The 115,343-nt window shown below is 44.9% G+C and carries 107 protein-coding genes and 4 pseudogenes (1 of these 111 running past the window's edge); 63 read left to right on the top strand and 48 right to left on the bottom strand.

Features of this window, described 5'->3' with window-relative positions; translation table 11 throughout:
• From L9Q39_RS18935 to L9Q39_RS18920, 4 genes are all read right to left on the bottom strand, one after another.
• Positions 1–707 carry the 5' portion of a LacI family DNA-binding transcriptional regulator gene (locus tag L9Q39_RS18935; RefSeq protein WP_237486644.1) on the bottom strand. It extends 319 nt beyond the left edge of the window, so the window shows 707 of its 1,026 coding nt (coding positions 1–707); its start codon is at positions 705–707; its stop codon lies off the left edge, out of view.
• Between the two features lie 236 nt (positions 708–943).
• A complete protein-coding gene (locus tag L9Q39_RS18930) occupies positions 944–2,020 on the bottom strand; it encodes a porin (protein WP_237486643.1) in 1,077 nt (358 codons plus the stop codon).
• Positions 2,021–2,275: 255 nt separating this feature from the next.
• The gene (locus L9Q39_RS18925; RefSeq protein WP_237486642.1) at positions 2,276–3,292 is read right to left on the bottom strand and encodes a nuclear transport factor 2 family protein; all 1,017 of its coding nucleotides are present in this window, start codon (positions 3,290–3,292) and stop codon (positions 2,276–2,278) included.
• 134 nt (positions 3,293–3,426) lie between these two features.
• Positions 3,427–4,722 (bottom strand): MFS transporter, encoded by a 1,296-nt coding sequence (locus tag L9Q39_RS18920; RefSeq protein ID WP_237486641.1) that lies wholly within the window; start codon positions 4,720–4,722, stop codon positions 3,427–3,429.
• A 339-nt stretch (positions 4,723–5,061) separates the two neighbouring features.
• Here L9Q39_RS18920 and L9Q39_RS18915 point away from each other — a divergent pair, with 339 nt between their 5' ends.
• From L9Q39_RS18915 to L9Q39_RS18890, 6 genes are all read left to right on the top strand, one after another.
• Complete coding sequence (locus L9Q39_RS18915) at positions 5,062–6,603, top strand: sodium:solute symporter family transporter (protein WP_237486640.1); 1,542 nt, start codon at positions 5,062–5,064, stop codon at positions 6,601–6,603.
• Positions 6,604–6,649: 46 nt separating this feature from the next.
• Complete coding sequence (locus tag L9Q39_RS18910; protein WP_237486639.1) at positions 6,650–8,020, top strand: L-serine ammonia-lyase; 1,371 nt, start codon at positions 6,650–6,652, stop codon at positions 8,018–8,020.
• A 760-nt stretch (positions 8,021–8,780) separates the two neighbouring features.
• Positions 8,781–9,944: a hypothetical protein gene (locus L9Q39_RS18905; RefSeq protein ID WP_237486638.1), complete on the top strand. Its 1,164-nt coding sequence runs from the start codon at positions 8,781–8,783 to the stop codon at positions 9,942–9,944.
• 78 nt (positions 9,945–10,022) lie between these two features.
• Positions 10,023–11,780, top strand: a complete 1,758-nt coding sequence (locus tag L9Q39_RS18900; RefSeq protein ID WP_237486637.1) for a hypothetical protein — start codon at positions 10,023–10,025, stop codon at positions 11,778–11,780.
• Between the two features lie 102 nt (positions 11,781–11,882).
• Positions 11,883–12,716: a pPIWI-associating nuclease domain-containing protein gene (locus L9Q39_RS18895; protein ID WP_237486636.1), complete on the top strand. Its 834-nt coding sequence runs from the start codon at positions 11,883–11,885 to the stop codon at positions 12,714–12,716.
• A gap of 252 nt (positions 12,717–12,968) precedes the next feature.
• Positions 12,969–13,937 (top strand): pentapeptide repeat-containing protein, encoded by a 969-nt coding sequence (locus L9Q39_RS18890; protein WP_237486635.1) that lies wholly within the window; start codon positions 12,969–12,971, stop codon positions 13,935–13,937.
• A gap of 286 nt (positions 13,938–14,223) precedes the next feature.
• Here L9Q39_RS18890 and L9Q39_RS18885 read toward each other — a convergent pair whose 3' ends face one another.
• Positions 14,224–14,754 (bottom strand): YbhB/YbcL family Raf kinase inhibitor-like protein, encoded by a 531-nt coding sequence (locus tag L9Q39_RS18885; protein WP_237486633.1) that lies wholly within the window; start codon positions 14,752–14,754, stop codon positions 14,224–14,226.
• Between the two features lie 323 nt (positions 14,755–15,077).
• Between L9Q39_RS18885 and L9Q39_RS18880 the strand changes: the two genes are divergently transcribed.
• From L9Q39_RS18880 to L9Q39_RS18845, 8 genes and pseudogenes are all read left to right on the top strand, one after another.
• Positions 15,078–15,437 carry a carboxymuconolactone decarboxylase family protein gene (locus L9Q39_RS18880; RefSeq protein WP_237486632.1) on the top strand — a complete coding sequence of 120 codons (360 nt, stop codon included), beginning with the start codon at positions 15,078–15,080 and terminating at the stop codon, positions 15,435–15,437.
• The gene (locus L9Q39_RS18875) at positions 15,437–15,952 is read left to right on the top strand and encodes a VOC family protein (RefSeq protein WP_237486630.1); all 516 of its coding nucleotides are present in this window, start codon (positions 15,437–15,439) and stop codon (positions 15,950–15,952) included. Before L9Q39_RS18880 ends, L9Q39_RS18875 begins: the two co-directional genes overlap by 1 nt.
• Positions 15,949–16,392 (top strand): DMT family transporter, encoded by a 444-nt coding sequence (locus tag L9Q39_RS18870; protein WP_237486628.1) that lies wholly within the window; start codon positions 15,949–15,951, stop codon positions 16,390–16,392. The genes L9Q39_RS18875 and L9Q39_RS18870 overlap by 4 nt, the downstream gene beginning before the upstream one ends.
• Positions 16,389–16,904, top strand: coding sequence for a DMT family transporter (locus L9Q39_RS18865; protein ID WP_237486626.1), 516 nt, complete (start codon positions 16,389–16,391; stop codon positions 16,902–16,904). The genes L9Q39_RS18870 and L9Q39_RS18865 overlap by 4 nt, the downstream gene beginning before the upstream one ends.
• On the top strand, positions 16,894–17,217 hold the full coding sequence (locus tag L9Q39_RS18860; protein WP_237486624.1) for a RedY/HapK family protein: 324 nt from the start codon (positions 16,894–16,896) through the stop codon (positions 17,215–17,217). Before L9Q39_RS18865 ends, L9Q39_RS18860 begins: the two co-directional genes overlap by 11 nt.
• A gap of 102 nt (positions 17,218–17,319) precedes the next feature.
• Positions 17,320–18,282, top strand: a complete 963-nt coding sequence (locus tag L9Q39_RS18855) for a LysR family transcriptional regulator (RefSeq protein WP_237486622.1) — start codon at positions 17,320–17,322, stop codon at positions 18,280–18,282.
• A 208-nt stretch (positions 18,283–18,490) separates the two neighbouring features.
• Entirely contained in the window at positions 18,491–18,886 is a 396-nt protein-coding gene (locus tag L9Q39_RS18850) for a VOC family protein (RefSeq protein ID WP_237486338.1), read from the top strand.
• A 2-nt stretch (positions 18,887–18,888) separates the two neighbouring features.
• Positions 18,889–19,026 (top strand): annotated as a pseudogene (locus L9Q39_RS18845) (glutathione transferase); the annotation flags it as partial.
• 243 nt (positions 19,027–19,269) lie between these two features.
• On the opposite strand, the gene L9Q39_RS18840 reads toward L9Q39_RS18845, so the two are convergent.
• Together L9Q39_RS18840 and L9Q39_RS18835 are read right to left on the bottom strand one after the other, a co-directional pair.
• Entirely contained in the window at positions 19,270–20,472 is a 1,203-nt protein-coding gene (locus L9Q39_RS18840; protein WP_237486621.1) for an MFS transporter, read from the bottom strand.
• A 14-nt stretch (positions 20,473–20,486) separates the two neighbouring features.
• Positions 20,487–20,675: a hypothetical protein gene (locus L9Q39_RS18835; protein WP_237486620.1), complete on the bottom strand. Its 189-nt coding sequence runs from the start codon at positions 20,673–20,675 to the stop codon at positions 20,487–20,489.
• A gap of 246 nt (positions 20,676–20,921) precedes the next feature.
• Between L9Q39_RS18835 and yjjG the strand changes: the two genes are divergently transcribed.
• Entirely contained in the window at positions 20,922–21,596 is a 675-nt protein-coding gene (yjjG, locus tag L9Q39_RS18830) for a pyrimidine 5'-nucleotidase (protein WP_237486619.1), read from the top strand.
• Between the two features lie 563 nt (positions 21,597–22,159).
• Here the strand turns inward: yjjG and L9Q39_RS18825 are convergent.
• The 3 genes from L9Q39_RS18825 to pdxR form a co-directional block, all read right to left on the bottom strand.
• Entirely contained in the window at positions 22,160–22,927 is a 768-nt protein-coding gene (locus L9Q39_RS18825; RefSeq protein ID WP_237486618.1) for an SDR family NAD(P)-dependent oxidoreductase, read from the bottom strand.
• A gap of 10 nt (positions 22,928–22,937) precedes the next feature.
• Complete coding sequence (locus tag L9Q39_RS18820; RefSeq protein ID WP_237486617.1) at positions 22,938–23,672, bottom strand: sulfite exporter TauE/SafE family protein; 735 nt, start codon at positions 23,670–23,672, stop codon at positions 22,938–22,940.
• A 146-nt stretch (positions 23,673–23,818) separates the two neighbouring features.
• Complete coding sequence (pdxR, locus tag L9Q39_RS18815) at positions 23,819–25,342, bottom strand: MocR-like pyridoxine biosynthesis transcription factor PdxR (RefSeq protein WP_237486616.1); 1,524 nt, start codon at positions 25,340–25,342, stop codon at positions 23,819–23,821.
• Positions 25,343–25,550: 208 nt separating this feature from the next.
• On the opposite strand from pdxR, the gene L9Q39_RS18810 reads away from it, so the two are divergent.
• A complete protein-coding gene (locus tag L9Q39_RS18810; protein ID WP_290369173.1) occupies positions 25,551–26,978 on the top strand; it encodes an aminotransferase family protein in 1,428 nt (475 codons plus the stop codon).
• Positions 26,979–27,073: 95 nt separating this feature from the next.
• On the opposite strand, the gene L9Q39_RS18805 is transcribed toward L9Q39_RS18810, so the two are convergent.
• The gene (locus tag L9Q39_RS18805) at positions 27,074–28,258 is read right to left on the bottom strand and encodes a patatin-like phospholipase family protein (protein ID WP_237486615.1); all 1,185 of its coding nucleotides are present in this window, start codon (positions 28,256–28,258) and stop codon (positions 27,074–27,076) included.
• Positions 28,259–28,618: 360 nt separating this feature from the next.
• Here L9Q39_RS18805 and L9Q39_RS18800 point away from each other — a divergent pair, with 360 nt between their 5' ends.
• Complete coding sequence (locus L9Q39_RS18800; RefSeq protein ID WP_237486614.1) at positions 28,619–30,283, top strand: BCCT family transporter; 1,665 nt, start codon at positions 28,619–28,621, stop codon at positions 30,281–30,283.
• 292 nt (positions 30,284–30,575) lie between these two features.
• A complete protein-coding gene (katG, locus tag L9Q39_RS18795) occupies positions 30,576–32,762 on the top strand; it encodes a catalase/peroxidase HPI (RefSeq protein WP_237486613.1) in 2,187 nt (728 codons plus the stop codon).
• 109 nt (positions 32,763–32,871) lie between these two features.
• On the opposite strand, the gene ohr is transcribed toward katG, so the two are convergent.
• Positions 32,872–33,294: an organic hydroperoxide reductase Ohr gene (gene ohr, locus L9Q39_RS18790; protein WP_237486611.1), complete on the bottom strand. Its 423-nt coding sequence runs from the start codon at positions 33,292–33,294 to the stop codon at positions 32,872–32,874.
• A 115-nt stretch (positions 33,295–33,409) separates the two neighbouring features.
• Between ohr and ohrR the strand changes: the two genes are divergently transcribed.
• Positions 33,410–33,859 carry a transcriptional regulator OhrR gene (gene ohrR, locus L9Q39_RS18785; RefSeq protein WP_237486610.1) on the top strand — a complete coding sequence of 150 codons (450 nt, stop codon included), beginning with the start codon at positions 33,410–33,412 and terminating at the stop codon, positions 33,857–33,859.
• 14 nt (positions 33,860–33,873) lie between these two features.
• Here the strand turns inward: ohrR and L9Q39_RS18780 are convergent, their stop codons facing one another.
• A complete protein-coding gene (locus L9Q39_RS18780; protein ID WP_237486608.1) occupies positions 33,874–34,602 on the bottom strand; it encodes a sulfite exporter TauE/SafE family protein in 729 nt (242 codons plus the stop codon).
• Between the two features lie 244 nt (positions 34,603–34,846).
• Here L9Q39_RS18780 and L9Q39_RS18775 point away from each other — a divergent pair, with 244 nt between their 5' ends.
• Complete coding sequence (locus L9Q39_RS18775) at positions 34,847–35,350, top strand: L,D-transpeptidase family protein (RefSeq protein ID WP_237486607.1); 504 nt, start codon at positions 34,847–34,849, stop codon at positions 35,348–35,350.
• A gap of 77 nt (positions 35,351–35,427) precedes the next feature.
• Here the strand turns inward: L9Q39_RS18775 and L9Q39_RS18770 are convergent, their stop codons facing one another.
• Entirely contained in the window at positions 35,428–36,288 is an 861-nt protein-coding gene (locus L9Q39_RS18770) for a DMT family transporter (RefSeq protein ID WP_237486606.1), read from the bottom strand.
• A 210-nt stretch (positions 36,289–36,498) separates the two neighbouring features.
• Between L9Q39_RS18770 and L9Q39_RS18765 the strand changes: the two genes are divergently transcribed.
• Complete coding sequence (locus L9Q39_RS18765; RefSeq protein ID WP_237486605.1) at positions 36,499–36,999, top strand: GNAT family N-acetyltransferase; 501 nt, start codon at positions 36,499–36,501, stop codon at positions 36,997–36,999.
• A gap of 16 nt (positions 37,000–37,015) precedes the next feature.
• Here the strand turns inward: L9Q39_RS18765 and L9Q39_RS18760 are convergent, their stop codons facing one another.
• Both L9Q39_RS18760 and L9Q39_RS18755 read right to left on the bottom strand, forming a co-directional pair.
• Entirely contained in the window at positions 37,016–37,426 is a 411-nt protein-coding gene (locus L9Q39_RS18760; RefSeq protein ID WP_237486604.1) for an NUDIX hydrolase, read from the bottom strand.
• Between the two features lie 38 nt (positions 37,427–37,464).
• A complete protein-coding gene (locus tag L9Q39_RS18755) occupies positions 37,465–37,854 on the bottom strand; it encodes a MazG nucleotide pyrophosphohydrolase domain-containing protein (RefSeq protein ID WP_237486603.1) in 390 nt (129 codons plus the stop codon).
• 185 nt (positions 37,855–38,039) lie between these two features.
• Between L9Q39_RS18755 and L9Q39_RS18750 the strand changes: the two genes are divergently transcribed.
• Entirely contained in the window at positions 38,040–39,074 is a 1,035-nt protein-coding gene (locus L9Q39_RS18750; RefSeq protein ID WP_237486602.1) for an MBL fold metallo-hydrolase, read from the top strand.
• Positions 39,075–39,231: 157 nt separating this feature from the next.
• Here the strand turns inward: L9Q39_RS18750 and L9Q39_RS18745 are convergent, their stop codons facing one another.
• Together L9Q39_RS18745 and L9Q39_RS18740 are read right to left on the bottom strand one after the other, a co-directional pair.
• Positions 39,232–39,414 carry a hypothetical protein gene (locus L9Q39_RS18745; RefSeq protein ID WP_237486601.1) on the bottom strand — a complete coding sequence of 61 codons (183 nt, stop codon included), beginning with the start codon at positions 39,412–39,414 and terminating at the stop codon, positions 39,232–39,234.
• Between the two features lie 191 nt (positions 39,415–39,605).
• Positions 39,606–40,976, bottom strand: a complete 1,371-nt coding sequence (locus L9Q39_RS18740) for a YjiH family protein (protein ID WP_237486600.1) — start codon at positions 40,974–40,976, stop codon at positions 39,606–39,608.
• A gap of 281 nt (positions 40,977–41,257) precedes the next feature.
• On the opposite strand from L9Q39_RS18740, the gene L9Q39_RS18735 reads away from it, so the two are divergent.
• The 5 genes from L9Q39_RS18735 (at position 41,258) to L9Q39_RS18715 (ending at position 44,794) form a co-directional block, all read left to right on the top strand.
• Entirely contained in the window at positions 41,258–41,911 is a 654-nt protein-coding gene (locus L9Q39_RS18735) for a hypothetical protein (protein ID WP_237486599.1), read from the top strand.
• 122 nt (positions 41,912–42,033) lie between these two features.
• Positions 42,034–42,336 (top strand): isoamylase early set domain-containing protein, encoded by a 303-nt coding sequence (locus tag L9Q39_RS18730; RefSeq protein ID WP_237486598.1) that lies wholly within the window; start codon positions 42,034–42,036, stop codon positions 42,334–42,336.
• Between the two features lie 162 nt (positions 42,337–42,498).
• Positions 42,499–42,729: a hypothetical protein gene (locus L9Q39_RS18725; RefSeq protein ID WP_237486597.1), complete on the top strand. Its 231-nt coding sequence runs from the start codon at positions 42,499–42,501 to the stop codon at positions 42,727–42,729.
• A gap of 329 nt (positions 42,730–43,058) precedes the next feature.
• Complete coding sequence (locus L9Q39_RS18720) at positions 43,059–44,396, top strand: peptidoglycan DD-metalloendopeptidase family protein (protein ID WP_290369172.1); 1,338 nt, start codon at positions 43,059–43,061, stop codon at positions 44,394–44,396.
• 47 nt (positions 44,397–44,443) lie between these two features.
• Positions 44,444–44,794 (top strand): hypothetical protein, encoded by a 351-nt coding sequence (locus L9Q39_RS18715; protein ID WP_237486596.1) that lies wholly within the window; start codon positions 44,444–44,446, stop codon positions 44,792–44,794.
• A gap of 89 nt (positions 44,795–44,883) precedes the next feature.
• Here L9Q39_RS18715 and L9Q39_RS18710 read toward each other — a convergent pair whose 3' ends face one another.
• Both L9Q39_RS18710 and L9Q39_RS18705 read right to left on the bottom strand, forming a co-directional pair.
• On the bottom strand, positions 44,884–46,047 hold the full coding sequence (locus L9Q39_RS18710; protein WP_237486595.1) for an MFS transporter: 1,164 nt from the start codon (positions 46,045–46,047) through the stop codon (positions 44,884–44,886).
• A gap of 298 nt (positions 46,048–46,345) precedes the next feature.
• The gene (locus L9Q39_RS18705) at positions 46,346–47,245 is read right to left on the bottom strand and encodes a DUF808 domain-containing protein (RefSeq protein WP_237486594.1); all 900 of its coding nucleotides are present in this window, start codon (positions 47,243–47,245) and stop codon (positions 46,346–46,348) included.
• A 284-nt stretch (positions 47,246–47,529) separates the two neighbouring features.
• Between L9Q39_RS18705 and L9Q39_RS18700 the strand changes: the two genes are divergently transcribed.
• The 4 genes and pseudogenes from L9Q39_RS18700 to L9Q39_RS20740 all read left to right on the top strand — a co-directional run.
• The gene (locus L9Q39_RS18700; RefSeq protein ID WP_237486593.1) at positions 47,530–48,915 is read left to right on the top strand and encodes an efflux RND transporter periplasmic adaptor subunit; all 1,386 of its coding nucleotides are present in this window, start codon (positions 47,530–47,532) and stop codon (positions 48,913–48,915) included.
• A complete protein-coding gene (locus L9Q39_RS18695) occupies positions 48,915–49,616 on the top strand; it encodes an ABC transporter ATP-binding protein (RefSeq protein WP_237486592.1) in 702 nt (233 codons plus the stop codon). The genes L9Q39_RS18700 and L9Q39_RS18695 overlap by 1 nt, the downstream gene beginning before the upstream one ends.
• Positions 49,613–50,341 (top strand): annotated as a pseudogene (locus L9Q39_RS20745) (ABC transporter permease); the annotation flags it as partial. The gene L9Q39_RS18695 and the pseudogene L9Q39_RS20745, both read left to right, overlap by 4 nt.
• A 138-nt stretch (positions 50,342–50,479) precedes the next feature.
• Positions 50,480–50,839: pseudogene (locus tag L9Q39_RS20740) on the top strand (ABC transporter permease); the annotation flags it as partial.
• Positions 50,840–50,929: 90 nt separating this feature from the next.
• On the opposite strand, the gene L9Q39_RS18685 reads toward L9Q39_RS20740, so the two are convergent.
• The 6 genes from L9Q39_RS18685 to L9Q39_RS18660 all read right to left on the bottom strand — a co-directional run bounded on the left by L9Q39_RS18685 (position 50,930) and on the right by L9Q39_RS18660 (position 55,958).
• The gene (locus L9Q39_RS18685) at positions 50,930–51,757 is read right to left on the bottom strand and encodes an amino acid ABC transporter ATP-binding protein (RefSeq protein WP_065676802.1); all 828 of its coding nucleotides are present in this window, start codon (positions 51,755–51,757) and stop codon (positions 50,930–50,932) included.
• A 37-nt stretch (positions 51,758–51,794) separates the two neighbouring features.
• Entirely contained in the window at positions 51,795–52,448 is a 654-nt protein-coding gene (locus L9Q39_RS18680) for an amino acid ABC transporter permease (protein WP_237486590.1), read from the bottom strand.
• Positions 52,449–52,458: 10 nt separating this feature from the next.
• Positions 52,459–53,109: an amino acid ABC transporter permease gene (locus tag L9Q39_RS18675; protein ID WP_237486589.1), complete on the bottom strand. Its 651-nt coding sequence runs from the start codon at positions 53,107–53,109 to the stop codon at positions 52,459–52,461.
• Entirely contained in the window at positions 53,102–54,064 is a 963-nt protein-coding gene (gene speB / locus L9Q39_RS18670; protein WP_237486588.1) for an agmatinase, read from the bottom strand. Before speB (L9Q39_RS18670) ends, L9Q39_RS18675 begins: the two co-directional genes overlap by 8 nt.
• Positions 54,057–55,031 (bottom strand): agmatinase, encoded by a 975-nt coding sequence (speB, locus tag L9Q39_RS18665; protein ID WP_237486587.1) that lies wholly within the window; start codon positions 55,029–55,031, stop codon positions 54,057–54,059. Before speB (L9Q39_RS18665) ends, speB (L9Q39_RS18670) begins: the two co-directional genes overlap by 8 nt.
• A 75-nt stretch (positions 55,032–55,106) precedes the next feature.
• A complete protein-coding gene (locus L9Q39_RS18660; RefSeq protein WP_237486586.1) occupies positions 55,107–55,958 on the bottom strand; it encodes a transporter substrate-binding domain-containing protein in 852 nt (283 codons plus the stop codon).
• 427 nt (positions 55,959–56,385) lie between these two features.
• Between L9Q39_RS18660 and gcvA the strand changes: the two genes are divergently transcribed.
• The 3 genes from gcvA to L9Q39_RS18645 all read left to right on the top strand — a co-directional run bounded on the left by gcvA (position 56,386) and on the right by L9Q39_RS18645 (position 59,490).
• A complete protein-coding gene (gcvA, locus tag L9Q39_RS18655) occupies positions 56,386–57,327 on the top strand; it encodes a transcriptional regulator GcvA (RefSeq protein ID WP_237486585.1) in 942 nt (313 codons plus the stop codon).
• Between the two features lie 85 nt (positions 57,328–57,412).
• Entirely contained in the window at positions 57,413–58,615 is a 1,203-nt protein-coding gene (locus tag L9Q39_RS18650; RefSeq protein WP_237486584.1) for a M24 family metallopeptidase, read from the top strand.
• Entirely contained in the window at positions 58,612–59,490 is an 879-nt protein-coding gene (locus L9Q39_RS18645; RefSeq protein WP_237486583.1) for a DMT family transporter, read from the top strand. Before L9Q39_RS18650 ends, L9Q39_RS18645 begins: the two co-directional genes overlap by 4 nt.
• Before the next feature lie 17 nt (positions 59,491–59,507).
• Here the strand turns inward: L9Q39_RS18645 and L9Q39_RS18640 are convergent, their stop codons facing one another.
• The 11 genes from L9Q39_RS18640 to L9Q39_RS18590 form a co-directional block, all read right to left on the bottom strand.
• Positions 59,508–60,794: an LssY C-terminal domain-containing protein gene (locus L9Q39_RS18640; RefSeq protein WP_237486582.1), complete on the bottom strand. Its 1,287-nt coding sequence runs from the start codon at positions 60,792–60,794 to the stop codon at positions 59,508–59,510.
• A 21-nt stretch (positions 60,795–60,815) separates the two neighbouring features.
• Positions 60,816–61,544 carry a glycosyltransferase gene (locus tag L9Q39_RS18635; protein ID WP_237486581.1) on the bottom strand — a complete coding sequence of 243 codons (729 nt, stop codon included), beginning with the start codon at positions 61,542–61,544 and terminating at the stop codon, positions 60,816–60,818.
• A gap of 244 nt (positions 61,545–61,788) precedes the next feature.
• A complete protein-coding gene (locus L9Q39_RS18630; protein WP_237486580.1) occupies positions 61,789–63,105 on the bottom strand; it encodes a BamA/TamA family outer membrane protein in 1,317 nt (438 codons plus the stop codon).
• A gap of 220 nt (positions 63,106–63,325) precedes the next feature.
• Positions 63,326–64,246, bottom strand: a complete 921-nt coding sequence (locus L9Q39_RS18625) for a M14 family metallopeptidase (RefSeq protein WP_237486579.1) — start codon at positions 64,244–64,246, stop codon at positions 63,326–63,328.
• A 12-nt stretch (positions 64,247–64,258) separates the two neighbouring features.
• The gene (locus tag L9Q39_RS18620; RefSeq protein WP_237487083.1) at positions 64,259–64,567 is read right to left on the bottom strand and encodes a DUF1289 domain-containing protein; all 309 of its coding nucleotides are present in this window, start codon (positions 64,565–64,567) and stop codon (positions 64,259–64,261) included.
• A gap of 141 nt (positions 64,568–64,708) precedes the next feature.
• Entirely contained in the window at positions 64,709–65,734 is a 1,026-nt protein-coding gene (gene pyrC / locus L9Q39_RS18615) for a dihydroorotase (RefSeq protein WP_237486578.1), read from the bottom strand.
• A 232-nt stretch (positions 65,735–65,966) separates the two neighbouring features.
• Positions 65,967–67,022 carry a porin gene (locus L9Q39_RS18610; RefSeq protein WP_435532854.1) on the bottom strand — a complete coding sequence of 352 codons (1,056 nt, stop codon included), beginning with the start codon at positions 67,020–67,022 and terminating at the stop codon, positions 65,967–65,969.
• A 195-nt stretch (positions 67,023–67,217) separates the two neighbouring features.
• Complete coding sequence (locus tag L9Q39_RS18605) at positions 67,218–68,108, bottom strand: DUF7916 family protein (protein ID WP_237486577.1); 891 nt, start codon at positions 68,106–68,108, stop codon at positions 67,218–67,220.
• Positions 68,105–68,446 carry a PTS lactose/cellobiose transporter subunit IIA gene (locus L9Q39_RS18600; RefSeq protein WP_237486576.1) on the bottom strand — a complete coding sequence of 114 codons (342 nt, stop codon included), beginning with the start codon at positions 68,444–68,446 and terminating at the stop codon, positions 68,105–68,107. Before L9Q39_RS18600 ends, L9Q39_RS18605 begins: the two co-directional genes overlap by 4 nt.
• A gap of 2 nt (positions 68,447–68,448) precedes the next feature.
• Positions 68,449–69,777 (bottom strand): PTS sugar transporter subunit IIC, encoded by a 1,329-nt coding sequence (locus L9Q39_RS18595; protein WP_237486575.1) that lies wholly within the window; start codon positions 69,775–69,777, stop codon positions 68,449–68,451.
• A 12-nt stretch (positions 69,778–69,789) separates the two neighbouring features.
• Positions 69,790–70,101, bottom strand: coding sequence for a PTS sugar transporter subunit IIB (locus L9Q39_RS18590; RefSeq protein ID WP_237486574.1), 312 nt, complete (start codon positions 70,099–70,101; stop codon positions 69,790–69,792).
• Positions 70,102–70,685: 584 nt separating this feature from the next.
• On the opposite strand from L9Q39_RS18590, the gene L9Q39_RS18585 reads away from it, so the two are divergent.
• The 3 genes and pseudogenes from L9Q39_RS18585 (at position 70,686) to L9Q39_RS20735 (ending at position 73,369) form a co-directional block, all read left to right on the top strand.
• Positions 70,686–72,119, top strand: a complete 1,434-nt coding sequence (locus L9Q39_RS18585) for a polysaccharide lyase 6 family protein (protein WP_237486573.1) — start codon at positions 70,686–70,688, stop codon at positions 72,117–72,119.
• Between the two features lie 104 nt (positions 72,120–72,223).
• Positions 72,224–73,048 (top strand): annotated as a pseudogene (locus tag L9Q39_RS18580) (MOSC domain-containing protein); the annotation flags it as partial.
• Positions 73,049–73,111: 63 nt separating this feature from the next.
• Positions 73,112–73,369: a 2Fe-2S iron-sulfur cluster-binding protein gene (locus L9Q39_RS20735; RefSeq protein WP_435532865.1), complete on the top strand. Its 258-nt coding sequence runs from the start codon at positions 73,112–73,114 to the stop codon at positions 73,367–73,369.
• 110 nt (positions 73,370–73,479) lie between these two features.
• Here L9Q39_RS20735 and L9Q39_RS18575 read toward each other — a convergent pair whose 3' ends face one another.
• Together L9Q39_RS18575 and nadE are read right to left on the bottom strand one after the other, a co-directional pair.
• Positions 73,480–73,725 carry an HP1242/YdcH family protein gene (locus tag L9Q39_RS18575; protein ID WP_237486572.1) on the bottom strand — a complete coding sequence of 82 codons (246 nt, stop codon included), beginning with the start codon at positions 73,723–73,725 and terminating at the stop codon, positions 73,480–73,482.
• Between the two features lie 261 nt (positions 73,726–73,986).
• Positions 73,987–74,817 carry an NAD(+) synthase gene (gene nadE, locus L9Q39_RS18570; protein WP_237486571.1) on the bottom strand — a complete coding sequence of 277 codons (831 nt, stop codon included), beginning with the start codon at positions 74,815–74,817 and terminating at the stop codon, positions 73,987–73,989.
• A 116-nt stretch (positions 74,818–74,933) separates the two neighbouring features.
• Between nadE and L9Q39_RS18565 the strand changes: the two genes are divergently transcribed.
• Both L9Q39_RS18565 and L9Q39_RS18560 read left to right on the top strand, forming a co-directional pair.
• On the top strand, positions 74,934–75,449 hold the full coding sequence (locus L9Q39_RS18565) for a nicotinate-nicotinamide nucleotide adenylyltransferase (protein ID WP_237486570.1): 516 nt from the start codon (positions 74,934–74,936) through the stop codon (positions 75,447–75,449).
• A 40-nt stretch (positions 75,450–75,489) separates the two neighbouring features.
• Positions 75,490–75,984: a hypothetical protein gene (locus L9Q39_RS18560; protein WP_237486569.1), complete on the top strand. Its 495-nt coding sequence runs from the start codon at positions 75,490–75,492 to the stop codon at positions 75,982–75,984.
• Positions 75,985–76,062: 78 nt separating this feature from the next.
• On the opposite strand, the gene L9Q39_RS18555 is transcribed toward L9Q39_RS18560, so the two are convergent.
• Positions 76,063–76,674 (bottom strand): AraC family transcriptional regulator, encoded by a 612-nt coding sequence (locus tag L9Q39_RS18555; protein ID WP_237486568.1) that lies wholly within the window; start codon positions 76,672–76,674, stop codon positions 76,063–76,065.
• Between the two features lie 212 nt (positions 76,675–76,886).
• Between L9Q39_RS18555 and L9Q39_RS18550 the strand changes: the two genes are divergently transcribed.
• From L9Q39_RS18550 to ureG, 14 genes are all read left to right on the top strand, one after another.
• Positions 76,887–78,023: a 1-acyl-sn-glycerol-3-phosphate acyltransferase gene (locus L9Q39_RS18550; RefSeq protein WP_237486567.1), complete on the top strand. Its 1,137-nt coding sequence runs from the start codon at positions 76,887–76,889 to the stop codon at positions 78,021–78,023.
• A 748-nt stretch (positions 78,024–78,771) separates the two neighbouring features.
• Positions 78,772–80,058 carry an urea ABC transporter substrate-binding protein gene (gene urtA / locus L9Q39_RS18545; protein ID WP_435532853.1) on the top strand — a complete coding sequence of 429 codons (1,287 nt, stop codon included), beginning with the start codon at positions 78,772–78,774 and terminating at the stop codon, positions 80,056–80,058.
• 209 nt (positions 80,059–80,267) lie between these two features.
• Positions 80,268–81,893 (top strand): urea ABC transporter permease subunit UrtB, encoded by a 1,626-nt coding sequence (urtB, locus tag L9Q39_RS18540; RefSeq protein WP_237486566.1) that lies wholly within the window; start codon positions 80,268–80,270, stop codon positions 81,891–81,893.
• A gap of 25 nt (positions 81,894–81,918) precedes the next feature.
• Positions 81,919–83,070, top strand: coding sequence for an urea ABC transporter permease subunit UrtC (gene urtC / locus L9Q39_RS18535; protein WP_237487079.1), 1,152 nt, complete (start codon positions 81,919–81,921; stop codon positions 83,068–83,070).
• Complete coding sequence (gene urtD / locus L9Q39_RS18530; protein ID WP_237486565.1) at positions 83,067–83,918, top strand: urea ABC transporter ATP-binding protein UrtD; 852 nt, start codon at positions 83,067–83,069, stop codon at positions 83,916–83,918. The genes urtC and urtD overlap by 4 nt, the downstream gene beginning before the upstream one ends.
• A gap of 1 nt (position 83,919) precedes the next feature.
• Complete coding sequence (gene urtE / locus L9Q39_RS18525; RefSeq protein ID WP_237486564.1) at positions 83,920–84,615, top strand: urea ABC transporter ATP-binding subunit UrtE; 696 nt, start codon at positions 83,920–83,922, stop codon at positions 84,613–84,615.
• A 2-nt stretch (positions 84,616–84,617) separates the two neighbouring features.
• On the top strand, positions 84,618–85,526 hold the full coding sequence (locus L9Q39_RS18520) for an urease accessory protein UreD (RefSeq protein WP_435532864.1): 909 nt from the start codon (positions 84,618–84,620) through the stop codon (positions 85,524–85,526).
• A 72-nt stretch (positions 85,527–85,598) separates the two neighbouring features.
• The gene (gene ureA, locus L9Q39_RS18515; RefSeq protein ID WP_237486562.1) at positions 85,599–85,901 is read left to right on the top strand and encodes an urease subunit gamma; all 303 of its coding nucleotides are present in this window, start codon (positions 85,599–85,601) and stop codon (positions 85,899–85,901) included.
• An 88-nt stretch (positions 85,902–85,989) separates the two neighbouring features.
• Positions 85,990–86,325 carry an urease subunit beta gene (locus L9Q39_RS18510; RefSeq protein WP_237486561.1) on the top strand — a complete coding sequence of 112 codons (336 nt, stop codon included), beginning with the start codon at positions 85,990–85,992 and terminating at the stop codon, positions 86,323–86,325.
• Positions 86,326–86,464: 139 nt separating this feature from the next.
• The gene (gene ureC, locus L9Q39_RS18505) at positions 86,465–88,168 is read left to right on the top strand and encodes an urease subunit alpha (RefSeq protein ID WP_237486560.1); all 1,704 of its coding nucleotides are present in this window, start codon (positions 86,465–86,467) and stop codon (positions 88,166–88,168) included.
• A 70-nt stretch (positions 88,169–88,238) separates the two neighbouring features.
• Complete coding sequence (ureE, locus tag L9Q39_RS18500) at positions 88,239–88,694, top strand: urease accessory protein UreE (RefSeq protein WP_237486559.1); 456 nt, start codon at positions 88,239–88,241, stop codon at positions 88,692–88,694.
• A 62-nt stretch (positions 88,695–88,756) separates the two neighbouring features.
• On the top strand, positions 88,757–89,326 hold the full coding sequence (locus L9Q39_RS18495) for a HupE/UreJ family protein (protein ID WP_435532852.1): 570 nt from the start codon (positions 88,757–88,759) through the stop codon (positions 89,324–89,326).
• A gap of 62 nt (positions 89,327–89,388) precedes the next feature.
• Entirely contained in the window at positions 89,389–90,087 is a 699-nt protein-coding gene (locus tag L9Q39_RS18490; RefSeq protein WP_237487075.1) for an urease accessory protein UreF, read from the top strand.
• 26 nt (positions 90,088–90,113) lie between these two features.
• A complete protein-coding gene (gene ureG / locus L9Q39_RS18485; protein ID WP_237486558.1) occupies positions 90,114–90,740 on the top strand; it encodes an urease accessory protein UreG in 627 nt (208 codons plus the stop codon).
• Between the two features lie 74 nt (positions 90,741–90,814).
• Here ureG and L9Q39_RS18480 read toward each other — a convergent pair whose 3' ends face one another.
• Positions 90,815–91,633 carry a phosphate ABC transporter substrate-binding protein gene (locus L9Q39_RS18480; RefSeq protein ID WP_237486557.1) on the bottom strand — a complete coding sequence of 273 codons (819 nt, stop codon included), beginning with the start codon at positions 91,631–91,633 and terminating at the stop codon, positions 90,815–90,817.
• A gap of 255 nt (positions 91,634–91,888) precedes the next feature.
• Between L9Q39_RS18480 and L9Q39_RS18475 the strand changes: the two genes are divergently transcribed.
• From L9Q39_RS18475 to L9Q39_RS18460, 4 genes are all read left to right on the top strand, one after another.
• Complete coding sequence (locus L9Q39_RS18475; protein WP_237486556.1) at positions 91,889–92,236, top strand: DUF3024 domain-containing protein; 348 nt, start codon at positions 91,889–91,891, stop codon at positions 92,234–92,236.
• Positions 92,237–92,552: 316 nt separating this feature from the next.
• Positions 92,553–96,137, top strand: a complete 3,585-nt coding sequence (locus L9Q39_RS18470) for an ATP-binding protein (RefSeq protein WP_237486555.1) — start codon at positions 92,553–92,555, stop codon at positions 96,135–96,137.
• Positions 96,130–97,293, top strand: a complete 1,164-nt coding sequence (locus L9Q39_RS18465; protein WP_237486554.1) for an EAL domain-containing response regulator — start codon at positions 96,130–96,132, stop codon at positions 97,291–97,293. Before L9Q39_RS18470 ends, L9Q39_RS18465 begins: the two co-directional genes overlap by 8 nt.
• Before the next feature lie 15 nt (positions 97,294–97,308).
• On the top strand, positions 97,309–97,905 hold the full coding sequence (locus tag L9Q39_RS18460; protein WP_237486553.1) for a response regulator transcription factor: 597 nt from the start codon (positions 97,309–97,311) through the stop codon (positions 97,903–97,905).
• 435 nt (positions 97,906–98,340) lie between these two features.
• Here the strand turns inward: L9Q39_RS18460 and rnb are convergent, their stop codons facing one another.
• Positions 98,341–100,338: an exoribonuclease II gene (gene rnb, locus L9Q39_RS18455; protein WP_237486552.1), complete on the bottom strand. Its 1,998-nt coding sequence runs from the start codon at positions 100,336–100,338 to the stop codon at positions 98,341–98,343.
• A gap of 344 nt (positions 100,339–100,682) precedes the next feature.
• Here rnb and L9Q39_RS18450 point away from each other — a divergent pair, with 344 nt between their 5' ends.
• Both L9Q39_RS18450 and L9Q39_RS18445 read left to right on the top strand, forming a co-directional pair.
• On the top strand, positions 100,683–102,602 hold the full coding sequence (locus tag L9Q39_RS18450; RefSeq protein ID WP_237486551.1) for a DEAD/DEAH box helicase: 1,920 nt from the start codon (positions 100,683–100,685) through the stop codon (positions 102,600–102,602).
• A gap of 362 nt (positions 102,603–102,964) precedes the next feature.
• A complete protein-coding gene (locus tag L9Q39_RS18445) occupies positions 102,965–104,158 on the top strand; it encodes an acetate/propionate family kinase (protein ID WP_237486550.1) in 1,194 nt (397 codons plus the stop codon).
• A 168-nt stretch (positions 104,159–104,326) separates the two neighbouring features.
• Here L9Q39_RS18445 and L9Q39_RS18440 read toward each other — a convergent pair whose 3' ends face one another.
• From L9Q39_RS18440 to L9Q39_RS18420, 5 genes are all read right to left on the bottom strand, one after another.
• Positions 104,327–104,833: a nucleoside deaminase gene (locus L9Q39_RS18440; protein ID WP_237486549.1), complete on the bottom strand. Its 507-nt coding sequence runs from the start codon at positions 104,831–104,833 to the stop codon at positions 104,327–104,329.
• 77 nt (positions 104,834–104,910) lie between these two features.
• Entirely contained in the window at positions 104,911–105,888 is a 978-nt protein-coding gene (locus L9Q39_RS18435; protein WP_237486548.1) for an isopenicillin N synthase family dioxygenase, read from the bottom strand.
• An 84-nt stretch (positions 105,889–105,972) separates the two neighbouring features.
• Positions 105,973–106,728: an ABC transporter permease gene (locus L9Q39_RS18430; protein ID WP_237486547.1), complete on the bottom strand. Its 756-nt coding sequence runs from the start codon at positions 106,726–106,728 to the stop codon at positions 105,973–105,975.
• Positions 106,729–106,737: 9 nt separating this feature from the next.
• The gene (locus tag L9Q39_RS18425) at positions 106,738–107,556 is read right to left on the bottom strand and encodes an ABC transporter ATP-binding protein (RefSeq protein ID WP_237486546.1); all 819 of its coding nucleotides are present in this window, start codon (positions 107,554–107,556) and stop codon (positions 106,738–106,740) included.
• Entirely contained in the window at positions 107,556–108,542 is a 987-nt protein-coding gene (locus L9Q39_RS18420; RefSeq protein ID WP_237486545.1) for an ABC transporter substrate-binding protein, read from the bottom strand. Before L9Q39_RS18420 ends, L9Q39_RS18425 begins: the two co-directional genes overlap by 1 nt.
• A gap of 494 nt (positions 108,543–109,036) precedes the next feature.
• On the opposite strand from L9Q39_RS18420, the gene L9Q39_RS18415 reads away from it, so the two are divergent.
• From L9Q39_RS18415 to L9Q39_RS18400, 4 genes are all read left to right on the top strand, one after another.
• A complete protein-coding gene (locus L9Q39_RS18415; protein ID WP_237486544.1) occupies positions 109,037–110,383 on the top strand; it encodes an amidohydrolase family protein in 1,347 nt (448 codons plus the stop codon).
• 73 nt (positions 110,384–110,456) lie between these two features.
• On the top strand, positions 110,457–111,428 hold the full coding sequence (locus L9Q39_RS18410; protein WP_237486543.1) for an isopenicillin N synthase family dioxygenase: 972 nt from the start codon (positions 110,457–110,459) through the stop codon (positions 111,426–111,428).
• A gap of 131 nt (positions 111,429–111,559) precedes the next feature.
• A complete protein-coding gene (locus L9Q39_RS18405; RefSeq protein WP_237486542.1) occupies positions 111,560–112,519 on the top strand; it encodes a transposase in 960 nt (319 codons plus the stop codon).
• A 291-nt stretch (positions 112,520–112,810) separates the two neighbouring features.
• Positions 112,811–113,794 (top strand): hypothetical protein, encoded by a 984-nt coding sequence (locus L9Q39_RS18400; protein ID WP_237486541.1) that lies wholly within the window; start codon positions 112,811–112,813, stop codon positions 113,792–113,794.
• A 107-nt stretch (positions 113,795–113,901) separates the two neighbouring features.
• On the opposite strand, the gene L9Q39_RS18395 is transcribed toward L9Q39_RS18400, so the two are convergent.
• Positions 113,902–115,062: a sensor domain-containing diguanylate cyclase gene (locus L9Q39_RS18395; RefSeq protein WP_237486540.1), complete on the bottom strand. Its 1,161-nt coding sequence runs from the start codon at positions 115,060–115,062 to the stop codon at positions 113,902–113,904.
• Positions 115,063–115,343: the final 281 nt, after the last annotated feature.

Below are 115,343 nucleotides of genomic sequence, written 5' to 3'. Positions count from 1 at the left end.
GCATCTAGGGCATCAAGGTAGTCATAGTTAGCTTCAATAACGCGAGCTTGTCTGCCAGTTAGAACTTCGAATTCTGAGCAAAAGCCCGATTCACGTTCACCATTGGTGTAGGTAGGTACGTTACCTGTTAGGTAAACCGCTGACTTTGTTCCTACGCTATGCAAGTGCTGAGCGGCGGCTTGACCAGCGGCGTAGTTGTCACTCACCACATAGCTACTCTTGGTACCTTCAACCACACGGGCGTATTGAACGATAGGGATGTCGAACTCTTCACACTCTTCATAAAGCGACTTATTAAAGGTCGCAGAAGCAGCAATTACGCCATCTACTCGGTATTGGAAGATATTAGGAATTGAGTGGTTGTCGTTGCCATCAACTTGCCAAGGAATCAACACCGCAGAGTAACCCTGTTGTTGTAGCTCAGTAGAGATAAGCTGTAGTGTTTTCATGTGAATAGGGTAGTCAGCATCTGGGAAAACTAACCCAATCAATTTGGATTCGTTTGTCGTCAGGCTGCGGGCAAAGGCATTGGGACGGTAATTCAACGATTTTGCAGCATCGAACACTTTCTGTTTGGTCTTTTCAGACACCGAACTACCCGGTACAAATACGCGAGAAACAGTAGATTGAGAAACGCCAGCAAGTTTAGCCACATCTTTAGAGGTGACGGTTGGTTTTGACGCCGTGAAGTGTTTTGGAGAGTTCATAGACCATACTTTTGAACCAAATTGACTGCGCACAGAGTAACATAAATAGGTACGCACTCATAAAGTAATACCGCAGAATAGTCTGAAAAATAAGGGATAATGATTATTTTGAATTTGATGCTGGGTATAACCCATCATCTGTGTTAGCTAAAAAATGGTTATTAAAAAGCCCTACGTAGGCGCAGAGCTTTAGATTACGAATTTACCAGAAAAATGAGCAACATACCGTTACATCATTAGAAGTAGTAACGAATACCCGCAGCAAATTGGTCATTGCTGTTTTCATAATGATTGCCAACAGACTTGTCGCTGCCATTATCAAACTGGTATTCTGTCCAAACTAAGAACTTATTTTCCTTAAAGTGGTATTCAAGACCAGGGATAATAAGTTGACGTTCGTAGCCGTTTGCGTTGTCGTCGGTATCCGTTAAGTAGTTAACGTTAAAGGTCGGACGCAGACCGTTTTCAAAGTGATAGTAGGTGAAGAATTCGGCACCGCGGTGATCGTAGAATTCAGCTTTGCTGGTGGTTTCCCAGTTTGAACCTTGGCTGTAGGTGAAACCAACGAATAGAGCGTCATTGGTGTAGTTCACACCTAATAGACCGATGCGCTGCGTGTCGCCATCCTTGATGTTTTGAACAGCAGCATCCACATCGTCAAATTCATTCTGGTGGTAAGCCAAACCAATCGTTAGACCATCTATAACTGTGTACAGCGTTGATGCACCCATACCGTTTTTCAGCGTTGCTTTTAAGCCGTCTGCTAGGTCAACATCTTCGCGAGTTGTTTGGTAAGTGAAGCCGTATTTCCAGTTGTAACTAATGCTGTTGCGGTAAGTAATCGAGTTCTCGGCACGACCAGTACCTGACGCAATACCCCAGTCAGATAGGTTGTAGTAACCAGAACCACGTGAACCAAACACACGGCCCATATCGGTAAACCAAGCCACATCGTAGAAGGTCGACCACTGCTTAGTACCTGCAGCAATCTTGCCGTATTTCTCATGCTCTAAGCCTGCGTATAGAAGTCGGTTATAAATGTTATCGCCGTTAGAGCCCGAGTTGTAAGCCCATTCGGCATGCCCAAAGCCAGTCCAATTGTTGTCTAGCCCCATTTGACCTTTAAGTCCGAAACGAGAGCTACCGCTGTTCCATTCGCCATTATGATCGCCCCCCTTGTCTTGGTAACGAACATCAAAACGACCATCTAAAGTAAGACTATCGCCCGTGTCATTGGTAAAAGTGTGTGCAGCAAAAGCAGAACACGATGTAAGTGCCGTCAGAATCACTGCAGAAAGAATCGACTTATTCATGGTTATTCCCTTTATTCAGGTCGCAGAAAACCATCATGCTTTCAAGCCCGTTATATTAGTAATGGTTTGGTAGGGAGTACCCCATCCGTGAGGCACTATCGAGTTCAATTATTGGTGGAGCAATTATTGATTGGTATTGTTGGAGCGCTTGCTAAGAGCGAGAAGGCGGCACGTAGCAAGTCATAGCAACCTAGATTAGATGTCGACTTAGGTTGCTACTGTTTGGTTTCAATCTTTTGGCTTCTATCATTAGGACTAGAGCGTTGGGTTCATGATGGATGAAGTACGTTCAAACACATCTAGACCTTGCTGTTGTAGCCAGTAAGGAAGGTCGATAAGAACCCAGTTCTCAGATAGTTTGTCACCGTTACGGTAGTAAACGTCAACCACTTGCATGTTTGCACGAACTTCGCCGCCAGTCATACCTAGGAAGCCACCTGTAGGTGTGTTTGATAGGTTTGGCCACCCGAAGAAACAAGAGAAGTTACCTTCAGCGAAGCGACAAACATGACCGTTGAACTTCTTATCTTTCAGGTTGTTACGGAAAGGAAGTTGGTGTTGCTGCTGGTAACGAGGAATCGTGTAAGACGCGCCGATACCACATGGACCGTACCAGATCATGTCTTTTGACCAGCTCTTCGCTAGTACTTCTGGTGGGCAACCCATTGCGCCGCTGTCGTTAAGAGCAGAAAGGTCATCAACCATCTTGTTTACAAGAGCAAGAGTCGCAACGCCTTCTTCTGGATCTGCATCTTCAAACAACAGACCATCGTGGTTACGTGGACCAGGGTAAACGAAGTGCTTACCTGTTGATGGTGGAAGTGGGTAGCAACCCGCTTGGTCCATCATGCCTAGAAGGTCTAGGAACAGGCCAGTCTTGGTGATTTTTCCATCAACAACACAGTTAAATTCTGCATAACGAATGTTCATGATCTTGCCAGTAGGACGCATGCCAAGGTATTCAGCGTCGAACAGACCCATGAAGTGACCCATGCTCATTACCCAAACCTCATCTGGGTTAACTTCGTTGTTACCACCGATGAAGATGTCTTGACGACGCTGCATACGAGTCATTGACTTCATCATGGGAGCCCAGAATACGTCAGCGACCGCTTGTGTGCCTTCTTGCTCACGGAATGGGTAAACACCGCGCCATAAGTAATCATCAGAAGCGTGCGCTTTTAAAACTTCAGCAACGTTCTCGTGAGTGGCGTTTTCCATTGCATCGAAATATTCACGAACGATGCGTTTAGCTTCTTGATATTTAGACATAATACTTTCTCTTTGTGCTGTCGAGGCCAACATTCGGAACAGGACTCGATTGGGATTTTTTACCGGCTGACTTTTCAGCCGGCTTTAAATTTTTTCTAATTTGAATATCTGAACTTCAGCGTACGAGTTTCGAATTAAGCTTTTGCTGTTTCTGCTTTCTTGCTCTTGTCGAAGATGCCGCCCTTGAGTGTTTCTGGTAGAGATAGCCACAGTAGACCAGCAACAATCCATACGATTGGCGAGCCCCACATTGCTGTCGCAAGGTCTGAACGCTCTTGGATAAATACCAACACCATTGGTGCCCACATGCCGATGATACGACCACCGTGGAACAGTGCTGCACCGAAGCTACGTAGGTGAGCTGGGAACAATTCAGAGAAGTAACCCCCCCATACCGCAGAAGCAGATAAGCCGAAGTTGTAGATAAGACCGAGGATAGCCAACATGTTTAGGCTACCGATCATCAAGTCGCTTGGTGCTACGAAAAAGACTGAAGCCATTACACCCGCGAGGATGAAACCAAATGCGTTCACTTTACGACCGTACTTATCTGCGATTGCACCCCATACCCAAGCACCGAATAGAGATCCAAATGCAGAGATAGAGAAGATAATGCCGATAGTCGCACCGTCAAATTGGCGAACTTCTTTTAGGTATGTTGTCACAAAGCCAGAGAAAAATTGGTAGCCGTAGAAGTTGAGACCAGCCAGTAATAGACAAGTGATGGTGAGCTTGCGGTAAGGTGCGCTTAGCATTTCACCCCAAGAGCCTTTCTTCGCTGGTGTATTTGAAGCTTCAGCTTCTGCTTGTTCTTCTTCACCGTAAGCGATCACTTTCTTGTCGCTAGGTAGGATGAAGATCATTAATGCAGCTGCAACGAGAGGAGGAATACCACCTACCCACATTAGGCTCTGCCATGGTGCGTCAATGCTCGAGATGAATGCTGCGTACGCCCCCATTGCCATTAGAGCAACAGAAAACATAGAAGAAGCAAATGCCGTCAGCTTACCGCGAACCGTTGGTGTAAATAGACCGATCATCAGGCTTACCGCTACCGTGAAATAACCACCTAAAGAAATACCGATAACGAAACGCATTGCTGCCCACATTGCGTAGTCAGTAAACATCATGTTGATGATGGTTGCGCCACCGTTTAGTGCAGTGATGACAATAAGAGTCGATTTCTTACCAAAGTTTGATGCCACCCATGCACAGCTTAGGGCACCAATCAGTGCGCCAACCGACTGCCATGTATAGAACTGAGCGGTATCCGCCAAGTTAATACCATCATAAGCATCAACGATGTATGGGCGTACGTAGTCAATAATTACAAAGTTATAACAATAGAAAAAGTAACCTACTAGAATTGCGAGATATGCGGTTACCCTTTGAATCATAGGAACTTCGCTCATGTGTTTTTTAGTAGTCATGACCGATAAACCTTTGTTTTTTAATATAGTGTATAGGGTGTTGAATATTGTGTGGTGATTCTTTAACTTCATCATACAATATTCATTTCGGGAGAGATGATAGAATTTTTGTGGGTATTAGATCCGTGATCGAAGTCTATTTTGAAGTGGAAGCGTACCCATTTTGTGTGTTTTGGTGATCTTAATCTCATTTGATCGTGCTTTTGGGTGTTTTGAGCGTTTTATCGTCTATCTTAGTGACGATAATCACACTTGCTGTGGGTTTTTGAGGGAAGCTATCCATTTTTTAGTACTATTGGTGACGAATGATTTGCGACATACAATAAACGGAATCTAAAAATGGTTACGTATTCAAGCTTTGTGGTTATTGTTCTTTACGTATTAACCACATTATTTATCAGCTACTTAGTTAATAAACGTTATAGCGCCGGTGGCGACTTTTCGACTGGTGGAAAACAGTTTGGCTACTTTACGGCAGGCGTGTCGATTCTCGCAACCTACATCAGTGCGATGACGTTCGTGGGTATGCCGGGATGGGTTTATAGCTCAGGCATGGAAGCAATGAGCGTTCACTTAAACTATCCAATAGTGATCTTTTTCGCTGTGGTTTTCTTTGTTCCGGTGTTTTATAAACTTGGGCTCACCTCGATTTATGAGTACTTAGAGTACCGCTTTGGCGTTGTTGCTCGTACGATTAACTCCATCGTGTTTATTGTTGTTCAGTGTATTTCGGCAGGTGTGATTTTGTATGCGGTTGCACTAGTCTTGGTACAGGTGTTGCCGGTGAGTATCTCCGAGGCGATCATCTACATCAGTTTATTCACGGCTTTGTATACCTATGCGGGTGGTATCTCGACCGTCATATGGACAGACATGTTGCAGTCGGCGGTGCTAATCATTGGCAGTATTGCGATCTTTGCTTTATTGCTGATGAAGATTGATGCAGGCGAGGTGTTGTCTCCTGAGCATCTGAATATCATCAACCTCGACTTTGACTTGGGTGTTGATACCACATTGTGGGCGGGCGTAGTAGCTGTGAGCTTCTTACATTTGAGTGTGTATGGTACTAACCAACTGATTATTCAAAGAACGCTGGCAACAAAAAATGTAAAGACAGCACAAAAGTCAATGTTGCTTTGTGGTTACGGCGCGTTCTTTATTTACCTATTCTTCTCCGTGATGGGTGTTCTGCTGAGTGTCTTTTATCAAGGTCAAAGCTTTGAAAACAGCAACGAAGTGATTCTCGATTTCGTGTTTAACCACACCAATCCAATCATCGTTGGTTTGGTGATCTCTGCGCTATCTTCAGCGGCTATGTCGACATTAGATTCTACTTATAACTCAATGGCAACCGTCGCGACCTTTGATTTTTATAAACGCTTTTTCCGCAAGAAAGCCTCTGATGCGCACTATGAATCCGTGGCGAGAAAAATGAGCCTTGTCGCGGCGGCGGCAGTTGTTTTTCCGGCTCTGCTGGCCGTTTCTAACGAGTCAGTCCTGAAAACTATTGCGAGCCTAACCTCTATTTTTGTCGGTATTCGTCTTGGCTCTTTCATCCTAGGTTTGTTCTTTAGACAAGCAAACGAGAAAGGGGTAGTTGCAGGCAGTATTGGCAGCGTGGTCGTCGTATTCATTGCTAAATACAGTGGTATATCTTGGCCTTGGTTTGCCTTGATTGGCACCGTGGTTTTCTTAGTGTTAGGCGTTGTTGTAAGTCGTTTGTGGGGAGACGTGACGCAGCAGCAAAATGAATTTATAGCCAAGCAAAAGCATTTGTTTGCAAAGCCTACCGTGAGTCATTACGGCTTGTTGGTGTTCGCTATTGTTACGATTGCTGCTTGTACGGTCATCCCTGACTGGCTCTATATCGCCCTTTCATAATTGGTCAGTTTTTTCTCAGCGGGCTAATACTCTAAAAGGTAACTGTATGTTGTCCATTTTTGATATCTATAAAATTGGTGTGGGTCCTTCAAGCTCACACACCAACGGCCCAATGATTGCGGGTTTTCATTTCACTCAATTAGTTGCAGAAAAAATCACAGATGTGGTTCGTGTTCAGGTCGATCTTTATGGCTCGCTGTCGTTAACCGGGATAGGACACCACACTGATAGAGCAACAATATTGGGGTTGCTCGGCAACAAGCCTGACACAATAAAAATTACCAGCGCAAACCAAGCAATGCGTCATGCAGTAGATAGTGGTGAGATGGATTTAGCGGGCACGAAGCACATTGCCTTCAACTACGAAACCGACATGTTGTTCCACGAAGATAGTCTACCTCGACATGAAAATGGCATGATGATTACGGCATTTGACCATAGTGGAAACGTGATTGTTGGTGAAACTTATTATTCGATTGGCGGCGGTTTTATCGCAACCGCTGACGAACTGCAAAATAGCACTAGAAACCGGGCAGTAGAAGTCCCTTTCCCATTCAAAAATGCCGATGAAATGTTGCAACAAGCAGATAATAGCGGACTGAGCCTCGGTGGCATGATTCTAAAAAATGAAGCGGAGTTCGAAGGCTCTGACATCATTTCAGATAAAGCTGATCAAATCTGGCGAGTCATGAGTCGTTGCATGGAACGCGGCTTTGAAACCGAAGGTACTCTTGATGGTGGTTTGAAAGTGATCCGTCGTGCTCCTAATTTACTAAAGAAGCTCGAAGCGAACGCAGCCGTTGAAAACGATCCCATGGAAATCATGGATTGGATTAACCTGTTTGCATTTGCCGTCAGCGAAGAAAATGCTGCAGGCGGCCAAGTGGTGACATCGCCAACCAACGGTGCGGCGGGCGTTATTCCTGCCGTGTTGATGTATTACCATCGTTTCATAAAAGAGCTGGATACCAAGCAGTTAAAAGACTTCTTAGCGGTATCTGGCGCGATTGGTATTTTGTACAAAACCAACGCTTCTATTTCTGGTGCGGAAGTCGGGTGCCAAGGTGAAATTGGGGTGTCATCGTCAATGGCGGCTGCGGGATTAACCGCACTGCGCGGTGGCAGTAATGAGCAGATCTGCATTGCGGCGGAGATTGCGATGGAGCACTCGTTGGGTATGACTTGTGATCCAATTGGCGGCTTAGTTCAAGTGCCGTGTATAGAACGAAATGCTATGGGTGCAATAAAATCGATCAATGCTTCTCGTATGGCACTGAAACGTAACAGCAAATCTTTGATCTCGTTAGATAAGGTGATTGAAACCATGTATCAAACGGGCAAAGACATGAACAAGAAGTATCGTGAAACCTCTTTAGGTGGCTTGGCACTAATCCACCTTTCTCCGCCTTGCGAATAGAAGGACTACGCTATCAATACATACCTTCTGACTTAAATTTTGTATGTTGATAGTGTGCCTATGCTCTGTGCTTTGCACCAGATCTTGCATTATCACCTAACGCATTAATCAGCCCTCGAATTTCAGCAGCAACTTGCACAAGTAGTCGAGATTAGTATAGTAAACAATGACAGAACCACTATAGGCAGATGCATTTAATTGTCCAAACACTTGCCAGCATGATCATCGCTATATTTTGTGAACACCAAGCGACTTTGTCGTTGCGTTAACTACCGACAGAAACATGGTGGTCGTTCATTTTTGACGGTCAATAGGTAGGTTATGTCCGTAGTTCCAAACCCATTTGTGCCCCATTGTCTTTCAGTAAAAAATATCAACAAACCGAAATGGATTACAAATGGCTAACTTTACCTAATCCGATTCTCATTCGAATTATGTTGTATATAAACAGGAAAAACGATTTGTAAGGAAGCTTGTAACCTCACAGAGATAAACGTGCACACGATGACATGCTTATCTCAATTATGCTTTTAACTATATGAAATAATGTATATTTTTTCATTCTGAATGCATAAGCGATCTGTTTGACGCGTAATGCTCGCTTTTTACAGCGCAAATCTGAATGATTATTATCATCTATGTGATGTAAGCTTCTGATTAAAAAGGATATTGATATACAATACTTCCAATAAATAATATGGGTTGCGGTGTGTTAAATAGGTATCTGTTTAATACCCTGTTAAGTACTTAAGGGGTGAGTTTGAAAATTACCGATTTCTTTCCAGAACAAGGACAAGTTCAGAGACTTTATTGTGATGAATGCCAAGGTCATTTAGATCTTGTTTTTGCTGATTTCCATGAGTTGGTTACAGGTGTGGACATAGAAATTAAGGGGCTTCCGATGCTGCACTGCGGATCATGTGATAAAAGCTTCTTCCCTGATGATTCTAGGTTCTCAGTGATCCATTTGCATGAGCAGGCATTTAAAAAGTCTAGTAACAATGTGACGGTTACACGTAATAAAACAAACCAAGATTTCGGTTTTGGTGTTGTTCCATTCATTTACGATTCAGACGATTATAAATATATACCCGGACTAAAGCGGCCCTGGGATGAAGGTTTTCTTACACCAGTATTTTTTAATAAAGAAGTTCTTTTAAAATACGATTCTTCGCCAACTTATCGATTGAGTTTTGCTTCTACTACATATGGAGAGATACTGAGTGGCGATGATTTTTCAATGCCATTTGGCATTAATAAAAATGGTAAGGTCGTTATGTGGCTAGGTGATATTGCTCGCCTTCCAGATGCTGAACAATATTATCTACGTTCTGAAAACATCGAGTCAGATCATTCCATAGGCTCTGAATTTTACGATGGGCAAATAGAATGTATTTTTACTGACCTATCCAAAGAAGATGCGTTGTTTAAAAGTCGCTCAATATTTCTTGAAGCGTGCTTCAACAAGTTTGGTATAAAAATAGCTCATCTAGACAGTGAGGTGTTTGATCTTTCAGTGTCTTTTAACACACCTGTCGTGGATACAGAAAAAGAACGACGGCACGTAGCGGACACTCTTAATAAGATATATCTTGAGTCATTTGATAACAAAGCATTGGGTGATGTAATTTCGAAATTAGGTGGAGATCCCAAAAACCTTGGCAGTATCAAACGACTGCAAAAAGTGATTGAACTTAGCTGTTCTGATGTGGATATATTTGCTCTGATGTCTCCTTTCTACATTCTCTATGATTTGCGCGTAGTTTACTCTCATATTGGATCAAAAGAGAGTGAACAAGAAAAGTTAGATTTTGTAATTGAGCGCCTTGATCTTGGTGCAAACTCCGGCCTCATGGAAATCTATCCATCACTTGTTGTGAAATTGGGTGAATCATATGAAAGGCTAACGGAACTTCTTAAGTAAATTATGCATAGGTCGCACTTAACAGACGCGTTAGAGTTAAGGCTTTAACTCGAAATTATCCAAAGGAAATGACGATTAATGAATCAAGATTGGATTCTTCAAAAGAAAGAAACACGCCGGACTTTTTCAAAATCAACTTGGGTCCCTTTAAGAGCATCCATTAAGGATGAAAAAGGAGATTGTAAGTATACTGGGCATGTTAGCGAGTACTTTGGTTGTGGTTCTGTAGCATTTACTCCAGAGCACAGAGAAATAGCAGAGAAAACTAGTTGGAGTGATATTGGTATTGGGTGTACTCCCCAACCATACGCCTACGAAGATGGATATTATTCTACAATTGAACAGTACCAATGGAATGACAAAGAGCCAATCGGAATTCACCTCGTTTTTGAGCATCCACAACCAGTGGTTGGAGGAACCTTATGGATATTAAATCCTGACTTGGTTGTAGCGCTTCGACTTATAAAAGAGGGAAATAACTGGGTAAGACCAGAAGAAAACTTTGTAATCGTAGCTCGGGAGATTCTCGACGACAAAGGAGATCAACGCCTGATCGAAATAAAGAGAGAGTTTCTTCTGGACTATTTAGCGGCTAGAAACTTGTCTCTAAAGCTATCGTACTATCGGCAAAGAGTGGAAAACGTACTAACACTTGAAAATAGCGAATACACCGGCATGGAAGACCATCAAGAAGAGAGAGATGGCGGCCGATATGAGCTGCTTGTTCGCAATTTGAATGATGTCTTTGGTGGTAGTTGGGCAATGTTTCGTACTTGGCGTACAGATGTAGATGAAGAGGAAGACGCTCCTGTAATGGGGTCAGAAACAAACGACAATACTGATTATGAAAAAGCTGAAGGAAACAGGTCCGGTTATGTTGGTTTACGTGTGGAAGGCGAATTTTGGCGAGATGAGTGGATTGCTCACCAAGGCACAAGTAAGCGCGTTAGAGGGGACGCAGATACGAACCTACCTCAATTCATAGTTGAAACTGATAGTACTCGCCTCGCGTCATCGGAGTTAAACAATGAAGACGTTGGAAGATGGCTATGGTTTCGCTCAAGTGTTGTAAATGAACTATTGGGACTTCGAGGCTTCTCACTTGAATGGTATACAGCCGACACAGGTTCTATTCATTCAACTTCCGGTTATAGGATCCATTTTGGAGTAAACTCAGAGGATTTCATTACAGTATATGCTTATGACATCGCTCGTCTCTCCTCATGGGAGCAGCACTTATGGGCAGCCCATAATGTAGTCCCAGAGGGTAAGGTTGCCAGTGAGTTGTTAGATTCTCAAGTAAGAGCTCAACCAGCACCCACACATGCAGTAGAGGAGTTACTTTTCGAAGTAATGAGCATGCTTGAGAATGGGTTTAAACAAGAGTTTAATGTTTCTCTTTTCTCACATGATATAGACCGTATCGAAGCCTTAAAGAAAATATCTAGATTCGAAAGTAAAGATCAGACGTCATTGCTGAGGCTAGCAAAAGAAATTGTACGCGTTTTCTCTGATCGGCTTAATGTCAAAGAGTTGCGTGCGTTATCAACGCATGCGAATAAGGACAAACTTGGCTCAAACAAACTACTGCAAGACATACTATCCCAGAAAGTGGGTGATGATACTGCTCGTAAAGTCTTTGGTCCAATTGTAGGTGCTTATGATATGCGAGTTGGTGATGCACACCCGACAAGTTCAAAGATCGGAGATGCCTTAGATCTTGCTGGAATTGACCGTGAAAATTCGTTTTTAAGGCAGGGGCAACAATTGATTTCCAATGTTGGGCAGTCAATTTGGTGGATTGGTAAGATGATGTTTGAAAAGCCTAAAAAATGATAAGTATCGCAAATTGGCATAGCAAGGCGCTATTGTCGGACAAATTTTCCGCTGCGAACCAAATTTGCCGCATATCGCAGCGCTAAGTTTTATAGAGTAAGTATGAAGTTAAAAAAATTATTATCGTTAGATTTCATGAAAGACTTAGAGTCTTTGTTAGAAACTGATTTTGAAAAACAGTTATATGTTTCAAGCCTACGAAATTATGCATCCCACGGTAATCCTCTGAGGTTTCATAACTTTGCTTTTTCGATGAGAGAGTTGGTACTACACGTAATCAAACGTAAAGCGCCGCCGAAGCAGGTTAAGAAAACGACATGGTATGAAGTTGAAAGTACTGTTCATCCAGTGACTCGTCGGCAGCAGCTAAAATATTGTGCCCAGAGGAATATATCTGACGAATATTTAAAAGACGACTTGGACATTTTAAATGAGTCGATAGAGGAGTTCTTATCTGAGTTCCGCTTTTTTAATAAATATACCCATATTAGTGAAAAGTATTTTACAGCTTGCCCTAAGAAATTCTTCCAAGATGCCAAATATGTTGTTGGGTTAGCAGTTAGCTCTTTGAGCCAACTAGAAGATATTGAGATAATCGTAATTGATGCGGTGGAAAGCAAAGTTCACGATGCCGTTATTTCCACAGCAGTATCAGCTATCCCTGATAGTTTATCTATCTTAGCAAATCATGTTTATGTGGAATATACCGAGGTGGAAGAGATTGAGTGCTTGGGTATTGATGACCGCTACATTCGAATGAGAGCCAAGGGTAACGTATATGTAACTCAAGAGTATGGTCCCAAAAATGATATCTGCACCATGGAAGAGAGTTACCCGTTCACTCTTGATATGAAGTCACATGTAGAAAATCCCGAAGACTTTACCGTCGAGGCTGAAGAACTCTCTGTCGATACTTCAGAGTGGTACGGAGAATAAAACTAAACACATATGAGCCTTTCTCAAGTCAATAGGCATTATCATTCTTGTGGCTGCGTTAAGCAGCCATTGTTCTCGAACAACAAAGTCGTCTACTTCATCTTCCTCAACCTCAACTTATCCTAACAATACGTTTGGCGCAGAAACTCTAAGCCGCTGTTGTGTCCTATTGAATAACTGGTAATCATTAGTGATTTTTAATGTATGTCAGATTATGATATTCGACACTTAAAATAACTAGGTAACATTGGCATGTCGATTAAAAAAATACTTCAGCTAAGTCAAAAGCACCCAATCATTACGATGGTGTTGATTGGGGGGATTACAGCTATATTCATAGTTGGGATTACCGCATACTGGCCAGCTGTAAGTACTATTATTATGCCAAACACAGTCCTAGGCCTATACAACCGAGACTTTTGGGAAAACTTCTTAGTTGAGGCTCATGGTTTCCTACTTGATTTTATCATGTTTGGTGTATTGGTTTTTAGTTTGGACAGGCTTCGTATTTCAAGAGAGGTTAATGAAAAACAAGAGCGACGAAAACGTGAAGAAATAGAAAGAATGGAAGAAGAGCTTTCTGACTATGCTGCTCTAGACATGCCAGAGGTTAACTTGAGAAAAGTTGGTAATATCAAACGACTTGTGCGCAGCGGTGTCAGTGAGTTTAATGTGTCGGATTTGAGAATTAATGGCTGCCAAATAAAGGATATTGAGTTCTCTCAAGGGTCACGCTTGATAGGAATGCAGCTACAGGACGGTGTTATGAATGCACTTAAGTTCAATCAAGTTTGCATGAAATCATCTTTCTTCAATAATAGTAATTTGAAAGCGTGTTCGTGGGTAGATTGTGATATCAGGAAAATAGTTATTAGAGATTGTAAAGCAAAAGGTGCATCATTCATAAATTGCAATTTGACTGGAGCAGATTTCAGAAATGCAGATCTTACAGGTGCTACATTTACAGACTCAGAAATGAAAAACATTAAATTTAAAGGGGCGCGATTAAATCGAGCTGACTTAAGGGGAGCTAGTGGCTTAGATGTAAATTCTTTATCTGAGGCATCATCACTTGACTACATTTTAGTAGACGGTGAAATACTTGAAAAATTGAAAGCTCTAAAGCCGAATATGAAAACATCAGGCCAGAGGGGAATCGAACCCCAACACCAACAGATAGACTGTACGGCTGACACCATCTTGGCTTCCGATAATACGTAATAATACCAAGGATTGAGTTATATTGGCAATGTTAGGTTAATCATCTTTAGTAGAACCCTCTACTAAAGGGGCTACTGTTAATTTCATTTACTTTGTTGAGGTGTTTTTAAGCCTGTAGTGGATAAGTGAATTTGGCCAAAAGGCTAGAGGTTTTACAATACCCAAAGTAATCCGTGAAAAGCCAATTTAGCAAAATCACTGACAAACTTTTGTCCAACTTCGAGCTAGCTGGTGAGGCTAGCTCATGATCATCGCTACATTGCTAATCGATAAGCGCACAACAACCCTAGCGAGTGTAAGTCGCGGTGAGCTTCGCTTTGCCTAGAGCCGTGCTGTTCAGTGTGAATCCAACCACCGCCGACGGTGTGTTTTCGTCTAGGTTTAGCTTGTCCGTTGGCAATGCCCAAACTGTAAATTGATAACGGTGCATGCCATCTTTTTCGGGAGGGCAGGCTCCACCGTAACCGACCGTGCCGTAATCGATGCTGCCTTCTTTGCCACCTACTTTAGATATGTTGACACCGCGGGGCAGTTCGTTAATGGTTGCTGGAATATCGAATGCCACCCAGTGCCAAAAGCCACTTTCAGTCGGTGCGTCTGGATCATAAACCGTGATTGCAAAGCTTTTAGTGCCTGTTGGTGCATCTTTCCACTGCAAGTGTGGTGATAGATTATCGCCATCGCATCCCCAGCTTGAGTATTCAAACGTCTTCGCCATTGGATGACCTTCTTGAATATCATTGCTGGTTAATTCGAAGGCCTGAGCAGAGCCTACCGCCATACTTATTACCAATACTGATCTAATGATTCGTTTCATGATAGCTCCCCTATTTAGTGTGACCCAATTATAGAAGACTTTCAGATACCCGAGACAATTCATAATTTGCTTTCCTTAGTAAAAGTTATCCTAAGGGAAGGTGATTACCATGCAACTGAAAAATGATGACCTCTTATTAGCCGCTTCTTTGAAGGACTGGTTTACATTGAGCGTTTCCTTGTCCCTCATCTCACCTCTTTTCACACATCTGTGCAGAATTTGCATAGGTCCTGTTCCATTCTTCTGGTTTTTCAAAAAGCATCGCTCTCTATAATGCCCGTCATCCGCTACGGCGAACCCTATCCCTAAAAAGAGTGTCGAGTATGACTAAGAAATATGAAAATGCAGTGCTGGATGATCAAGCACTGATTGATGGCCTTAAATCAATCAACCCTGTGTGGGGCGACATGACAGCCCGTGTTGCTGGTGAAGCTTGGGGAATGCCTTTAATTGATCAGAAAACCAAAGCGCTGATCAGCATTGCGATTGACCAAATGGCTTTAAATGTCACCGGTGAAGGTAACCCATTTGGTGCTCACGTTGATATGGCACTTAAGCAGGGCGCGACATATGCAGAGCTAGAAGAGCTTATCGTATTTGCATCGGCATACACAGGCTTCAACAAGGGGGCGACCACAATGGGCGCATTAAACAAGATTCGTCATGAACGAGGAGATTTCTAATGGCTATTCCAGGCTTAAAAAAACCAGATCACATCGGCTTCACGGTTCCGAATCTCAATGAAGCGATTGCATTCTTCCGAGAGCACTTCGAGTTTGAACTGGCTTACGAGTTCGGTCCATTTGCTTCGGATGACGATTGGATGTGCGATCATTTGAACGTTAATCCACGAGCCGAAATCACCAAAATTGCGGTAATGAGTGCTAAAGGGATTAACTTAGAGCTATTTGAATACGCAGACACGATAGAGCGCAACAAGACGGCACCAAATAACGCCGATATTGGCGGTCATCACCTTGCTTTCTACGTTGAGGATATGGGCGCTGCGGTTTCGTACTTAAAAGAGCAAGATATTAAAGTCCTTGGAGAGCCAACCGCCATGACCGAAGGTCCGACTGCGGGTGAATCATGGGTCTACTTTATGGCGCCTTGGGGAATGCAATTAGAGCTAGTGTCTTATCCGAAGGGTAAAGCCTACGCAAAACACGCTTCAGTTACGTTGTTTGACCCACGATGAACATTATTTTTATTGTTCTAATTGTGGTCGCGGGCATGGGACTGTCCTTCGAGGCAGGTCTTTTAGGTCCTCTAGGCGAGCAAGTCGGTCATTTATGGGCAACCTTGAGCATCTTTGGTGTTGGTACGGCATTGCTTTGGATGATTCGTCATTTCACACCACAAGGAAAGTTTACTGCTTGGAATACCATTCCAAAATGGCAACTTATCGGTGGTTTATTGGGACCTATTTATGTTGTCACGCTAACATTATCGACTCCGATTTTAGGGGTGACGATGACCATGGTTTGCGTTTTGTTGGGGCAAATCACTAAGAGTTTTGCGATTGACTATTTCGGCTGGTTCACCATGCCTAAGCAAGCAACAAACCCAATGCGTTTGCTTGGGTTAGCATTTATTTTTCTTGCTCTTTGCTTTGTCTACTTAGGGGGGCAATCATGACGTTAATTATTTTACTTGCCATTGCGTCAGGCATGGCGCTGAGCGCTCAAGCGGCGATTAACGGTCAACTTGGCGCAAAAGTTGGGGTAATTGAAAGCTCTTTACTGACATTTAGCATGGGCACGGTCATCACTGGCTTACTGATTTTTTTCTTTGAACCGAGTTATGACTCAACCCTGTTAACTGTGCCTAAGTGGCAACTTGCGGGGGCATTGTTTGGCATCCTATATATGATCGTGATGGTTGCAGCCGTACCAAAAGTCGGTGTCGCCATTGCCACGGTTGCAACCATTTTGGGTCAGATGATGATGAGCTTAGTCATCGATACTCAAGGTTGGCTCGGTAATGCACCCATTGAACTCAATTATTGGCGTATTGCTGCCATGGTGTGTATTGGGTGTGCATTGGTCTGTATTTACCTCGCAAATGGTCAAACGCAATCCGTGCTAGAAACATCTGCCGCAACAGAAAACATAATTAACCCTACCAAGGAACCACAACATGTCAGCTAAAACGCTCATTGTATTTTTTAATCTAAAATCGACGACGGACGAAACCCATTACCTGCGCTGGGCAAAAGAGTCTGATCTACCAACGGTAAACAAACTCAGTAGCGTTTCTTTGTTCGAGGTGTTTAAAGGCATCAGCATGTTTGGTCAAGATAAGTCGTCACCATGGGATTACTTTGAAGTGATTCATATTAACTCAGAAGACGCCTTTCTAAGCGATATTCAAACCGAGGCAATGCAAAAGATTGTTGAGCAATTTCAATCTTTCACTGAGGACGCGCACTTCATCGTTAGCGAAAATATTCTCACCGCATAACCGGTTAACATTCAGGCAAGCTAAGTAATAGCTTGCCTTTTTTTATGTTTAAGTCTTAATCTTTGGCTAGGTCAGTAAACCCAATAGAGTAGGAGAAAGTTTGTGAATTACGATGTGTCTTTATTGGAAATAAAACTGTTCTTGATGACCACTCAGTTTGGCAACTTTTCTGAAGTGGCACGTCGGCAGGATATGACGCCATCTTCGGTCTCTCGTAAAATGGCGCAGCTAGAAGAAAAAGTCGGAACTAAACTGTTGCATCGTCATACCCGTTCGATCTCACTGACTGACGAAGGTGTGGCATTCAATAAGCATTGTACCGACATCATCAATCAGTATGAACGTGTCGTTGAGCACATCGAACAACGAGCGAATACCCCTCGCGGTACCGTAAAAATCAGTGCCCCCGTTGCCTTTGGGCGACTTCACATCGCCCCCTATCTACCAGAATTATTAGAACGTTATCCACTTCTCAAGGTTGAGATTCAGCAGACTGACGCCTTTGTCGATCCCGCCGCAGAGTCGATTGATTTGATGATCCGCATTGGTGTTCCGCAAGATTCTTCCCTGAGAATGAAACGTTTTGCCAAGCAGCGCTATGTAATGGCGGCAAGTCCAAGTTACCTAAAGTCCTACAGTATTCCCGGTAAACCGGAAGAACTGGAACAACATAACTGTCTCGTGTTTAAAGGAACCAATGGATTGCAGCGCTGGTTTATCGGTAAGGAGAAATTAGAACCGTATGAGGTTTCTGGCTCACTCTACAGTAACAATGCGGAAACCTTAGTGGCGAGTGCGGTGGGTGGAAGCGGGATTGTGGTCTTTCCTACTTGGTTGATTGGGGAAGAATTGAAGAGCGGTAAGTTGGTCGCTTTACTGGACGACTATCAAGTTTCGACCAGTTTAGAGCAGCAATCGATCAGTGCGCTTTATCTTGAAACTGATAACCTTGCGGCAAAAGTAAGGGTAGTGATTGATTTTTTAACAGAGAAATTCAGTAGCACAAGTGGTAACAACTCATGCTACTGGGATGTTGAACTGAACCATCAACACAGAGCAATATAGTCAGCCCCTTTCCATACGGAAATCGCGGAAATCGGGACAGGCATCGTTAGCGTCAGTCGGGACAGGCATAGCAAAAAGCAACTTTTATACATTACTTTTTAGAGGTTTATGATAGGTTGGTTGAAAGTTGCGCAGGCAGAAAAACGAGCCTACCTGTTATTAAGAATTTTAGCCGTTCAATTTAGTGTTCTACGAATAAGGAAATCATATGAAAACGAAAAAGTTATCTACCTGTTTTTGTACCACTGAAGTGGATTCTTGCCGTGAGTACTACATAAAGTATTTTGCAGCAAAAACAGTTTTTGATTGTGGTTGGTATGTCATGTTGAAAATTGATCAAGATGGTTCTGAGATTTGCTTTATTCAACCACAAGAAAATATGCCTGTTTTTGATGGTAATGGCGTGATGCTAAATTTCAACGTTGATGATGTAGATGCTGAATATTCCCGTCTCACTAAAGCTGGGTTGCAAATTGCCATGCCGCTTGAAGATCATCCATGGGGTGACCGAGGATTTTCTGTCGTAGACCCAATCGGTAACTTTGTCTATGTTTACTCTGATCGAGAGCCAAGCGGTGAGTTCAAACAATACTTCAGCAACTAATAAAACAATTCAAAAGTGAAGGACAGTCGCTCTATATCTTAGATCCTGATGGTCATAAATTAGAGATACACTCAGGTTCTCTTGAAAGCAGGTTAGAATCCCTAAAAACTAAGCCATATAGTGGACTCGTATGGCTTTAAACATAACAAATTGCTTAACAGGACTCTTCAGGATCGGGAAATCCGGGAAATCAGGACAGGCACAATAAAAGCAGGCACAATAAAAAGCATGATCTTTAAAGCCCCCCACTTCTGCTCTATGGCACAGCCAATAATTCAGCGAGTCATCCCTTCAATTTCATTTAACTTTTAATGACATGAATTTTTTGCAAAAAAAAACGGTCCATAAAATGGACCGTAGCAAAAGAGATTAAGACTGTTCGTTTAAGCCATTGCGGTGCGCAGCGGTTTGTCGTTAATCGGTAAGTGAATCAATGCGGCGAGAAACGCTAACGCAATCGTTGACCACCAAATAGGATCGTATGAGCCGTAGTAATCATAAATACGACCGCCTGCCCATGCGCCTAAAAAGCTGCCCACTTGGTGAGTAAAGAAAACCAAACCATAGAGCGTTGATAGGTATCGAGCGCCAAAAATCTGTCTGACTAGGCCTGAAGTCAGTGGTACGGTTCCCAGCCAACAAAAGCCGATTGCGCCACCAAAGATTGCCGCAGTATGCTCGGTAACGGGTAGCGTCACAAACCCAGCAATGACCGTTGTGCGCATCAGGTAGAGCATACTCATCACATGGCGTTTGCTAAATTTGTCGCCCATCAGACCCCAAAAATAAGAGCCGAAGATATTAAAAATACCGACATAGGCGAGCGCCAGTGCCGCGCTGCTGGCTGGCAGGTTTTTATCGGCAAGGTAACTTGGCAAATGGGTCGCAATAAACATCACGTGGAAACCACAAACAAAGAAACCTGCATGAATGAGCCAGTAACCTTTGTGACGGAAGGCTTCAGCGAGCGCTTGTTTAAGCGTCATTTCAGGTTCAGCCACTTGAGCACTTGATGCGCTTGCACGGTTCGATTTCATAAACATAGAGAACGCAATCATCACAGCACATAGCATCGCAAAGCCTTGCAATGCGCCTTGCCAGCCGATATTGCTCAGCATCGCATGTGCGCCTGGAATCATGGCAAACATACCAAATGAGCCCGCAGCGGTGGTTAAACCAAATGCTTTAGCGGCATGTTCGGCAGGGACAACTTTTGCTACCGCACCCAAAATAATCACATAACTGGTCGCGCTTAAACCAAGACCGACTAATGCCCCAAGCGAAAAATACAGCACACTGGCTTCGGTGGTGATGGAGGTGAGGTATAAGCCCATTGCATACGCGAATGCGCCAGCACCGATGATACGTTTTGAACCCCATTTATCAGCCGCCATGCCGACAAAAGGCTGGAATACGCCAAATAGGAGGTTCTGCAACGCGATAGCGAAGCTAAAAAACTCGCGACCTGTCTGGAAGTGTTCAGAAATTGGCATCATAAAAATACCAAAAGACTGACGAATGCCCAGACTGACAATCAAAATACCGATACCCAACCAAACTAAAGCTGGAAAACGAAAAATGCTCATATAAAAAGGTTACCTTAATGGTGCTGATGGTGTTCGTGGTGGTGATGCATCGTGTCCAAGCTACTGGTTTGGTGACAGCCCGCGTCAACCGCCTGCTGTGCTAGTAAATTCAGTAGCTTAGGTGAGTGATGAACGACAACCAAACTGAGAGCGAGCAGTAAAACCATCCGCATCAGTTGTGCTGATAAACTCTGTGAAAACATCGGTATCACTTTGAATTAGTTTTAAAAGAGCGCGCAGTGTAATGACACCCATAGCATGACTCAAATGAAATAATGTGAATTAAACTATGCATCTTATGCATACATTAAGTTGGTGCCGATTGGGGACTTAGCGTGTGGTTAATTAAAGAAAAAATCGAATTTTACCGTCATGAAGCTCATTAACATTGGCGTGCAGTCAGTTATTAAGGCTACAATCGTGCCGTTTTAATTAATGGCTGAATAACGATGAAATACGATTGGATACTATTTGATGCAGATGAGACCCTGTTTCACTTTGACGCATTCCGAGGCATGCAGGTGATGTTCAAACGTTTTGGTATCGACTTTACCGAGAAACAGTACGCAGACTACCAATTGGTCAATAAGCCGCTTTGGGTCGATTATCAAGATGGAAAGATCAGCGCAGAACAGCTCAAGGTCACACGCTTTCAGGGTTGGGCAGACAAGTTGAATGTGACGCCAAAAGCGCTCAATAGTGCTTTTCTAGAGGCAATGGCGGATATCTGCACCCTGTTACCGGGTGCTAGTGAGTTAATTGAGGCGCTAACGGGACAGGCAAAACTGGGTATTATTACCAACGGTTTTACCGAACTTCAACAAATTCGCTTAGATCGAACCGGCATGAGTGACTACTTTGAATATGTCGTGATTTCCGAAGAGGTGGGTGTCGCTAAGCCGGACGGCGGTATTTTTGCACACGCCCATCAATTGATGGGAAATCCGTGTAAATCGACCGTTCTGATGGTGGGGGATAACCCGCATTCAGATGTTCTGGGAGGTATGAATTTTGGCATTGATACTTGCTGGCTTAATACTCAGGCTGCGCAACGACCAGAGGGGATTGCGCCAAGTTATGAAGTGAGCTCGTTGCAGCAATTACAGCGCATTTTATTGGCCTAGCTTTTGAGGTGATTCAGGGTTATCGAACCGATAAAAATCTTCGCTACTTTCACAACAAATCATGGTAGGAGACAGTCCAAGCGATTGGGTTTGGACTGTCGCCTTGGCTATTGCTCAGGTTAATCTTTATTTCTAATTAATTGTACAAAACCTAATACGCAAACCGCAATTAACAGCCACATAATAATTGTGCCAGCCATATAATTTCCTTAAAAATGAATGAGGACCATTCCTCAGCGAGGACTATATTTTAACCAAAATTATTCAGTCAATTGGCACATTTTCATTTTGCGAGATGGGTGACAGTTTTTACTGCGCTAAATTGCATAAATATTTAGCTGTCTATGAAGGCGGTCATGTTTTGACAGTGTTTAACTCAGTTTTAACAGTGGCAAGCATAGAGAAAACAGATATTTAGTCGCTGTTTGTTGTGGTGAGATCTCTTGGTCTGACTCGCGACCTTTAGCTTGATAACATCATCTAAAGGTCGCAGAAACCATCACTTCAACTCTTGATGGCTTGTTTTTTAACTGTGCGGATTTTGACCGCTCAGTTTTGAGCGTCTAGCTTTTAACCACCTTAAAGTTATCCCATGCCTGACTGGTAGGCATGACTTCAATGCTGTTGATATTAATATGACTAGGTTGTTCGGCAATCCACAGCATAATATCGGCAATGTCTTCGGGTTGCAGAGGATTAGTGCCATTGTAGATCTGATTGTATTTGTCTTGATCGCCACCAAAACGCACCAAACTAAATTCACTCTCTGACAGCCCTGGTTCTAAACTGGTGATTCGTAAAGGTGTGCCTGCATAATCGCTGCGCAGGTTACGAGAAAACTGTGCGACGAAAGCCTTACTGGCTCCATAGACATGCGCGCCTGGGTAGCACCAGTTTGAAGCGATGCTTGCTAGGTTAATAATGGTGGATTTAGGCTGCTCAAGCAGAATAGGCAACAGACTGTGGGTCACATTGACCAATCCGGTGATGTTGGTGTTTATCATGGTATGCCAATCATCCAGTGATGATTGATGAGCGACACCCGCACCTAAAGCGAGCCCAGCATTGTTAATCAGTATTTCGATATTACGAAATTCTTGCGGCAGTTGTTGCACCATGTCGACCACCGCTTCGCTATCTCTGACATCAAGGCTATAAGTATACACAGCGCAGTGTTGGCTGAGTTCATCCGCGAGCTCAGCCAGACGTTCTTGTCGACGACCAGTTAATATCAACGCGTATCCCATTTCGCCAAATCGTCTCGCGGCGGCGCGTCCAAAACCGGAAGTGGCGCCAGTAATCAATACAGTGGGAAGTCTTGAAGTCATCATAATCTTGTCCTTAAGAGAAAAGTGTCCAAATAACTCGGCTCATTGAAATGACCGATAAAATCAGTAGTAAATAGTAGGCTGCGTGATGCAAACTCGGCAGGCTGCGATATTGGTAGCAAGCCTTACCTATCAGTACCGCAATGCCGGCGATAACGGTATAGAGAAGTGGGTAATCCGGCAACAAGTACCACTGCTGAGTCATAGCGAAACTGCTTCCTACTGCAAAGCAAGTGGTGAGGAAAAAATAGCTAATCAGGCTGTTTTTTTGGCTGTGAATATCGAGTTGGCTATAGCGCATATAGATCACGACAGGAGCGCCGCCCGCAGATACGGCACTGGTTGTCCAGCCCGACATAAAACCGCAAAGCAACGGTGAGCGTGCTACTCGCATCAATACCACGCTATGACTGCGACTGATGATGGCGAGAGCTAACACGGTGGATGGAACCAGTAATTTAAGGGCGATATCCGGTAGATTAAACAGCAGCCAATAGCCACAAGGAATACCTATCATGGTGGTGATAAGTAGAGGTGATAGGGCGCTAAAGTCGGTCTGCTTCCAGCTTGAGGCAACCAAAGGCAGCGTCACAATAAGATCCACAAGCAGCACGGCGGGAACCATTTGTGCCACAGGATAGATCGCAGAAAGCACGAGGATCACTAAAGCCGAAAAACCAAACCCGGTATAGCCGCGAATGAACCCGGCAATCGCGAGTGTAATAATGATCACTAGGGTGGATAACATGGCTCACCTCCGCTTTAAAACCCAAGATCCCAAATCATTAAAAGCGGTCGGGTTAAGCGCCCTCTTTTGCTGACTTAAGCCTTAGTCTAAAAGGTTAGTGGGCTTGAGATTAGAGCCAGTTAAAGTTGATTATGGTGTCAGGGGATTCAGCCTTGATATTCAGGCACTTGATATTCAGGCACTTGATTTTCAGGTAATAGCTCAGCCAACTTTTTTATGCCAGCTTCGATTTTGTCGGTGTCGATAGCGGAATATCCTAAGCGGATATAGCGACGGCTATCGAGGTTGAAGCGGGAAAAATGGACCGTTCCCGGTTCCACTAGCACGCCGATATTCTTAGCTTGTTGAGCAAACTGCTCACAATCAATGGGATCGGGTAATTTGAGCCAAAACGCACTGCCGCCAACAGTCTCGGTGGTGACACACTGTGGCAAATAATGCTCGATAGCTTGGCGCATCACAGACCAGCGCTCTTGGTAGCAAATATGCAGTTTTCTTAAGTACGCGTCATAGTGACCCAGAGAAATAAACAGCGCACAGGTGCGTTGATTATTCGCTGGGGGGTGACGATACATCAGTCTTCGCAGCGCTCGCGCAGATTGTATAAGCGGCGTATCCGCGACCATATAACCGAGCCTTAATCCCGGAGACAGTGATTTAGACATACTGCCGATATAAATAACACGCCCATGTTTATCCAAACTCTTTAGTGATGGACTGGCGTGGCTCAAGACATTGATCTCACTCTCGTAATCGTCCTCAATAATGACAAAATCATAGGCCTCTGCGGCGTCGAGTAATTCTTGACGACGTTGCATCGACATAGTCACATTGGAGGGCACTTGATGGCTGGGCGTGACATAAACGTAGTCACACTGCTTTAGTGCCGGGCTGACTTCGATGCCCTGCTCATCAAGGTTAATCGGCAAAATATTCGCGCCACTGGTGGAAAAGATATTTCTCACGTCGGGATAGCCCGGTTCTTCAATAGCCAGTGTCGTGTTGTCGCCGACCAATAACTGAGCCAAGAGATAGAGCGAGTTTTGGGTGCCAATGGTGACTAATATCTGCTCTTGTTTCGCTTGAATTCCTCGCTTGGGCAACACGTTACTTTGCAGTTGTTTGATGAGGGCGGGATCATCGCAATCAATCGAATCTGACACCCAATCTTTTACTACCCCTGTACGCTGTGATAAGCGACAACATTCACGCCAGTGGTTAAGCGGAAACAGTGAGTGGTCTGGCTGACCAAACAGAAACGGGTAGGGGTAATCTTTCCAATTGCTCGGTTTAGCGATATTTCTTTGGCTACTGACATCTTGCTTAATACGGTTGAACCAAAATTGGGAAGGTTTTGCACCACTAACAGTGTGTCTACTATGGTTATCTTTAATCGGAGATTTCAGTGCTTGCGCTGAAAATGCCTCGGGACAAGGGTAATAGCCACTGCGTTGATGTGAAACCAGATACCCCTCATCAACCAATCGATCATAGACTAATACAACGGTGTTGCGTGACACGCGCAACTGTGAGGCTAATTTTCTACAGGACGGAAGGGCGTTGTCGGCAAACACTCCGTTGCGCATAGCCGCCAATAAATGTTCTCGAATTTGCTCTTGTAAGCTTCGTTCTGGTGAAAACTGAATATGCATCAGGAAATCACTTTTCATTTCTTTATCCTCCCATCCTTGACGTCTCAATCAGAGCAAGTCGATTTGCTATGCCACTGAAAATATACGGATTGACAGCATCATCCATGCCAACAATTTCGGTGTTTGCTTATGGGGAGATCTAAGGCTGTCACCAAAAATAGCCACAACTGGATCTATGGTGATTGTGACCTCTTTGTCTAAGGTGGAAAAAAACAGGGAGGAATCGATGATGGAATTGGATTCAACAGTGACAAGCTTACAAGATGTTCAACAGGAACAGCGAGATCGTATTGTCGATTGGGATAAGCAGCATGTTTGGCACCATATCACGCAACATGCACCGTTTGAGAAACAAGACCCGCTGGTGATGTCGAGCGGCAAAGGCATTTATGTCTGGGACATCAACGGTAAACGTTATCTTGACGCCAGTTCAGGCGGTGTTTGGTGTGTCAATGTCGGTTATGGTCGAGAGCGAATTGCTGAGGCGATGAAACAGCAAGCGGTGAAACTGAATTTCTTTGCTGGAACCGCAGGCAACCCAGTGACCGCTGAGTTTGCTAGTAAACTGATAGAAAAGATGCCGGGGATGAGTCGAGTGTATTTCTCTAACTCGGGTTCCGAAGCGAATGAAAAAGCCTACAAAATTGTCCGCCAGATCGCGCATAAAAAGTATGGCGGCAAAAAGCATAAGATCTTGTATCGCGAACGTGATTATCATGGCACCACCATCAGTTGCTTAAGCTCAACAGGGCAAGAAGAACGACGTAACCAGTATGGTCCGTTTACGCCCGGCTTTGTTGAGTTTCCTCACTGTTGTGAATATCGCAGTCAGTTTGGGCCGGTAGAAGATTATGGATTACAAGCGGCCCAGCAACTGGAAGATGTGATCTTACGCGAGGGTCCCGACACCGTTGGCGCGATTGTTATCGAGCCGATTACGGCAGGTGGTGGGGTGATCACGCCACCGAAAGGTTATTACGAAGAGATTCAACGAATCTGTAAAAAATACGATATTTTAATTCATGTCGATGAAGTGGTGTGTGGTATGGGTCGAACCGGTAAATGGTTTGGTTATCAGCATTACGGCATCAAGCCTGATATTGTCACTATGGCGAAAGGTGTAGCGTCAGCGTATGCCGCCATTTCTTGTACTGTGACGACAGAAGAAGTGTTTGATCTGTTTAAACAAAATCCAAGCGACAAGTTTGATTACTTTAGAGACATCAGCACCTACGCCGGTTGTACAGTGGGTCCAGCGGCGGCGTTAGAAAATCTTAAGATCCTTGAAGAAGAAAACCTAGTCGACAACTGTGCCAAAGTAGGTGAATACCTGTTTGCAAGGTTGCAATGGTTGAAACAGCGTCATCCAGTGATCGGTGATGTCCGAGGTAAAGGCTTATTCTTAGGTTTAGAATTGGTCAAAAATCGCGCGAGCAAAGAGCCGGTCGATGAGGCATTCGCCGCTGGCGTTGCTGCAACGTGTATGAAGAAAGGATTGATTATTGGTCGTACGAATCGCTCGTTTGCCAAATTTAATAACACCTTGTGTTTAAGTCCTCCGTTAACGCTGAACGAAACGGAAGCCGAGCAAATTATCCAACTTCTCGATCAGGCTTTTACCGAAGCCACCGCAGAAGTCGCCACCGAAGCATAATTTGACCCTAAGTTTAGAGCCGAGAAGTCACTTCTCGGCTCTTTCTTTTTCTTCAATAGTTCGATTTCTCTAACCGTTCTATTTTTACAATATGTCTACTTCCCCAATAATTTGTCGTTATCGTGATACAAATAGCGCAGTGACGGCGGTACTTGGCTCCAAGCGGAGTGCTGATTTTTCTTCTGATAAGAGTATTGATATAAGCGCTGCATATAGGCTTTGCTCATGGGATCTTCTTGCTCGATATCGGGGAAGTCCGACTGAATGTAGGCAAGATTGAAATTGATGTCGTATCGTTTGGCGTAGTGAAAGATAAACTCAATATCACCAATACCTTGGCTGAGTAATAAAGTGTCGATCGTGCGGGCGGAAATATCGGTGAAAGTGATCTCAGTTTGCTGATATTTGGGGGCTAAACCTCCGTTGCGAATGACATAGAGATTTTGTTGCTCTCCTGCCGCCATATTCTCAATGTTAAACCACTGTGGTGCAAAAAATACCTGCCTGACAATGCCACCGTCGACATGCAATTCATCGTACTCTTCACCATTGATGGTGAGATGAATACGTTTGACTGGGAAGGCGCCGGGAACAGAACTGCTGGCGACCACCAAATCTTGAATCAGCTCGGTTGCTCTGGGACTGCCAAATTCCGCAATTCGCCCGATATCCCAAATCGCTAACTTTTGATTATCGAGGTCGGTAGTGCCAATAAACAACTTACGCCCAAGACGACTTTCAAAGGCAATCTGCGACACTAATTCGTCATTAATGGTGGTACGAACTTTTTGCTCAAATTTACTGTTGTCATAAAGCGCCTTACCACTGAAGGCTGAAAAGACGTTGTTTTGCTCAAATAGGTCGTTGAAGTCTGTTTCGGTATAAAGCTGCTTCAGCTCATGGTCGTAATCGCTGCCTAAGAAAGCAAATATCGACACAATAGCGCCAGTGGAGACCCCAGTTACGACATCAAATTGCGGACGGGTTCCTTGGTCACTCCATGCGGTGAGGATACCCGCAGAGAATGCGCCATTAAATCCACCTCCAGACAGTGCTAAATAGTTCAGCACTCCATCCTTATCCAACCGATTTTGAAAGCGCTGTGAATTGTATTGATTGTACTTAGCCGACAACAGCTTGCTTGTTTCACCATCCCAATAGCGGATGTAGTCACTGTTCAATGGAGCATAATATTCCGACTCTTTATTCGCTTTGCGATCGACGGATGAACAAGCGGTGACCAGTAAACACAAGGCGACTAATAACCCATTATTTAGCATTCGTTCGCTCCTATCTCAGAATGACTTGTGAGCAACGGATGGTAAATCCGGTTGCAAAAGGGTTTCTTTTATATCGAATGGATATTGAATCTTTATGAAACTGAGCAAGATAGGAATTGGTTGACTGACTAACTTGAAATTTGCCGTTGGCGATAAACAGCTTGGTTCGATAAACAGCTTGGTTCGATAAACAGCTTTGTTCATGGTGATAACGAACTTAAATGAGTAAATGCGTAACATAAAGGTAATATCATCAGGTAGCATCCGCACATTCTAATTCGATGCTTTTGATTTCGAGCGGACTTTTTTCGGTGACTACAAACTTGGTTAAATTGAACAAGTGTTTATAAGGAGATAATTGTGAGCACTGATAATAACGGCGGCATCCAACGTCCGGATGGTCGCGTTAACCCTATTGATACTGACTATCAAATAGGACAAGACAACGTAGCATTAAAAGTAGGACCTTTTGGTTTAGATATTCACAACCGAGTGTTTGCGATATCTGGATTGGCGATCATATCTTTTGTATTGGCAACGTTGATTTTCCGTGAGCAGGTAGAGCCGTTTTTTGCTCAATTGCGTAACGGGTTAGTATCCAATCTGGATTGGTTTTTTCTGCTTTCTGGCAACTTTTTTGTTGCTGTCTGTTTATTGTTGATCGTTACACCTCTAGGTCGCGTTCGTATCGGCGGCACAGAAGCTACCCCCGATTACAGCTATGCAGGTTGGCTTGCGATGTTATTCGCGGCGGGCATGGGTATCGGTCTAGTGTTCTTTGGTGTGTCTGAGCCGATGTCTCACTTCAGCTCTTCACTGGGCGGGATCACGACGGTTGACGGCGTTCGTACCGACTGGGCACCATTAGGTGGCGCACAGGGTGATACTCAAGCGGCAACCGCTTTGAGTATGGCTGCAACCATTTATCACTGGGCGTTACACCCTTGGTCTATTTATGCCTTACTGGCACTCGGATTGGCTATCTTTTCGTTTAACAAAGGCTTGCCTTTAACCATGCGTTCTATTTTCTATCCTCTATTTGGAGAAAGAGTGTGGGGTTGGGTTGGGCATGTGATTGATATTTTAGCGGTTATCGCAACGGTATTCGGTCTAGCCACTTCTCTTGGTTACGGTGCCTCTCAAGCAGCAACAGGCTTAGAATATTTGTTTGGCATTCCGATGACAGACATTACTCAAGTGGTTCTGATCGTCATTATTACCGCATTGGCACTGATTTCCGTTGTCGCTGGTCTTGATGGTGGTGTTAAGCGCCTATCTGAGTTAAACATGGCCGTGGCGGCAGCCTTGCTATTTTTCGTGATTATAGTAGGACCCACATGGGCTATTATGAGCGGGTTTTTTGATAATATCGGCGCATATTTAACTAATATCACCGCACTTTCGTTACCGTTTGGTCGTGAGGATGTGAACTATTCACAAGGCTGGACAGCGTTCTATTGGGCGTGGTGGATCTCATGGTCTCCGTTTGTTGGTATGTTTATCGCTCGTATCTCTCGTGGTCGGACGGTACGTGAGTTTATTGTCTGCGTTATCTTAATCCCATCAACGGTCTGTGTGCTGTGGATGACGGCCTTTGGTGGCACGGCAATCAGCCAATATGTCAACGATGGTTATCAAGCGGTGTTTGATGCAGAGCTACCATTAAAACTGTTTGCGATGCTGGATGTCCTTCCGCTATCACAACTTACGTCTGTGGTGGGTATCATCTTAGTGGTGGTGTTCTTTATCACTTCTGCGGATTCTGGTTCGCTGGTGATTGATACCATTGCGGCGGGTGGTAAGGTCGATGCGCCGACACCTCAGCGTGTATTCTGGTGTACATTTGAAGGCTTAGTGGCGATTGCTCTGATGCTAGGCGGAGGTCTGGCAGCCGCACAAGCGATGGCGGTGACGACAGGTTTACCATTTACCCTTGTCCTGCTTGTTGCCTCGGTTTCATTGGTAAAAGGTTTGATGGACGAACCAAGATCGAAACCGTCGAAGGCGACCAAGGCTCATTCTTAATCGTCGCACAAAACAGACTCAATCGAACTCGTATAACGGCACCTTTCGGTGCCGTTTTTTTTACAATGAAACACACCAAATCAAGAAATAAGTGCTAATTTCACTGATTGAATAAAGCACAAATTCTTCGGGATTATTCTTTTTCCCAATGAGTGAATTTCTTCCCCATCAAGTCGTATAAATCAAGTGAAATCAAAGATTGATAAAACCTATTACAATGATAGCCGCAAAATGTTCGATTGTTGGCTATTATCTCCTTGTACTTTGTAGGTATTCACAAATGAGGGAAGTTATGAGTAATCAAGGCAAAACAGGCAAGTGTCCGGTCATGCATGGCGCGAACACAGATATGTCTTCACAAGAATTTAATTGGTGGCCAAAAAGTCTAAACCTCGATATTTTGCATCAGCACGATAGCAAGACCGATCCCATGGGTGCCGAATTTGATTATGCAAAGGCCTTTGCTTCGCTTGATCTCGAAGCGGTCAAACAAGATCTCAAACAACTTATGACCGAAAGCCAAGATTGGTGGCCCGCGGATTGGGGTCACTACGGTGGTTTGATGATTCGTATGGCTTGGCACTCCGCCGGTACATATAGAACGGCAGATGGTCGAGGTGGCGCAAGCCGCGGTAATCAACGTTTCGCGCCTCTTAATAGTTGGCCAGATAATGGAAACCTAGACAAAGCCCGCCGCATCTTGTGGCCAATCAAGAAAAAATATGGCAATAAACTGTCTTGGGCCGATTTGATGATTTTGGCCGGTAATATGGCTTATGAGTCGATGGGACTGAAAACGTTTGGTTTCTCTGGTGGTCGTGAGGATATCTGGCAGCCAGAAAAAGACATTTATTGGGGCGCAGAGAAAGAGTGGCTGCAACCGTCGGGTGGTGAAGGCAATCGCTACTCGGGTGAGCGTGATTTAGAGAATCCACTGGCCGCGGTCATGATGGGTCTTATCTATGTCAACCCAGAAGGTGTGGATGGCAAGCCCGATCCGATTAAAACCGCTCATGATGTGCGTGTTACTTTTGCTCGCATGGCAATGAACGATGAAGAAACCGTGGCACTGACCGCTGGTGGGCACACGGTGGGTAAATGTCACGGTAATGGCGATGCTGCACGCCTAGGTCCAGAGCCAGAAGGCGCAGATATTGAAGACCAAGGTTTAGGTTGGCTCAACAAAACAACGCGAGGCATAGGTGCTGACACCGTAACCAGTGGCCTGGAAGGCGCATGGACAACCAATCCAACACAATGGGATCACGGCTACTTTGAGCTACTACTGAAATACGATTGGTGGACAACCAAGAGCCCTGCGGGTGCGTGGCAGTGGGAGCCGGTCAATATTGAAGAAAAAGACATGCCCGTTGATGCGGAGAATCCAAACGTTCGCCGTAATCCAATGATGACGGATGCGGATATGGCACTCAAATTTGACCCTGAGTATCGCAAGATTGCAGAACGCTTCCATAAAGATCCCGCCTACTTTGAAGAAGTCTTTACCCGAGCTTGGTTCAAGCTGACGCACAGAGATCTGGGTCCGAAGAGTCGTTATGTGGGAGCGGATGTTCCGCAAGAAGATCTGATCTGGCAAGATCCTATTCCAGCGGTAGATTACACCTTAAGCGAAGACGATATTAACGCGTTAAAAGCGGCGGTGGTTGAGAGTTCGCTGCCGTTAGCGGATTTCATTACTACGGCATGGGACAGTGCGCGTACTTACCGCGGCTCTGACCGTCGTGGCGGTGCCAATGGTGCACGTATTCGCCTCGCTCCGCAAAAAGCTTGGCAAGGTAATGAGCCAGAGCGCTTAGACAAAGTGTTATCGGAACTTGAGGCGATCAAGAGCAAACTCGGCTCGCCGATCAGCATGGCAGATTTGATTGTGTTGGCAGGCAGTGCCGCCGTCGAAGCCGCAGCGAAACAAGGTGGTTTTGATGTCACGGTGCCTTTTGCCCAAGGGCGTGGCGATGCAACCGATGCAATGACCGACGCAGAGTCATTTGATGTTCTGGAGCCGGTACACGATGGTTATCGCAATTGGCTGAAAGCAGACTTTACGGTTTCAGCGGAAGAGTTATTACTAGAACGTACGCAACTTTTGGGTCTAAGCGCGGTGGAAATGACAGTGCTTGTCGGTGGTATGCGTGTTCTTGGCACCAACTATGGTCAAGCACCACACGGTGTGTTCACCGATCAAGTGGGCGTACTGAGTAACGACTTCTTTGTTAACTTAACCGATATGAAATACCAATGGCGACCGCTCGGTGACGGCGAGTATCAATTGAGTGATAGACAATCCGGAGAAGCGGCGTGGAAAGCATCTCGCGTGGATTTGGTCTTTGGCTCTAACTCGGTATTGCGCGCTTACGCTGAGCTGTATGCTCAAGATGATAACAAAGAGAAGTTTGTGACTGATTTTATCTCAGCTTGGGTAAAAGTCATGAATGCGGATCGTTTTGATCTTAAAGCGTAACTAGACACAATACGTCAGTCACAAAAAGCCCCATCGACTTTTGGTTGATGGGGCTTGTTATTGATGACGCTTCTTACTCATGAAGCTATTAACGAATAAAGCAACGGAATTAAATCGATTCGTTGTTCACGGTGACTTGCACGTCGATATTATTACGAACGGCATTAGAATAAGGGCAGACTTGGTGAGCAACACGAGTGAGCTCGAGTGCTTGCTGTTGTGGTAAATCCAGTTCAACACTTAGGCTAGCAGTAAGCGCAAAACCACCATTGTCATTAGGACCAATTCCAATATTGGCTGTGACAGGCGCTTGGCTCAACGCCACTTTTGCTTCACGAGCCACATGCAAGATAGCGTTAGAAAAACAGGCAGCATAACCTGCCGCAAACAGTTGCTCAGGGTTTGTTGCATCACCCGTGCCACCCATTTCTTTCGGATAAGCGAGGTCGAGACTTAACAGACCATCGTCGGTCTTCACCTGACCATTTCGACCCGCAAGTGCAGTAGCTTGAGTTTGATATAGAGTAGGCATCGTGGTTATTCCTTAAATTTAAGTTGTGTGCAATCTAATTGTTTGCAATATTAGATCGAAACCTACGTTGTTTGCAACTATATTGTGTACAATTTATTTTTTTGGAGTGACCAAAATGACGCAATGTACGATCGATTTGCAACAAAATAGTCTGCTTTTGAGCAATCAAGCTTGTTTCCCTCTGTACAGTGCTGCCAATGCTGTAGTTAGAGCTTATCGCCCACTGTTAGATGAGTTAGAGCTGACGTATTCTCAATATCTCGTCATGATGGTGCTGTGGCAGCATCAAGGCATCAGTGTTAAAGAGTTAGGCGCTCAACTCTACCTTGATTCTGGCACGTTAACGCCGTTATTAAAGCGCTTAGAAGCAAAAGGATATGTGACAAGAGGGAGAAGTGAACAAGATGAAAGGGTCAGAGTATTAAACTTAGCACCACAGGGAGAGGCGCTTAAGCACAAAGCCACAGCGATCCCTAACGCGATGGCTTGTAAATTAGATATGCCGCTAGATGAGCTAGTTGCGCTGAAACAACTCTGTGAAAAAGTGTTAGCGCAACTGAGTTAATGGCAAAAATGCGATCAGCTTAAGCCTTGCCAAATGGCCGTTGCACCACTGACGGCACACAAAATTAATGCCCCAATTCGGATTTTCTCTTTCGGTAGCGATTGTGTGGTCAATTGCGCCAGTTTGTAGCCTAACCAAGCCGCTGGAATCAATGGCAGGGTAATCTGAATATGATGCAGAGTTAAAAAGCCAATGGGCGCTTGAACCGCCAAAGAGATCAAAGAGCTGAATACAAAAAAAGCCGACAAATTGCCACGCAGTTGACTTGCTTCTTGATGTTGCAATAACAGCGCCATCGGTGGACCACCGATCGCACTACTGGTTCCGAAAAAGCCAGAGAAGAAACCGGCGATCCCCATCTTTATGGGAGTCGGCTCAAGACGAAAAGGAAGCAGACTGACGATGACGGCGAATACCACCAGAAAACCGAGCCACAACGAAAGCACCTGAGTTGATACCATCAATAACAATCCAGCACCTGCAATAGAGCCGGGAATACGTCCAATAATGGCCATTTTTAAGCCGCCAATGGCGATGTTTGCACGGTGTTTCATCGCATTCAAAATCGAAATAAACAGCGCGACTAAGCAGATAGGAGCAGGAACATAATCAGGAGAAATTTGAAAAAGTAGCGGTGCGGCGACAATAGCTAAACCAAACCCAATCGCTGTTTGCACAAATGAACCAACAAAAATAAGTGCCATGGCAATTAACGATGCTGTATTAACCCAATCACTGAGCATTGGGAAACTCCTCAAAAGAAGTTATCGACTGATAACGGGGACGATATTGTAGTCAAACAATTGATAATAAACATCAAAAATTTCCTTACAAAATCTAATGAAAACTAAAATTGACAATGAGTTAATCCCCTCGAAATCAATAGGATATTTTTTATACTGTTTTGGATAGTGAACAAACGCCATTTTGCGGTTGAAAGTTCGCACAGTTACAAGATAGAATCCCGCCGGAAGTCAGAGGTGTGTCATGTTTAAGTTTTTTATTTGGATTGGGTTATTTGTATCGACGTCGCTGTTTGCTCAAGAAATTGCTCTTGTGCAACCGCTGACCATAGACCGTGTCGAGGTCAAGAAATCGGTACGCCGTATGTACCTGATTGCTGGTGATGAGATCGTTCGTGAGTATCGAATTGCACTAGGCAAGAACCCACGAGGTCACAAGGTACAAGAGGGAGATAACCGCACACCTGAAGGGCAATACACCTTAGATTTTGTTATGGATGATTCGGCTTTCTATCGCTCTATCCATATCAGTTACCCTAACGCCACGGACCAACAGCGCGCCCAAGACCTCGGTGTCAGCCCCGGTGGTAACATCAAGATTCATGGCTTAAAAAATGACAACAGCAAACCTCCTCGATTTGTGCAAAGCTTCGACTGGACCAATGGCTGCATTGCGATCACCAATGATCAGATGGATGAGTTGCTTACTCTGGTTAACGTAGGGACGCCTATTCATATTTATTGGTAGTTTCCCCCTCGCTTACGTCATACCGCACCTGTTGCGGTATCTACCCAAAGCGTCTCCCCACCGCAAGACAAACCAAACTACCGACCCTTAGACCAATTCACCACGCCAATCCCTGCGAGTATCAACCCAGTGGAAATCATCGCCCCAGCACTGACATGCTCCGCTACAAATATCACCCCTAAAGCCAGCGCAATGACGGGCACCGACAACTGCATCAACGAAGCTTGAAGCAGGCTGATTTTAGGCAAAATACGGTACCAAAGGGCATAACCGAGAGCAGACGCAAGGACGCCAGAAGCGAGTGCTAGCATGACACCGTCGATAGTGAGTAACACCTCAGGCTGATAGAAACTATGATATAGCACGAGTGCGACGAGCATCATCATGGTGGCTACTGAGAAACCGGTCTTCGTTGCTTGAATGGCGCTATCGGTGGTTTTACCAAGCAGAGTGAATCCACTCCAACAAATTCCGGAGATGATCATCAAAGCCGCACCCGTTAGATCAGGTCTGCTAGCGGAAGGTAACATCAATGCGACGAACCCGCTGATAGAAAGCAAGATCCCGAGCCGCTCTAGACCGCGTATCCTGTTCCCCTGAAAGCGATGCAGAGCGATGAGCGAGAGCTGCACCGTGCCAAACAGTAACAGAGCCCCTGTGCCGGTCTCTAAACTGATATAGGCGAGAGAGAAACATAAGGCATAGCCGAATAATGTGAGCCCTAATAGCCCGCGAGTCTTAACGTCGATTTTTTTGGTTTGTTGCACTGGCAAGGTGTGCTGTACCACCATAAGAGCGACGCCGCCGCTCATGAGTCTGAGGGTGGTAAAGTTCATCGGATCGATCAACTCAGCCCCAAGCGCTAAGCGACAGAAGAGAGAGTTAAGGGCAAAGGCGGTCATCGCCATTAACGCATAAAGCGCGTGTGATTGTGTCATAGTCAGCCAATGATGGGTTTATCTCGGTGGCTTAACCACGAAGAGAGCATGATAAACCTTATCCTAATGGGTTGATTTCGTCCGGTAAAATCACAATTTAATATAAGTTATAGTGGCTGAAGTGAGTGGTCACAAGCGAATCAATCTTTTGTTCAGCCAAAGCCGTGTAGGCAAAAGAGCGAACGAGATTTACATGGAGGCGAGTGAGCAATGACAGCAATACAGCAAGTGCAATTGGTCGAAGCAGAGAGTTGTCATGACTTGGCGCTCAAGGAAGTGATTCAATCGGTAGGGCGTGAATACGGTGCGATTGGTGAGGGTTTCGGTCCATCGGATCCGGAAGTCTTGGCGATGAGTCAACACTACGGCAAGGCACAGAAAAGCCTTTACTTAGTGGCTTTGCTAGAGGGACAGGTTATCGGTGGCTGTGGAATCGCTCAGTTTGGTGAACACAGCGATATTTGTGAACTTAAAAAGCTGTTTTTACTTTCTGAAGCTCGCGGTAAAAGGGTGGGCTATCAACTGGTTCAGGCTTGTTTAGAGTTTGCCAAACAGCAAGGATATCAATCCTGCTACCTAGACACACTGACGACGATGCAGTCGGCGATTCAGCTTTATATCAAGTTTGGCTTTTACCATCTTGATCAGCCTTACCCCGGAACCACCCATAATGGTTGCGATGTTTGGATGATGAAGTCACTGACGGATTAACAGACTGATCAATAACCTAACAATCTGAAAATTTGCCTAAAACAGCGGCAAGCCTTTGATACTCTTTCAGCGCCAACCGATCAGCCTCAACGGCAACGGGTGCGTTGCCTATTGGGTACCAGTTTACGGATTCAGCTTCAAGAGATTGAATCTCACCGTGCCATTCAAAAATGACGTAATAGTGCAGCAGTTGAAGTTCACTGGTGGGGTGATAAAGAGAGCAGAGATATTGGCTGTTGAGCGCGCGGATGCCAAGTTCTTCTTCCAACTCTCGGGCTAAGGTTTGCTTTTGTGTTTCATCGGTTTCCATATGCCCACCAGGAATGGCAATCATGCCTGGATCAGAGGCTTTATCCATAGTGCGCGTTTCTAATAAAACTTGGTCTGATGTCACCAGTAAAAATGATACGCATTGATGTACTTCCATGTTGTTCCTTAACGTGATGATTGCGTGCGTGTAACGCGTTAACTTGCCTTGTTTTTTCGCGCCAGTGTGGTCAGCTGTTCCTCAGCCAGCTTTTGATTCTGTATTTTTTTGATGGCTTCCCAAGCCACACCATTTTCTATGCCGGATACGCGTTCGTCATACTTTTCACAGGCGCGTGCTAGGACGGACTCCAAACTAATCCCTTGCTCTTTCTCAAGGGCAATCACCATGTTGAGATAATCCCATAACACATCCCCCAGTTCAGTTTCTAGATAGCAAGTGCGCTGTTTGGGGATCTCTTCTATCACTTCATCCACTTCATTGACGATCTCTTGTAAATAAGTGCTCGAACCATTGGACCAGTTACTGGTTTCATCAATCACTGATTTGCGCTTAGCGATGTTAATGAGGGTGGCAAATTTGTTCATATATGGGGCTCTTTAACGAATGAAGGTTATGCGGGACAGAGTAAAGACTTTGGTTTACCGAGTGATGACAATATCGCATTGAGTGGAGGGCGAAACAAACTCTTCGTCATAATGGCATGAAAATGTCATCTTGGCGAACAACACTTAACCAGTCAGTCAATCAGCTTATAGCAAGGAAGACTTGAATGTTTGCATCAGTTTCGCAGAGCGTCAAAGCGCGTATTGCCACAACGGACACTAAACCGGTCCGTTTTGTTAATTCAGAAGTGGCTTATACACCGACCATTAAAGATACGATTACTACACTCCGTTCCTATCTCAACCTCGATAAAATATTACATCCTCAATCCCCCGACATTCCCGTTATATCGTTACAAGCCTCCATGATAGAGCAAGAGTCGCGAGATTGTGTTTATCGGTTAGGTCACTCCACCGTACTGTTGAAGCTAGATCAAAAGCTAATTATTACCGACCCGGTACTCAGTGAGCGTGCTTCACCCCTAGATTGGGCGGGTCCTAAGCGCTATCACCCGTTGCCAATTAAAATGGATTGCCTCCCACAAGTCGATATCTGCTTAATTAGTCATGACCACTACGACCATCTCGACAAAGAAACCATCAAGCGTATTCATACCAAAGTAGCACAGTTTTTAGTACCGCTAAATGTGGCTCAACATCTTTTAGAGTGGGGCGTACCAAGTAACAAAATCCGCGAGTATCAATGGTGGCAGACTGAGCAAATTGGCACTATCAAACTGGTATTTACCCCAACTCAGCATTTTTCAGGTCGTTCATATCAGCAAAGAGATACTTCACTGTGGGGAAGTTGGGTGATTCAAAGTGAACATCGCAGCGTTTACTTTAGCGGGGACTCGGGTTACTTCAGTGGTTTTAAGGACATTGGTAACCAATATGGTCCATTTGATCTGACCTTGATGGAGACGGGTGCCTATGATGAAAATTGGGCCTCTATTCACATGTTTCCAGAGCAAAGTGTACAGGCTCATCTGGATGTTCAGGGTAAGGTAATGCTACCGATACATAACTGCACGTTTGATCTCTCTTATCATGTCTGGAATGAGCCTCTAATAAGAGCCGAGAAAGCGGCGGCGCAGAATCATGTGCCATTTATTTGTCCCAAAATGGGGGAGAAAGTGCTGTTTGAAACGTTGGCAGATGGAATGGAACACGACAGTGGATGGTGGAACGAAGAGGATTAAATCGAGCGGTTAGCTAGGTAGATGCTCAATCACTTTGTGTGCTTGGTTGTGATATCCGCTGGGAATAATATTTATCAGTGGTAATGATGTTTATTGATGGCAATGTTATGAATAGCTGTGCTTGCGAGTCGCTATTATTATCGGTCGTTATACTTAACTAGCGATAATCAGTTTCCGTAGCCATCAGCTTAAGGAGCATATCGAGTTCGTCGTCTTCGATAAGCGCGTTGGTACTTCTTGATGTACGCAATTGTTCTACGTATTTTTTCACGTCAAGCAACTGTTCTTGGTTTAAGTGATGTATCGCATCGACAATATCTTTTTCAAGTGTTTGATTCATATAGCGCCCCTCCTTTTACCCAATTTATTCATTACAGATACCATAGTTCATCTGTTTAATTCCGCAACCTATTAAGCATATTGTCTCATAGAAAATTTGTTTCAATGCATGAGAAAGGCATGAAAAAACGGAGCCTAAAATAGGCTCCGTTTACTATGCGTGACTGGAAAAACTTAAGCCCAACGCATCAATCAAAAGATGATATGAGCAACACCCGCAATAACCGGTAGTGTGATTAATGTTCGTAGAATGAAAATCCCAAACAGTTCGAAAATATTAACAGGGATGCGGCTACCAAGCAGCAGTGCACCGACTTCAGACATATAAATCAACTGCGTTACTGACATAGCCGCAATAACAAAGCGAGTCATTTCGTTATCGATCGCAGCAGCAAGGATCGATGGGATGAACATATCGGCAAAGCCAACCACCATCGTTTTTGAGGCTGCAACGGCTTCAGGAACCCCTAATAATTCCAAGTAAGGGATAAATGGTGTCCCTAGCCACTCAAATACTGAAGTGTATTCAGCAACAATCAGTGCCATCGTACCTAGACCCATGACTACAGGGAGTACGCCAAACACCATATCCACGGCATTTTTCACGCCTTCAGTGAAGACAGATTTCACTGAAGTGACTGAGTCCGCTTTTTTAAGTGCCAACTTCAAGCCCCAACTAAACGCTGAGTGACCCGATGGGATGACTTCTGCATCTTTATTCGGCTCAGTACCGTCGATGTAGGTGTCTTTTTTATAACTTAGTGGTGGCAATCGTGGAATGATGATGGCTGCCACGATACCCGCCAAACAGATGGCACCGTAAAACGGTAGGAAAAGGTGTTCCAGTTCGACTTGCGCGAGCACAACCAAGCTAAACGTGATGGATACTGCGGAAAAAGTGGTCCCGATAACCGCCGCTTCGCGCATGGTGTAAAACTTACTTTCATACTGTTTGCTGGTTAAAAGGATCCCGACACTGCCATCACCCAACCAAGAAGCGATACAGTCAATCGCTCCACGACCAGGCAAGTTAAATACTGGGCGCATGATTTTGCTGAGTAAAGTGCCAAACAGTTCAAGCAGACCAAAGTTCAGTAACAAAGGCAGCAGTAAACCAGCAAAAATAAATACTGCAAATAAGGTTGGTAGCAGTCCTTCTAATACCAGACCGCCAGTGTTCTCTTGCCATATTGCTTCAGGTCCGACTTGGAAATAGCTCAGCACAACAGCGATGCCGCCAATCACTCGCACCGCAAGCCACATTGGTGTTGGCGAGAATAGGCTGTTAAGAAATTCGTTGTTTCGAATAAAGTGCGGTTTCGCAATACGAGCAACCAAAGAGGCCAACGCCATAAAGCCGATGATGATGGTCACTAAGCCAACCATGGCATCACCGATGATGACTTGCAGATGCTTTGCAAGCACGGCTACTGGGATTGTAAGATCGCCTTGGTAACTGATAGGCGCCATAAATAGGAATAGGCCCAACATAGACGGGATGAAGAACATCCAAAAATTGCTTTTCTTTTTGTCAGTTGACGAAGAAGGAACACGGTTTGTCATTTTAGTCTCGTATTACAACTAGTTAGAGTCAGCCATTTCCTTGGCAACACGCGGTATCAAATGTCCTTCTTGATGAGCGGAGCGCAAGGGTACTTGGTTTTATCCTTTAAAGCAATAATATTCACCAATAAGGGTTAAATATGCACTTGTGAGTTCAAGCTAAAAAGTGGCTGAGCAGAATTTCAAACAGAGTTTTATCTATTCACTCTCAATATGGGTATCAGTTTTATTATTAAATTTAGTACAAAACGCTTACTTGGGTATAACATAGTGATTACCTAATGAGTGAGCTAACAAAGGTAATATTTAAGGTGAGAAAGAGACTGCCTATACCATTGATTTTATTGATTCCAATTTGCCTATTGCTGCTTGTTATCGTAGCCGGTGTCTATCGTTTTTCATTGAGTGATGAAGAAATATTACAAAAATTTCCTGATCGCGCATCAGTGGCATCAGATCCGGTAGTGGAAGCGGTATTAGGGATCAGCACGAAAAATCCTTGGACAATTAAAGTGCCAGAAAGCAATGCGTTTTCCTTATTGACTGATGTTGATGAAAAACAACAAATTGCATACGGTAATTATGACGATGGTCAGGTCAGAGGGCAGGTGACAGTGCATTACGCTTATTTGCATCAATGGCAAGGATCCGACAAAAACAGCGTGTTTATTGCGCCATTTAGTCTGAGTAATCAAGGCAGTGGTATCTTCTATTATCTCGGTATCTTTAAATGGGACACCCAAAGACAGCGAGTTATTCTGGTTAATCAACAGTTTGTTGGTGACCGCATTTCTCTTGGGGAAATCACAATATCTCAATCGAAAATACGACTCTCTTATTTGACCTATGGACCCAGCCAACCATTCTCAGAAAGCCCCGAGCAGCGAGAGACATTGAGCTGTAATTTGTTAGCAGAGCAAGAGTTAATCTGCTGAAGCAAATTGTTTCCAACTATTAAATTGATGGAAAGTTAGACAGTTTAGTGTTGAGAATGTGAGCCTAATTACATAATATGCTCTAGCAGATGTTGTAATTTTACATACAAATGGAGTTTGTCATGATTAATAAGCGATTTTTCAAAACGAAAGATGAAGTAGAAGTAACCTTTGAATTAGACGCCAATCAAGTTGAGAGCGCTGCAATTGTGGCAGAGTTTCATGATTGGCAGCCTGTACCGATGAAAAAAGTAGCGAAAAGTAAGACGTTCAAATACAAAACACGCCTTCCAAAAAACGAACAGTTTCAGTTTCGTTACTTGATCAATGATACCGAGTGGGTGAACGACGGTAGCGCCGATCAATATATTGCCAATAGTTTTGGTGCTGAAAACTGCGTGATCACCACAGCTGAAGCAAATTAAGTCAAAAATCATGCTTGAGCAACCGTAGCATGTCGTTCTGTATTGAATGTTAAGATGCAAAATCAATACTGAGACAATGTAAAGTAAATTTAGCGATTCTTTGTTGTATTTGTGATCATGATTATAATTAATCGTGTGATACAACAACAAGGAGTCACTAACATGCGAATTTTACTTGCTACACTTGCGCTGTTTTTTACATTTGGAGCCAGTGCTCTGACTACCCATTCAGGGTTGGGACAGCAAAATCACTTTGATGCTTTAGAACAACCGGCAACACATGCATCGGACGACGATTGGGGTTTCCCAGATGTTTTCGATGATATGGAAAGCGATAGCGATGATATGGATAGTGATAGCGATGATATGGACAGCGATAGCGATGCGACCTAGTTCGACCGCGTGATGCTTCTCTACGTTGCTATACCTTTCGGCTTTATTGCCACTAGACTTTTTGTCACTAGGTTTTTTGAAACAAGGTAATGCTTCGATTTTTCGTGATACGTTCTTTTAAACACTCCTTTTCGGATCATGAAAATCATCAACAAAGATTGCTATTAAGTCAAATGTTGACATGCTAACCCCAAAGCGAGGCGATCTGTCTCGCTTTTTTACAATTTTGAATTGAATTTTTCCCTTGCGGTCTTACAACACAGATGCAATCTCTGGTGGAAATGTTTAATCTAGGGTTTTATGTTAAACCAGACTGCATCGGAGTCATTGTGCAATCGAACCAATCCCAGAGCGAAGTGAAACGACGCGCGTCCTCTTCTAAAAAGCTTAAACTGAGCTTAGCTTTTTCTCTCCCTTTTATTTCGGTACTTCTGGTATTAAATAACACGCCAACACCTCAACTCAGCCGCACGGTAGATCTTTCGCTAGAGCCTGTTGTTGAAACGACGACTCAGGTAGAAGCGACGACCCAGAAAGCAGCGAGTTCTCAGGTTGAACCTCTGCTTCAAGTCACGACTGAACAGCCACCTAGTTTTGATTACGTTGTGAAACAAGGCGATAGCTTAAGCCAGATCTTTGACCGTCTTGGTTTCCCATACTCGGATATGATGTCAGTGATGGAGACAGACTCTGATTATTTGGTACTCGATACGATTAGACCGGGTGATAAACTTCGTTTTTGGCAACTTGAACAAGCTAATGGGTTACAGCGCTTAGAAGTCATCCGCAGTCTCGCTGAAAAGTCGAACTACCGTCGTATGCAAGATGGCAGTTATGAATATGAAATGGTGGTGGTTCCCAGTAATTGGAATCAAGTTGCTCTTGTTGGAGAGATAAACGGCAGCTTTTCAGGTTCTGCCAATAAAATGGGTCTTGGTCCACGCGATATCGATCAAGTGGTAACACTACTGAAAGATAAACTGAACTTTGCGCGAGATTTACGTGCTGGGGATCGTTTTGAAGTCGTGACCAGCAAACAGTCGGTTGATGGCGTGGATACAGGAGCGAGCGAGATACAAGCAATAAAAATTTTCAATAGGGGCAAGCTATATTCGGCTTATCTTCATAGTAATGGACAATATTACGATGCAAGTGGGGAAAGCCTGCAACGCGCTTTTATTCGCTATCCAGTGAAGAACAACCGAATCACATCAAGCTTTAACCCTAATCGTAAACACCCAGTCACAGGTCGAGTAGCGCCTCACAATGGCACCGACTTTGGTGTATCGACGGGGACTAACGTGTACACCACTGGTGATGGTGTTGTTTCTATGGTGAGAAATCATCCCTATGCCGGTAAGTATGTCGTCGTTGATCATGGCGGTCCTTATAAAACACGCTACTTGCACTTAAGTAAAATCCTTGTGCGCAAGGGACAAAAAGTGACCCGAGGTCAGAGGATCGGTTTATCTGGTGCGACAGGACGAGTGACGGGACCGCACTTGCATTATGAATTAATTGTGCGCGGCAGACCGGTTAATGCTATGCGTGCGAACATTCCTATGGCAGACTCTGTGCCCAAGTCTGAGTTGAAACAGTTTATTGCTCGTCGTGACGAGTTGGATAATCTGATCAAGCAACAGGAAACCAAACTCGCAAGTCTATAGTGTCTTGTTGAACTCGTGAGCCTGTGCAATCAAATAAGGTAACAGTGATGCAACAGAATGAATTTGAGACCTTGGTAAAAACCTTGTGTCAGCTAAAATCCGTACCAACCGTATTGGAACTGCTAAAAAAAATCGACAATGAAGAGATTGTTGAAGCGGCAAATAGCCTAAGCGGTCAATTTGCACTTGCGGACATTGATGGTGAGCAACGCATCTATCACGTTTTCACGCAAACCGATGACAATGGTGAAGAGCAAGAGCTTGTCGAACATATTATGAATGAAGGCGACGATGTGATTAAGTTTATCGCATGGTTCTTCGATATGTTCTTTGAAATGAAGCCAAGTGATACCTACAAAGCCGCAGGTAAAACTTACCAGCAGCCAAAACGCAGCTAACTTTGGCTATCGTCTGAGTATTTCAGATTGATTGAGGCTCCTATCTTTGATAGGAGCCTTTTTTATTATTTGCAGAAAACGACACTTTATTAGCCGCCAGTAACCACTTGCTTTTTGGTTTTGACACTGGCGATAAACATGTAGATTGCCGTTGCCATTTGAATAGCGAACAAATAAGCCATTAAGCCGTGTTTGCCTTGCATAAACCAATCGGCAAATAGTGGACCGACGACTGAGCCGACACTGTAGCAGAACAGCATCACTTGTGTTGCGGATACAATAAAGCGTCGATCGAGTTTGTCACAACCTAAGTTGATAGCGATTGGGTAGAGAGCGAATGTTGCCATACCCAATAGGAACAAACTGACGGTCAACCATTGAATGCTGCCACTCACAATCACAATACCCGTAGCAAAAACACCAAGCAGACAGAACAACCCCATCAATAGAGTGCGTCCCATTAGCTTGGAAAGCTTAGGAACAATGGTCTGTACAGCCATGCCACCAAGAATAACCAAAGTCATTAGCACGCTTAAATGGTTTTGAGAGATCTGGCGCACGGTGAGTTCTAACGGCATAAGACCGTAGATGGCACCCAACGTTAGCCCTGATACAACGCAACCAATGACCGCCGCATGATTTAGCTTTGCGACCTGTTTTAGCGATAAAGGTGTTGAACTTTCCGCGACAGGTTGAGATGTCGGGCAAAAGACCAGAACCGCAATCGCACAACTGAGCATAGACACAATCGCGATAAAGGGTGTAAAGCCATGAGTGCCAAAGGCGCCAATGCCCATCTGCCCAAGCGCAGAACCACCATAGAGCGCACCCATATACAAACCGAGTCGTTTTGCTCGACTGTCATCTTCGCCATCTAGCAGCCATGACTCGACAATAACGAAGACACCCGCAACGGCGACGCCAGCAACGAATCGAGCGGTGAGCCATGCATAGATGTTGGCAAACACTGGCATCACAGCAATGGTCGCAACAAATACAGCTAAGCAGATAACAAAGGCCCATCGATGTCCGGTGGTTTTTACCAATGGCTCAATGGTGATTGCCCCAAATAGCAAACCCGCATAAAACACACTCGCTAGCCAACTCGCGTGACTGCTATCCAAGCCATATTGTCCAAGCACCAACGGGATAAGGCTCATCATGTAACCCGATGCGACGGCATAAAATGACAGAGCAATAACAGGAACTTTAAAGCCTGTTTTTGCGGTCAATAGTGATTGTGTTTCTACCATTTTTTACCTCCAAAATTGTCGCTAGATGCTGATGCCATGGGCAAGAATTGGCGCGACTATGAGGCTAGGTTGGCAAAGAGTAAAACGAAAAATAATCAGCAACACGACAAAAAATATTTATCGTGTTGAGGGCGTTTTATGGTGCCTTTTTGATGGGGAATTTCGGGCGATTTAACTGACTGAAACTCGGGACAAATTACGTTTGGTTTTGTGGTGGGCAGGGGTTTTCTGGTGTACGGCAAGATAGTGGTGAGACGGTACTGCGACCTCTTTCACCAAGCCCTCAGCTACAACTGATTTATGAAGAGGTCTTATGTTTGCGGGTGACTTTAGAAATCACAGTGACAACGGCAACCACACATAACCCTGCCAACAGACCCGTTAGTCCATTGACCATTATCGACAAGATAGGCTGCACCTCAAACGGGGCAACGAGGTGGTGAATAAAAGGCACATTGTGAACAACAATCCCACCACCAACCAAAAACATCGCCGCAGTACCGACAATAGTTAGAGTTTTCATCAGCTTGGGTGCAAAGGTGATAAGCCCTGTACCAAAAGAATGTTTGAAGCCAGAACCGTTAGCAGTTTGCACCAAATAGATGCCCGCATCGTCCAGTTTGACAATGCCAGCAACTAAACCATAAACACCGATAGTCATCACCAGTGCGATCAGACTAACGACAATAATTTGCGTCGCGATCACTTGACCTTGCACCGTGCCAAGCGCGATTACGATGATCTCTGCCGATAAGATAAAGTCGGTTCTTATTGCCCCCGCAATTTTTTTCTTTTCATACTCTTTTAACTCTTGCTCTGACATCTGGGCTGAGGTGGGGGCTTTTTCTTTGTCACTTTCATGATGAAACCACTTTTCTAAGATCTTTTCAGCGCCCTCAAAACAGAGAAATAGCCCTCCTAAAAGCAATAAAGGGTTAATCAGCCACGGTGCAATAAAGCTGATCAATAGTGCGGCAGGAACTAAGATACATTTGTTTTTTAATGACCCCTTAGCCACAGCCCAAACAACAGGAAGTTCACGTTCGGCGGTCACACCGGAAACTTGATGGGCATTCAGTGCCAGATCATCACCTAACACTCCGGCGGTTTTTTTGGCAGCGACTTTCGTGAGTAAAGCCACATCGTCTAACACGGCGGTAATATCATCGAGTAAGGTAAGCAAACTTAAACCGGCCATAGCTTGGCTCCATGCATAGGGTCTGTATAAAAATGTAACAGGTAATGCGCCGATCACAAGGTGCTCGGTGACGCTAGCCATGCTGAGACTGAGAATAGAGTCACGAACATATGTAAAATACTGTAAATGAGGTTTGGCTGGCTAACGCCTTTAACGATAATTACCAAAGCTTTATTTTTTATCGTAAATTGCTTTATTTTTTTACCGTAGATAGCTCTGTTTTTTTACCGTAAATAGCTTTATTTTTGTCTGACTCGCATTTAATTTTTAAGGAAAATTTCGTTATGAATCGCTGGCCTAAGGTGTTGATGTTAACGGCGGTCTCTTGCTCATTAGTGGGAGGTTATTGGTGGTACTCGCAAAATGGAACGCATGGCGTCAATGCGACAGATACAAGCTACAAAACAGAGCAAGTGACTCACGGTGACATTCAAAACTCTGTGAGCGCAACCGGAACCCTTGCCGCTGTTGATGACGTTGTGGTCGGTGCGCAACTCTCAGGTCAGGTAATAAAGGTTTATGCCGATTTCAACGATACGGTTGAACAGGGTCAATTGCTCGCAAAAATCGATCCTGCTTCATTTGCGGCAAAAGTCGCTCAGGCAAAAGCCTTGGTAGAAAAAAGTGATGCCGATGTGAGAGCGCAAGTCCACCAAATCGAACGGGCTAAACTCAACTACGAACGCTCAGTGAGAGAGTTAAAACGTGCTCAGGGTCTCTATCAAGGGGCGAATATTTCTGAAGATGCGATTGATACCTTAGAAACACAAAGCAAGCAGTATAAATTGGACTGGCAGCAGAGTTACGTGCAGTTGGATATCTTAAAAGCCACCTTGGCAGCGAATAAAGCCAATCTACAAGAGACAGAAATCGAACTGGAACGCACTGATATCCGAGCTCCGATAAGCGGCTTCGTCATCAACCGCACCATTGAGGCAGGTCAGACAGTCGCTTCAAGCTACAACACTCCTGAGCTTTTCACTCTGGCAAAAAGTCTGTCGGAAATGGAAATAGAGGCCTACATAGATGAATCTGATATCGGTCTTGTCCAAGAAGGACAACAGGTTTCATTTACCGTGGATGCTTTCTCGAGTAAGAAGTTTCGAGGTGAGGTGAACCAGATCCGTAAAGCCCCCCAAAATAACTCGGGTGTTGTCAGTTATATCGTGGTGATGAGCACACGTAACCCTGACAATATTCTGCTGCCGGGTATGACGGCGAATATGGAAGTGGAGATTGAGAATATGCGCGATGTGCAGCGTGTTAGTAACACTGCGGTGCGCATGGGCAGTCGCTATGCGGTGTCGGACAGCAATGAGGCGAAAGGACCTTTGTCGCGTTTAAAGTATCTCGATCTATCTCAACAACAAGTTGATGAGATTTACCAATCGCTTGCTGAGAATAACATTGATCCCAAATCTAGAATCGACCGCAAACAGCGTCAACAGGTTCAAAAGCTGATAGCAAAAGCATTAACGCCGGAACAGCGTGAACTCCAGAAGAAAATTCGCAAAGGCGAAGTGAAAATGGGACCACTTATGGTGTTGCGTGATGGCAAGATTGTGACCGTTCAGGCGCAATTTGGCGTCTCTGATGATAAAAACACCGCGGTGATTGCGCCGGATCTTTCTAATGATTTAGTGATCAACCAATATAGGGAGAAACGCTAATGACCCCGGCAATACGCTGTGAAAGCATCAGTCACAGTTTTCCCGTGGGTGATGAACGATTTCAGGTGCTTAATGAGGTGAATTTTATCGTTGAGCAGGGTGAAATGGTGGCGATCATGGGACCGTCAGGTTCTGGAAAATCGACCTTAATGAACATGATTGGCTGTTTGATGACACCGGAAGAAGGGGCTATCGAGATACTGGGGCGAGGCACCAGTGATCTCAACAAAGCGCAACTGGCGGAAGTGCGTCGTGATCATATTGGCTTTGTTTTTCAGCAGTTTAACTTGTTGTCTCGAACCTCGGCACGCGATAACGTTAAAATGCCATTGATGTATTTTGACCAACTCGTCACAGATGCAGATGAACGAGCGAAACAGTGTTTAGAGATGGTCGGGCTTGGTGATCGTTTAGACTCTCACCCCAATCAATTGTCAGGGGGGCAACAGCAGCGTGTCGCGATTGCGCGCGCGTTGGTTAATCGCCCTGATATTCTGCTGGCCGACGAGCCAACAGGGGCATTGGACAGTAAAACCAGTGATGAAATCGTTGAATTATTTAAGGGCTTAAACCGTCAAGGGCAGACCATCATCATTATCACTCACGATGCTGAAGTGGCTGCACAAGCCAGTCGAGTGTTGCACATTCGCGATGGACGCTTGGTGAGTCATCCTCACGCCACACAGGTAGGTGTTGCATGATCTTAGTTAAAACGGCGTTGCTGTCGTTAAAGCGCAATATGCTGCGTTCAATTCTTACTACTCTGGGTATTATTATCGGCATCAGTGCTGTGATTATCATGTTTGCTCTGGGTGAAGGCGCACAAAGACAGGTTGAAAAGCAGATTGAGAGTTTGGGTACCAATCTTTTGATGGTGCGAGCTGGGGCGGTGAAATCGGGTGGCGCCAAGGGCGCATCGGGATCAACCAATAAGCTCGATATGTCGGATGTACTCGCCATCAAATCCGAGATCCCAGAGGTCGCAGCGGCGGGTGCTTATGTGGACAGCCAAGCTCAGGTGGTATGGGGCAATCAAAACTGGAACACCAAGGTACAAGGAGGCAATGCGGACTTCCTGACGGCCACTAATTTGCAAGTGAACCAAGGTCGCTTATTTGATGACAGTGACTTAAAGAAACGGGCAAAGGTGGCGTTAATCGGTGTAACGGTAGCGAAAGAGCTGTTTGGCGATCCCAGCCATGCATTTGGTGAGGAAATCCGTATCAATAAGGTGCCCCTGACGATTATTGGGGTATTGAAAGAGAAAGGGCAGGACACTCGAGGACAAGATCTCGATGATGTGGTTGTGGTTCCTCTTACCACCGCCAACCGCCGTATTATTGGGCGCAGCAATGGCAAAATCGATCGAGTGAGTCGTATGGCGATCTCGGTGGGCAGTGCTGATGATATGGACTTTGTCACCGAGGAACTAGAGCGTTTACTGCATCAGCGACACCGTATTTCAGCCACTCAAGTCAGTCCTTTTAAGATCATGAACCTAACCGCCATGCTCAATACCCGAGCGGAAGCGAATAAAGTCTTTAATATGTTATTGGCTGGCGTCGCCGGAGTCTCGTTGTTGGTAGGCGGTATTGGTGTTATGAATATCATGCTAGTGAGCGTGACCGAGCGAACTCGAGAGATTGGTTTAAGGATGGCCGTTGGGGCAAAACCCAACCATATTTTGACTCAATTTCTGATTGAAAGTGTGGTGTTATGTTTACTTGGCGCACTTATTGGTGTCGCCATATCGCTGTTTGTGGTCGGGGTACTGCAATACGGCTTGGGATGGCAGTTAGTGCTATCACCCGTGATTATTACCATTAGCGTGTCAGCAACGGCGCTGATTGGTGTTGGTTTTGGGTTCTACCCAGCATACAAGGCATCACAACTCGATCCGATTGAGGCGCTGCGCTACGAATAGAAGTTAAAGAAGTTAAAGAAGTTAAAGAAGTGGAAAAAGGGGAGACGGTGTTACGCTCCCCTTTCTTTTTGTCTATTGAGTTGGCAAAGCTTAGGCAACATCCACTAAAGAACGGCTTTGGGCCATCCCTAAGCCACTATTTCTCTCACTCCATGTCGCCAGAAAGCTTTTAAGCTGTGAGGTTTGTGGTGACAAAAATAGCTTATTAGGTGACCCTTGTTCTGCAATTTGCCCCTGAGATAAAAAGACCACTTTGTCGGAGACTTGGGCAGCGAAACCCATTTCATGGGTGACGATGACCATAGTCATCCCTTCTTCTGCTAGAGATTTCATCACTTTCAATACTTCGCCAACCAATTCAGGGTCAAGGGCTGAGGTTGGTTCATCAAATAGCATGATCTTTGGCTCTGTGCCCAAGGAACGAGCAATCGCGACTCGCTGCTGTTGACCACCCGAGAGTTGATTTGGGTAAGCGTCTGCTTTATGAGCCATATCTACTTTTTCTAACACCTGTTGGGCTTTGTCCTTAGCCTGCTGCTTGCTGAGTTTCTTAACGTAGACCAAAGGTGCCATGACGTTTTCCAGTACCGTCATATGTGGCCACAAGTTGAACTGTTGGAACACCATGCAGACATCGGTGAGGTCGCGTTGGGCAATGTGTTCTGGAAGCTTCTGAAAATTACCTTGTGTATCGGCACCATAGCCAATCATTCTGCCGTTTATCAGTACTTCGCCACTGTCATAATGTTCAAGAAAATTCATGCAACGCAACATGGTGCTTTTTCCCGAACCTGAGCCGCCAATAATACAGACTACTTCGCCGGTTTCTATGGTGAGATCGATGCCCTTTAATACATGGTTGTCACCAAAACTTTTATTTAACTGCACCAATTTGATGGCTTTATGTTGTGTTTTCATAGAAAAATCCTTTTTTATCTAGCGGCTTAGGCCAACGTTAATTGAGGTAATGTCGCGCGCGCTTTTCACTCCACGCCCCGAACCTTGCTAGTGCTGAGGTAATGCACCAATAGGCTACGGCCAAAAATAGGTATGGCTCCACAACGGTGAAGGTTTGAGTCGCCATCGTGACAACGGCTTTGGTTATCTCAGGTACAGTGATAATCGACAAAATCGCCGACTCTTTAATTAAAATGATGCTTTGGTTAATGCTAGGTGGAATGATTAACCCGAGCATTTGAGGAATTTGTACACGTGTTAAGGTCTGCCAGCGCGAAAAGCCAAGGTCATAACTGGCCTCAACTTGCCCCTTGGGAATACTGGCAAAGCCAGAACGAAAGATCTCGGCAAAGTAGGCAGCGCCGTACATCCCTAACCCAAGGATACCGACCTGCTCAGCGCTTAATTCGATACCAACAAATGGCCCACCGTAAAATACCAGATAGACCTGCACCAGCAATGGTGTGCCTCTGAAAATCAATAGATAGCCGCGGTAAAAGATGCGCAGTGGTAACCAGGCAACTTGACTCACTCCATAGAGTGCTAACCCAGCAAATAGGCTGATCAGAAGACCAATTGAGCAAACAAATACGGTATAAGCCAGCCCTTTTGCAAGTAGTGGAGCGTAGGTGAAATAAAGTGTGAAATCCATGACGGTTCCTCTAGCTGGTGGCGAGCTTTGATTCGATATAGCGCCCCAATAGCCCGATACATGAAGTAAGGACGAGATAGAGCAGACCTGCAGTGACGAAAAACTCAATCGGTCGGTATGAGGTTGACGAATAGGTTTGTGCCAATCGCATTAAATCAGTCACCGCGATGGTTGAAATCAGTGCTGAGTTTTTGATGATATCTATGGTTTCATTCACCAAGGAAGGTAAGGTTTTACGGAATACTTGGGGCAGTTCAATGCGAACCAGCCTCTGTACTGGAGAAAAACCAAACGTCCAAGCCGCCTCTTTTTGACCGGCAGGCAAAGAGAGAAAACCACCTCTTAGTATCTCTGATTGAAACGCGGCGGTGTTCATCGACAAAACAATAATTGCGGTCAAAATTGAGGGAATATTGATACCAGCCAGAGGTAAAAAATAGAAAACGATGACTAACTGAACCAACAACGGCGTCCCTCTTAAGGCACTGATGTAGATCTGGCAACAGGTTCGGATTGCCGTGGTGCTAGACATGCGCCCTAAACAGATTAGAGCGCCCAAGCCAAAGCCTATTATGATAGAAATCAGTGAGATCCACGCCGTGGTCCACAGCCCCGTCAATAATGAAGGTATCGCGCTCCAAACAACAGAGAAATCAAACATGGCAGGTCTCCTTAGCAACAGCATTTCGCTGCCGTGATTGAGCCGCGATACAGAGCAACTCGAACATGATCGTCGCCCCTACAAGCGCGGTGTTCCCTGTTGGATCAAAAGGTGGAGACACTTCAACCACATCCGCGCCAATAACGTTGACGTCTTGAAGACCACGGATTAATTGCAGTGCTTCGATGGAGGTGAAGCCTCCCATCTCAGGTGTTCCTGTGCCCGGAGCAAAGGCGGGATCGAGACAGTCCACATCAAAGGTAACGTAAGCAGGCGTATCGCCAATGGTCTGTTTTATCTGTTGCAGTATCCCTTCGACACCGAGCTCAACGCATTCATCCATATAGAGAACACGCATACCGGTCTCATGGCTAAAGCGCCACATATCTTTATCATTTAGTGAGCCTCTGATACCGATTTGAATGGTTCTTTTCGGATCAATCAGGTTCTCTTCTACCGCGATTTTAAATGGTGAACCATGATGAAACTTGGACCCGAAGTAATTGTCGCCTGTGTCACAATGAGCATCAAAATGGATGAGGGCTACCGGTCCGTCTTGCGCTAAAGCCCTTAAAATGGGCAATGAAATCGAGTGGTCACCTCCGGCTGCGATAGGCAGTGCACCTGAGGCTTTGATTTGCTTAAAAAATAACTCTATCGACTGGTGAGCTTTGACTAACTCAAAAGGCGAGTCGGGAAGTACATCACCTACATCCGCAACTCGACACAGTTCAAAAGGAGCGACCCCAGTTGCTTGATTGATGATGCGCATTAAACTGGACTGGTTACGGATCTCACGAGGACCATGTCGAGTGCCTGTTCGGTTGGTCACACCCCCGTCAAACGGTACTCCGACTAGAGCAATATCGACATCTTGAAGCTCGGGGACATAGTCGCAACGCATAAATGTTGCGATACCACTATATCTTGGCAGCGTTTGGTTTGGATTAGACATGAGACTCTCCTTGGGACGCATAGTGTGATACATAACCAATCAGGTTCATCAACAGTTGAGCCGCGAGGGTCGCTGTGACCTCTGCCGGATCGTAAGGTGGTGAAACTTCGCAAAGATCAATACCCACAACCTCGGTGTGTTGGCAAACTTGACGAAGAAATTCCAGTACCTCGTAATATTGAAACCCACCGTGGCTCGGGGTACCTGTTCCGGGAGCAATGGAGGGGTCGAAGCCATCAATGTCGATAGTGATATAGCAAGCTTCCCCTTTGGGAATCGTCGCCAAGATATCCTCGATACTCGATTGACGGAACTGGCGTACTGATAAAATGTTGGAACCAGCGTTTCTGGCGTCCACATAGTCAGACTGACTCGATGATGAAACATTACGAATGCCAAGTTGCGTTAGACCCGAGACATGTGGCATCTCTGAGGCTCTGCGCATGCAGTTTCCATGACCGTAGCGAACCCCGTGCCGTTCATCGACAAAATCTAGATGAGCGTCAATTTGGACAATATGTATGGGTTTATGTCCGTCATAAGCTGCCAGAACGGCGGCTGTAATAGCATGGTCGCCACCCAGTACCACCGGAATGGCTTTATTTGACAGAATGGCTTTGACTTCATCTTGAATGTTATTCAGGCAGGTGGAAGTGTCGGTATGCACCATATCGACGTCACCGACATCGACAATATTTACTTTGTCCTTGGCCAAAAATAGTGTATCGAGTTCGTGGTCATAAGCTCCGTGATGACCAAAAGAGAATAGGGTAGATGCTTGACGAATGGCTCTAGGACCAAAGCGCGCGCCGGAACGATACTGGCATCCCATATCGAAAGGCGCACCAATGACCGCGAAGTCGGCTTGATAGGCACTGCCTTGTTCAACAATCGGACTTTTAGCAAAGGTACAAAATCCGACAAACGGTAGGTTGAGTTTTGGTTTAGTACAAGCGTTAGGTTCCATCTAAGCCTCGGATGATCAATGCGGATATAACTAGCCTCCTTGATTCCTTGGAGGCTAGCGCGGATGTTTAAAGAATTAGTGAATAGGCTGTGGAACCATACCTGTTGGTACGTCCATCGTGAAACCAAACCATTTTTGCTGCAGTTCGGCTAACTTACCGCTTTTGTGAAGCTTTTCTATCCCGTCACTCATGAACTGGACAAGTGTTGCTGAGTCAGCATCTTTTCTGCCTACCCAGCCGTAGTACGTTGCTGGACCAAAAGGAGGTTGCACGATTTCAAACATGTCTGGGCGCTCTTTGATAATCGGTGCAAGATTTGGAATCGCTTGTGGAACCACATCGACGCGACGAGATGCAAGTGCGGCATAAGCTTCGTTGTAGTCGGTAAACTCTTTGATAGATTTGTACTTGTCGCCTTTTGGCGTTAATACCTCTTGTTCAAAAGTTTTAATCACACTTAGCTGAGCGGAACCCGCTTGAGTGCCCAGTACCATACCTGCCATATCTTCTGGACTCTGAATACGGTCATCCCCTTTGCGTTTCAGCATAGCAACGGAAGCTGTTGAGATGGGGTATGTGAAAGAATAATTAGCCGCTCGATCTTTGGTAATCGTCAGAGATGTGGCGACAAAGTCGTATCGGTTTGCGTTTAGTCCAGCCAAAATACCTTGGAAAGGCAAGTCCAGCTGTTTCAGTTTGACACCCGGTAGATCTTTAAGGATTTCATCAAGAACATCTTTGCCGTAACCGACGATCTTACCGTCTTGCAACATTTCAAAGGGTGCGTAGCGAGCTTCAGTAGCAATGGTAATCTCGCCCTTTGCTTTGATCTCCGAGAGAAGGTCAGCATGAGCAGCGCCAGTGAATAGTGAACTAAGCAGTGTGGTGGCCAATAGTAGTGTTTTACTTGGTAATTGAACTTTCATCTCGATCCCTCGTTATGATGATAGGTAGTTGTCATCTATATTGATTCAATTGCAAGGTCGCCGACAAACGGTGATTGCTAATCTGTATACATAAGAAGGCGTTATGCACCAGCTTGGGGAGAAAGTGTGGCTTAAAATGCCACATATTTGTGCGTGGCTGTTTGGCTATGACGTTTTGAGTTGAGAGTTCTGATTCGATGAAGACTACGCTGACAAAGTGAGTGATAGGGCAGAACGTTGTTAGATGGTGGTTATGAATCGTTGTGAATAGTGGCATATATTCTGCAAAGGATAGCGGCTATAAACATTATTATTAGTATGGATATAAGGCGACCGTTTCGTTACTGATAAGGTGATGAAAATTGACCGCACTATGTCTGAGTCGTTAAGAAGTTTGCTTGGTTGACAAGTTGACATGGAGGTCAATGTGGCATTAAGACTCCCACCCCTAGAAGCCCTGCGCTATTTTGAAGCGGCGGCGAGACATTTGAGTTTTACTCTCGCTGCGCAAGAGCTTTGCGTTTCGCAAAGTGCCGTGAGTCAAAAAGTAATTCAGCTAGAGCAACGTTTGAACTTTAAGTTGTTCGAACGCAAGCCAAGACAGTTAACGTTGACCATTAATGGCGAGCACTTGTATCAGTCTGTGCAATTAGCGCTGTTGCAAATTCGTGACACATTAAGCGATATTGACTCAAAAGAGCAGATGACACGGTTAGAAGTCTACTGTATGCCGTCGTTTGCCAGCCGCTGGTTGATGCCGTGTTTAAGCAGCTTTTATCAAAATAACCCTAAGATTGATCTGCTTATCTCAGCCAGTTTTTCTGAGCCAAACTTTCGTAACGAAGATGTCGATATCGGTATATGTCATGGTGTCGGGGATCAACCTGCAATGGAACAAACCCTATTATTTCGTGATTACATTTACCCGGTTGCCAGTCCAAGCCTGCTCGCCAAATTGCCCTTGAGAACACCGGAAGATCTAAGAAAAACGGTGCTTCTTCATGACTCTTTACCGCAAGCGAAACTGTCCACCTCTTGGCAGCGCTGGTTTAGTGATCTTGGTGTAAGTCGAGTGGATTGCAATGCGGGTTATAGTTTCAATCAGGCGGACTTGATTGTTCAAGCGGCGATTGATGGGCAAGGGGTGGCATTGGGGCGCCATAGTTTGGTGGCTCGAGATGTGGCCGCAGGGAAACTCGTGCCACTATTTGGTCATGCGCTTGAAGATGATGGTGTTTACTTGGTTTGTTTGAAAAAGTTAACCAGTCGACCACAGATTCAACGTTTTTCCCATTGGATGCGACAGCAAGCGAAAGAGTTTGAAACGCGCTATAGCGTGGATTCCATGCTTTCACATAAGCACAGATAATACCGGCATTACGATTCATTGTTTGTCCCTATACGGCAATTACAACAAGATAATTACCGTGCAAATCAGTAAAGGGACAGATGTCATGCAAGATATATTGGAAATCAGAAACGGTGAAAAGGTCAAAGGGACTTTTTCTTCTTTGGAGATGTTAACAAGGCTCGCGACCTTGCGTGAGCTATTGGCAGAGAAACAATTGGATGCGGTGGTTTTTACCTCCATTCAAAACATCAATTACTACAGTGACTTTTTATACACTTCTTTTGGGCGCCCTTATGCGCTCGTTGTCACTCAAGACCGCTCGGTGACAATTTCAGCCAATATCGATGCGGGTCAACCGTATCGCCGTAGTATTGGAGACAATTTGGTATACACCGATTGGAAACAAGATAATTATTATCGAGCGATCAAAAATGTGTTGCCTAACCCAAAAACCGTCGCGATAGAAGCCGATCACTTGACCTTGATGGCGAAGCAAAAATTCGCAGATCTCTACCCACAAGCCCGCTTTTACGATATCAGTGGCGATGTGATGACAAAGAGAATGGTTAAGAGTTCGGAAGAAATCGAACTGATCAAACATGGCGCTCGCATCGCGGATATCGGTGGAGCCGCTTGTGTCAAAGCGATTAAAGAAAATGTGCCAGAATTCGAAGTAGCGATTGCAGCCAATAACGCCATGACGCGCGCAATTGCCGAGACGTTTCCCCACATTGAGTTACGAGATACGTGGACTTGGTTTCAGTCTGGGATTAATACCGATGGGGCACACAATCCGCTCACTACTCGTCGCTTGCAGTCGGGTGATATTTTGAGTCTAAATTGCTTTCCTATGATAGCGGGTTACTACACCGCTCTGGAACGTACCCTTTTCTTGAATCACTGCGATGATGAGCAACTGAAAATATGGCAAATAAATTGCGAAGTGCATCGAAAAGGTCTTGAGCTTATCAAGCCGGGCGCAAAGTGTTGCGATATTGCCGCCGAATTAAATGAAATCTATCGTGGTTATGGGTTGCTTGATTATAGAACCTTTGGCTATGGTCACTCGTTTGGTGTCTTGAGTCACTACTATGGACGCGAAGCTGGACTGGAACTAAGAGAAGACATAGAGACCGTTTTGCAGCCGGGGATGGTGGTGTCTATGGAGCCGATGCTGATGATTCCTGATCACTTAACGGGAGCGGGAGGTTATAGAGAGCATGATATTTTGGTTGTCAATGAACAAGGTAGCGAAAATATCACAGGCTTTAAATTTGGTCCTGAACACAACATTGTTGGCGCATGATGAAGCGCTATCTTGGACTGTTTGCCGCTTTGTTAACCATTGTCATGTGGTCATCTTTAGCGGCATTGACGCTTTCAGTGAATCACTTGCCGCCCCTATGTACTGTGGGTATCGTGCTCATCATCGCCTCGATTCCGGGGTTAAAGCATTATCGAACATGGCGTTTGCCTATCAAAGATTGGCTTAAAGCGATCATCGGTATGTTTGGCTACCACTATCTGCTGTTTGATGCATTTAGCCGAGCCCCAGCGATAGAAGTGAATATGATTCAGTATCTTTGGCCACTGTTTATCGTGTTGGGGACCCCTTTGTTTGGTGGTCAAAAATTGAATGTTGGCCATGTTTTGGGGGCAGGGCTCTCCTTCGTTGCTATTTTAATGGTGATGAACAATCAACAATCTGAGATAAGTAGCGAGCATTGGCTAGGTTACCTCGAAGCGTTATGTGCAGCGCTTTTATGGGCGCATTATACGTTAACTAATTGCCACAACGATAGGATGTCTAGCTCGGCGGTTGCGGCTATTTGCTTGATGTCCGGATTGTTGTCACTTGGGGTATTTGTGATGACAATGGATCAGATCCCGCCAATTCAATTAAGTGATTGGGTGTCATTACTGTTGTTAGGCTTAGGGCCTATGGGCTTGAGTTTTTACAGTTGGGATTATGCGATGCGCCACGGTGACCCAAGGTTTATTGGCTCGTTGACTTACCTCACGCCATTGCTATCTATGATGCTGTTGGCGGTTGCATTTAATTCGGTCACACTCTCTTCGTTACACTTGATTGCTTTGTTCACAATCATTTTGGGAGCCAGTTTAGGAAAAGTATGGCCAAAGTTTATGCATCGCAATCGAACACTCTATGACGTTAACTAGTGTGCTGTCGACTTGGGTTATAAACTGGCCACTTTCGGTGCCTCAATGGGTTCTGAAACCAATAACACTTGTCCATCACTGTAGTAATCATGTCCATTGTTGAGAGCGATTGGTTTGGCTAAGGCCAGTCGCTCCGCATCCCATAATGCATTTATGCTCATTATACTTTCTTTCAACTGGTCTCGTTCTCCGTCCACGTTTGGGTCGATGCTGTGGAGTATGGTAATGATGCCGTTGTATGGGGTCACCCTTAAGCCATTATCATAGCTAATCGCACCCAACCAGACAGTTTGACCGCTATTGATGTCTTGGCCTGCGTTCCACCAACGAATATGAGAGCGATGAGTTAACGAGCCCGCTTGTTGAAATGCCATGTCTTGGGGAAGACCGTTCCAATGCAAATCGGAAACTGGCGGAGTTTTCTCCTTCAACAGTTTAATGTAGTCCCCAAATGAGAGTTGCCCATGAGTAAAGGTTCGGTTTTCAATCCAACCCAATGCGTTCATCAGTGATCTTGGGCTCTCGCCTAAATAGACAATATTCATTGCTTGAGCTGAGTAGATAGAGGATTGACCAGCAAATACTCGGTAGTCGATACTCTCAAGAGAAATAGGCTGTCTCTGCTCAATGACATGACTCATGGTTGCTTTCGGAGCGGGACCAAAAAAGTGTCCCAAGTTGATGGTCACCAACCCAACGCTTAGCAATAGAGCCAATTTTGCGGGAAGTTTTTGCCACTTTTTTTTCCAGCCCCATAGCCCAACAAACAGTGTCATAACCAATAACCCGACAGTGAGTTTATGTTCAGCAACGATTTGCACGAGATCGCTGATAACCGGGATATGCGTAACACCTGCTGCCAATAAATACCCCCAAAATACGAACTGTCCTACGCCCAAGCACAGACCGATGCTGGAAAGCAGGGTAAATTTGCGCCATGCAATTTTATGGCTACCCGCGACGAAAGGCACAACCCAAGCAACGGGACCTAACAATCGAGCCACAACTAACACCCATACAGAATGTTTTAACGTAAGCAGTTTGGCGCGTGCAAACGATCGTCTTAGGGTTGGCTTCCATTCGATCAACCGACGTCGAGCCGCCGAACCATATTGACGACCAATCCAGTAACTGATTTGATCGCCAATTAAACCTCCAGCGAGCACGGCGATGATGCCAGTGTAAATACCTTGGTGTAACTGGTAGCCAGCAGCGATCAGAAATGGCTCTCCGGGCACAATTAAATTGGGACCAATGAGGGCATCCAATAGCGCACCAATAAATAATCCTACGGTAGTAAACATAGTGAGATTACCTTAAACCCATTACTGTTTTTGGTAGTGGTCGAACGGGTATTCTATCTCGTTATTGCGCATCTCACCCATAAAGAAGCGACGCACATTGGCTTTGAGGTAGGTCAGCCCCATCTTGGCGATACCATCTTGCTCAAGGCGACGCGGGTCAAATTCAAAGGCGGTTGGGATCATTCTAAAACGCCATGTTTTGGCAGCCTTTTTGACATAATGGCAGTCTTCACACAGGATGATTTCTTCATCAAACCCACCAATTTCCTCGTGGACACGTTTACTTGAGAAGATACATGCCCCAACGGCAGTCGGGAAAAAGAACTGAGTCGCGAATAGACCTGCGTTAAAGGCGAAATACCCGAGCTTATAATGAAAGGGCAGACGGCTTGCTCCCATGTAAACACCCGCAACTTCAAGCTGTTCATCTACCAACTTGGCCACGGAACGACTTAAGAAGTTTGAGTCTAATCGCACATCTGCGTCTAAAAATAGCAAGGTTGAATGTTTGGCCAGTTTGGCTCCCGTATTACGACCCAGACTGACGCCACGAGTGGTCATAACATGAGTGGTGAGGCTAGGGAGAGTCGGCGCAAATTTTTCTGCTACTGCCACGGTGTGGTCGTCGCTGTTGGAGTCAACGAGGATAACCTCAAAGTTTTGATAGCTTTGTTTGCTTAGGTCAGTAAGTAGACGCGCAATACGTTTCTCTTCGTTTAAGGTAATTACAACAATGCTGATCGGTTTCATATCATTTTCCTCAGTATTCGGTAATGGGTTTCAATGTGTTAAATAATGAAACCAAATAAGTAACTTCAAGTGAGGATATTACAGAGGCATGAATTAATGGTGACTGAGGCTTAGATTCATTTTCGGTTCATCAGCGGTCAAGCAAAGGCAATCGGAGAAACGAAAAAGCACGCGCTTTTATTGACTTGGGTATAGTAATAAAAGCGCGTGCTTTGGAGAAAGGCTGTTCGCTAGCGATGGAATATTAGAATGGATGATCGACCATTAGCCAAAAATTGGTGCTTTCTGGTGACGTTGCCAGTTCGGTTCGAACCACAAGTCCTGCCATTAATGCTCGTACAGAGACACCGGCGTCGTATTTCATGTCGGTTAATAAGTTACTGGCGTTATATTCAGGACCCACGCGACCCACTTCCGCAAAGCCAACCAACTGAATCCAGTCTATGCGCAAAAATTTAAGCCAGTTTACGTCCTTTAGCGGATTGTTTCTCAGCGTGTAACGATACTCAGCAGCGCCATAAATGACGGCCTTGTCATGGAAACGATTCATGTCGTAGCCACGCATACGCGTGAAGCCACCAAGTGTTGCCCCTTCGTTGTAGGGAGCATTGCCGCTGACGCTGCTGTTACCGCTACTGTCGGATTCAACTTCCCATGTTGGTGAATAGCCGGTCCAAAAGTTTAACGCAACAATTCGCTGTGATGCCCAATGACTTTCCCCTAATGAGAAAAAGGCGCTGGTGTCGAACTCATAAAAAGACCACTCTTGTTTGGATTCAAGCCAACCCCAATCATGGGATGTCGAGATATAGTGTCGAGTACCATAAGATGGGTTGGGAGCGAAGTCAGTATTATCGTAGTAAACACCAAACTCCATCGCGTGAATGGTGCCATCTATGTCGCCAGAATCGGTTTCAAAGGATTGGTAACGATTAAACTGACGAGCAACAAAGATGGTGGTGCCGCTGGTTAGTGGGTTCCACTCTCTTCCTCCGGTCGGTGCTGAGACTAACAGTCCATTTTTTACTTGGTAGTCAACGGTGCCCGAATGTTTGTTGGCGCCAATTGGCAGCACATACTCAAGCTTGATATCCCACCAATTGGAGTTACCACTGCCTTCAAAATACTGTTCAGATGAGGAGTCGTTACTTCCCGGTAACGGCGTGCCCGCGGGTACGTTATAGCCGGTGTAAGCTCTCTGTTTTGGATAATATCCCCACATACCAAAAGTGCTTAAAAATACCCGTTCTGTACCAGGAATCATATAGTTCCATATGCCCGCAGAAAGAGCGTGACTCTCTGTGCCGCCAAAGATCGTACCACCGACCACCATTTGGTCTTGATGAATACCTTTGATCATGCCGCCAACACCAATATTGGTTCCCATAGAATCAGAGCTAAAAAAGTAAGGCAACACCATAGAGTTGCGTAACTGAGATGTTTCCAATCGGTCGAGGCGAGATTTGATATTAGTGGGTGTACCGCCAGCAGCAAACACCGCGCTGGAACTCATGAGGCAGATGGCAGAGCAGACCGTGCCTAAAAGACGAGGATAGGTCATGTTGACTTGAACTTCCCTTTAAAAATATAACTAAGCGCTTATGGGCACACCGAATGAACTGAAAGCTGATGGCGCTGAGCCGATTCATTTTGGTGTAGGTATTTGATTTTTTTGCGCACAACAGAGGTTTAAACCTTAGCATAAATTAACGCTTGTGCAACAAACCGCGCTCGATGCCGAGCGCGAGACGATGTCACATACTATACAGAATGATAAACTGTTAGTCTTGTGATTTTAGATAATCCAGTGCGCCTGTTATCGCCGCTACTTGGGCAAGGTTACATTGTTGGGTCGAGACATTCGGGCTATCAGGGTAAACTTCCGTGGTGGTTGAATACTCACATTCTGTCATGCTGGTGCAAAGATGTAAGCGTTTGAGTGGATAATTAATCACGCCTTTTTGCACCACTTCTGCTCCGATAATCTTGCCTTGCGTGTCCGCGGGTGCAATATGAGTCACTTTTTCAACCGCGGCGATAATCGCACTTTGGAACTGAGCCGCCGGCTTTTCAGTATTGCCGACCAAGTAGAAGCCATCAGGAACATTATCTTCGATATACTCAAGACCCTCTCTCGCCGCGAGAGCGGGTCTAAACTCTGATTCATCCGTATCGGTTGTTTCGTGCAAGTCGATATGCACTAAAATATCACCGTCTAGCTTAGCAACCATGTCCATCACTAAGGCAGCTTCTTCACTGACAGAGTCTTGATAGAAAGAACGGTTTGGGTCAACTGCGTTTGGGTTCCAGCGATTGATGGTTTCATATCCCCAAGGGCTGACACAAGGAGCAATCACCAAATTAAAGTCGGCTTGGTAGTCAGCGGCATGTTGCGCGGCAAACAACAACGCACCCTGTACGCCTGATGTTTCGTAACCGTGAACACCACCAGTAATGAGTACAGTCGGCTTGTCAGGATGCCACGCGCTATTTTTTAGCACATATAAAGGGTAACGCTCTGTGTCGTAGGAAAGGGCACCATAAGACTCAACGATCCAATGGTGTTCTAATTGCTGAATTTTACTGACGACATCTTGCTGGTAACTGCGCTGAATCTGGGTTTGATTGCGCCATTCGGTCACTTCTTTTTCTGTCCATTTCTGACCCGGTGTACCGATAGGATAGTGGCAACGATTTTTCATAATAAAATACGCCTATTTAAGAGGGAGTTTGGACAAGCATCGACGACACAAGCATAGGTTTGATGTTTTTAATTCGCTGGTATCGCGTTTCTCAATGTCAAAGCACCAGCAAGTGTCCTTGCCTGCCGAGATATCGCAATAGGCAGGTTCACCACATTGCTGACAAAGGTGAGTGGATAGCTGTCCGGATAATTCTGCCATAGTCTGTTGGCGTTCATTGTCAGAGATTTGTGACCAAATAGCCACTTCGTTCATCGTGCGTTTGCAGCCATGACAGATCCCGCCATCGTTTTTACATGCACCGATGCAGGGCGTGGCAATGGGAGTGCTGTGAGTTGGGGTTTTGGACGTCACGTAGCAGGCATCCTTGGTGTATTAGGTTAAGAAGAAGAGTTTAACATTTAGCTTAATAAAAAAAACGGCCATCAAAACAATGGCCGTTTAATCGTTTCGAGTGAAAGGTTATTTCACTTTCCAACCGATCGTTTCGCCACCGCGGATAGGAACAACGATGTCTTGACCGAAAGGCATGGTATCAGGTACTGACCATTCTTCTTTTTCAAGGGTCACGGTATCGGCGTTACGCGCAAGACCGTAGAAATCAGCGCCGTTGTGACTGGCGAAAGCTTCAAGATTTTCTAGCTTCCCTTCGAGTTCAAATACTTCAGTATAAAGTTCAAGCGAAGCGTGTGCTGTGTATGAGCCTGCGCATCCACAAGCCGCTTCTTTTTGACCTTTTGCGTGAGGAGCCGAGTCAGTGCCCAAGAAGAATTTTTTGCTGCCACTGGTTGCCGCTTCAATAAGCGCTTGCTGGTGAGTACCGCGCTTTAGAATCGGTAAGCAGTAGAAATGAGGCTTAATGCCACCGACTAACATATGGTTGCGGTTGTAAAGCAAGTGGTGCGCCGTAATGGTCGCAGCAACGTTATCGCTGGCATTTTTAACAAATTCAGCCGCGTCCGCTGTCGTGATGTGTTCTAGTACAATTTTCAGATTTGGGAAATCATTCACAAGTGGAGCAAGGACAGTATCAAGAAAGGTTTTTTCACGATCAAAGATATCAATGGCGTGCGTCGTTACCTCACCGTGAACCAGTAATAACATGCCTTCTTGTTCCATAGCTTCAAGCACGGGATAGATATTTTTTGCTGAAGTGACACCGGAATCAGAGTTGGTCGTGGCGCCTGCTGGGTATAGCTTGGCCGCTACCACGCCAGCAACTTTGGCTTTACGGATCTCTTCAGGGGAAGTGTTGTCCGTCAAGTATAGTGTCATCAAGGGTTCAAATTGTGCGGCTGGCTTTGCCGACATAATGCGTGCTTTGTAAGCCAGTGCCATTTCAGTATCAATAACAGGTGGGACTGTGTTTGGCATAATAATAGCTCTGCCGTTATAGCGGCTGATGTCACGAACAGTATCGTTTAAAACATCACCATCGCGCAGATGAACATGCCAATCGTCAGGACGAGTAATCGTTAATGTAGTCATTTTTTGGGCTCCCACCACGTTTGTATTTGTGTCTTGAACGGAGCCTAACACCAAGCGCACAATAAAAAGCAAACGCTTGCGTTTAGGCGACAGGATGATAGTGGAAAATGGTTTAGTTTTCACTAATTTTCTGGGAATTGTTGGGCTTTTCTGTGGGAAATGAGTTTGAAACGAAAGCCAACCCTGACTGCTGTCTAAGAAAAGGTTGGCTTGATCGAGTTTGAATGACTAATTAAAAAGTATACTCTAAACCCACGCGACCAAATAACTTGTCACCACTGGCTTCATTGCTCCAGTTATAGGCGTTGTGAGTACCAAATCGAACATATGGCACGAAGCCTTTATGTATATACATAATTTGCGCAGATAAAACTTCATCTTCGTTATTCTGTTTTACCCCTTCAACCTCAGAATCAAAGTTTTTTGCATAGCCCACTTTGAAACCCCAAGGACCACTAAAATATTGACCTATGATTGAAATAGAGTGCTGCTCAGCCTCTTTTGCATCGCTAATTGGATTATCGTCGTCATCGTGCTCAACATATTTCCAACCTGCTAACTGTGCGGGCCCTTGAGTAAATTTGTATGCGGCATTGAGTCCGAAACCTGCCGGTAACGGTAACTCAAAACCCACTAAATAGGCGGTTCCGTCTATATCAGTTCCTTTAGCTTTCGGGTTGAACTCGAACGCGGTATGAATGGTGAACGCACTAGAGACATAGTGACCAGCACCGCCGTAATGGTATGAACCATCCACATCTTTGTCTCCACGACCGGTAGAGAGCTCAAATGAAAGATTGCCGTAATCTGGTGAATCATAACGCGCCATATTACTTTGACGATCATAGGTTGCACCTACGTCTCCGCCCCAGTCAAAAACGCGCCCTAAGCCTGGATTAGAGTAGGGCCAATCCACAACTTCATACATCGGTGTCAGCATGCGACCGAATCTGACTTGCCCCCAAGTACCATCAAGAGAGACAAAAGTATCTCTAGTACCAAGTGTTCCCGAAGCGCCCTCATAACCAACGTATCCAGATTCGACTTGCATCATTGCGTTGACATCATCAAACATCTGCTTTGACGCGCGAAAGCCAATATAGGATTCATTGTCATAAGTGTAGCCACTATTATCATCTTCAGTGACTACTGATATCGCTGCTTTACCGTAAGCTTGAACAGCAACATCGCCAAGCGTACCGACTTGTCCATATTCATTGGCTGAAACATGACTCATGCCGCCCGAAATTAAAAGTGATACTAAACTATAATTAAGAAATTTTTTCATAACAAAACTACCCCTGTGGCCGTCGTTAAATAACGAGGCCAAATTGAATATAATAATTAACAGGTCATTAGGAGTTATTTATCTAATATAAAATTAAAATATATAAATAACTCTCCCCCAAGAAATGACCATAAGGAAATTACCTATAGCAGCGAAATAATGTATTTACGATGGTTGTAATAGTTATATTTATTGCTATCGTCTATTTGCCATGCGTTTAAATTGATGCCTCCTGCCTCGAATCGTTATTCCCATTGTTAGGATATTTTCTGGAACCGCTAATCCCCCATATCCACCATCACCAATATGAACAATATCGGCACCTGCTGACTTTGAGGTCATCGCGACTTGCTGAATAAAGTTTTCACTTGCACCCTCTTGGGATGTCCCAATGGCTAGCATGCCTAACATGCCTGCTTGGTGAACGGTCCGCATCATTTGTTCGGCCAACTGTGGTGTGACGCCAGGCGTGGTATAAGGGGCGGGGAACATCATAATATCCGCACCAGCTTCGGCAAATTCGCCAATAATATCCAAGTTGTAATCATTGCCGACGCCACCACCATGCATTTTGCCAGCAATAATGACCAAGTCCTGCGAGATAGAACGTACTAAGCGGATTGCCTCTAAGATGGTTTCTTGTGACACGTTCATACCTGGATTTCCGGTTAGCATCACATAATCGAGTCCATTATCAATCACGGCTTGAACTGTCTGGGCGGTAACACTTCGCCCTTCAGCAATCTCGGTAAACCCTTTAGGAACCGGTTCTAAATTACACCCCATCAAACGACCGCATAGTTGTTTGAGTTCCGCGACCGATAAAAACTCCGCCACGTTATGAGCTTCGTGCCCCAATACGGTCGCTTTTGGATCTAATAAATCTAAGCAATTTAGTGTCACCATATCGGCACCAAAAGCGGCTGCCATTTCAGCACCACTCACAAGGTCGACAGGGGGTTGCATTGAAACCACGTTTTCTACCATTAAGGTACGACCTTCACTACGTGCAATACAATTCACAATGTCGCGACGAGATAGTTGCTTAATATCTTCTTTGGTTAAGTCGAATATTCTTTTGTTCATACATCACCATCTATTTTTTTGTGTATTTCAATTAATTCTTTGGCTAAATCCTTACATAACATAGTGGTCATAATATGATCTTGAATATGAGTTAATATTAAAGTCATCTGAACCTTGCCTTCTCCTTCATCAAAAGCAATTAATGATGTTTGCTTTTGGTGTACTTGTTCTAAATACCCTTCACCTTGCTGAAGCGTTTCGACCGCTTGCTGATATTGGTTTTGTCTTGCCAATAGTATTGATTGCATAATGAGGGATCTTGATTCACCCACTAAACATAAAAGGGACATCAAAAATTCTTCGTTAATATCATCGTTGGATAAAATGGTATGACTCATAATTAAACCTTTGCGGATGCGGTATTGGTTGATTCAGTTTGTGCAGCGGCACGCTCTTCTTCCAGTAACTCTTTTTCATGCATCTTAAAGAATGGGTAATAGATCGCCATGCTAATCAGTACACACAATACAACGACCACAGCAGCAGTACCTGAGTTTGTCGCCATTACCGCGCCTATGGGAGCTGGCATTGTCCAAGGTGGTAATGCAATGACTTTAGAGACCAAGTCAAATTTAAATGCCGACCAGACGATGCAGGTATTAACAATAGGGGCGAGTAACCATGGAATAAAGTAATTAACGTTCATTACAATGGGTGCGCCAAAAATAACGGGTTCATTGATATTAAATGAGCTAGGAATAATCGACATTTTACCGATGGTTCTTAAATGAGTTGCCTTAGAGCGCATCATCAGAACAACAAATCCCCAAGTTCCTCCAGCTCCGCCAACAAAAATAAAGAAGTCAAACACTGGGTTTACTAAGATCTTTGGCAGCTCTAAACCTGCGGCTAATGCTTCTTGGTTGTCAGCCAAATTAATCATGAGTATTGGAAATAGGATGCCAGTAATAACCACTGATCCGCCGTGAATTCCGCCAAACCAGAGTAACTGAATCATAATGACCGCCAGTAAGCAGGCGATAAATGAATCTGATGCCGAAACAAGTGGTTTAAACATTTCTGTAATGGCGGTTGGAATGGACAAATCGTATGTGCCTAATCCAACATTGATTGCAGTGACAATTATCGAGATAAAAAGCACCGGAATAAGCAAGTCGAATGACGCCGAGATTTTTTCTGGTACAGCATCTGGCATTTTTAATCTTATATTGTGGTCTCGTAGGAACCGTTGAAGCTCAGGGGCAAACAGACCTGCAAGTATTGCAGTAAAGGCCCCCGTTCCTCCCATTTGTGCCGTTGGGATCACGCCACCTACGCCTTCTACAACTTGCACGGGTGCCGCGGCTAAGAGAAAGGTGAATAAAGAGAGTAAGCCGGTGTTTAAGGGTCTTAATTTGTATGATTCTGCAAGGCTAAACCCTATGGTGAAAGCGGCATATAGAGAGAATATCCCCATACTTACTTGGAACGCCGCTAATATATTTGCCCTGCCTAAGGCTTCTACTAGACTGCTCCATCCATCTAGAAAGAAATTTCCGTCACCAGGAGGAAATGCAAGTACCAGTAATAATGAACCAACAATCAAAAATGGCATGGTGCCTACAAAGCCATCTTTAATTGCATTAATATGACGTTGGCTAGATACTTTATGAGCAAAAGGGGCTACATATTTATCTACAACATTAATTACATGAGTAAATCCTGTCATGGTTTTATACCTTTATTTATCATCCAGTAAATCTAATGCTTGTTGAAGAACTACGTCTCCCTTGAGCATGCCGTAATTCATCATGTCAATTAGACCGCACACTTTTCCTTCTTGTATTGCTCGTGCTTTAAACTCCTCAAATTTAAATTTTACCTGCGGTGCAACTAGACAAACATCATATTGCTGCAAACACGCCTCAAACTCTGATATTGAGTAGGCATTGATTTCGCATGTTATCTGTCTTTCCTCGGCCGCTTGTTTCATTTTTTTTACTAGCATACTTGTCGACATTCCAGCCGAACAACATAAGAATATTTTCATCACACACAACCCTCATTGAATTATCGCTAATTAGTGTCCTGACATTTAATTTACACTTAATGTGTGATGAAAAAAAAGTCAAATCCCAACTTGATGCCGTTTCAATGTCCATTATTTAATGGATGGTTTGATTTAATGTATATTATGAGCTTTGCTTTCAAAAAGTTGTGGGTTGTGCCAAAGTAGAAAATTAATACTACAAATTAACTAATTATAGTTGAACTATAATAAAGATGACGAAAAGTTTCATTTATTGTCGAGTTGTTAACTAATTAATAACGATTAACAATAATTGATATACGGGCAAGACGTTGTTGCGTGACGACTTGGATAGGTAACGGCATTGGTAACATTTGAGTTAATTTTATCCCCTTGATGATCTATTTCTTACTTTAGATGTTTTATAATAAATATTATTTCAGCAGATGAACAAACGAGGTTATGCTTTATTCTGCTTGAGTCAAATAGGCTTCTTATAAACTGGTGCTATGACGTGCTTTTACTTTTAAAAAACGTCTGTTAACAGGTGTGGGGACAATGTTTGCATCACTCTGGCAATCGGTTTAACTATCATGGACTAGCTTATCGTGAATCTTATAACTTTTATTACGCCATTGGTGGCTTTGCTGGCTGTTCCTATGGTCAGTGCGACTGAGTATCAGGTCGCTTCTGCATCAGAAATACGCAGTGTTGCTGGAAAACTTAAACCCGGTGATGAGCTAATTCTCAAGTCAGGCACTTGGCACGACCAGCATATTATACTCAATGCCAACGGTAGCGAGGATAAGCCGATAGTAATTCGTTCAGAGCGGGCGGGTTCAACCAAGCTCACTGGTGATAGTTATCTTGAAATTGCCGGCAGCTATTTGCATTTGTCTGGGCTTCATTTTGATCAAGGGTCGCTACAAAAAGGGCATGTTATTCGTGTTTCCGGTGCCTATAACAAGGTGTATGACAATGCCATCACCAACTATAACCCCACATCTAAAGAGACTCGCTATCATTGGCTGAGCTTATACGGTCGTGACCATACCGTGCAACACAACCATTTTTCAGGGCAAACTCATTCAGGGGTAACGACGGTGGTTTGGCTTAAGTCTGAGCAGGATGGGCATCACACCATCTCTCACAATTACTTTGGTCCACGCGCCTATGGTAAAGCGAACGGGTTTGAAACGATCCGCATCGGCACTGGAAAAAGCTCGCACCTTAATCCAAATGTGTTAGTGGCTCATAACTTATTTGAGGGATGTGATGGCGAAATGGAGATCATTTCCAATAAGTCTAATGACAACCTCTACCTCTTTAATACTTTCAGACAGAGTGCTGGCACACTGACTATCCGACAAGGCAAGCGTGTTGCGGTTGCTTATAACCATTTTCTTGGTGATAAGAAAAAGGGCACGGGTGGCGTGCGAGTCATTGGTAAAGATCATCTCGTATTTGCCAATGCGTTTTCTGATTTAGGCGGTCGTGCAGAAGGAGTTATCTCGATATCGGCAGGTACGCCGCTAGAAAACGGCAAGAGCAGAACGCTCTATCCGCAGGTCAACAATATCCTGATTGCCGACAATCGACTCGACAATAACCGTGGTCCGTATATTGCGACCGCAGCGGGGATTGGCAAGAAAAAACGCCAACTACTGCCGCAACAGGTGCTATTTTCCTCGAATCAGTTTTTCAACCCTGCCAATGACGCCAAACTGATTGATGGTGATCATAATGACACCATCTTCTGGCAAGCAAACATGACTAATCACGATCAGCTTGGCTACCCTGTAGAACAAGGTGTGTCCGTGAAGGAAATGGCAGAGGAATTGTCCAAGACTTCAGATTGGATGAAGCAAGCAGCGGTTAGTCACTCATGTCTTGAGTCGGCTCAAAGTGCGACAAAGTATGGATTAGATGGCGATAATTTCCAGCTTTTGTGCCAACGTATCGCCGCCGTTCAATCGCAAGGTTTTGAACCGAAAACTATCGATGATGTTGGTATCTCATGGGACATCAGCGAGCAAAATTGACTCAAAGAGAAAGCAAGTGATTGAATATAGACTGCTCCTCGCATTTTGAGGTGACTTGGATATAGAATGTCATTGACAACAAAAACTCGAATAAGGAAAGCAATGTGGAGCAGGTGAGTGTGTTATCTCAAATTACCGTGTATCCGGTAAAGTCGGTCGCGGGGATTGATATGTCGACCTCTTGGGTTGAACTACAGGGATTGAGTTTTGATCGTCGCTTTATGCTTGCTTTACCAGACGGCAAGATGGTGACAGCACGGCAGTATCCACAGATGGTTAAAATTACGGCTAGCTTGCAAGCTGACGGGATTATTTTTAGTTATCCTGATAAATCACCGTTGATGCTGAAATACCGAGATTTACAGCAGCAACAAGCGCAAGCAACAGTATGGAATGACAGTTTCACTGCCTATACCACGACCGAACAAGCCAATCTCTGGTTTAGTGAGATTATTCAGCAACCTGTCTCGTTGCTCTATAGCGGTGAACAGTCAAACCGCGTGCGTGAAAAGCTGGGGCACAATGTCAGCTTTGCTGATGGTTACCCAATGCTACTGATCAGCCAAGGTTCATTGAATGAATTGAATCGTCGCAGTAGCGACAACCACAGTATGAAACAGTTTCGTCCTAATCTTGTGGTGAATAGCGATGAGCCTTTCGTTGAGGATACTTGGAAGCGAATTAAGATTGGTGAAGTGGAGTTTGAGGTGGTTAAACCGTGCGAGCGCTGCATTTTGACTACCGTTGATACCACGACGGCGAAATTTCGAACCAATAAAGAACCGCTGGCAACACTGTCTCGCTTTCGCGCCAACCCTCAAGGTGCGGTGTTCTTTGGGCAAAACTTGGTGGCGAAGAATGAGGGCGTGATCAAGTTGGATGACGTGGTCGAAGTGCTGGAATATCAACAGCCCCACCGTTACCCTGATCAAGGCATCTCAAAAGATCTGTCAAATCAATCAGAGTCTGGGCAATCACAAATAAAGTCGGTAGTGATCACTGCCAATGGTGTTGCGGTAGCGGGCGATAACCAAAGTAACCTCTTAGAGCAGTTAGAAAGTGCGGGTTTATCGATTCCTTACAAGTGTCGCTCCGGTATGTGCGGAACATGCAGCGTGATATTGGAGTCTGGCAGTGTCGATCAAGATGAGGTGCCAGCGGCAACACGCGCGAGACAAAAGGGTTTAGATTCACGCACCATTTTTGCTTGTTGCGCCGTCCCCAACCAAGATATTGAAATCCGCTACTAACACAAGAAAGGAGAGCCAACGCTCTCCTTTCTTTTATTAATTCAAACTATTAGGCTATTTTCTAGCACCTAGCACCTAGCACCTAGCACCTAGCACCTAGCACCTAGCACCTATTCTCCCACATCAACCAATTTCTTCAATAGGACATCTTTCATCACAGCACGCTCATGCTTTAGCTTGTGCATCTCTCCATCATCAATGGGAGAGTTATTGAGTTCAAGCACCCGGATTTTTTTGTCCAAGGCATTATATTGTTTGGTTTCTTCGGCAAACGAAGCGTCGCTTGCGATGAGTGATTTAATGGTCTCCGTATGTTCAGGAAATTCGTGTAGAAGAGAGTGGTCTTCACCTAGCATAATAACCCCTTATAAACCCGAGAGAAAAAATGAATCATGTCAATTCATTAAGTACATAGCCTCAAACAGAGTGCTGTTACCAATCCAATATTAAACATGGCACAAGTCTGGCGTGTTGCAATGTTGAATCACAAAGAAGTCATAATTAATGAGCTAAATCACAGACAAAAAAATACCCAGATTAAGCACAATGAGCCAGTCTGGGTATTCAAGGTTATGATCTGCGATTGAACTCAATATCATCTGAGTTCAAGCCCCAGATTAATCGTAAATCGTTGGGATTGCTTCGCGTTTGTGTTGGGTTTTCTTGTAGATAGCCACGATGCGATCGGAGACATCTTCAGGTACGGGTTTGCCCTCAAGGAAATCATCAATTTGATCGTAGGTGAGATTGAGGGCTTTTTCGTCCGCTTTTTGTGGGTCCAGTTCTTCAAGATCCGCCGTTGGCGTCTTTTTGACCAGCAACTCTGGCGCCCCTAATGTCGCTGCTACTTCACGCACTTGGCGTTTGCTCAGACCAAACAGTGGCGCAAGGTCACAGGCGCCATCACCAAATTTGGTGTAGAAACCGGTGATGTTCTCTGCTGAGTGATCGGTACCAAGTACAAGTCCACCGACGTATCCGGCGATTTCATATTGAGCCACCATGCGTGCACGTGCTTTAACATTGCCTTTTACGAAGTCGATTTTACTGTCGTCTTCTGGCAGTAAGCCCGTTGAGGCGAGCGCTTCGTGGGAAGCAGCATGCAGACCATCCACGCCAGCTTTAATATTAACAGCGACAGAGTGGGTGGGTTCGATAAACGAAATAGCAAGTTGTGCCTCATCCTCATCTTTCTGTTCACCGTAAGGTAAACGAACAGCAAAAAATTGATACTCAGGTTCAGCGAGATCTTGGTTAAGTTCATTCACCGCGAGTTGTGCAAGACGACCACAGGTCGTGGAGTCAACACCACCACTGATACCCAGTACCAGTGATTTACAACCAGATTGCTGAAGTTTGCTTTTGATAAACGAGACACGACGTTCGACTTCGAAACGTGGGTCAATGGAAGGTAGCACACGCATTTCGTCACGGATTAGTTGTTCCATGTGTATTCCTTTTCCTACAGGCTCAAAATAATTCTTTGTATAATACCTACGAAAAGCACTGAAAAAAAGTTACAGTAGCAAAACAACAAGTGAATCAATCCAATGTTATCTGAGCTATGTTAAAAATTGCCGTATTCGGAAGTGCATTTAACCCCCCCAGTCTTGGTCATAAGAGTGTTATCGATTCTCTAAGCCATTTTGATAAAGTGCTGCTCGTGCCCAGTATTGCCCATGCTTGGGGAAAAGAGATGCTGGATTATCAAATCCGCTGCCAATTGGTCGATCAATTTATCAGCGATATTGGTAGACAGAATATAGAAAGAAGCCGAGTTGAAGAAAGCCTGCATCAAAAAGGTGGTGCAGTAACGACTTTTTCCGTTTTATCCAGCTTACAGCAACAGAACCCCAATGCGGAACTGACGTTTGTGCTGGGTCCCGACAATTTATTCAACTTTGCTAAATTTGCTCACAGTGATGAGATTGTGAAACGTTGGTCGATATTGGCTTGCCCAGAGAAAATCACGGTTCGCTCGACAGAAATTCGAGAAACTTTAATTAAAGGTTTGAATGTAGATCACTTAACCACTGACGGAGTAGCTCAACAATTGCAGCGTCTTGGGTTATATTTGTAGCTGTGTTTGTAAATTATTATTAAATGGAATAAGAAACTTTATGTTGGCTAAGTTAGGTATCATCGCCAGCCTCCTTTTTACTCCTTGGGCTTTGGCGTCTCTGTGTGAGAGCGATAGTTCAAAATCTGTGGTATTTAAAGAACAGGAATTTGATTTTTGTAAAGAGATCACTCGACCTTTTTCCTACTTGGGAGAGCAGGTGTCTTTACTCACTAGTATGTTGGATCAAGAAAAGACCACACAGCAAAAGATCACCGAATCATACTGGGAACAGTGGTTGATTACTCAGAAGTCTGAGCTGCTGTTAACCGGACGCCTTAATGATAATAGTATGATCGGCTTTGGTGTCTGGATGCCAGAAGATCTCGAGGAACTAGAACCTGATATGAACGTGCAAGAGTGGATTTCAGCCCAAGGTTTGCATTTGGGGCTAGGTGTTGGAGAAAAAGGCAAAGAGCCACGTTTTCGTTTTGACTACCGTTGGCATCAAGATGATCATCTCGATATGATGATGCAAATAGAAGTGCCGTTTTAACAAACTGAGATCTGTTTATATGAAAAAGGTGAACTTAAGGTTCACCTTTTTCGTGTCTGTCGTTTATCAATAGTTAGGCTATCGTGATGATTCGCTGGTGCCAAGTAACGTCTGACACAATGATTGATACAAGCTTAGATCACCTGCAAATAATGCTTGGCTAATCTTATCGGCTTTCGCGCCCGAAAGTGCCATTTTTCTGGCTTCACGAACCCTTAAAATAACATCGAGTTGCTTGGTTACTTGACGGTTGTCAGGACGCCACTGACTCACCTTTTGGCACAACTCAGTTTGTTCAAGTTTGGGTTTCAAGGATTTCACTTCATGGCGGGTCACTTGCAGCAGATCGGCTTGCACCTCAGCGGACACGCCTTGCGCCAATCTATCTAAAACAGCTTCGCATAACTTATCAAGTTTGACTTGCCCTGCTTGAAACGGAAATGTATCCAAAAGTCGAACAGAAAAGCAGAGGCGAGAAAGCGTGGTATTGGGCAGAATCGTCAAACTGGTTAAGCATTCCTGAGGTATCCAAAGTGAACTTCCCGCTTCAATCGTGTACTCAAGTTGACCTAGCTTGATAAATAGACTTCCTTTCTCGACACGCAATAGTTGGTTGCAGAGGGTTTTCTTACGCGCAGTGATGGTGAGGTAATCATAACAATCAGATGAAAATTCAATGGCTCGGTTCATAGTAATTTTTGCTATCAAGCTTAACAAGTGAGTGAAAACGGTCACAGGGTAGCGCGAGTCACTACACAAGCCAACAAAAACCGCCTTTTTGTCTATATTATGAACAATGCAGTAAGTTCGTGGTCTGACCTTATTGCAAATAGCATTAACTTAGCTGCGGTCTTTATTCAGGCAGCGTATGATAGCGCTGTGACTAATAAGATGTAATTAAAATGACAGACAACAACGACTTATATTCTGACATTCGTCCTTACAATGACGAAGAAATCCCATTGGCGATCAATCGTTTAATTAACGACGATGAATTTATCAACGCGATTGTCAATTATCGCTTTGCCAATCTTGCCCCTTGGTTGAGAAACATGACAAGCCCTTTGGTTAAGGTTTATCTCAAGTTTAAGTGGGCTAAATTAGACAGTGTTGACGCCGTACAACAAGAAGTTGAAAAGTATCTCAAGCAGACACTGGATGCGACAGCGACAGAGGTTGTTTTCAAAGGGTTGGATAAGTTAGATCCAAGCTCTCCTTACCTTTTTGTATCGAATCACCGTGACATCGCGATGGATCCTGCTTTGGTTAACTATGGCTTGTATAAGAGCAAACATAGAACCGTGCGCATAGCGATTGGCGATAACTTGCTAAAGAAGCCTTGTGCCACTGAACTGATGCGTATTAACAAAAGTTTTATTGTTAAACGTTCAGTTAAAGGCCCTAGAGAGATGATGAAAGCGTTAGGCACTTTGTCTTCCTACATCAAGCACTCTCTTGATACGGGTAATTCGGTGTGGATTGCACAACGTGAGGGGCGGGCAAAGGACGGCAATGACTTTACCGATCCGGCGATCCTCAAGATGTTTCATGTCGAAGGGCGTAAGCAAAAAGTCCCATTTGCAGATTATGCGCGTGGTTTAAAAATTGTGCCTGTTTCTATCTGCTATGAGAACGACCCTTGTGATATCGCTAAGGCAAAAGAGTTGTTTGAGAAAGAGACAAAAGGTGGCTATGAAAAAGGTGAATTTGAAGATATAGAAAGTATCGTCACTGGTATTGTGGGTCGTAAAGATCGTATCCATGTCTCTTTTGGTGACGTCATTGACCAAGACTTTGAAACACCAGAAGCGTTGGCGGCTGAAATTGATAGACAGATCCACTGCCACTACACCCTGTTCCCAATCAATAAATGGGCGGCGGGTATTGAGGATGAATCGGTGACGGCGCAAACCAAGCAACATCTTGCAGATAAACTTGCACAGCTACCAAAAGGTGCCGAGCAATATTTAATTGATAGCTACGCGAATCCGGTAAAAAATCGTCAACACGATATACAGCAAACGGAAGAGTGCGCTTAATTGCGTTAACTGCTTTCTTACATTCAGTTGCCGCTTTACAAATCATGGCGTGATGAGTTATCACTTTTCATACTCTTACGATGATTAAAAAGCCGACGTTGAAGGTTGTCGACAGTCAACGCGATAAACTTCCTAAACATAAAACCGCAGGTGAAGTCATCTGCGGTTTTTTTATTGCTCGCAACTGTTCCACGACCATTTATCTAGTCTTTTGCTTCTAAGGAAACTTGGAGATATCACTATCAAAACAAAATTTGGCAGTGATTAACTGTGGCTATTTGTCAGTCTGTGGGGGTATTGATAGGTAAGATATTTGATTGTTAGATTATTCTGTTGGGTGAATTTTTATGCGAACATGGCGTGCTGCAAGTGGGGTTGCATAGCCCGGTTGCCAGCTATGGATAGCGGCAGAATAGAACTTAAATTTGATGTAACATCGAAGTTTTTTTGAGCATGAATGATCATGGTGCATATGGCGAGTCAGTATAACGCTCTTGGCTTTCTAATTTTGACGGTATGGATCATTATGGTGAGAGCGTTATTGCACATGCACTATCACGATGCGCACCAGTTTGGATATTGGTGGATATTTTGGTGCGGATAAAGATTAAATATTTAAAATTCAATGTGTTACCAAGACTTCTGCCTCTAAGGAATTATTGGCACTCTTTTTGTACTGTTTTGTAATAGTTTAATAAGTCCATCTGGATAATATTGAATAAATATTCATTACAAGGAGAGCAGCACAATGAACATGACGTTCAAAACAAAACTAGCAGCAGCAGGACTATCTCTTGCTATGGTGCCAGCGATGGCAATGGCAGAAGAAACCATTAAGGTGGGTGTTCTTCACTCACTATCGGGCACGATGGCGATCAGTGAAACCACTCTTAAAGATACGGTGTTGATGCTGGTGGAAGAGCAAAACAAAAAAGGCGGTTTGCTGGGCAAAAAATTAGAAGCCGTTGTGGTTGACCCTGCTTCAAACTGGCCGCTATTTGCTGAGAAAGCACGTGAACTGATCGAAAAGGAAAAAGTTGACGTTGTGTTCGGTGGCTGGACTTCAGTATCACGTAAATCCATGTTGCCTGTTTTTGAAGAGCTCGACAGCATCCTGTTCTACCCAGTGCAGTATGAAGGTGAAGAATCGTCGAAAAACGTATTCTACACGGGTGCCGCGCCAAACCAACAAGCCATCCCTGCCGTTGATTACCTGATGGATGAACTGGGCGTTGAGCGTTGGGTACTTGCCGGTACGGACTATGTTTATCCACGTACTACCAACAAAATTCTTGAGTCCTACCTGAAAGATGCGGGTGTCGCTGAAGAAGATATCATGATCAATTACACCCCTTTTGGTCACTCTGACTGGCAGTCTATCGTATCGGATATCAAGAAGTTTGGTTCCGCAGGTAAGAAAACCGCAGTAGTTTCAACCATCAACGGCGATGCAAACGTCCCTTTCTATAAAGAGCTTGGTGCGCAAGGCATGTCTTCTGAAGATATTCCAGTTGTCGCGTTCTCTGTCGGTGAAGAAGAATTGTCAGGTATGGATACGTCGCCTCTTGTTGGTCACCTTGCGGCTTGGAACTACTTTATGAGTGTCGACACTGACGCAAACAGCGAGTTTGTTGAAGCGTGGCAGAAGTTTATTAAGAGCGAAGAGCGTGTAACCAATGACCCAATGGAAGCGCACTACATTGGCTTTAACATGTGGGCACAAGCTGTAACCAATGCTGGAACGACCGACGCAGAGCAAGTTCAAGATGCGTTGATCGGTGTGTCGGTTCCTAACCTTTCTGGCGGTTATTCAACCATGCTAGCTAACCACCACATTACTAAACCGGTATTGATTGGTGAAATCCAAGACGATGGTCAGTTCGATATTGTTTGGGAGACCACAGGTTTAGTGGCGGGTGATGCTTGGTCAAACTACCTGCCAGAATCCGCCAAGCTGTTCTCTAGCTGGGCTAAGCCGTTCTCGTGCGGTGCGTTTAACGTAGAGACTAGCAAATGTTCTGGCAGCGCCCAGTAATCCCTTTCTAGTTTTAGTGCTTCTATCGCTTTCGATAGAAGCACTTTTATTTTCTATCTGCATAGCACTCTATTTGCCTAGTTTTCGATTTGCATAGTTTCCTAGCTACATAGGCTCCTAGACGAATAGTTTCCTAGCAAAATAGTTTCTTAGCAAAATAGTTTCACGGAAGTTAGATAGAAAAATCAGATAGCAAAAAGGACACATTCATGAAAATAATGACATTTATTCTGAAAGTAGTCGTGTTCCTTATATTGAGCACGAAGCTTGCAGCTGCCAGTGTCACTGACATACAGAGCTTTACCGATGCCTTATTAGGCAAAAATAACACACAAAAGCAGCAAGCGATTGAGTGGCTAGTAAAGCAAAACCCTCCAACAACAGCGAAGCCCATTCTGACGGCATGGTTGGAAGGTGACCTGTTTTATTTTAACGACAAGTCAAGCGAGCATTATCGCGCCCTCTATATCAGCAGTAACATCAAAAAAGATCCAAGCGCATTGAATGCGTGGGATAGCTCTGAGTTGACGATCGAGAAATCTCGCCTGTTCAAAAAGGTTAGAGTCAATAACAAACTACGCGGTCTGATCCGTCTGGAGATTGCTGCACTGGGTCTGGACAGTGCTGACCCAACCACACGTTTATCAGCCGTGGAAGCCTTAATTGGTCAAACGGACGTGGCGGTGATCGAACGCTTGAACGAGAAGCAGCAGCAAGAAACTGACTCGGATGTACAGAACGCACTCACATTGGCATTAGCGGTCAGTGGTGCGCTTAATGCCAGCAGTGCATCGCAGCAAATAGCTGACATTGAAATCTTATCCGATTACAAACAGTCTGTTGTGCTACAGACCTTAAATAAGGTGTTGTCGAGCAGTGATAATGAAGCGGTGTTAGCCGCAGCGGAGAAAGGCTTAGGGAAATACCAGCAGAGTCAAAAATTCTACTCGGGTGTTGAAACGGTATTCTTCGGCTTGAGCCTTGGCTCGGTGTTAGTGTTAGCGGGTATCGGCTTAGCGATTACTTTTGGTGTGATGGGTGTCATCAATATGGCTCACGGTGAGCTCATTATGATCGGCGCTTACACTACCTATGTAATGCAGCAATTGTTGCCAAACTCTACGGGGACAGCCCTGCTATTGTCTATTCCGATGGCGTTTGTGGTATCGGGTCTGGTGGGGATCGTGATTGAACGCAGTGTGATCCGTCACCTTTATGGTCGTCCTTTAGAGACCTTATTGGCGACCTTTGGTATCAGCTTGATTCTCCAGCAAGCGGTACGCTCTATCTTCTCGCCATTAAATCGCTCGGTGAGTACACCGGAGTGGATGTCAGGTGCCATGCAGTTAAATCCAATGCTGTCTCTGACCTATAACCGTCTCTATATCATTCTATTCTGCATTTTAGTCTTTGTTGGACTGGTGATGATCCTCAAGAAAACTCCACTCGGTCTTCAAGTTCGCGCGGTGTCGCAAAACCGCGGTATGGCGCGTGCAATGGGCATTCGTTCTGAACGCGTTGATGCCATGACCTTTGGTTTGGGTTCGGGTGTGGCTGGTGTGGCTGGCGTTGCTTTGTCACAGCTCACCAACGTCGGTCCGAATATGGGACAGGCATATATTATCGACTCCTTTATGGTGGTGGTGTTTGGTGGCGTTGGAAACCTATGGGGAACCTTGGTTGCCGGGCTTAGCCTTGGCTTGTTCAATAAGATCCTTGAGCCCTGGGCTGGTGCCGTATTGGCAAAAATCTTAGTGCTGGTGTTTATCATCTTGTTTATTCAAAAACGCCCGCGTGGTCTATTCCCACAACGCGGTCGAGCGGCGGAAGGTTAAGGAGAGCAGTATGCAACCTCAAGGTATGCAGTCAAAATCCATCGTGTTATCTGCGTTGCGTGGTGACAAAGGCGGTCAAATTACCGTGTTGACCATTTTGGCGGCGATTATTTTTATTCCCATGGCAAACACCTTATTGCCAGTTGGGCATCCATTACACGTAGAGACCTTTACCATTTCTCTAATGGGTAAGTACCTCAGTTATGCGCTATTGGCGCTCGCAGTTGATCTGGTTTGGGGCTATTTAGGGATCTTAAGTCTCGGTCATGGTGCTTTTTTTGCGCTGGGTGGCTATGCCATGGGCATGTATTTGATGCGTCAGATCGGTGACCGAGGCGTGTATGGTAACCCCATTCTTCCTGACTTTATGGTGTTCTTAAACTGGCAAGAATTGCCTTGGTTCTGGCAAGGTTTTGACCAGTTTTGGTTTGCCTGCTTAATGGTGGTGTTAGTACCCGGCGCGTTAGCTTTTGTGTTTGGTTACTTGGCTTTTCGATCGCGGGTTTCTGGTGTCTATCTGTCGATCATGACTCAGGCGTTAACCTATGCCTTGATGCTGGCGTTTTTCCGCAATGAAATGGGCTTTGGTGGCAACAATGGATTGACGGACTTTAAGGACATATTAGGGTTTAGCTTGCAGCAAGACAGCACCAAGATAGCGCTGTTTATTGCAACGGGTGTGGCGCTGATTGTCAGCTATATCGTTTGCCGTAGCGTGATTAACAGTCGCTTGGGGCGTGTGGCGATGGCGATTCGCGATACCGAATCGAGAACCCGCTTTATGGGCTACGATGTCGATGGCATCAAGCTTTGGGTGTTTGTGTTATCGGCGGTGATTGCGGGTATTGCTGGTGCGCTTTATGTGCCGCAAGTAGGCATTATCAACCCCGGAGAGTTTGCACCACTGAACTCGATTGAGGTCGTCGTTTGGGTCGCACTTGGCGGTCGTGCCACGTTATTTGGTGCCATTGTGGGCGCTTTGGTGATCAATTACGCCAAGAGTTGGTTTACGGTGGAATTCCCAGAAGTGTGGTTGTTTGCACTCGGTGGATTGTTTGTGCTTTCGACCATGTATTTCCCGAAAGGCTTGATTGGTTTTATCAATGATAAGGTCGCTCAAGTGAAGCGGTCGGTGTCGAACAAAGACAAGGACAAAACAGAGGAGGTCACAGCATGACGGTACTGAATCGCGCTCAGCAACTTAAAGGCTCGGTACAAGAACTGACCCGCCGTGATCAGGTGTTTCCTTTCTTGAAACCGGAACATCATCCTTTAATTGATACGCGCCATAACGTCTTACTCTATGTCGAAGGCGTCAATAAGAGCTTCGATGGCTTCAAGGCGATTAATGATCTCAACCTTTATATCAAAGAGGGGGAATTGCGCTGCATCATTGGGCCAAATGGCGCAGGTAAGACGACCATGATGGATATCATTACCGGAAAAACCAAACCAGATTCTGGCAAGGTTTGGTTAGGCTCGAACATCAACTTGCTGGATATGAATGAATCGGAAATTGCCAATGCGGGCATCGGGCGTAAATTCCAAAAGCCGACCGTGATTGAATGTTTGACGGTGTGGCAAAACTTGGAATTAGCGATGTCCGGTGTGCGCTCGGTATGGGGAACCTATACCGCCAAAATGTCCGGTGAACAGTTGGATAAATTGGAGTCGGTGCTTGAGTTGATCCACCTTAAAGATTTATCCCGTTTAACGGCGGGTAATCTCTCTCATGGTCAGAAGCAGTGGCTAGAAATAGGCATGCTACTGATGCAAAACCCTAAATTACTTTTGGTTGATGAACCCGTTGCCGGTATGACGCACCAAGAGATGGACCGTACTTCGGAGCTGCTCAATTCATTGGCGGGTAAACATTCTGTGGTGGTCGTGGAACATGATATGGACTTTGTTCGCTCCATCGCCAGTCACGTTACCGTGCTGCACCAAGGTCATGTTTTAGCGGAAGGTACGATGGACCAAGTGCAAGCGCATCCGGAAGTGAAACAGGTTTATTTAGGGGAATAAGATGTTAGAGATTCAATCATTAAATCAGTTTTATGGCGAGAGCCATACACTTTGGGATCTGCAACTGACAGTTCCCGAGGGAAAGTGCACCGTGCTGATGGGGCGAAATGGCGTCGGAAAAACCACCTTGTTGCAGTGCATCATGGGCTTAGTCAAGGTAAAGAGTGGTGAGATCAGCTTAAACGGCGAGTCGTTGCTAAAACATGACGCAGAAGCCAGACCGAGACTGGGTATTGGTTATGTTCCTCAGGGGCGTCAGATCTTTCCAATGCTGACGGTACAAGAAAACCTTGAGGTCGGTCTGCCTATTCGTGCCAAAGGGGATCGCAAAATCCCAGAGTTTATCTTTGAGTTATTTCCGGTATTAAAGGAGATGCTGCATCGTCGAGGCGGTGACCTCTCCGGCGGTCAACAACAGCAGTTAGCGATTGGTCGCGCATTGGTGGTCAATCCCAAGCTATTGATCCTTGATGAGCCGACTGAGGGCATCCAACCTAATATCGTGCAAGAGATAGGTGACATCATTCGTATGCTAAATGAAAAGCTAGGGCTAACGGTATTGCTGGTCGAACAGAAGCTGCCGTTTGCGCGTAAGGTTGGCGATCAATTTTGTATTCTTGATCGCGGTCGTCAAGTGGCAACAGGTGAGATGGCACAGTTGAACGAAAAACTCATCAAGGAGTACCTCACAGTATGACAATGCTGGCACAACCTCAGGCTGATACGGATAACCTATCAGCCGGTTTGCCCCTTGGTGAAGTCATCGACGCTCATACCCAGTTTGGTTGGAAAGCCCAACTGGGTTTGACCTTTGTTGATCGGGGCGACAAAACCGTTTTAAAACATCGACAGCAAAAAGGACCGCTCGCGATTCAGCGACCGCTTTATCCCGAAGGGCACCCTTGCCATTGCTACTTATTGCACCCGCCCGGTGGCGTGGTAGGTGGTGATACCTTGCATATTCAGTGCGAGGCGAAAAGTGGCGCTAAAGTGGTGGTTACGACCCCCGGTGCTACTAAATTCTATCGTTCGGAATCCACTTACGCGAAACAGCAGCAAAACCTCAAAGTCGCTGCGGGTTCAAGGTTAGAGTGGATGCCTCAAGAAAACATCTTTTTCCCTGATGCTCATGTCAGGCTCGATACGAAAATTCATCTCGAATCGGGTGCACAATTTTTGGGCTGGGAAATGCACTGCTTTGGGCGACCTGCACTAAAAGAGGGATTCGACCAAGGGCATTTAATAGGAAAAACAGAGGTTTACCTTGACGATGAGTTACTTCTTTTGGAAGGGGTTAACTTTGATGGTAATGATAACCTTATGAAAAGTATAGGAATAATCAATTATTCCATGGTGGGTACTTTGATCATTTCCGCAGACGATGAAGATTTTTATCAATTGGTACAGAGTTTGCTCATTAAGGTGCATAAAGAGTACGAACCCGAAACCTTAGTGATTGCAGCGACTCAGCTAGAAGGATTGGTTGTGGTGCGAGCGTTGTCAAATTGGAGCGAAGTGATGTTAAACAGCTTTACCCAAGTTTGGCAATTGACACGCCAATATTGGCAAGGCGAAGTCCCGACGCCACCGCGTATTTGGGCGACTTGATGACTGACTCAGTAGATGCACCACAGTAGCAATAAAAATCACAGTAGCAATAAAAATATAGTGGGATAAAAAATGGAATTAACACCAAGAGAAAAGGACAAATTGCTGATCTTCTGTGCCGGTCTGCTGGCGCAGCAGCGTAAAGAAAAAGGCTTAAAGCTGAACTATCCAGAGTCTATCGCTTATATCTCTAGTGCAATTTTAGAGGGCGCAAGAGAGGGCAAAACGGTATCAGAATTGATGGATTTCGGTAGGACACTGCTTACCTCTGAGGATGTAATGGAAGGGGTCGCTTCGATGATTCCCGATGTGCAAGTGGAAGCGACATTTCCAGACGGAACCAAGTTGGTTACGGTACATGAGCCTATCGTTTAGCCAGTCAACGGCATTATCAATACCCTAAGCAGATTAAAGCGAATTAAAGCGAATTAAAGCGGATTAAAGCAGATTAAGGAAAGTACCCATGGCAGCAGCAAGTCAGCACTATTCAGGGATGGTACCCGGGCAAGTGGAAACCGCCTCAGGAGAGATCGAAATCAACACCGATCGTCAATGCATCACGATCAAGGTCGAGAACCTTGGCGATAGACCAGTACAAATCGGCTCCCATTACCATTTTTATGAAGTGAACAATGCCTTAAGTTTTGACCGTGATAAGGCACTTGGCTTTCGCTTGAATATTCCAGCAGGGACCGCGACGCGTTTTGAACCGGGGCAATCGAGAACGGTAGAGTTGGTGGCTTTTGCCGGCAAACGTGAAGTCTATGGTTTCCAAGGTAAGGTGATGGGCCGTATTTAGTTGCCAGTAGCAAGTTCGTGGCGATATCAGCCAGTGGGTGATATCAAACAGCTCGGGATATCAACAAGTAACTGGCGATATCAAGGATTTCGATGACATGGGCATGCGCTCATAAAAAACAATCAACAAGGATAAGTTAATGGCACGTATCTCTAGACAGGCATACGCCGAGATGTTTGGGCCTACAGTCGGCGATAGGGTTCGCCTAGCCGACACAGAATTGTGGCTAGAAGTAGAAAAAGACTTCACCGTGTATGGGGATGAGGTCAAATTTGGTGGCGGTAAGGTAATTCGTGATGGTATGGGTCAGAGCCAACGACCTAGCAGCGAAACCCCCGATTTGGTGATCACCAACGCCGTTGTGCTTGATTACTGGGGAATCGTCAAAGCGGATGTCGCCGTCAAAGACGGTCGCATTATGGCGATTGGTAAGGCGGGCAACCCAGATATTCAACCCGGCGTCACCATAGTGATCGGTCCCGGCACTGAAGTGCTGGCAGGTGAAGGCTCGATATTGACCGCAGGTGGCATTGATTCACATATTCACTTTATCTGTCCACAGCAGATTGAAGAAGCATTGGCTTCAGGTGTCACGACTATGATTGGTGGCGGCACGGGTCCTAACACAGGGACCAACGCCACAACCTGTACTCCGGGACCTTGGAACATGCATCGCATGCTGGAATCTCTGGATCAGTTTCCAATGAACTTTGGTCTATTAGGCAAGGGTAACGCCAGTCAACCAGACGCATTGACCGAGCAAGTCGCTGCTGGTGCAGTGGGACTTAAGTTACATGAAGACTGGGGAACGACGCCAGCGTCTATCGACACCTGCTTGACCGTGGCGGACGAAATGGATGTGCAGGTTGCCATTCATACCGATACCTTGAATGAATCGGGCTTTGTCGAATCGACATTAGGCGCAATCGGTGATCGTGTGATCCACACCTATCACACAGAAGGCGCGGGTGGTGGTCATGCGCCTGACATTATCAAAGCTGCTGGCGAGTCCAATGTTTTGCCCTCCTCAACCAACCCTACTCGTCCTTATACCGTCAATACGGTGGATGAGCATTTAGATATGCTGATGGTGTGTCACCACTTATCTCCTTCCATAGCAGAAGATGTCGCTTTTGCTGAGTCACGTATTCGTCGTGAAACCATCGCTGCTGAGGACATTCTGCATGACCTCGGTGCGTTCTCTATGATCGCCTCGGATTCACAAGCAATGGGGCGTGTAGGTGAAGTGATCACTCGTACTTGGCAAACCGCACATAAGATGAAAGTGCAGAGAGGCAGTCTAAAAGAAGATTCGAGCTACAGTGATAACTTCCGTTTAAAACGCTATATCGCTAAGTACACCATCAACCCGGCGATCACGCATGGTATGGCCCATGAAGTTGGCTCGATTGAAGTGGGTAAGTTGGCGGATCTTGTGCTTTGGAAACCGGCATTTTTTGGCGTTAAGCCAAGTGTCATTTTGAAAGGTGGCATGATCGCTATGGCACCGATGGGCGATCCCAATGCGTCTATCCCAACCCCGCAGCCGGTTCATTACCGCTCTATGTTTGGTAGTTATGGCAAGGCGTCGCAAAACACTTCCATGCTGTTTGTTTCTCAGGCCGCGTCACAAGCCGGTATCGCCGACCAACTGGGTTTAGGAAGCCAGATTGGTGTGGTGTCAAACTGTCGCACCATCAGTAAAGCCGATATGAAGCTCAATGACTGGCAGCCAAATATTGAAGTTGACTCGCAGACCTATCAGGTGCGTGCCGACGGAGAGTTATTAATCTGTGAACCGGCAGAAGTCTTGCCGATGGCACAACGTTACTTCCTATTTTAATCATTGACTTAGAACCATTGGCTTAGAGCGATTAATTTAGAGCCAAGGTTCAAGCTGTTAAGGAATCGAAATGATAGAACTGATTGAAATTGCTCAGCAGGCTTCGGCTAATCCCAATGCCTATTTGAGTTTACCTATTGATAGTCGCATTAAAAGTCGTTTGAAAGTGGTGTTAGACGATGGACGCGATGCGGGACTGTTTTTACCTCGTGGTCATATTCTTCGCGGTGGCGAACAGCTAATGAGTGCATGTGGACTGGTGGTGGAAGTGAAAGCGGCCGCAGAAACTGTCAGTACCATTTATTGTCGCGATCTGCACCTGCTCACTCGAGTGGCTTACCATCTGGGAAATCGCCATGTCCCGCTACAGGTTGAACCGGGTTGGGTTCGCTATCAACATGACCACGTACTCGACGATATGGTGAAAGGACTCGGGGCGGAAGTGACGGTGGAGTCACAACCGTTTGAACCCGAAGGTGGTGCCTACGGCGGCAAAGGTGGTGGCGGTCACCATCATCACCATTAATGGTCACATCATCAGTAATTTTCAAATTAATAACTAAACCATAATCAAGACAAGGATTCATTATGAAAATGGTATTTCGCAACCTAGCAATCGCAACACTTTCCCTCTCTCCTGTGGCGGCGATGGCGCACCCCGGACATGAATCGACGGCGTTTTCGAGCGGTCTTTTGCATCCGATCACCGGTCTCGATCATTTAATTATGCTGGTCGCGTTTGGTCTATTACTTGGCTGCCTACGACTCTCTATGAAAGCAAAAGCATCACTGATTGGCGGCGCATTAGCGATGTTGGTCGTGGGTGTGATGTCAGGACATCAGTTTGGTCTGGTATCGGGTGTTGAGTTGGCGATTGTTAGTTCATTGTTTGTTGTGAGTGCGGCACTTTGGCAAGCATTTAGTGCTTCTCAAACTATGATGAAGGCGGCGGTTTCACTGTGTATCGGTTTGGTTTTTTTCCACGGCTACGCGCATGGTGTTGAAGCGCAAGGCACGGTTGCCCAATTCACTTTAGGTATGGCTATTTCGGCGACTGCTCTAATGGCGCTAGGCGTTAAGCTAGGTGAACTCGCGGCATCGCGTTGGTTGTCTGTCGGCGTTGCTGCCGTGAGTTCAGCGCTGGTGTTGGTTGTTTAGAGTGTCGAATGCTTAATATGTCGAATGCTGAAAAAGCAGTGGTAGATAACAGACACGGTTTAATGCAAGAGCATGACCCACAGAGTCAGCCTGCGAACGTTGCCTGTTATCGCTTATTTCAGCTAATCAGTCCATCTTTGCCGATTGGGGGGTTCACTTATTCCCAAGGCTTGGAATGGGCGGTAGAAGCTGAATGGGTGAAAGACAGAGTGTCGATGGAGCAGTGGCTTGAGAATATGCTCAACAATAGCGTTGCGACGTTGGAGTTACCCATCATTGACAAGCTTTACCTTGCCTTGCGGCAAGGTGACAAAGACGTGATTAAACAATCGTGTCAGTTACTGTTAGCGAGTCGAGAAACTAAGGAGCTAAGAGCCGAAGAGCGTCAGCGCGGTCTGGCTCTGAATACGTTGCTTAATCGACTGGAAGTGAAGCTAGAGGGCATTGAACTCGATCAATTTCCGCCGTGCCAATTGCTGGGTCTATGTGTTGCGGCTGTCTATTGGCAGATTGATTTGCAACAGCTAAAACAGGGATACCTTTGGAGTTGGGCTGAAAATCTGGTGATGGCTGGAGTGAAATTAGTGCCATTGGGACAAACCGATGGTCAGTTGGCTTTGATCTCCCTCTCTAATCGTTTTGCACAGGCGATTGAACGCTCAGATGCTATTGAAGAGTGGATGATCGGCAGTTTTACCCCATCGGTGTCTATAGCCAGTAGTTTACACGAAACACAATATACAAGATTGTTCCGGTCATAGTCGGTGCAGTAAGTAAAAGGAAGCATATGGAAAGTTATAAACAGCCGTTACGAATTGGCATTGGTGGTCCTGTTGGCTCAGGAAAAACTGCACTGTTGGAAGTGTTGTGTAAAGCAATTCGCGACAAACTCAACATCGCGGTGGTGACCAATGATATCTATACCCAAGAAGATGCCAAAATCTTGACCCGAGCGGAAGCGTTAGCGCCAGATCGTATCATTGGTGTTGAAACGGGTGGCTGTCCTCATACCGCGATCCGTGAGGATGCGTCGATGAACTTAGCGGCAGTGGAAGAATTGGCAAAACTTCATAAGAATCTAGATGTGGTCTTTGTTGAGAGTGGTGGTGATAACCTGAGTGCTACTTTTAGCCCAGAATTAGCAGACTTGACCATCTATGTGATTGACGTAGCAGAGGGTGAAAAAATCCCTCGTAAAGGTGGTCCGGGGATTACTCGTTCTGATCTTTTGGTGATCAATAAGATTGACCTTGCGCCCTATGTCGGAGCGTCGCTAGAAGTGATGGAGTCGGATACACAACGTATGCGCCCGACCAAGCCTTATGTATTTACCAACCTAAAAGAGAGCAAAGGGCTGGATACCATTATCGACTTTATTGTGACTCAAGGTATGTTGGACTTACGTCAAGGCTAGTTGTCAGTGTACCCCAATTACCTCGCGTGCTGAGATAATTGGGGTCGTTATAGGGCAGGGCAACCGTGCGCTGGTTACTGCTTAATAGCGGTATAGCCATACTCTTCGATGATGGCTTGTCCTTCTTTTGAAAGCACAAACTTGATAAATTTATCTGCACCGTCTTCGACACTATCCGCGTTATGCAGCATAAGGAATGGACGGGCAAGCCCATATTTACCCGTTGAAATATTGCCACTCGTTGCGTCGACCCCATCGAATTGAATCGCTTTGATCGAACGATCAACCGACCCCTCAGAAACAAAGCCGATAGCGTGGGTGTTATTCGTCACAATGGTTTTAACCATGCTGTTACTGTTCACGACCAAATTAGTTGGATTAATGTCGGAAACGAAGCGGTTGTTAATGATGCGAGTTAAACCCAGAATACTTTCAAAACTAGTACGCGTCCCTGAAGAGGCTTCACGGGTGACCACCGCGATACGTTGGTCTTCGCCACCCACCTGTTTCCAGTTTGTCACTTTACCCTTGTAGATATCATACAATTGTTCAGGGGTAAGGTTAGTCACGGGATTGGCGACGTTCACGACAATTGCCAGACCATCGTAAGCAATAGGGAAGACTTCAAGTGCTTCAGTATCTTCTCTTTCAGTAAGATAACGACTTGTCATGCCAATATCAGCCACGCCTTTTTCTACCAAGGTAACACCTGCGGTTGACCCTACGGCTTGTACTGCGACGTAGCTATCCGTTTGCTGGGCATTGAACTGCTCGGCTAAAACATCCATAACACGTGCGACAGACGTTGAGCCTGACACAGTAATTTGTTCTGCAGCCATTGCTGGCTTTAAAAAGGTGATGGCAAGCAGTGCAGCAAGTACAACACGATACATGGTTTAACTCCATTTCCAATGAGAAGATATTGTTTTTTATCATATTGCGTTTAGATGACACTTTTGTGAATTGAATTCAGCTGAAACTAGGTATAACGCTATCTTGATACCCTTAGCGCTGTCTTGATACTGATAGAGCAAGCCTTAATTGTCAGCCTTGGCTAAGTGGCTTGAAAAATCATACAACCGGATGTTAACAAAGTCGGTTAATTGCAGTTATAGTTGTAAGAGAATTGGATTGATGGAAAGGTGCCTATGACCTTGATTCAAATGTCCCAATGTCGTTTGGAACGCTCAGCACAAACCGTTTGCAACAATCGCAATCAGAATGTCGCGGTTGAGTTTGGTAAGTCTCTATTTGAGATGAAGCCGAACTGCGTGGTGTTTTCTAAAGCGAGTTACTTATTGGACTCAACCAATCCAGACTATATCCTGCCTGTCGCCAAGGTAGAATTTGATGATCAGCTAAAGCAATGGCGATTGTCCATCTATCAAGAAAATAGTGCTTCCTTGTGGGACGCTTACCCCCCACTTCCCACGAGCACAGATCTTGCTCAAATCATGAAAATGATTGAAGAAGACCCCAGTGATGACTTTTGGTGATGATTTTTGGTGCTGATGATTGTTAGTAACGACTGATAATACATCGCAGTACGCTAGTCGCTATAAATGAAAGTCCGTCAGACTATCTTGTGTTCTTGCCGATATTTTTAATACATGCACATCGATAAATGATTCATGTTAAGTCAGTCTAACTTGTCTGGATGCGTAGTGCGTGCTTGAAATGAGTGTAGGAAATTTATGACAAGTTATCATTTCCTATTGGTATTCAATAGGTTATTGAATCTCTTGTCACCCCCCTTGTTTGACAAAGAACCGTAGCAAATTATTCTGGCTGGCGTCAGGTTAGGAAGTCGCCATGTCATTAAAATTACAAGTCATTAAAAATACAGTGTTAATCAAACGATTTATCCCCTTTGCTCAGGTTGTATTCAATGTCAGCCTGCTTGCCGTCGTTTTATTGGTTTCTAGCGACGATGTTTATGCTGAGCAAGAGCAGATAGCAGAAGATTCACTGCTATTCGGAATTGTCGCTGAGGTGAATTCAGATAAACCATTATCAGAGAGCGTTAGCCCTTTCTTTAAAATCAATCTCGACTATTTAGACAATATATTTTTAGCGTTAGGTTTGCATTACCAACTGAAAGCCTACCCTTCGATTGATGTGCTGCTTGACGCCGTAGAGCAGGGTGAAGTTGATGGCACCATAGGTTTGAGCCAAACCGAAAAGCGTCAAAAGCGATTTCTATTTTCCAATCCCGTTTTTCGCGCTCAAGCTTATAGCTGGTATCGTGATGCCAGTCTTGCTGACATTCCCGCAGATGAGCTTCGTTGGGCTTGTGTAAAGGGGTCAACCGACTGTGAACAGCTCACCAAACAAGGAATTGACAATATTTATCTGGTTCAAAATGTGCAGCAAGCATTTGAAGCCGTCTACGCGTCGAATGCGGATGTTCTCAGCGGTAGTTACGTTGGTATTAGTGAGTTTTTAGAGCGCAACAATGAAATGAACGGCTTGGTTGTGAAACCTAAATGGAGTCGCTTCGATGATGCGCGTTTGCTGGTTAACAAGCAGCATCAATGGTTGGTAGACAAAGTGAATGAAGTCTTGCTTTGGGAGCAGCAAGGACTAAATGTTCGCAGCATTGCTTCCAAAAATCGCTATCACATCAGCAGCAATACCTTACTGGCGTTTCAAAAACGCTATGGCGCGGATGTTCCGATTACCTACAGCATTAACGACAGTCGCTATCCGTTTCTGTATGAAAGCGATGGCGACCTTGAGGGGTTTTTACCCGATTTATTTCAGTTTTTACGCTCACGCACTGGGTTAAATTTTCAATATGTTGCGCCCGAAGAGCATCTGAGTGGTGGCTTCAACCCATTCACTGCCGATCTTGTCATTGTTGCTTACACCAACCCGAAACCTCATTTAGATTGGGGAGTGACCATCCCATTTATGAGCTCTAAATTTATCTCAATGGAGTTGGCGAAGCAAAGCGCTACTGGAGCGAGCACAGCGAAAATCGGAGTGTTGGTGAGTGGGGTTAAAAACCAAGGCGCGACAGTATTGATGTCTAACGACCTAAATCAATACCAGCGCTATCAGGATATTCAAACCCTGATAGCCGATGTGAAATCAGGCGAGGTAGCGGCGGCGTACTTACCCAAAAAGGTGGCGCTGTCTTTTATCGCCCAAGATACGTTTTCAGATATGGACTTTGGTCAACAGCCGCCACTGCTAATCAATCTCGCCTTTGCGGTCAATCCACAAAAAAGCGAACTGCTTAAATTAATGAATAGCATCTTGAGCTTCGTTAATAAAGACGACGTTGATCGGTTATACCGTCCTTATCGTCACTTTAGCTTGGTGTATGGCGTCGATAGCCAGCGTCTCACTCAGTGGATACTGTCAGCTGTTGCGGTTTTTGTGGTGTTACTCGCGTTGACCTATTTGGTCGTGAAGCACTTGCAATTAAAGATCCGGCTTGCCGAGGCGAATGCCGACAATGAGGAGCGAGGCAAGCAATGGCTTGAAAATATTATCAATGAAGTACAAAGCCTAATTTTTATCAGTGATGAGAAAGATTCAATTATTCTCAGTAATTGTTATCAGTACCGCAGCGGTAAATGTCGCCATTGCAGCTTGCTACAACAAGCCTCCCGCTATCCACAAAAGCAAATAGCGGTTAAGAACTTATTTGACCCCACAGACTCAGATCCCAAAGATTCTGATCTTAAAAACAAGGCGCAGGCTTGCGGTTTGGGATTAGAGCATGTGTGGTACGAGCATAAGAAAATATCTTCTCCCGTTAGCGGTCAAGAATTTTCCTTGGCGGTACTCCATGATATTTCTCAGTTAAAACAGAAAGAACTGGCACTGGAAAAAGCCAACATTGAGGCAAGAAGCGGGATTAAAGCAAGAGAACGTTTCTTGGCAACAATGAGTCATGAGCTCAGAACGCCAATTTCGGCGGTTCACGGGATTCTAGATCTTGTTCGCAGTCCGAGTTATCTCGTAGACCAAGAAGATTTACTGGAGAAAGCCGCCGCTTCAATACAGCACCTTAATCGACTGGTTGATGAGATATTAGACTTCTCTAAATTACAAGAGGGTCATTTGGATATTGACAACCGATGTGTCGAGATAAAGCCAGTGTTACAACAGACGATTTCAAGCTTTGAAGCACAAGCGAAAGCGAAAGGGCTGAGCTTTCTGATCCAAATTGATGATTCGGCAGATGGCTGCTTTTACCTTGACTCGCAACGCTTGGTTCAGATTGTTTCGAACCTAATATCAAACGCGATGAAATTTACCTCCGAAGGTTTTGTTCGAACCCATATCTATGTTCAGGCGGAGAGATTAATTCTTGAGATTGAAGATAGCGGTATCGGCATGAAACCGTCACAAATTGAAGCGGTGCGCTCTCCCTTTGTACAGGCTGACGACAGTGTGACAAGGCGATTTGGTGGCACAGGTTTAGGGCTAAGCATCGTCGATAAGCTGCTTGAAAAAATGGGCGGACAACTGGTTATCAGTAGTGAGTTTTCTATTGGCACTACCATGACGGTTTCTCTACCCGCTACTTTACCCAACGATTTAGCTGAAGACGTCACGACGGAACAACAGACAGAATGGTTTGTGGGTCATGACTCGCCCTTGGGAGTTCAAGCGGATGTTAACTTATCAATCAATCAGGAATTTGAGCCATTAGATGTCGTGGCGTTGGTGGCTGAGGACAGTCCGATCAACCAAGACATTTTGTGTATTCAATTAGCTCAATTTGGAATTAAAGCGGTTGCTGTGAACAACGGCAGTGAGGCGTGGAAACATCTCAGTCAACATCCCGACACGCAACTACTGGTGACAGATTACCACATGCCTGTTTTGGACGGATCACAGTTGGTTGAGCGCATTGCCAGTGATGATCGCTTCACACAACTGCTAGTGATTGGGATTACCGCTGAAGATCCTCGACATGACAATACATTTTGCCAGAACGAACGTTTGAATGAGGTTATTTATAAACCTTACACTTTGGTTCAGCTGTATCAGGTAATTAAAAAACATTTACCCCTTCCGTCGCCGCAGAATCACTCACAGCAGTCGCAGGGTCTGTCACAGCCATTGCACAATCAGTCGCACCAATGGCTAGCGCAATATAGTGCAGAGGAGCAACAACAAATTTGTGAAGTGTTTAACGCCACAATGGGCGAGGATATTAAACAACTTCAAAGTCAGAGTAATACGGCAGAGCGACGTAAAGTCATCCACCGAATTAAAGGAGCCGCAGGGGCACTCGCGATTCAATCTATCGTGGCGGCATGTTTGGCTGCCGAGCAAGCCTCTCAACAAGAGTTCGACTCAAGGTGCAATGAACTGATTCAATGCATTGCGCTAGAAATAGACCACCTTGAATCAAGAGTAGGCTGTCATGTGTAACGCGCCCGTAGTAATGATTGTCGATGATCATCCTTTGCATTTGATGATACTGAGTAAGCATCTAAAGCAACTTGGCGTAACGTCTGTGGTAGAACAGAGTTGCGCAAGTCAAGCCGTCCTATACGTGAAACAGCATCATGTTGATGTGATTTTTTGTGACCTTCTGATGCCTGATCAAGACGGAATTGATTTGTTGATCGAGTTAAATGGCGTGGGTTACCGCAACAGTGTGGTTTTGCTTAGTGCATTGGAGACGTCGGTCCTCTCGTCAGTTCGCTCCATGTGTCAGACGTTTGCATTTGATGTGATTGGAGCGATACGCAAACCCTATAATACTGAGCGGCTGCGCAGCATGCTCCAAGAGTGGCAGCGCGGTAAATCCTCGTCACAGACTCCGATGTCTCATCCTTTGAATCATCGGGTCAATGTGACAGAGTCAGATTTGCTCATGGGTTTTGCAACAGGTCAGATACAGAATTATTACCAAACCATCGTGGATTATAAGACGCAGCAGACGGTTGGGGTTGAAGTTTTAGTGAGGTGGGTGCACCCGCAGTATGGCGTGTTAACGCCGGATCGGTTTTTTCCCCTTGTTGAAGAGTGCCAACTTTTTAATGAGCTGTTCGATATTGTGATGCTCAATTCTATTCAAGCGCTCAAATTCGCTAGGATACCGAGCCATGTGTCAATTAATGTGAGTCACTTTAATATTGAAAACCCCAATTTTGCGCGCCACTTTTTAGCATTGTGCAGTGAGCATGATATCGATCCGACGCATTTTACGGTTGAAATTACCGAGACAGATTACTACAAAGAGAGCTTTCAATTATTCAAAAATGTATCGCAATTGAGAGTGCATGGTGTCTCAATATCGATTGATGACTTTGGAACAGGTTACTCTTCTCTGTTGAAGCTCTCTCGTTTGCCATTTAACGAGCTGAAAATTGATCAATCGTTTGTCAAAAATATTATTAGTAACAAAAAAAACCAGCAAATATTGAGTTTTATCTCTCATATGGCTCACAGTTTGGAATTAAAGCTGGTTGCAGAAGGAATTGAAGATAAAGAAACATATGAGTTTTTGAAAAAATATAAAATCGACTTGTGCCAAGGGTATTACTTTAGTCGACCCTTGCCACTAGAGCATTTTATTTAATGGAGTAAAATGATAATGGAAAAATTAAATTGCCTAATTTTAGATGATCACCCTCTGGTCGGTATTGCAATCAAGAGTTTAGTGTTAGACCTAAAGTATGTCGAATCAGTGGAAATCTTAACCGATGCCAACAAATCTTTGGCGAAATTGAAAGAAGGTTCGATTAACTTACTTATTCTCGATGTTAACTTAGGGGATTGTGACGGCTTTGATTTTTATCGCCGTATTAAGTCACACGGTTACAAAGGTAAAGTGCTGTTTTTCTCCGCAGAGCAAAGCTATCTTTTTAGCGAAATGGCGTTTAAGTTAGGTGCAGATGGTTATGTGTGCAAATCTGAAGAACATAGCATCCTACGCGATGCCATTGAAGGGATTTACCACGGCTATACTTTCTTTAAATTTAAACAAAATGCACGTCAAGTCGATAGGCAGAAAAAATTGTCGAGTCGTGAAGTTGTGGTAATGAACTACTTGCTTCAAGGAAAGAATAACAAGGAAATTGCCGCGCTTCTTTCTATTAGTGATAAAACAGTAAGCACTTACAAAAAACGAATTTTCGATAAGTATAGCGTAAGTAATATTATAGAACTGACCAAAGTGACGGTAAATTAAAGCTCAGGCAAACAGCTTTGATTTTAAAAACTCACTTTTTAAAATTTATGACTTATCACTGCTTTAGAAAATCAGGGTTGGTCGAGCTTTAACCCTCATGGTTGCTGTATTTAATCTAGATTATTATGGTCATTTGTAAGCAAGTGATGCTTTCTATTTGCGAGAAGTGATTTTTTATCGAGGAATTATTATTGCTAATCAACAACGAAAGCATCATTTGCAAACAATTTAATCGTAGCAGCTGTATTAATGAAGTAGGCAGTATTAATGGAGCACTGTTTATGAAGCTATGTTTACGAAGCTATGTTAATTAAGCTATGTCTATGAAGCAATCAAGGTCTATGAAGCAGTGTGAATCACGCTCATAAAAAGAAAGAGCCCCGAAAGGCTCTTTGCAGTTGTGTTTAGTATTGAGCTGAGTTTGAAGTCAAGGGGCTAGGCTTGTTGTTCTTGCTCTGCTACTGGCTCAGCAAATTGAACGACCGGTTTTGCGACAAGACTGCGAGTGTCTAGATTCACTTCTGCGAGTGTGACTTTCAACAGATCGCCCAGTTTCATCTCAACCACTTTATCGATGGATACGGTTCCTTGCTCTTTGTTGCTTTCGATACGTTGCTTATTGGCAACCACGAGGGAATTTGGAATAAATACACCAGCCCCGTTTTCGATCAGACGAGCGCGTATACCAGCACGGTTGATATCGAAGATTTCAGCAGTAAATTCCGTACCTTGTTGCGGAGCATCCACCAAAGTACGAGCATATAGCCAATCACCAACTGTGCGTTCGGCAATCTTATGATGCTTGCGATGAATCGAAAGCTCTTCACCCAACGCATCATCTGGCTTTTGTACTGGCTCTTGTTTCAAGATATGTGCTTTTAACAATCGGTGGTTAACCATGTCGCCATATTTACGAATCGGAGAGGTCCATGTTGCATACACATCCAATCCCATCGCGTAGTGCGCATCTGGCTGGTTACTGATTTCACTGTAAGCCTGATACTTGCGAATACGGTTGTCTAAATAGCTGGATTCAAGGCTAGCAAGTTCACGGCGTAGTTGTGCAAAGCCTTCCAGTGAAATCAACTGTTCTTCAGAGTACGGTTCGCCTTGCTTATCTTGATTCACCAACTCCAACACATCTTTAAGCTTGTCTGCTTTAAAGCCAAGATGCGTATTGAAGACGCCTAAGCCAAACTCTTTGCTTAATACACGACCGGCACAGATGTTCGCGGTGATCATCGCTTCTTCTACTAAGCGGTTGGCACTGCGACGCATATCCGCGTGAATAGCAATAACATCGTTGTCTTCACTTAATTCAAAACGGTAATCTGGACGATCTGGGAAGACCACCGCGTTTTGTTCACGCCATGCCGCACGAGCTTGAGCAAATTTATGTAACTCAGAAACCACTTGAGCAATCGGCTCAGAAGGTTGCCATTGTTCGCTGTTGCCATTTTCCAGCCAATCAGACACATGGTCATACACCAAGCGAGCGTGAGACTGGATATTCGCTGCAAAGAAACGAATATCGTCTTGAATAACACCGTCTTGGCTTACTGTCACTTGGCAGCAAAGCGTTGGGCGTTGTTCACCCTCATGCAGAGAACACAGATCATCAGCAAGATCACGCGGTAGCATGGGAATATTGCGACCCGGTAGATAAATAGTGAAGCCACGTTGGCGCGCCACTTTATCCATCTCATCGTCGGGCGTAATGTAAGCGGTAGGATCTGCAATGGCTATCGTTAGCTCGAAATCACCTTTCGCGTTAGTCGTCGCATATAAGGCATCGTCCATATCTTTGGTTGATGCGCCATCAATCGTGACGAAAGGAACGTGAGTTAAGTCTTCACGAACCAAAGCCTGATCGTCTTTACATTGCCAGTCTTCGATCCCTGCGGGTTCACTGTTCGGCAGGTCATTTTGTGCCAGCGTTACCCACCATGGCGCAATTTTGTCGTCAGTATCGGTAATCTTGTCTGTGATCTCGACTAAGAAATGGTTGTCGCCTTTTAAAGGGTGTTGGATCAAAAATGCCACCACCCAATCGCCTTCGTTTAAGTCGTCTGCTTTGATACCTTTACGAGTCTTGGCATTGAGTTGCAGTTTCTTTAACTGAGGATGGTCTGGCACGACAACGAGTTTGCCTTTGATTCGCTTTACACGTCCGATAAAGCGCTCCATAGATTGTTCAAGCAACTCTTGAGGCTCAGCGACTTCGCGATCTTTTTCTGTGCGAATAATCGCGACCACTTTATCGCCATGAATGCACTTTTTCATATAAGGAGGCGGAATAAAAAAGCTGGTCTTAGCGTCTACTTCTAAAAAGCCAAAGCCTTTCTCGGTAGCTTTGATAGTGCCTTCTTTTTTTGGCAGATTTTCTTGGATTTGCTGCTTTAATTGCGCGAGTAGCGGGTTGTCTTGAAACATGAATCTTAATCTTGGCTATGAAAGTGGAGTCACTATACCCAATGCCAATGCGGTTGCCTAGCCGAAAATGGTCTAGGATCCAATGACGAAGTGCATAAATTTAACGCTAAATCGTCCTCCTGCGGAGAAAATTGTGATGTATTTCAATTTTTTCTAGCTTTTTGGATACAATTGGTGAATAATCTGCGCCCTTTGTTACGTCCCTAACGGCTTGATGCGATTTGTTACTCGTCCGCATCTGAAAGGAATCAGCTCTAAAAGTTATTGTTTTTATTTGACTTTGGATCGGTTTGGAATTGGTAGAGCTAGTGGGACCTTAATTAATCAACGTAAATGGGATCCCAATGCAAGATTCTTCTATTCAGTTCAGCGAACTCGCTCTGAACGACGCTATTCTATCTGCTCTTGACGGAATGGGTTTTGTTTCACCAACACCTATTCAAGCTGCTGCTATTCCACACTTGCTAGCAGGTAAAGATGCGTTAGGTAAAGCACAAACGGGTACAGGTAAAACAGCCGCTTTCTCTCTGCCTCTACTAAACAAACTCGATCTGAACCAGCGTAAGCCTCAGGCTATCGTACTTGCGCCAACGCGTGAGCTAGCAATTCAGGTTGCGGCAGAAATGAAAAACCTTGGTCGTGACATCAAAGGTCTTAAAGTTCTTGAAATCTACGGCGGTGCTTCAATCGTTGACCAGATGCGTGCACTTAAATCAGGTGCTCACGTTGTCGTTGGTACTCCTGGCCGTGTTCAAGACCTTATCAACCGTGACCGTCTACACCTAGATGAAGTTCATACTTTCGTGCTTGATGAAGCAGACGAAATGTTAAACATGGGCTTTGTTGACGATGTAACTTGGATCATGGAACAAGCGCCAGCAGAAGCACAGCGCGTGCTTTTCTCTGCGACTATGCCTCCAATGCTGAAAAACATTGTTGAGCGTTTCCTACGTAACCCAGAGCATATCGACGTTGCAGGTAAAAACCACACCGTAGATAAAGTAGAACAGCAGTTCTGGGTTGTAAAAGGTATAGAGAAAGACGAAGCAATGTCTCGTCTACTTGAAACCGAAGAAACCGACGCTTCAATCGTATTCGTCCGTACTCGTCAAGACACAGAGCGTCTAGCTGATTGGCTATCAGCGCGTGGCTTCAAAGCGTCAGCACTTCACGGTGATATTCCACAGTCTCAACGTGAGCGTACCGTTGATCATATCAAACAAGGTGTGATCGATATTCTGGTTGCAACTGACGTAGTCGCTCGTGGTCTTGATGTACCGCGTATTACTCACGTATTTAACTACGATATCCCATTTGATGTTGAATCATACATCCACCGTATCGGTCGTACCGGTCGTGCTGGACGTAAAGGTAAAGCGATCCTATTGGTTCGTACTAACCAGATTCGTATGCTTCGCACCATTGAGCGTGTCACTAAGTCATCAATGGAAGAGATTCAACTTCCGCTACGCGACGTTGTTGCACAAGCTCGCCTAGTGAAACTTGGTCAAGAACTTGAGCAAGAGAAAGAGCACAAAGCACTTGAGAAATTTGCTGAGCTTGTTGAACAACTACAAGAGAACCTAGAGATCGACGCAACGACTCTAGCAGCGATTCTACTTAAGCGTCAGCAAGGTAAGCGTCCTCTATTCTACGTGGGTGCAGATCCGATGATTGATGCCATCGAACGCGACAAAAAACGTCGTAAAGAGCGTCGTGAAGGCGGTCGTGATGGTGAGCGTCGTGGCGGTGAGCGTTTCCAAGGTGATTGGGATACTTACCAACTGCAAGTTGGTCGTGAGCAGGGTGTTCAGGTTAAAGATATCGTTGGCGCACTAGCAAACGAATTGGGTCTGACCAAAGGCTCTATCGGTGCGATTAAACTAGACCGTGAATCAACGTATGTTCAGCTACCTAAGCAGATGACTTCAGACGTTGCTGGTAAACTGCGTAAACTGCGTATTCGCCAAAAAGAAGCAGGCGCAGTTGTCGTTGAGTTCACTGACTTCCGTGAGCCTCGTGGTCGCCGTGAGGGTGGCGGTGGTCGTCGTGACGGTGCACGTCGCGATGGCGCTCGTCAAGGTCACCGCGGTCAGCGCGATGGTCAACGTGAAGGCCAGCGCGATGGTCAGCGTGATGGTGGTAACCGTCGTGAAGGCGGTCGTGATGGTGAGCGTCGCTTCGACCGCAACCGTGGTGGCGATCACCGTGGTAGCCACCGTGGCGAGCGTAGCTTCTCACGCAACCGTCGCAGCGAAGGTTAATTTGACTAATTCGCATTAGCGAGCTTTAATCAAACAACCCGCTTTAATCAAATAAAGCGTTAACAAGATAAATAGTAAAAACCGAGCTTAGGCTCGGTTTTTTTCTGCATGACCGTTATCAAACGGTCATCTCTGCGCAGCTACTCTCATCAGTGGTTGCTTAGCTTCTTGGTTGCTTTAGTTGCTTGGCTGATTAATTTTCAATGTCGAAAAAAAACATATGTTGATTTTGGTCAAGAAAAAATGGCGCCTAATGGCATATTTTTTTAAAAGAAAGTTGAAAGATTTCAAAAAAATTTTAATAATAATACAAATACACAGGAAGTCGTTTCCATCCATGCACAGCAACAGGATCATGTCCCATGTCTAATTCGTTTGTTCTCGTGATTAACTCAGGTAGCTCATCTCTTAAGTTTGCCGTTATCGATTCACAAAATGGTGAAGCAGTTTTAACAGGCCTTGGTGAGTGCTTCGGTCTACCAGAGTCTCGTATGAGCTGGAAATTTAATGGTGAGAAAACAGAAATCGCGATTGAAGGTGCTGATAGCCACCACAAAATCGCGATTGGTAAGCTTGTTGGTCTTACTGAAGAGCTTGGCTTACAACAAGATATCGTTGCTGTTGGTCACCGTATCGTTCACGGTGGCGAGAAATTCACGACGACAGTACGCATCGATGAAGCAGTGACTGCAGAAATCGAAAAACTGTCTGACCTTGCACCACTTCACAACCCAGCAGGTGCTATCGGTATCCGCGCTGCGATGGAAGCGTTCCCATCACTGCCTCAATTCGCAGTATTTGATACCGCCTTCCACCAAACAATGCCAGAGAAAGCATTCACAGGTGCAATCTCTAACGAGCTATATAAAGAATATGGTATTCGTCGTTACGGTTTTCACGGTACTAGCCACTACTTCGTTAGCCGCGAAGCTGCAAAGATGCTAGGTAAATCAATTGATGAATCAAGCTACATCTCTGTACACCTTGGTAATGGCGCATCGGTATGTGCAATTCGCAACGGTGTCAGTGTTGATACTTCTATGGGCTTTACACCGCTTGCTGGTCTTATGATGGGTACACGTTCTGGTGACCTTGACCCAGGCGTCATCGAGTTCTTAATGAAGAAAGGTTGGAGCCCAGAGCGAGTCTTTGACACGCTCAACAAGAAGTCTGGTTTCCTTGGTGTATCCGGTCTAACTTCAGACGCGCGTGGCATCCTAGAAGCAATGCAAGAGGGTCACGAAGGCGCTCGTCTAGCATTCGAGGTATTCACATACCGTGTTGCTAAATACATCGGTTCTTACATGATTCCTCTTTCTCAACTTGATGCAATCATCTTTACCGGTGGTATCGGTGAGAACTCACTAGACATCCGTCGTGAAGTGCTAAACAACCTATCACTACTTGGTTTCGTTGAAGATGCAGCAGGCAACGCTGATGCACGTTTCGGCGCTGCGGGTATTATCGGTAAATCTGAAATGCTTGGCGCTGTGGCGATGGTTATCCCAACCAATGAAGAGTTCGTTATCGCGCAGCAGTCGGTTGAACTACTGTAATCGACGTTAACATCAAATAGTAAAAGCGAGCTTAGTGCTCGCTTTTTTTTTGGTTTTAATACTGGGTCGTTTAGCGCTGACTAATGTCCTTTTTATAAGGACAGGCAGTATAATGGACTTCTAATATGCCTGTCCCTGGTATTTTCCTTTCCTGTCCTTTGTCTTTAGTTAAATGGCTTCGGCTTCCTGTGATATTTGGCACCAGAAGTCCAGATGAACCTTGGCAGCTTCTTCTTCTAATAATGGACCGATAACTTCAACCTCTCTTTGTCCTGACTCGAATACGGTCCGACAAGGTAAATCTAGAGTAGGATTCTCAGGGTGATTACCTGTGATCTGCTTTAACCTATGCTCGGAACAGGCGTAAACGACTCTTCCTAACCCTGCCCAATATGCTGAACCAGCGCACATGCAGCAAGGCTCAGCAGATACATACATAGTGCATTCAGATAGAAAATCAGGTCGCCATGTTTTGCTAGCACGAGTCATTAATACACGCTCAGCGTGACCAGTCATATCATGATCTGGCTGATAAGCATTAACTTGCTCCATTAGCACGTTACCGTTTTTATCAGCCAGTATTGCTGCAAACGGGTGGATCCCCTGAGCGGCGACTTCTTCAGAAATGGCGATCGTTTTGCGTAACATCTCTAGGTCTAGTGGGGTGACGTTCATAAATAATCCTTATTATTGGCTTTGTAAATCAGAGTATTTGTTAACTTTCATTCCACAAATACACTCAAAAGTACTGATCAGAAATTTGCGCTCAACCTATGCTGCAGATACTCTGCCGCAGTCATAGGTTTATATTTACCCAATTTGCCTTGAATGAGCTGGTCTGCATTTGCTTGGCAGAAGAAAGCCATGCTGTATCTTGCTTTGTGGGAGCCAGCGGTTTGAGGCATTTGCACACGATGAAGCGTCGATTTAAGCTGGTCATCACTCCAACGCATCAACATATCGCCAATATTGCAGGTGATGACCTCTTCTGTCGCAGGAACGTCTGTCCAAGTTTGTTCGTCTTGCGCATCTTTACCTGGGCAAGCTTGCAGTCCACCTTCACCGTTTCTCTGAAAAACCATCGTTAAGCAATCAAAATCTGTGTGGGCACCAGCACGCCACATTCCAGGTTTTGGTATGTAGCTTTCTTCTAGTGGTAAATAGTGCAATAGGCGTAGAGTGGATTGATAGTGCTTAGAGTTGCGGTCATGTGCTTGAGTAAAAAAGTCCTTTTCCATTCCAAGTTGTTCAGCAAAACATGACAGAATAGACATTCCGAGTTTCCAAGCTTGATATTCAAGTTGTAAAACATCTGACTGGAAGCTAGGAAGTATTAAGCGATCAGGCCACAGATTGGTCATTCTTGGTAGCGTGACTTGATAAGACTCTTTTTGATCGGCTGTGCCTGTGGAAGGACGAATTTGGTTTTTATACTCCCAGCCTGCATTTTGTCCTTCTAACAGTGCGATGTTTCCCTTTTCTTGCGTGGACAAAGAAAAAAAACGCTTAGATTGGTTGAAAACTCGGTTAATAAGTTCAAGTGGTATTGAGTGGTGACTGACCTGAAAAAAGCCTACCTTGGTGGCGGCTTGCCACAAGGCTTGCTTGATCTCTTCCCTGCGGTTTTCAAAATCGGATAGGTCGATGACTGGGATTGCTCGCTGATTATCGATGCTCCCTTCACGACCTATGATGGATTCAAGGTTTAGTTCATCCAATGCGTATGTCATATTATCTCCATTAAATTTAAGTAATGGAGCAATGCCAATCGTAAGGATTTGCCGCTTCTACTCCTTGAATATTTGATCTTATTTTTACTTGTCTAAGCTCCAGCTAAAAAAGCTTTTTTGAATCAGTTTGATGCTATGGAACAAGGCTAAACTGATTCCTGAAAGGACAACTAAGGAAGCGAATGCTTGTGGAATGTTGAAGAAAGAAGTCGAAAACTGGATGAAGTATCCAAGTCCTTCTTCTGCTGCAACAAATTCCGCAATCACTGCACCGATAATGGCAAGTGTGATTGCCACTTTAAGACCGCTAAAAATGTAAGGGATGGCATAAGGCAATCTTATTTGCCAAATCTCTCGATTCGGCTTTGCTCTTAACGATTTAGAAAGTTCAATCAACTCTTTCGGTGTCGCTTGCATCCCAGTCGTTGCCGCTACGACCAGTGGAAAGAAAGTAATTAAGAATGTGATGGCGAGTCTTGGCGCGTCACCTGTACCTAAAATTACAATCAATAAAGGCGCGATAGCGACAACAGGTGTCGATTGAATGACGACCAACATAGGGTAGATGGTTTTGTTTAGATACTCAGACCGAACCATAGCAACAGCAATTGGAATGCTGACCACTACAGAGAGCATAAACCCGGCAATGGCAATATAGAGGGTAGCCCATAGATGACTTAACCAACGTCCAGCATCCACTGCGGCAAAGGCTTCTACAATGTCGGATGGTGCAGGAAGTAGGTAGGATGGAATCGAACCAATAAAACAGATCAACTCCCACAAAGGTAAAATCATAGCCAGCGTAAGTACGGGTAAATATCGTTTATATGCTTGTGTCATATTCACCTCTTAAGCGACGGTTTTGAGCACAGTTTTACCGGAAGGTTTATCAACTGCTTTGGATTGAGGTTTGTAAATATATTTGCGTATACGGGCGGTATAATCGGCAAACTCAGGTTGTTGAATAGTTTCAATGTTTCGTGGTCTGGGCAACTCAATGTCCATTTCTTCCGCAATTGAGCCCGGTCTTTCACTCATAACCAGAACTTTATCGGCGAGCAATACAGCCTCAGAAATTGAGTGGGTTATGAATAGGACGGTTTTAGGCTTTTCTTGCCAAATTCGTTGTAACTCAAACCCCATCTCTTCTCGAGTTAGAGCATCGAGCGCCGAAAACGGTTCATCCATGATAAGAATCTCAGGGTCGAGTAACAACGCTCTGGCAATGCCGATTCGTTGTTGCATACCGCCAGATAACTCATCCGGTCGTTGTGATAAAAAATCCTCCAGTCCCACCATGTTGATGAGTTCTTTGGCTCTTTGTTTGTCCTTTTCTCCAACGAAATTAAATTTATGCTTCAGTGGAAATAGCACGTTATCCAAAATGCTTAACCACGGTAACAAGGTTGGTTTTTGAAACACTATCCCGATATCGTCTCTCGGTTCAGTAATTTGCTGACCAAAGGCTGAGACTTCACCTTCTGTGGCAGGAATCAGACCTGACAACAATCTAAGAAGCGTTGATTTGCCGCAGCCGGACGGACCGACTACTGCAATAAACTGATTTCTTTCAATAGCAAAGTTGACATCTTTTAGCGCAGGAACCGGTTTTCCTTGGTCGGTCACATAGGTATGTGATACTTCCTTAAATTCAACAAATGCAGCCATTATTCCATCTCCGGTAAAAATGCGCGGTTTAGAGCGTCTTCAGGGTCAAAGCTCGCTTCATCTATGCCTTGTGCTGCTGATGTCCATTTCCATGTTGATGCTAGATGTTTTGAATCAAATTGACCCAAAGTAGAGGCTTCACTTATTGGGTTGTAAACTAAACCATGAATAGAAGTAATGGTATCGGTCGCTACTTTTACGTCCACTTCAGGCACAATTTTGTGGATAGATTCTGCGCTTGCAACAGGGTTAGCCCAGGTATATGCAACAGCTTCCTCGAAGGCTTTGATAAAGCGTTTTGCTACATCAGGACGTTCAGCTAAAAAGCGATCACTGGCAAGTAGCGAAGTAGAGTATTGCTCTAGACCAACTTCGTGCCATGGCATGACTTTTAGCGATTTACCGGCTTGTTTCGCTTGGCTTTTAAGTGCCTCTGTACTCGTGACCCATGAGATTAAAACATCGGTATTTCCGGTTGCTAGCATTGGACCTAAAGCACCAGGGTCAGCTTTAGTCAACTTAATGTCGTCTTCAGTTAATCCGCTTTGGTTTAACACTATTGGAAGGTAGAGATTCGATGAGGTGAAAGGTGAGGTTGCGACACGCTTTCCTTTAATGTCTTCCATTGAGTTGATCGTTCCATCATCCACGACAAAAAATGCATGAGGTGCTTGGCTAAATACCGAATAGACAGCTGATACTGGCACATCGTTGCTAGCTTTAGCGACAAGCAAAGCTGAGATATCAGCCGAACCAACGTCAGAAATACCCGTAGCGAGTTTTGTGATTGCTTCTGTTGAGCCTCTACCTTGGTTGATACTGACTTCTAGATCGTATTTAGCGAAGATCCCTTTATCAATACCAACATAAACAGGGGCTTTGTCTCCACCAGGTAACCAATCAAGTTGGAATTTTACCTTGTCGGCTGCGAGAGTGGTGAAGCTAAGAGTGGTTAGAAGTAATGTTGAGCTGAGCGTTTTAAGCATACTAGATCCTTTTCGATGTTTACGAGCAATGTCTCTATCTGCCGTGGTGACTAGATAAACGCTTCTACTCTTGCTAATGACTTTACGTGTCGGTTTTTCTTATAGTCTGAATTTTCTTTTCGTTAATCTTGTGCAAATCACTAACGCAAATCGCATGCCAGAAATGTAACACTTTTGTTGCATTTTAGGGCGTGTCTGGTATGGCTTGAATCTTTAAAGAGGTTAGTGAATCAAATTTGGCTGATAGATTAAGCGACATCTGATTCATGGTGGGGAAGTGATGCACGGAAATTGTGCATTAGTTGCTTGATTGTTAACTTGATGTTTATGTGTTTATTTATTCGTGTTGCAAGGGAGGTTGGGTGTATGGCTAAGGGTAATGATAATTAACATGATGGCGTGTTTTTTGCTGCATACTAATTGAAACCATAATTTAGGAGTAGAAGCGGTCAGGATTTTTCCGGGACATTGCTCATCATGTTAAGGAGTAATTGATGGGATACGTTATAAAAAATTCTGAGGGTATTCTGAAAGCAGCGGGTACTTTTAAGGGCGATGTTAGAATTCGTGAAGGCATCATCGCCGAGATTGGGTACGATTTACCGTTACAAGGTGACGAACTGATAGACGCACGAGGCTGCGTTATATATCCCGGTATGGTTAATACCCACCATCACTTGGCACAATCTGTTTTAAAAGGAATTCCTGACGGGTTAAATAAAGGGCTTGGCGAATGGTTGGCCGCAGTACCGTATCGCTTTTGGCCAAAAATCTCACCGAGATTAACGTACCTTGCTGCCAAGCTAGGGCTATATGAACTCCAATTCTCCGGTGCAACGACCTGCGCCGATCATCACTATCTCTATCATTATCAATCTAGTCCTGAGGTTGAAGAAGCGGTGTGGCGTGCTGCTCGAAATATGGGGATGCGATTTGTACTGTGTCGAGGAAGTGCCACTAGCATAGGTAGCCATAAAGGCGTGCAAAGTATGCAACTCAAACCAGAAACACCTGAGTTGGTAATGCAAAGGATGGAGCACAGCTTAAACTTTCACGATAACGCTCCTTTGTCGATGAGCCGAGTCTGTATGGCACCGACAAGCCTGATTCATTCCTGCGAAGCGGGGCACTTAAAGGAATTCGCTAAATTTGCTCGTCAGCATCAGCTAAAAATGCACTCTCACTTATTAGAAGTGAGTGACGACGAGCAGCAAGCTCAAAGCAAGTATGGTATGAGCGCCATGGAATACGCTGCGAGCTGCGATTGGGTGGGCGAGGATGTGTGGTTTGCACATATGGTACATACGGACAAACCGGCGAGACAACTCCTTTCTGATTCACACACTTCGATTTCACACTGTCCCACATCAAATTGCAGACTGGGAAGTGGAATTGCTTCGGCATTAGACATGGATTCAATTGGCATCAACGTGACCATGGGGGTAGATGGCTCTGCCTCTGCTGAGTCTGGCTCCATGCTGCAAGAGCTTAATCTAGCTTGGCTACTGCATCGCTCTCAGCATGGCGCAGATTCGATAAAGCTCAATCAAGTCATGGGCTGGGGCACAAAAAATGGTGCCGATTTGTTGGGTTTCAAAAGTGGTCAAATAGCAGTCGGGTATGCGGCTGACTTAGTTCTATATCGTATCGACTCACCCCGAATGGCAATGGTTCATTCTCCAGAGTTTGCGCCAATTCTTTGCGGAGAACCCGCGATCGTTGAGTATAGTTTCATTCAAGGACGTCCAGTTATCGCAAAGCAAGAAAGTACCGTTGTAGACATTCATCAACTTGTCGCTGAACTACGCCACGAGATGGCACTTTTAATGGCGAATGTTTAGTGATTAACAGATAACAGTCATTAAAGAAACAGATGTAAGTACCATTCATCAATGGACTCGTGTAGGAAAAAATATGAACGCAAATTTACCCATAATAGATATATCAGCACTTGCAAATCCAGATACTAATCAATGGAATGATGTCATCGAGGCTATTGACAAGGCCTGCCGTGATACTGGATTCTTTTATGTCACAGGTCACGGTATTCCGGAACAGCAGTTTTCTAGCGTTGAAGCGATGGCCAGTCAGTTCTTTGCACTAAGCGAACAAGAAAAACAGAAGATAAATATCCAACATTCTGGTAATCACAGAGGGTGGGGACAAGTGAGTGCAGAACAACTTGACCCAAACGGACCTAAAGACTTTAAAGAGACCTTTGACATGGCACTCGATCTTAGCCCTTTTCATCCTCAAGTTGGTCGCTGCCCCGATCTTTATGGACCAAATCAATACCCCAACCTTGAAGGATTTGTCCCTTTGGTTCAGCAACATTATGAGCTGACCATGCAGGTCGGTCTAAGAATCCTTAAAGCTATGGCTATTGCATTGAAACAGCCGGAAAACTTCTTTACACAAAGCTTTAACTATCCTGTTAGCGTATTGCGTTTCATTCATTATCCACCTCAAGAAAAAATGAGTAATGGGGCAGGGGCACACACAGATTATGGTTGCATTACCTTGCTCTACCAAGACCAAACGGGTGGTCTTCAAGTGCAAGGTATGGATGGCGAATGGGTTGATGCCCTACCTGTTGAAAATAGCTTCGTGGTCAATATTGGGGATTTGATGCAGCGATGGACAAACGATCGTTATAAATCTACGGCACATCGTGTGATGAGTCCCACTCAAGGCGTAACGCGATTCTCAATGCCATTTTTTGTAGAGCCAGACTTCGATACTCTGGTCGAAACCCTAGATTCTTGTTTAGTGCCTGGGGAACAAACTCAGTACCCACCAATAACGGCAGGAGATTGGATTCTATCGCGATTTTCTGACACTTATGAATACCGCAGTCCAGAGTCTGAAAGTGAGTCTTTTTTGTAAGGACAGGCAATCTATGAAAACGGCTGAGTCATTGCATAAAACTTCAAACTCACTCGTAAAATTCTGTGGTGATTCAGCTTTCTATCAAGCGGTAGGCTATATTGGTGAAAATTCCACCGTCGGAGCCCATCATGACCCAAGCCAGAAGTCAGCAAGTGTGTTTAGAGGCCACACCGTACTATCACTGCGTCTCCCGCTGTGTTCGCCGTACATTTCTGTGTGGTTATGATGAACAATCACAAACAAGTTATGAGCATCGACGGGGCTGGATACAGTCCAGAATCAAACAACTAAGCCAAGTTTTCTGTATCGACATCTGTGCCTATGCGGTGATGAGTAATCACTATCATGTGGTAGTACATATCAATCAACAGCAAGCGGAAGCATTGTCGGACTTTGATGTGATCGAGCGGTGGAGTCAGCTTCATACAAAACCCGTGCTAATACAGCGTTTGCTTTCAAACCAGATAAAAAGTGTTGCCGAGTTAAACGCAGCCCATGAAATCGTGGAGCAGTGGCGAGAGCGCTTATACAGCCTTAGTTGGTTTATGCGCGAGCTGAACTTCGACATTGCGATGAAGGCAAACCGAGAGGAGGACTGCACAGGGCACTTCTGGGAAAGTCGCTACAAAAGTCAGGCGCTATTAGATGAAAAAGCGCTGCTTGCCGCCATGGCTTATACCGACTTGAATCCCATTCGAGCAGGCATGGCTAAAAAGTCAGAAACATCAGACTACACTTCTGTTCAAGACCGCCTCAAGGCTCTAAATCGTGGGCAACCCACCGCTCCGTGTCTTCACCCATTTATTGGAAACTCAACCCATGAAACGTTCGCTGGGATCCCTTTCAGACTGATGGATTATCTTGAACTTGTCGACTGGACTGGACGAGAATTTAGACAAGGAAGAGCGAGCATTAATGCCGAATTACCGCCACTTCTGGAAAGGCTAAACCTGACTCAGCAAGAGTGGCTCAAAGTGTGTACCCAACTAGAAAGACAGCGGGCAACCTTAGTCGGCAGCAAAGCCAGCTTTCCATTAGCAATAGCGAAGATGCAACGGCAGCGGATGTGTGGCTACTCGCTTGGATAATGTAACGTCATTGATAAACCCTCTAACTGGCATCAGCAACGAAAGCTGAGCTTTCGTGTGGCTGTCATTTTAGTATTCCGTTATTTTCGCTTCAATCGCACTCAAAGCACCCTACGCTAAAACCTAAGGGGAGCAGGGATGACGTTGCTGTAAAACTTACTTTTTACTATGCCTGTCCTTTCTAAAACCATGTCCTTTCTAAAACCACTTCCTAAAACCATTCTGGTTGCACTATATCGGTTTAATGCTACCGTTAAGTTTAACCGCCTTCTCGCAAAGGACATCAAGTTAATGCTCTCCAACAAAAATCAGATAATTACCCTTGCATCGCTTATTCTACTCACCGCAGGGTGCACGCCAACGACGGAATCAGGCTCAAGTAGTCGTATCAGTGATTACCGTGGTTCTGCCAGTATTACTCAAGGTTTGGCTAAAACCTTAGAATCCAACCTCTTCACCTGCGAAAATGGGCGCAGTCGAGTAGCAGGTGTGGGGGAAATTGCAGACTCGCAAGGAAAGGTCTGGACGGTGCCTGCCGATAATCACTTTACCACCGCGCCAAAAGCGGTCGACCTATATGAAGAATGTGCCAATATCACGCCCCAAAGTATTGCTGATATCGATCAAGCCTCGATCCCTGTTGCGGTGATTGATGCTGATGGGGAAGAAATTACCGGCTACATTTTCGCTGATAACTACTTTGAGCTTTACATCAATGGCACACTCGTTGCGGTAGACACCGTACCATTCACGCCATTTAACTCGAGTATCGTCAAGTTTAAAGTCAGCAAGCCGTACACGATTGCGGTAAAAGTTATCGATTGGGAAGAAAACCTTGGCTTGGGCACAGAAGATAATCGAGGCAAGGCTTATCATCCGGGAGATGGTGGTTTTATCGCCAGTTTTAGTGATGGCACCGTGACCGGTTCTGACTGGCAAGCTCAAACGTTTTATACCTCACCCATTTATGATCTCACTTGTCTAAGTGAAGTGGATGGTCAGCGTTTATCAGAAACGTGTACCACAGAAGGGACGGACGATGGCGGTAATGCTTACGCTGCTCATTGGCAGACGCCAAACAATTGGATGAATCCTGACTTTGATTCCACCTCTTGGCCCCAAGCCTCGCAATATTCAGAAGATGAAATCGGCGTGAACAACAAAAAATCCTACATGAACTTTATTGATAAATTCAGTGGCGCGGGAGCCAGCTTTATATGGTCAACGAATGTGGTGCTAGATAATGAAGTGTTACTGAGATACGAAGTAAAGTAAGCGTCCGCTAAGCGGATGCGAGCAATTCAAACAGCCATGCCTTTAATAGTGCATGGCTGTTTTTTTGAAGTGGATAGCGGTTAACGATGATTGCTGATGAGCTAATGCTAATGAGCACAGCACATGTTTCTGCCAGCCTTTTTTGATTGATAAAGCGCAAGATCAGCTCTTTGATAGATTTGTTCAATCGTGGTGTCACTCTGTTTAAATTGACTGATACCAATACTGAAAGACGCACTGATGTCGGAAGGCACGGATAAGATAAGCTTGTTTAGTCGTTTAGCAAAAGCGAGTGAACCAGCAGGCGAGCTTTTGTAAATAATGCCAAACTCGTCGCCACCAATGCGTCCGAATACATCCGTTTTCCTCAGCTTTGCCTGACACAATTGAGCAATGCTTTGGATGACCTTATCACCAGCTTGATGTCCATACTTATCATTGATTTGCTTAAAATTATCAATATCCAACAGAAGAAAGTTGACGTTATCGCCATACCGTTGGAAGTTATAGAAGGCTAGCTCCATGCAATGAAAAAATTTCCGGCGATTGAATGCATTGGACAGAGGGTCGATTTCCGCCTGAAAAATTAACTTTTGCTCTAATTGGTAGCGTTCGGTGATATTTCGCGCCACCCACACCACCGCTCGTTCACCATATCGTAAAGACTTTAGAGGACTGAGACGCCCCTCAAATCGCAACTCTCCGGCAGGACCCGAACTTGGGTTAATATTTTCAACATCATCCGCTGACAGTGAGTATTCAAACACCATTAACTTATCCGCTAACAGTGTTTCCTTGATCTTCTGGATAAACCACGCCGCTTTTTGAATGGGGAGTACATCAAATAGGCTGAGATTTTCCAAAAAAGCCCCATCGTGATATTGATCAGAGCTGTGCCCCCCTAAAATTGCGACATAACGCCCCGACTCAGTGAGAACAAAAACCAGATCAGGTAACGACGTCATAATCGCCTCATATTCTTCAAATTTACTTTCTTCCATAAAAGCCAATCTCGCAATAAAAACTACACTATTAACCATAGCAGTAGTGTGGTTATTTTCATGGTTAATTGGTTTAGAAGTGTCATAAATACAGTAAAACAGCGGGGTAGAGTTTGTCGAAGCAACACTTGGTGGAAAGACTTGGAAATAAGGACAGGCATAATAGAAAGCAGTTCTATTATGCCTGTCCTTTTTGCACTCCATCGCCGCCGCAGAAGCGGCCGTTAGTCCAAGACCAAGTGCGATTCTATTAAACTGATTCGTCATATTGACTCCATCATCTAACTAATTGGATTTAAAAGATTATCGGTGTCAATTTAATAGTAAAAACGCAAGAAATCGTCTTATAGGCACTATAAACAAGGGTTGTAGTTGACGTTAAACTATTGTTATTTCAACGCGTTATCCTAGTTTGTTTGCGAAAGCTGAAAGTTTATTAACAGCAAGACTAAAGCGACCTAAGTGTTCAACTTCACACTATTGAACAATTAAAAAAACGCTGCAAAACACGGCATATGCTTGGCGTGGTCTTGAGTTAGCGACTATAA

Source organism: Vibrio hippocampi, assembly GCF_921292975.1.
Classification (GTDB): Bacteria; Pseudomonadota; Gammaproteobacteria; order Enterobacterales; family Vibrionaceae; genus Vibrio; species Vibrio hippocampi.
Note: the sequence above shows the minus strand (reverse complement) of the source record. Positions and strands in the feature narration are given on the sequence as shown.

What these genes read in the sequence shown, in the direction of transcription:
- L9Q39_RS18640 (WP_237486582.1), bottom strand. Translation starts at nt 60,794, where the DNA reads ATGTTTACTACCGTAGGATTATTTATTGGTGCGCTATTGGATGCCCTC.
- L9Q39_RS18870 (WP_237486628.1), top strand. Translation starts at nt 15,949, where the DNA reads ATGAACATTATTTTTATTGTTCTAATTGTGGTCGCGGGCATGGGACTG.
- L9Q39_RS18630 (WP_237486580.1), bottom strand. Translation starts at nt 63,105, where the DNA reads ATGACCTATCCTCGTCTTTTAGGCACGGTCTGCTCTGCCATCTGCCTC.
- L9Q39_RS18745 (WP_237486601.1), bottom strand. Translation starts at nt 39,414, where the DNA reads ATGAATCAAACACTTGAAAAAGATATTGTCGATGCGATACATCACTTA.
- ohrR (WP_237486610.1), top strand. Translation starts at nt 33,410, where the DNA reads ATGACGCAATGTACGATCGATTTGCAACAAAATAGTCTGCTTTTGAGC.
- katG (WP_237486613.1), top strand. Translation starts at nt 30,576, where the DNA reads ATGAGTAATCAAGGCAAAACAGGCAAGTGTCCGGTCATGCATGGCGCG.
- L9Q39_RS18425 (WP_237486546.1), bottom strand. Translation starts at nt 107,556, where the DNA reads ATGGCTGCATTTGTTGAATTTAAGGAAGTATCACATACCTATGTGACC.
- L9Q39_RS18750 (WP_237486602.1), top strand. Translation starts at nt 38,040, where the DNA reads ATGTTTGCATCAGTTTCGCAGAGCGTCAAAGCGCGTATTGCCACAACG.
- L9Q39_RS18705 (WP_237486594.1), bottom strand. Translation starts at nt 47,245, where the DNA reads ATGGCCGGTTTAAGTTTGCTTACCTTACTCGATGATATTACCGCCGTG.
- L9Q39_RS18920 (WP_237486641.1), bottom strand. Translation starts at nt 4,722, where the DNA reads ATGACTACTAAAAAACACATGAGCGAAGTTCCTATGATTCAAAGGGTA.
- L9Q39_RS18770 (WP_237486606.1), bottom strand. Translation starts at nt 36,288, where the DNA reads ATGACACAATCACACGCGCTTTATGCGTTAATGGCGATGACCGCCTTT.
- yjjG (WP_237486619.1), top strand. Translation starts at nt 20,922, where the DNA reads ATGAAATACGATTGGATACTATTTGATGCAGATGAGACCCTGTTTCAC.
- L9Q39_RS18465 (WP_237486554.1), top strand. Translation starts at nt 96,130, where the DNA reads ATGTGTAACGCGCCCGTAGTAATGATTGTCGATGATCATCCTTTGCAT.
- speB (WP_237486588.1), bottom strand. Translation starts at nt 54,064, where the DNA reads ATGTCTAATCCAAACCAAACGCTGCCAAGATATAGTGGTATCGCAACA.
- L9Q39_RS18860 (WP_237486624.1), top strand. Translation starts at nt 16,894, where the DNA reads ATGTCAGCTAAAACGCTCATTGTATTTTTTAATCTAAAATCGACGACG.
- L9Q39_RS18710 (WP_237486595.1), bottom strand. Translation starts at nt 46,047, where the DNA reads ATGGTAGAAACACAATCACTATTGACCGCAAAAACAGGCTTTAAAGTT.
- urtC (WP_237487079.1), top strand. Translation starts at nt 81,919, where the DNA reads ATGCAGTCAAAATCCATCGTGTTATCTGCGTTGCGTGGTGACAAAGGC.
- L9Q39_RS18490 (WP_237487075.1), top strand. Translation starts at nt 89,389, where the DNA reads ATGCAAGAGCATGACCCACAGAGTCAGCCTGCGAACGTTGCCTGTTAT.
- pdxR (WP_237486616.1), bottom strand. Translation starts at nt 25,342, where the DNA reads ATGAAAAGTGATTTCCTGATGCATATTCAGTTTTCACCAGAACGAAGC.
- L9Q39_RS18735 (WP_237486599.1), top strand. Translation starts at nt 41,258, where the DNA reads ATGAGTGAGCTAACAAAGGTAATATTTAAGGTGAGAAAGAGACTGCCT.
- L9Q39_RS18840 (WP_237486621.1), bottom strand. Translation starts at nt 20,472, where the DNA reads ATGAGCATTTTTCGTTTTCCAGCTTTAGTTTGGTTGGGTATCGGTATT.
- L9Q39_RS18885 (WP_237486633.1), bottom strand. Translation starts at nt 14,754, where the DNA reads ATGAAACGAATCATTAGATCAGTATTGGTAATAAGTATGGCGGTAGGC.
- urtE (WP_237486564.1), top strand. Translation starts at nt 83,920, where the DNA reads ATGTTAGAGATTCAATCATTAAATCAGTTTTATGGCGAGAGCCATACA.
- L9Q39_RS18550 (WP_237486567.1), top strand. Translation starts at nt 76,887, where the DNA reads ATGACAGACAACAACGACTTATATTCTGACATTCGTCCTTACAATGAC.
- ohr (WP_237486611.1), bottom strand. Translation starts at nt 33,294, where the DNA reads ATGCCTACTCTATATCAAACTCAAGCTACTGCACTTGCGGGTCGAAAT.
- nadE (WP_237486571.1), bottom strand. Translation starts at nt 74,817, where the DNA reads ATGGAACAACTAATCCGTGACGAAATGCGTGTGCTACCTTCCATTGAC.
- L9Q39_RS18560 (WP_237486569.1), top strand. Translation starts at nt 75,490, where the DNA reads ATGTTGGCTAAGTTAGGTATCATCGCCAGCCTCCTTTTTACTCCTTGG.
- L9Q39_RS18805 (WP_237486615.1), bottom strand. Translation starts at nt 28,258, where the DNA reads ATGCTAAATAATGGGTTATTAGTCGCCTTGTGTTTACTGGTCACCGCT.
- L9Q39_RS18780 (WP_237486608.1), bottom strand. Translation starts at nt 34,602, where the DNA reads ATGCTCAGTGATTGGGTTAATACAGCATCGTTAATTGCCATGGCACTT.
- L9Q39_RS18930 (WP_237486643.1), bottom strand. Translation starts at nt 2,020, where the DNA reads ATGAATAAGTCGATTCTTTCTGCAGTGATTCTGACGGCACTTACATCG.
- L9Q39_RS18415 (WP_237486544.1), top strand. Translation starts at nt 109,037, where the DNA reads ATGGGATACGTTATAAAAAATTCTGAGGGTATTCTGAAAGCAGCGGGT.
- L9Q39_RS18880 (WP_237486632.1), top strand. Translation starts at nt 15,078, where the DNA reads ATGACTAAGAAATATGAAAATGCAGTGCTGGATGATCAAGCACTGATT.
- L9Q39_RS18410 (WP_237486543.1), top strand. Translation starts at nt 110,457, where the DNA reads ATGAACGCAAATTTACCCATAATAGATATATCAGCACTTGCAAATCCA.
- L9Q39_RS18460 (WP_237486553.1), top strand. Translation starts at nt 97,309, where the DNA reads ATGGAAAAATTAAATTGCCTAATTTTAGATGATCACCCTCTGGTCGGT.
- rnb (WP_237486552.1), bottom strand. Translation starts at nt 100,338, where the DNA reads ATGTTTCAAGACAACCCGCTACTCGCGCAATTAAAGCAGCAAATCCAA.
- L9Q39_RS18835 (WP_237486620.1), bottom strand. Translation starts at nt 20,675, where the DNA reads ATGTTTTCACAGAGTTTATCAGCACAACTGATGCGGATGGTTTTACTG.
- L9Q39_RS18660 (WP_237486586.1), bottom strand. Translation starts at nt 55,958, where the DNA reads ATGAAAGTTCAATTACCAAGTAAAACACTACTATTGGCCACCACACTG.
- L9Q39_RS18765 (WP_237486605.1), top strand. Translation starts at nt 36,499, where the DNA reads ATGACAGCAATACAGCAAGTGCAATTGGTCGAAGCAGAGAGTTGTCAT.
- L9Q39_RS18445 (WP_237486550.1), top strand. Translation starts at nt 102,965, where the DNA reads ATGTCTAATTCGTTTGTTCTCGTGATTAACTCAGGTAGCTCATCTCTT.
- pyrC (WP_237486578.1), bottom strand. Translation starts at nt 65,734, where the DNA reads ATGACTACATTAACGATTACTCGTCCTGACGATTGGCATGTTCATCTG.
- L9Q39_RS18775 (WP_237486607.1), top strand. Translation starts at nt 34,847, where the DNA reads ATGTTTAAGTTTTTTATTTGGATTGGGTTATTTGTATCGACGTCGCTG.
- L9Q39_RS18440 (WP_237486549.1), bottom strand. Translation starts at nt 104,833, where the DNA reads ATGAACGTCACCCCACTAGACCTAGAGATGTTACGCAAAACGATCGCC.
- L9Q39_RS18595 (WP_237486575.1), bottom strand. Translation starts at nt 69,777, where the DNA reads ATGACAGGATTTACTCATGTAATTAATGTTGTAGATAAATATGTAGCC.
- L9Q39_RS18435 (WP_237486548.1), bottom strand. Translation starts at nt 105,888, where the DNA reads ATGACATACGCATTGGATGAACTAAACCTTGAATCCATCATAGGTCGT.
- L9Q39_RS18725 (WP_237486597.1), top strand. Translation starts at nt 42,499, where the DNA reads ATGCGAATTTTACTTGCTACACTTGCGCTGTTTTTTACATTTGGAGCC.
- L9Q39_RS18925 (WP_237486642.1), bottom strand. Translation starts at nt 3,292, where the DNA reads ATGTCTAAATATCAAGAAGCTAAACGCATCGTTCGTGAATATTTCGAT.
- L9Q39_RS18895 (WP_237486636.1), top strand. Translation starts at nt 11,883, where the DNA reads ATGAAGTTAAAAAAATTATTATCGTTAGATTTCATGAAAGACTTAGAG.
- ureG (WP_237486558.1), top strand. Translation starts at nt 90,114, where the DNA reads ATGGAAAGTTATAAACAGCCGTTACGAATTGGCATTGGTGGTCCTGTT.
- ureC (WP_237486560.1), top strand. Translation starts at nt 86,465, where the DNA reads ATGGCACGTATCTCTAGACAGGCATACGCCGAGATGTTTGGGCCTACA.
- L9Q39_RS18400 (WP_237486541.1), top strand. Translation starts at nt 112,811, where the DNA reads ATGCTCTCCAACAAAAATCAGATAATTACCCTTGCATCGCTTATTCTA.
- L9Q39_RS18730 (WP_237486598.1), top strand. Translation starts at nt 42,034, where the DNA reads ATGATTAATAAGCGATTTTTCAAAACGAAAGATGAAGTAGAAGTAACC.
- L9Q39_RS18915 (WP_237486640.1), top strand. Translation starts at nt 5,062, where the DNA reads ATGGTTACGTATTCAAGCTTTGTGGTTATTGTTCTTTACGTATTAACC.
- L9Q39_RS18675 (WP_237486589.1), bottom strand. Translation starts at nt 53,109, where the DNA reads ATGTTTGATTTCTCTGTTGTTTGGAGCGCGATACCTTCATTATTGACG.
- urtA (WP_435532853.1), top strand. Translation starts at nt 78,772, where the DNA reads ATGAACATGACGTTCAAAACAAAACTAGCAGCAGCAGGACTATCTCTT.
- L9Q39_RS18685 (WP_065676802.1), bottom strand. Translation starts at nt 51,757, where the DNA reads ATGAAAACACAACATAAAGCCATCAAATTGGTGCAGTTAAATAAAAGT.
- ureA (WP_237486562.1), top strand. Translation starts at nt 85,599, where the DNA reads ATGGAATTAACACCAAGAGAAAAGGACAAATTGCTGATCTTCTGTGCC.
- speB (WP_237486587.1), bottom strand. Translation starts at nt 55,031, where the DNA reads ATGGAACCTAACGCTTGTACTAAACCAAAACTCAACCTACCGTTTGTC.
- L9Q39_RS18565 (WP_237486570.1), top strand. Translation starts at nt 74,934, where the DNA reads ATGTTAAAAATTGCCGTATTCGGAAGTGCATTTAACCCCCCCAGTCTT.
- L9Q39_RS18420 (WP_237486545.1), bottom strand. Translation starts at nt 108,542, where the DNA reads ATGCTTAAAACGCTCAGCTCAACATTACTTCTAACCACTCTTAGCTTC.
- L9Q39_RS18450 (WP_237486551.1), top strand. Translation starts at nt 100,683, where the DNA reads ATGCAAGATTCTTCTATTCAGTTCAGCGAACTCGCTCTGAACGACGCT.
- L9Q39_RS18475 (WP_237486556.1), top strand. Translation starts at nt 91,889, where the DNA reads ATGACCTTGATTCAAATGTCCCAATGTCGTTTGGAACGCTCAGCACAA.
- L9Q39_RS18510 (WP_237486561.1), top strand. Translation starts at nt 85,990, where the DNA reads ATGGCAGCAGCAAGTCAGCACTATTCAGGGATGGTACCCGGGCAAGTG.
- L9Q39_RS18850 (WP_237486338.1), top strand. Translation starts at nt 18,491, where the DNA reads ATGAAAACGAAAAAGTTATCTACCTGTTTTTGTACCACTGAAGTGGAT.
- L9Q39_RS18600 (WP_237486576.1), bottom strand. Translation starts at nt 68,446, where the DNA reads ATGAGTCATACCATTTTATCCAACGATGATATTAACGAAGAATTTTTG.
- L9Q39_RS18820 (WP_237486617.1), bottom strand. Translation starts at nt 23,672, where the DNA reads ATGTTATCCACCCTAGTGATCATTATTACACTCGCGATTGCCGGGTTC.
- L9Q39_RS18810 (WP_290369173.1), top strand. Translation starts at nt 25,551, where the DNA reads ATGATGGAATTGGATTCAACAGTGACAAGCTTACAAGATGTTCAACAG.
- L9Q39_RS18495 (WP_435532852.1), top strand. Translation starts at nt 88,757, where the DNA reads ATGAAAATGGTATTTCGCAACCTAGCAATCGCAACACTTTCCCTCTCT.
- L9Q39_RS18695 (WP_237486592.1), top strand. Translation starts at nt 48,915, where the DNA reads ATGACCCCGGCAATACGCTGTGAAAGCATCAGTCACAGTTTTCCCGTG.
- L9Q39_RS18405 (WP_237486542.1), top strand. Translation starts at nt 111,560, where the DNA reads ATGACCCAAGCCAGAAGTCAGCAAGTGTGTTTAGAGGCCACACCGTAC.
- ureE (WP_237486559.1), top strand. Translation starts at nt 88,239, where the DNA reads ATGATAGAACTGATTGAAATTGCTCAGCAGGCTTCGGCTAATCCCAAT.
- L9Q39_RS18865 (WP_237486626.1), top strand. Translation starts at nt 16,389, where the DNA reads ATGACGTTAATTATTTTACTTGCCATTGCGTCAGGCATGGCGCTGAGC.
- L9Q39_RS18755 (WP_237486603.1), bottom strand. Translation starts at nt 37,854, where the DNA reads ATGAACAAATTTGCCACCCTCATTAACATCGCTAAGCGCAAATCAGTG.
- L9Q39_RS18645 (WP_237486583.1), top strand. Translation starts at nt 58,612, where the DNA reads ATGATGAAGCGCTATCTTGGACTGTTTGCCGCTTTGTTAACCATTGTC.
- L9Q39_RS18900 (WP_237486637.1), top strand. Translation starts at nt 10,023, where the DNA reads ATGAATCAAGATTGGATTCTTCAAAAGAAAGAAACACGCCGGACTTTT.
- L9Q39_RS18700 (WP_237486593.1), top strand. Translation starts at nt 47,530, where the DNA reads ATGAATCGCTGGCCTAAGGTGTTGATGTTAACGGCGGTCTCTTGCTCA.
- L9Q39_RS18890 (WP_237486635.1), top strand. Translation starts at nt 12,969, where the DNA reads ATGTCGATTAAAAAAATACTTCAGCTAAGTCAAAAGCACCCAATCATT.
- L9Q39_RS18575 (WP_237486572.1), bottom strand. Translation starts at nt 73,725, where the DNA reads ATGCTAGGTGAAGACCACTCTCTTCTACACGAATTTCCTGAACATACG.
- urtD (WP_237486565.1), top strand. Translation starts at nt 83,067, where the DNA reads ATGACGGTACTGAATCGCGCTCAGCAACTTAAAGGCTCGGTACAAGAA.
- L9Q39_RS18625 (WP_237486579.1), bottom strand. Translation starts at nt 64,246, where the DNA reads ATGAAAAATCGTTGCCACTATCCTATCGGTACACCGGGTCAGAAATGG.
- L9Q39_RS18715 (WP_237486596.1), top strand. Translation starts at nt 44,444, where the DNA reads ATGCAACAGAATGAATTTGAGACCTTGGTAAAAACCTTGTGTCAGCTA.
- L9Q39_RS18470 (WP_237486555.1), top strand. Translation starts at nt 92,553, where the DNA reads ATGTCATTAAAATTACAAGTCATTAAAAATACAGTGTTAATCAAACGA.
- L9Q39_RS18680 (WP_237486590.1), bottom strand. Translation starts at nt 52,448, where the DNA reads ATGGATTTCACACTTTATTTCACCTACGCTCCACTACTTGCAAAAGGG.
- L9Q39_RS18395 (WP_237486540.1), bottom strand. Translation starts at nt 115,062, where the DNA reads ATGACGAATCAGTTTAATAGAATCGCACTTGGTCTTGGACTAACGGCC.
- L9Q39_RS18740 (WP_237486600.1), bottom strand. Translation starts at nt 40,976, where the DNA reads ATGACAAACCGTGTTCCTTCTTCGTCAACTGACAAAAAGAAAAGCAAT.
- urtB (WP_237486566.1), top strand. Translation starts at nt 80,268, where the DNA reads ATGAAAATAATGACATTTATTCTGAAAGTAGTCGTGTTCCTTATATTG.
- L9Q39_RS18480 (WP_237486557.1), bottom strand. Translation starts at nt 91,633, where the DNA reads ATGTATCGTGTTGTACTTGCTGCACTGCTTGCCATCACCTTTTTAAAG.
- L9Q39_RS18760 (WP_237486604.1), bottom strand. Translation starts at nt 37,426, where the DNA reads ATGGAAGTACATCAATGCGTATCATTTTTACTGGTGACATCAGACCAA.
- L9Q39_RS18555 (WP_237486568.1), bottom strand. Translation starts at nt 76,674, where the DNA reads ATGAACCGAGCCATTGAATTTTCATCTGATTGTTATGATTACCTCACC.
- L9Q39_RS18605 (WP_237486577.1), bottom strand. Translation starts at nt 68,108, where the DNA reads ATGAACAAAAGAATATTCGACTTAACCAAAGAAGATATTAAGCAACTA.
- L9Q39_RS18430 (WP_237486547.1), bottom strand. Translation starts at nt 106,728, where the DNA reads ATGACACAAGCATATAAACGATATTTACCCGTACTTACGCTGGCTATG.
- L9Q39_RS18610 (WP_435532854.1), bottom strand. Translation starts at nt 67,022, where the DNA reads ATGAAAAAATTTCTTAATTATAGTTTAGTATCACTTTTAATTTCGGGC.
- L9Q39_RS18910 (WP_237486639.1), top strand. Translation starts at nt 6,650, where the DNA reads ATGTTGTCCATTTTTGATATCTATAAAATTGGTGTGGGTCCTTCAAGC.
- L9Q39_RS18875 (WP_237486630.1), top strand. Translation starts at nt 15,437, where the DNA reads ATGGCTATTCCAGGCTTAAAAAAACCAGATCACATCGGCTTCACGGTT.
- L9Q39_RS18635 (WP_237486581.1), bottom strand. Translation starts at nt 61,544, where the DNA reads ATGAAACCGATCAGCATTGTTGTAATTACCTTAAACGAAGAGAAACGT.
- L9Q39_RS18825 (WP_237486618.1), bottom strand. Translation starts at nt 22,927, where the DNA reads ATGATGACTTCAAGACTTCCCACTGTATTGATTACTGGCGCCACTTCC.
- L9Q39_RS18650 (WP_237486584.1), top strand. Translation starts at nt 57,413, where the DNA reads ATGCAAGATATATTGGAAATCAGAAACGGTGAAAAGGTCAAAGGGACT.
- L9Q39_RS18520 (WP_435532864.1), top strand. Translation starts at nt 84,618, where the DNA reads ATGCTGGCACAACCTCAGGCTGATACGGATAACCTATCAGCCGGTTTG.